General features: G+C 59.8%; 97 protein-coding genes and 4 tRNA genes (1 of these 101 cut by a window edge). 85 read left to right on the plus strand and 16 right to left on the minus strand.

Annotated elements, in window-relative coordinates:
- Positions 1-176: 176 nt before the first annotated feature.
- Positions 177-851, minus strand: a complete 675-nt coding sequence (locus DXD94_RS00530; protein WP_117762886.1) for a hypothetical protein — start codon at positions 849-851, stop codon at positions 177-179.
- A gap of 448 nt (positions 852-1,299) precedes the next feature.
- Positions 1,300-1,458 (minus strand): hypothetical protein, encoded by a 159-nt coding sequence (locus DXD94_RS09625; RefSeq protein WP_158564762.1) that lies wholly within the window; start codon positions 1,456-1,458, stop codon positions 1,300-1,302.
- 161 nt (positions 1,459-1,619) lie between these two features.
- Here DXD94_RS09625 and DXD94_RS00540 point away from each other — a divergent pair, with 161 nt between their 5' ends.
- The 12 genes from DXD94_RS00540 to DXD94_RS00600 all read left to right on the plus strand — a co-directional run bounded on the left by DXD94_RS00540 (position 1,620) and on the right by DXD94_RS00600 (position 15,100).
- The gene (locus DXD94_RS00540) at positions 1,620-3,074 is read left to right on the plus strand and encodes a reverse transcriptase domain-containing protein (RefSeq protein ID WP_117762888.1); all 1,455 of its coding nucleotides are present in this window, start codon (positions 1,620-1,622) and stop codon (positions 3,072-3,074) included.
- 33 nt (positions 3,075-3,107) lie between these two features.
- Complete coding sequence (locus DXD94_RS09945) at positions 3,108-3,266, plus strand: DUF4238 domain-containing protein (protein ID WP_117762889.1); 159 nt, start codon at positions 3,108-3,110, stop codon at positions 3,264-3,266.
- Complete coding sequence (locus tag DXD94_RS00550; protein WP_117762890.1) at positions 3,215-3,994, plus strand: DUF4238 domain-containing protein; 780 nt, start codon at positions 3,215-3,217, stop codon at positions 3,992-3,994. The genes DXD94_RS09945 and DXD94_RS00550 overlap by 52 nt, the downstream gene beginning before the upstream one ends.
- 4 nt (positions 3,995-3,998) lie before the next feature.
- A complete protein-coding gene (locus DXD94_RS09950) occupies positions 3,999-4,553 on the plus strand; it encodes an Abi family protein (protein WP_370448114.1) in 555 nt (184 codons plus the stop codon).
- Positions 4,554-5,155: 602 nt separating this feature from the next.
- The gene (locus DXD94_RS00560) at positions 5,156-6,520 is read left to right on the plus strand and encodes an AbiH family protein (protein WP_158564764.1); all 1,365 of its coding nucleotides are present in this window, start codon (positions 5,156-5,158) and stop codon (positions 6,518-6,520) included.
- 478 nt (positions 6,521-6,998) lie between these two features.
- Positions 6,999-8,099 carry an ATP/GTP-binding protein gene (locus DXD94_RS00565; protein ID WP_117762893.1) on the plus strand — a complete coding sequence of 367 codons (1,101 nt, stop codon included), beginning with the start codon at positions 6,999-7,001 and terminating at the stop codon, positions 8,097-8,099.
- A 2-nt stretch (positions 8,100-8,101) separates the two neighbouring features.
- On the plus strand, positions 8,102-8,920 hold the full coding sequence (locus DXD94_RS00570) for a hypothetical protein (protein WP_117762894.1): 819 nt from the start codon (positions 8,102-8,104) through the stop codon (positions 8,918-8,920).
- A gap of 227 nt (positions 8,921-9,147) precedes the next feature.
- Positions 9,148-9,585, plus strand: coding sequence for a DUF4956 domain-containing protein (locus DXD94_RS00580; RefSeq protein ID WP_199568315.1), 438 nt, complete (start codon positions 9,148-9,150; stop codon positions 9,583-9,585).
- 247 nt (positions 9,586-9,832) lie between these two features.
- Positions 9,833-10,804 (plus strand): LacI family DNA-binding transcriptional regulator, encoded by a 972-nt coding sequence (locus DXD94_RS00585; protein WP_233505273.1) that lies wholly within the window; start codon positions 9,833-9,835, stop codon positions 10,802-10,804.
- Between the two features lie 158 nt (positions 10,805-10,962).
- Complete coding sequence (locus DXD94_RS00590) at positions 10,963-12,363, plus strand: PTS transporter subunit EIIC (RefSeq protein ID WP_117762896.1); 1,401 nt, start codon at positions 10,963-10,965, stop codon at positions 12,361-12,363.
- Positions 12,364-12,470: 107 nt separating this feature from the next.
- Positions 12,471-14,012, plus strand: coding sequence for a glycoside hydrolase family 32 protein (locus DXD94_RS00595; RefSeq protein ID WP_117762897.1), 1,542 nt, complete (start codon positions 12,471-12,473; stop codon positions 14,010-14,012).
- A gap of 95 nt (positions 14,013-14,107) precedes the next feature.
- Positions 14,108-15,100, plus strand: a complete 993-nt coding sequence (locus tag DXD94_RS00600) for a PLP-dependent transferase (protein WP_158564765.1) — start codon at positions 14,108-14,110, stop codon at positions 15,098-15,100.
- 101 nt (positions 15,101-15,201) lie between these two features.
- On the opposite strand, the gene DXD94_RS00605 is transcribed toward DXD94_RS00600, so the two are convergent.
- Positions 15,202-15,546 carry a winged helix-turn-helix domain-containing protein gene (locus DXD94_RS00605; RefSeq protein ID WP_117762899.1) on the minus strand — a complete coding sequence of 115 codons (345 nt, stop codon included), beginning with the start codon at positions 15,544-15,546 and terminating at the stop codon, positions 15,202-15,204.
- 193 nt (positions 15,547-15,739) lie between these two features.
- Here DXD94_RS00605 and DXD94_RS00610 point away from each other — a divergent pair, with 193 nt between their 5' ends.
- The 27 genes from DXD94_RS00610 (at position 15,740) to ffh (ending at position 47,406) form a co-directional block, all read left to right on the plus strand.
- Positions 15,740-17,251: an IMP dehydrogenase gene (locus DXD94_RS00610; protein WP_117758167.1), complete on the plus strand. Its 1,512-nt coding sequence runs from the start codon at positions 15,740-15,742 to the stop codon at positions 17,249-17,251.
- Positions 17,252-17,621: 370 nt separating this feature from the next.
- Complete coding sequence (gene leuS / locus DXD94_RS00615; RefSeq protein ID WP_117762900.1) at positions 17,622-20,198, plus strand: leucine--tRNA ligase; 2,577 nt, start codon at positions 17,622-17,624, stop codon at positions 20,196-20,198.
- 259 nt (positions 20,199-20,457) lie between these two features.
- Complete coding sequence (gene rimP, locus DXD94_RS00620) at positions 20,458-20,952, plus strand: ribosome maturation factor RimP (RefSeq protein ID WP_117742809.1); 495 nt, start codon at positions 20,458-20,460, stop codon at positions 20,950-20,952.
- A 1-nt stretch (position 20,953) separates the two neighbouring features.
- Complete coding sequence (nusA, locus tag DXD94_RS00625) at positions 20,954-22,201, plus strand: transcription termination factor NusA (protein ID WP_117762901.1); 1,248 nt, start codon at positions 20,954-20,956, stop codon at positions 22,199-22,201.
- A gap of 91 nt (positions 22,202-22,292) precedes the next feature.
- Entirely contained in the window at positions 22,293-25,007 is a 2,715-nt protein-coding gene (infB, locus tag DXD94_RS00630; RefSeq protein WP_117762902.1) for a translation initiation factor IF-2, read from the plus strand.
- Between the two features lie 11 nt (positions 25,008-25,018).
- Positions 25,019-25,429, plus strand: a complete 411-nt coding sequence (gene rbfA / locus DXD94_RS00635; RefSeq protein ID WP_006234038.1) for a 30S ribosome-binding factor RbfA — start codon at positions 25,019-25,021, stop codon at positions 25,427-25,429.
- A complete protein-coding gene (locus DXD94_RS00640; RefSeq protein ID WP_117762903.1) occupies positions 25,422-26,465 on the plus strand; it encodes a bifunctional oligoribonuclease/PAP phosphatase NrnA in 1,044 nt (347 codons plus the stop codon). Before rbfA ends, DXD94_RS00640 begins: the two co-directional genes overlap by 8 nt.
- A gap of 15 nt (positions 26,466-26,480) precedes the next feature.
- The gene (gene truB, locus DXD94_RS00645; RefSeq protein WP_117762904.1) at positions 26,481-27,413 is read left to right on the plus strand and encodes a tRNA pseudouridine(55) synthase TruB; all 933 of its coding nucleotides are present in this window, start codon (positions 26,481-26,483) and stop codon (positions 27,411-27,413) included.
- The gene (gene ribF / locus DXD94_RS00650) at positions 27,410-28,417 is read left to right on the plus strand and encodes a riboflavin biosynthesis protein RibF (protein ID WP_233505046.1); all 1,008 of its coding nucleotides are present in this window, start codon (positions 27,410-27,412) and stop codon (positions 28,415-28,417) included. Before truB ends, ribF begins: the two co-directional genes overlap by 4 nt.
- Positions 28,410-30,509 (plus strand): DNA primase, encoded by a 2,100-nt coding sequence (gene dnaG / locus DXD94_RS00655; protein WP_117762905.1) that lies wholly within the window; start codon positions 28,410-28,412, stop codon positions 30,507-30,509. Before ribF ends, dnaG begins: the two co-directional genes overlap by 8 nt.
- 110 nt (positions 30,510-30,619) lie before the next feature.
- Positions 30,620-31,969: an RNA polymerase sigma factor RpoD gene (gene rpoD, locus DXD94_RS00660; protein WP_117742812.1), complete on the plus strand. Its 1,350-nt coding sequence runs from the start codon at positions 30,620-30,622 to the stop codon at positions 31,967-31,969.
- A 165-nt stretch (positions 31,970-32,134) separates the two neighbouring features.
- A tRNA-Asn gene (locus DXD94_RS00665) sits at positions 32,135-32,209 on the plus strand.
- Between the two features lie 34 nt (positions 32,210-32,243).
- A tRNA-Asn gene (locus tag DXD94_RS00670) sits at positions 32,244-32,318 on the plus strand.
- Positions 32,319-32,479: 161 nt separating this feature from the next.
- Positions 32,480-32,869, plus strand: coding sequence for an Asp23/Gls24 family envelope stress response protein (locus DXD94_RS00675; protein WP_195919456.1), 390 nt, complete (start codon positions 32,480-32,482; stop codon positions 32,867-32,869).
- 27 nt (positions 32,870-32,896) lie between these two features.
- The gene (locus tag DXD94_RS00680) at positions 32,897-34,558 is read left to right on the plus strand and encodes a DAK2 domain-containing protein (RefSeq protein WP_117762906.1); all 1,662 of its coding nucleotides are present in this window, start codon (positions 32,897-32,899) and stop codon (positions 34,556-34,558) included.
- A gap of 10 nt (positions 34,559-34,568) precedes the next feature.
- Positions 34,569-36,746 (plus strand): ATP-dependent DNA helicase RecG, encoded by a 2,178-nt coding sequence (locus DXD94_RS00685; RefSeq protein WP_117762907.1) that lies wholly within the window; start codon positions 34,569-34,571, stop codon positions 36,744-36,746.
- Positions 36,743-37,399: a 16S rRNA (guanine(966)-N(2))-methyltransferase RsmD gene (rsmD, locus tag DXD94_RS00690; protein WP_117735039.1), complete on the plus strand. Its 657-nt coding sequence runs from the start codon at positions 36,743-36,745 to the stop codon at positions 37,397-37,399. Before DXD94_RS00685 ends, rsmD begins: the two co-directional genes overlap by 4 nt.
- Positions 37,392-37,889, plus strand: a complete 498-nt coding sequence (gene coaD / locus DXD94_RS00695) for a pantetheine-phosphate adenylyltransferase (protein WP_117742816.1) — start codon at positions 37,392-37,394, stop codon at positions 37,887-37,889. Before rsmD ends, coaD begins: the two co-directional genes overlap by 8 nt.
- 68 nt (positions 37,890-37,957) lie before the next feature.
- On the plus strand, positions 37,958-38,455 hold the full coding sequence (locus DXD94_RS00700) for an ATPase (protein WP_040358176.1): 498 nt from the start codon (positions 37,958-37,960) through the stop codon (positions 38,453-38,455).
- On the plus strand, positions 38,455-39,009 hold the full coding sequence (locus tag DXD94_RS00705) for a DUF177 domain-containing protein (protein ID WP_117762908.1): 555 nt from the start codon (positions 38,455-38,457) through the stop codon (positions 39,007-39,009). The genes DXD94_RS00700 and DXD94_RS00705 overlap by 1 nt, the downstream gene beginning before the upstream one ends.
- 64 nt (positions 39,010-39,073) lie before the next feature.
- Positions 39,074-39,253 carry a 50S ribosomal protein L32 gene (gene rpmF / locus DXD94_RS00710; protein ID WP_022094017.1) on the plus strand — a complete coding sequence of 60 codons (180 nt, stop codon included), beginning with the start codon at positions 39,074-39,076 and terminating at the stop codon, positions 39,251-39,253.
- Between the two features lie 87 nt (positions 39,254-39,340).
- Positions 39,341-40,360 (plus strand): phosphate acyltransferase PlsX, encoded by a 1,020-nt coding sequence (plsX, locus tag DXD94_RS00715; RefSeq protein WP_117762909.1) that lies wholly within the window; start codon positions 39,341-39,343, stop codon positions 40,358-40,360.
- Positions 40,361-40,484: 124 nt separating this feature from the next.
- Positions 40,485-40,727: an acyl carrier protein gene (locus DXD94_RS00720; protein ID WP_055309519.1), complete on the plus strand. Its 243-nt coding sequence runs from the start codon at positions 40,485-40,487 to the stop codon at positions 40,725-40,727.
- Between the two features lie 3 nt (positions 40,728-40,730).
- Positions 40,731-41,456, plus strand: a complete 726-nt coding sequence (gene rnc, locus DXD94_RS00725) for a ribonuclease III (protein WP_117637759.1) — start codon at positions 40,731-40,733, stop codon at positions 41,454-41,456.
- Positions 41,457-41,466: 10 nt separating this feature from the next.
- Positions 41,467-45,003, plus strand: a complete 3,537-nt coding sequence (gene smc, locus DXD94_RS00730) for a chromosome segregation protein SMC (protein ID WP_117762910.1) — start codon at positions 41,467-41,469, stop codon at positions 45,001-45,003.
- A complete protein-coding gene (gene ftsY, locus DXD94_RS00735) occupies positions 45,003-45,920 on the plus strand; it encodes a signal recognition particle-docking protein FtsY (RefSeq protein ID WP_117762911.1) in 918 nt (305 codons plus the stop codon). The genes smc and ftsY overlap by 1 nt, the downstream gene beginning before the upstream one ends.
- Before the next feature lie 10 nt (positions 45,921-45,930).
- Positions 45,931-47,406, plus strand: a complete 1,476-nt coding sequence (ffh, locus tag DXD94_RS00740) for a signal recognition particle protein (protein ID WP_117762912.1) — start codon at positions 45,931-45,933, stop codon at positions 47,404-47,406.
- A 115-nt stretch (positions 47,407-47,521) separates the two neighbouring features.
- Here ffh and DXD94_RS00745 read toward each other — a convergent pair whose 3' ends face one another.
- Positions 47,522-48,286, minus strand: a complete 765-nt coding sequence (locus DXD94_RS00745) for a NifB/NifX family molybdenum-iron cluster-binding protein (protein ID WP_117762913.1) — start codon at positions 48,284-48,286, stop codon at positions 47,522-47,524.
- 209 nt (positions 48,287-48,495) lie between these two features.
- On the opposite strand from DXD94_RS00745, the gene thyA reads away from it, so the two are divergent.
- From thyA to DXD94_RS00765, 4 genes are all read left to right on the plus strand, one after another.
- Positions 48,496-49,344, plus strand: a complete 849-nt coding sequence (gene thyA, locus DXD94_RS00750; protein WP_117735047.1) for a thymidylate synthase — start codon at positions 48,496-48,498, stop codon at positions 49,342-49,344.
- A 9-nt stretch (positions 49,345-49,353) separates the two neighbouring features.
- A complete protein-coding gene (locus DXD94_RS00755; protein WP_117735048.1) occupies positions 49,354-49,872 on the plus strand; it encodes a dihydrofolate reductase in 519 nt (172 codons plus the stop codon).
- Between the two features lie 109 nt (positions 49,873-49,981).
- Positions 49,982-50,896, plus strand: a complete 915-nt coding sequence (locus DXD94_RS00760) for an RNA methyltransferase (RefSeq protein ID WP_117762914.1) — start codon at positions 49,982-49,984, stop codon at positions 50,894-50,896.
- A gap of 125 nt (positions 50,897-51,021) precedes the next feature.
- Positions 51,022-52,371, plus strand: a complete 1,350-nt coding sequence (locus tag DXD94_RS00765) for an MATE family efflux transporter (protein WP_117735050.1) — start codon at positions 51,022-51,024, stop codon at positions 52,369-52,371.
- Positions 52,372-52,403: 32 nt separating this feature from the next.
- Here the strand turns inward: DXD94_RS00765 and DXD94_RS00770 are convergent, their stop codons facing one another.
- A complete protein-coding gene (locus DXD94_RS00770; RefSeq protein WP_117742829.1) occupies positions 52,404-52,889 on the minus strand; it encodes a cob(I)yrinic acid a,c-diamide adenosyltransferase in 486 nt (161 codons plus the stop codon).
- 91 nt (positions 52,890-52,980) lie between these two features.
- Here DXD94_RS00770 and ftsH point away from each other — a divergent pair, with 91 nt between their 5' ends.
- The 13 genes from ftsH (at position 52,981) to DXD94_RS00835 (ending at position 68,486) form a co-directional block, all read left to right on the plus strand.
- Complete coding sequence (ftsH, locus tag DXD94_RS00775) at positions 52,981-54,873, plus strand: ATP-dependent zinc metalloprotease FtsH (RefSeq protein WP_172544932.1); 1,893 nt, start codon at positions 52,981-52,983, stop codon at positions 54,871-54,873.
- An 81-nt stretch (positions 54,874-54,954) separates the two neighbouring features.
- Positions 54,955-55,410, plus strand: coding sequence for a DUF523 domain-containing protein (locus DXD94_RS00780; RefSeq protein WP_117735052.1), 456 nt, complete (start codon positions 54,955-54,957; stop codon positions 55,408-55,410).
- A gap of 563 nt (positions 55,411-55,973) precedes the next feature.
- Positions 55,974-58,751: an isoleucine--tRNA ligase gene (gene ileS, locus DXD94_RS00785; RefSeq protein WP_370448115.1), complete on the plus strand. Its 2,778-nt coding sequence runs from the start codon at positions 55,974-55,976 to the stop codon at positions 58,749-58,751.
- Positions 58,752-59,047: 296 nt separating this feature from the next.
- Positions 59,048-59,647, plus strand: a complete 600-nt coding sequence (gene lspA, locus DXD94_RS00790; RefSeq protein WP_233540285.1) for a signal peptidase II — start codon at positions 59,048-59,050, stop codon at positions 59,645-59,647.
- Positions 59,647-60,660, plus strand: a complete 1,014-nt coding sequence (locus DXD94_RS00795; RefSeq protein ID WP_199568319.1) for an RluA family pseudouridine synthase — start codon at positions 59,647-59,649, stop codon at positions 60,658-60,660. The genes lspA and DXD94_RS00795 overlap by 1 nt, the downstream gene beginning before the upstream one ends.
- 82 nt (positions 60,661-60,742) lie before the next feature.
- On the plus strand, positions 60,743-62,038 hold the full coding sequence (locus DXD94_RS00800; protein WP_089571721.1) for a glycosyltransferase family 2 protein: 1,296 nt from the start codon (positions 60,743-60,745) through the stop codon (positions 62,036-62,038).
- 78 nt (positions 62,039-62,116) lie between these two features.
- Positions 62,117-62,542 (plus strand): prepilin peptidase, encoded by a 426-nt coding sequence (locus DXD94_RS00805; RefSeq protein WP_117735055.1) that lies wholly within the window; start codon positions 62,117-62,119, stop codon positions 62,540-62,542.
- Between the two features lie 31 nt (positions 62,543-62,573).
- Entirely contained in the window at positions 62,574-63,821 is a 1,248-nt protein-coding gene (locus tag DXD94_RS00810) for a deoxyguanosinetriphosphate triphosphohydrolase family protein (RefSeq protein WP_117762918.1), read from the plus strand.
- A gap of 60 nt (positions 63,822-63,881) precedes the next feature.
- Positions 63,882-65,231 (plus strand): replication-associated recombination protein A, encoded by a 1,350-nt coding sequence (locus DXD94_RS00815; protein ID WP_199406626.1) that lies wholly within the window; start codon positions 63,882-63,884, stop codon positions 65,229-65,231.
- Between the two features lie 95 nt (positions 65,232-65,326).
- Positions 65,327-65,905: a hypothetical protein gene (locus DXD94_RS00820; RefSeq protein WP_117735058.1), complete on the plus strand. Its 579-nt coding sequence runs from the start codon at positions 65,327-65,329 to the stop codon at positions 65,903-65,905.
- Position 65,906: 1 nt separating this feature from the next.
- Positions 65,907-66,284, plus strand: a complete 378-nt coding sequence (locus DXD94_RS00825) for a hypothetical protein (RefSeq protein WP_022094590.1) — start codon at positions 65,907-65,909, stop codon at positions 66,282-66,284.
- Between the two features lies 1 nt (position 66,285).
- Positions 66,286-67,077: an RNA polymerase sigma factor SigF gene (locus DXD94_RS00830; protein ID WP_117735059.1), complete on the plus strand. Its 792-nt coding sequence runs from the start codon at positions 66,286-66,288 to the stop codon at positions 67,075-67,077.
- A complete protein-coding gene (locus DXD94_RS00835) occupies positions 67,074-68,486 on the plus strand; it encodes an AI-2E family transporter (protein WP_117762919.1) in 1,413 nt (470 codons plus the stop codon). The genes DXD94_RS00830 and DXD94_RS00835 overlap by 4 nt, the downstream gene beginning before the upstream one ends.
- Positions 68,487-68,492: 6 nt before the next feature.
- On the opposite strand, the gene DXD94_RS00840 is transcribed toward DXD94_RS00835, so the two are convergent.
- Positions 68,493-68,732 (minus strand): hypothetical protein, encoded by a 240-nt coding sequence (locus DXD94_RS00840; RefSeq protein WP_117735061.1) that lies wholly within the window; start codon positions 68,730-68,732, stop codon positions 68,493-68,495.
- Between the two features lie 197 nt (positions 68,733-68,929).
- Between DXD94_RS00840 and alaS the strand changes: the two genes are divergently transcribed.
- From alaS to DXD94_RS00910, 14 genes are all read left to right on the plus strand, one after another.
- Positions 68,930-71,587 (plus strand): alanine--tRNA ligase, encoded by a 2,658-nt coding sequence (gene alaS / locus DXD94_RS00845; RefSeq protein ID WP_117762920.1) that lies wholly within the window; start codon positions 68,930-68,932, stop codon positions 71,585-71,587.
- A gap of 17 nt (positions 71,588-71,604) precedes the next feature.
- Positions 71,605-72,033 carry a Holliday junction resolvase RuvX gene (ruvX, locus tag DXD94_RS00850; protein ID WP_089571740.1) on the plus strand — a complete coding sequence of 143 codons (429 nt, stop codon included), beginning with the start codon at positions 71,605-71,607 and terminating at the stop codon, positions 72,031-72,033.
- A complete protein-coding gene (mltG, locus tag DXD94_RS00855; RefSeq protein ID WP_233540286.1) occupies positions 72,026-73,411 on the plus strand; it encodes an endolytic transglycosylase MltG in 1,386 nt (461 codons plus the stop codon). Before ruvX ends, mltG begins: the two co-directional genes overlap by 8 nt.
- A gap of 1 nt (position 73,412) precedes the next feature.
- Complete coding sequence (locus DXD94_RS00860) at positions 73,413-73,910, plus strand: YqeG family HAD IIIA-type phosphatase (protein WP_117646451.1); 498 nt, start codon at positions 73,413-73,415, stop codon at positions 73,908-73,910.
- Positions 73,911-73,918: 8 nt separating this feature from the next.
- Complete coding sequence (locus tag DXD94_RS00865) at positions 73,919-74,452, plus strand: shikimate kinase (RefSeq protein ID WP_117735064.1); 534 nt, start codon at positions 73,919-73,921, stop codon at positions 74,450-74,452.
- Positions 74,449-75,558, plus strand: coding sequence for a hypothetical protein (locus DXD94_RS00870; protein ID WP_117762922.1), 1,110 nt, complete (start codon positions 74,449-74,451; stop codon positions 75,556-75,558). The genes DXD94_RS00865 and DXD94_RS00870 overlap by 4 nt, the downstream gene beginning before the upstream one ends.
- A gap of 133 nt (positions 75,559-75,691) precedes the next feature.
- The gene (locus tag DXD94_RS00875; RefSeq protein WP_117762923.1) at positions 75,692-76,822 is read left to right on the plus strand and encodes a Xaa-Pro peptidase family protein; all 1,131 of its coding nucleotides are present in this window, start codon (positions 75,692-75,694) and stop codon (positions 76,820-76,822) included.
- A 159-nt stretch (positions 76,823-76,981) separates the two neighbouring features.
- Positions 76,982-77,545 (plus strand): elongation factor P, encoded by a 564-nt coding sequence (gene efp, locus DXD94_RS00880; RefSeq protein ID WP_006233983.1) that lies wholly within the window; start codon positions 76,982-76,984, stop codon positions 77,543-77,545.
- Positions 77,546-77,569: 24 nt separating this feature from the next.
- Positions 77,570-77,932: an Asp23/Gls24 family envelope stress response protein gene (locus DXD94_RS00885; protein ID WP_006233982.1), complete on the plus strand. Its 363-nt coding sequence runs from the start codon at positions 77,570-77,572 to the stop codon at positions 77,930-77,932.
- Positions 77,933-77,935: 3 nt separating this feature from the next.
- A complete protein-coding gene (gene nusB, locus DXD94_RS00890; RefSeq protein ID WP_147326609.1) occupies positions 77,936-78,523 on the plus strand; it encodes a transcription antitermination factor NusB in 588 nt (195 codons plus the stop codon).
- Between the two features lie 2 nt (positions 78,524-78,525).
- On the plus strand, positions 78,526-78,765 hold the full coding sequence (locus tag DXD94_RS00895) for an exodeoxyribonuclease VII small subunit (protein WP_006233978.1): 240 nt from the start codon (positions 78,526-78,528) through the stop codon (positions 78,763-78,765).
- Positions 78,766-78,799: 34 nt separating this feature from the next.
- Entirely contained in the window at positions 78,800-79,603 is an 804-nt protein-coding gene (locus tag DXD94_RS00900) for a TlyA family RNA methyltransferase (protein WP_233539338.1), read from the plus strand.
- Positions 79,600-80,460: an NAD(+)/NADH kinase gene (locus DXD94_RS00905; protein ID WP_117762925.1), complete on the plus strand. Its 861-nt coding sequence runs from the start codon at positions 79,600-79,602 to the stop codon at positions 80,458-80,460. Before DXD94_RS00900 ends, DXD94_RS00905 begins: the two co-directional genes overlap by 4 nt.
- Entirely contained in the window at positions 80,450-82,078 is a 1,629-nt protein-coding gene (locus tag DXD94_RS00910; RefSeq protein WP_117762926.1) for a DNA repair protein RecN, read from the plus strand. Before DXD94_RS00905 ends, DXD94_RS00910 begins: the two co-directional genes overlap by 11 nt.
- Before the next feature lie 59 nt (positions 82,079-82,137).
- Here DXD94_RS00910 and DXD94_RS00915 read toward each other — a convergent pair whose 3' ends face one another.
- Positions 82,138-82,995, minus strand: coding sequence for a MurR/RpiR family transcriptional regulator (locus DXD94_RS00915; RefSeq protein ID WP_118273438.1), 858 nt, complete (start codon positions 82,993-82,995; stop codon positions 82,138-82,140).
- A 272-nt stretch (positions 82,996-83,267) separates the two neighbouring features.
- Here DXD94_RS00915 and DXD94_RS00920 point away from each other — a divergent pair, with 272 nt between their 5' ends.
- The 10 genes from DXD94_RS00920 to DXD94_RS00965 all read left to right on the plus strand — a co-directional run bounded on the left by DXD94_RS00920 (position 83,268) and on the right by DXD94_RS00965 (position 94,109).
- On the plus strand, positions 83,268-85,277 hold the full coding sequence (locus DXD94_RS00920; protein WP_117762928.1) for a fructose-specific PTS transporter subunit EIIC: 2,010 nt from the start codon (positions 83,268-83,270) through the stop codon (positions 85,275-85,277).
- Positions 85,278-85,697: 420 nt separating this feature from the next.
- Positions 85,698-85,961, plus strand: coding sequence for an HPr family phosphocarrier protein (locus DXD94_RS00925; RefSeq protein WP_022094575.1), 264 nt, complete (start codon positions 85,698-85,700; stop codon positions 85,959-85,961).
- 133 nt (positions 85,962-86,094) lie between these two features.
- Positions 86,095-87,798 carry a phosphoenolpyruvate--protein phosphotransferase gene (ptsP, locus tag DXD94_RS00930; RefSeq protein WP_117735073.1) on the plus strand — a complete coding sequence of 568 codons (1,704 nt, stop codon included), beginning with the start codon at positions 86,095-86,097 and terminating at the stop codon, positions 87,796-87,798.
- A 74-nt stretch (positions 87,799-87,872) separates the two neighbouring features.
- Entirely contained in the window at positions 87,873-88,805 is a 933-nt protein-coding gene (locus DXD94_RS00935) for a 1-phosphofructokinase family hexose kinase (RefSeq protein WP_117735074.1), read from the plus strand.
- 189 nt (positions 88,806-88,994) lie between these two features.
- On the plus strand, positions 88,995-89,927 hold the full coding sequence (locus DXD94_RS00940) for a 1-phosphofructokinase family hexose kinase (protein WP_117735075.1): 933 nt from the start codon (positions 88,995-88,997) through the stop codon (positions 89,925-89,927).
- Between the two features lie 198 nt (positions 89,928-90,125).
- Positions 90,126-91,520: a CCA tRNA nucleotidyltransferase gene (locus DXD94_RS00945; RefSeq protein ID WP_117735076.1), complete on the plus strand. Its 1,395-nt coding sequence runs from the start codon at positions 90,126-90,128 to the stop codon at positions 91,518-91,520.
- A 227-nt stretch (positions 91,521-91,747) separates the two neighbouring features.
- Positions 91,748-91,824 (plus strand) — tRNA-Glu (locus DXD94_RS00950).
- A gap of 22 nt (positions 91,825-91,846) precedes the next feature.
- Positions 91,847-91,923: transfer RNA gene (locus DXD94_RS00955), tRNA-Glu, on the plus strand.
- Positions 91,924-92,073: 150 nt separating this feature from the next.
- Positions 92,074-93,381: a lysylphosphatidylglycerol synthase transmembrane domain-containing protein gene (locus tag DXD94_RS00960; protein ID WP_117762929.1), complete on the plus strand. Its 1,308-nt coding sequence runs from the start codon at positions 92,074-92,076 to the stop codon at positions 93,379-93,381.
- 116 nt (positions 93,382-93,497) lie between these two features.
- Positions 93,498-94,109, plus strand: a complete 612-nt coding sequence (locus DXD94_RS00965) for a TetR/AcrR family transcriptional regulator (protein ID WP_117762930.1) — start codon at positions 93,498-93,500, stop codon at positions 94,107-94,109.
- A gap of 56 nt (positions 94,110-94,165) precedes the next feature.
- On the opposite strand, the gene DXD94_RS00970 is transcribed toward DXD94_RS00965, so the two are convergent.
- The 7 genes from DXD94_RS00970 to metK all read right to left on the minus strand — a co-directional run bounded on the left by DXD94_RS00970 (position 94,166) and on the right by metK (position 104,464).
- Positions 94,166-95,599 (minus strand): radical SAM protein, encoded by a 1,434-nt coding sequence (locus DXD94_RS00970; protein WP_117762931.1) that lies wholly within the window; start codon positions 95,597-95,599, stop codon positions 94,166-94,168.
- Positions 95,600-95,815: 216 nt separating this feature from the next.
- A complete protein-coding gene (locus DXD94_RS00975) occupies positions 95,816-97,030 on the minus strand; it encodes an ABC transporter permease (protein ID WP_117762932.1) in 1,215 nt (404 codons plus the stop codon).
- Complete coding sequence (locus DXD94_RS00980; protein WP_117762933.1) at positions 97,027-97,800, minus strand: ABC transporter ATP-binding protein; 774 nt, start codon at positions 97,798-97,800, stop codon at positions 97,027-97,029. The genes DXD94_RS00975 and DXD94_RS00980 overlap by 4 nt, the downstream gene beginning before the upstream one ends.
- Positions 97,800-99,236, minus strand: coding sequence for an efflux RND transporter periplasmic adaptor subunit (locus DXD94_RS00985; RefSeq protein WP_158557589.1), 1,437 nt, complete (start codon positions 99,234-99,236; stop codon positions 97,800-97,802). The genes DXD94_RS00980 and DXD94_RS00985 overlap by 1 nt, the downstream gene beginning before the upstream one ends.
- A gap of 132 nt (positions 99,237-99,368) precedes the next feature.
- Positions 99,369-101,084, minus strand: a complete 1,716-nt coding sequence (locus DXD94_RS00990; protein WP_158564766.1) for a L,D-transpeptidase — start codon at positions 101,082-101,084, stop codon at positions 99,369-99,371.
- A gap of 149 nt (positions 101,085-101,233) precedes the next feature.
- Complete coding sequence (sdaAA, locus tag DXD94_RS00995; protein WP_117762936.1) at positions 101,234-102,841, minus strand: L-serine ammonia-lyase, iron-sulfur-dependent, subunit alpha; 1,608 nt, start codon at positions 102,839-102,841, stop codon at positions 101,234-101,236.
- A gap of 342 nt (positions 102,842-103,183) precedes the next feature.
- On the minus strand, positions 103,184-104,464 hold the full coding sequence (gene metK / locus DXD94_RS01000) for a methionine adenosyltransferase (RefSeq protein ID WP_022094972.1): 1,281 nt from the start codon (positions 104,462-104,464) through the stop codon (positions 103,184-103,186).
- Positions 104,465-104,796: 332 nt separating this feature from the next.
- On the opposite strand from metK, the gene gltX reads away from it, so the two are divergent.
- From gltX to DXD94_RS01025, 5 genes are all read left to right on the plus strand, one after another.
- Complete coding sequence (gene gltX, locus DXD94_RS01005) at positions 104,797-106,272, plus strand: glutamate--tRNA ligase (protein ID WP_117735086.1); 1,476 nt, start codon at positions 104,797-104,799, stop codon at positions 106,270-106,272.
- A gap of 210 nt (positions 106,273-106,482) precedes the next feature.
- Entirely contained in the window at positions 106,483-108,936 is a 2,454-nt protein-coding gene (gene priA / locus DXD94_RS01010; RefSeq protein WP_117762937.1) for a primosomal protein N', read from the plus strand.
- 18 nt (positions 108,937-108,954) lie between these two features.
- On the plus strand, positions 108,955-109,491 hold the full coding sequence (def, locus tag DXD94_RS01015; protein WP_117742857.1) for a peptide deformylase: 537 nt from the start codon (positions 108,955-108,957) through the stop codon (positions 109,489-109,491).
- A 327-nt stretch (positions 109,492-109,818) separates the two neighbouring features.
- The gene (gene fmt / locus DXD94_RS01020; protein WP_117762938.1) at positions 109,819-110,739 is read left to right on the plus strand and encodes a methionyl-tRNA formyltransferase; all 921 of its coding nucleotides are present in this window, start codon (positions 109,819-109,821) and stop codon (positions 110,737-110,739) included.
- Positions 110,736-112,142 (plus strand): RsmB/NOP family class I SAM-dependent RNA methyltransferase, encoded by a 1,407-nt coding sequence (locus DXD94_RS01025; protein WP_233540287.1) that lies wholly within the window; start codon positions 110,736-110,738, stop codon positions 112,140-112,142. Before fmt ends, DXD94_RS01025 begins: the two co-directional genes overlap by 4 nt.
- Positions 112,143-112,283: 141 nt before the next feature.
- Here the strand turns inward: DXD94_RS01025 and DXD94_RS01030 are convergent, their stop codons facing one another.
- Both DXD94_RS01030 and DXD94_RS01035 read right to left on the minus strand, forming a co-directional pair.
- Positions 112,284-112,520: an FmdB family zinc ribbon protein gene (locus DXD94_RS01030; RefSeq protein ID WP_117735090.1), complete on the minus strand. Its 237-nt coding sequence runs from the start codon at positions 112,518-112,520 to the stop codon at positions 112,284-112,286.
- Between the two features lie 87 nt (positions 112,521-112,607).
- Positions 112,608-115,343, minus strand: partial view of a 4-alpha-glucanotransferase gene (locus DXD94_RS01035; protein WP_117762939.1) — the 3' portion only. It continues 561 nt past the right edge of the window; the window shows 2,736 of its 3,297 coding nt (coding positions 562-3,297); its start codon lies beyond the right edge, outside the window; the stop codon is at positions 112,608-112,610.

Genomic DNA, 115,343 nt, shown 5'->3' on the forward strand with positions numbered 1-115,343 from the left:
CGCCGGCAAACGCCGGCGCGCCCCTGCTATTCAAAGAAGCTCGGAAGCCTCTATGCGTCTGTGCAAAAGCGCGTGAACGAGCTCATCTCTTGAGCTCCCAAGAAATTCGCGAGCGCATCAACTCGGGCGTGGCCACCCTGCTGGCCGCGCCCCTCTGCATCGCACTGCTGCTGGTTTTACCATTTCTGATTTGGGATAGGCACCTTCGCTAGCTCCATGCAAGTGAATTGTGGTCCCACGTGGATTCTTTGGGCCCGATCGCGAGCGCGGGCCCGAAGGCTGTAGTAGCTGGCCCATGCCTGGCGCGACGGGTCGCAGACGCTTTCCTGGCTGCCGCCGTCCCAATAGGTGGGTACGTCCATGCGCGCCTTGGCCTGGGACGAGCCGTTGGTTTGGGTTACGTGGAAGGTCGTCGCGGTGCCCGCGGGGGCGTCGTTCCACGATACGGTGAAGGTGACGCCGTTTTGGCTTGCCGTGGCGGAGTGGGCATAGCCGGTTTCTGCTGCAACGGAGATCGCCTCGGGCGTGCCGTTGGTTTGGGCGCGGAGGGATGGGGTGGGGGCTGTGGTGGCCGTGTTGGTTGCGGCGGCGGTGGCGTCAGCGCTTTCCGCATTGACGGCGTTGGTGCCGGTTGATGTTGTGGTGCTGTCCTCTTCGGTATCTGCTGTCGTATTTGTGTTGGTGCCGTCTTCAGCCTTGCCTGTGTCGATGCTCGTGGCGTCGGCTTGCGCCTGCTGCTCGGTTGTCGCTCGAGGCTGAATGGCTTCCGCAATGGCTGCCATAGGCATTGTTGCGCTGACCATGGACGTGCACGCGATTGCGCAGAACAGGTAGTAAAGGGGTCGTTTCATAGCGGAGCCTCTCGGTGGGCAGCGAATAGGGTCCGAAGGCAGCTCCAGGCCAGCACTCCGCACATATTTTGTTGGGGTTTATTTTACGGGAACCCCAGTCTACATCAGCGAACTTTCTGGGGGATGTTGGGGAGGGGAGTTGGTCCTCGGCCTCGCTGTGCGTAGATGTCTTCGCCCTCGGCGATGTGTCCGTCGGCGAGGAGTGCGAAGCGGCCATACTGAGCAATGCCAATCCACCCGTCTGCGCATCCAAACTCCTGGATTATGCACATCGGGATTTTCACGGTGTTGTCGGCGATATTGTTTTCGCGGACCGTGTACATGCATTAGATGGGGAGGCGCTTGTATCCGTAGGGGCGCACCAGCATTTTCGATGCCATCGCCGTCAAGACAATTGGGTGTGCATCAAGGCGCTGTTAACTGCATGAGCTGATTTCTTATAACCTGTTTAAGCAAAGCGAGAATGGGGAATAAAAATCACCGCCCATCGCGAGTTGGCGATGGGGTACGCTACTGCTGTCAATATCGCAAACGACGAAATTCCGACGTTCGCAACATTGACACCAGCGTTGCCTGCTGCTAGCTGGATAAGAGCCTCGATGGTCATAAGTACCAATTCCTCGCTTTCGTCTAGTATGCCATAGGCAAGCATTGTTTTAGGTGGCCGCGAAAGCGTTGGTTGCACTTGCTGCGCCTTTGATTAGCCTGTCCGGGGAGGGTTAGCCGCCGCTTGTTGATCCGGACAGGTTGATTTATTTGGGGGGTATTTTGGCCGAGTTCGATATCGCTCGTATTCCTCGATATAGTTCCAAAAGTTCATATGCCCATTTCGATCATAGGGCCTCTTTTGCCGAAGTTCAGGCCAAGATTTTAGATTCAGAGTACGTTTCTCATCATGCGTTCTACCCTCTAATTTCCAACGAGATCATTACTGTTCGGTATCGTGGAGGTAAGCGAAGCTGCAAAGTTCGCAATATCGCTTATGCCTCGCATTTCGATCACCGCGTCTTCCAGTACTACTCTTATCTGTGGTCGGACTTATATAACAAGAAGGCTATTGCCGAAGAGTTTAATGAGGTTGCCGTAGCGTACCGCTCTTCGCTTTCATCAGACAGCGCCGTAACTGCTGGCAGCAATATTTCCTCAGCTAAAAAGGCATTCGACTATATGCGTGAGCAAGATTCGGCTTTTGTGCTTACGGGTGATTTCGAGAGCTTCTTCGACAACCTAAATCATGCCCATCTAATAGCGTCGTTGCGTTCGTTGTTTCCCAGTGGACGCTTGCCGGACGATCACTATCAAGTTATTAAAAATATCCTTCGCTATTCGTGCTGGCCTATTGCTGATTTGGCTGCTCGACATGAATTACCATGGTCGGCAATCGATCTTACTTCGGAGAAGACGATCAGTGACGAGGCTATCGAACTTCGGTTTAAGTCTATCCGTGAACTTAATAAGCTGGATGTTATCTTGCCAAAAGCGGAGTTTCTTGCAAACAAAAGTAAGGTCATCACCAGACCGTGGAAGCGAACGGGTATTGGGCTGGGAATTCCTCAGGGTCTTGCCGCAAGCGGAGTGCTCGCTAACATCTATATGGCCGATATCGACATGAAAGTCAGGCTTGCCGTTGAACGGGTTGGTGGCTTGTATCTTCGTTATTGCGATGACTTTATTATTGCCGTTCCAAAGTCTGGCTTTGATGCACTTGTAGAGGCCATCAATCTAATGGCCGGTGTTGATTCCGTTAAACTTCAGCCTGAGAAAACCAAGGCATTCCGGGTTGATAGCAGCGGGGTTGCTCAGCTTGATTTTGAAAGCGTTCGTACGGGTAAGGTCCTTTCGTACTCCGGTGCACATCCGGCACAGAAAGTCAGCTTCTTGGGGTTTGACTTTGACGGGCGCGTTGTAAGACTTCGACAGTCTACGGTTGGAAGGTACCACAAGCGTCTCCGTGAGGCAGCCAGTGCGATTGCGCGCTCTAATCAGGGGGAGGGAAGGCGCGCATCAAAAAAGCGCGTCTCCGCCCTGTATCAACATTATTCACCGCTCGGTATTAAGGGAAGAAGGTTATGCCCCTCGGGTGATGCTGACACTTCTACATTTTCTCGCTATGGGAACTTTCTTTCCTACGTGGCGAGAGCCCAACAGGCGTTTCCTAATGATCCGATTGCCCCCGATGAGGCTAAGATTTACAGGAAGATAAAGCGTCTGAGCGGTCGGTAGCCATTGATTTTGCGTTGTATTTTGGAGGAAGCGATGGTCAAAAACCAACACTATATTCCGCGCTTCTATCTCAAGAATTTTGATGCTTCTGACTCGATGCTCTCCGTTATTCGGATTGAAAATGGAAAGCCAGGAAGAGTATTAGGTGCAAACCAGATGGTATTTGCTTCGAGAAGTACTTGCATGAGGTAAAAAGCCGTTCGGAGAGTACTTATTTTCAGGAGGGCGCCATCGAAGATATGCTCAGCCAGGTGGAGTCACGCTTGGCCCCAAAGTACGAAGAGCTTCTTGGGTGTTTAGACGATGGTGAGCTTATCGGCACTGCACGCCTGGTTGAGCTGATTGATTGCTTAATCGCATTCATTGCTTCTCTTGTTGTTCGCCATCCAAAATGGCTTGGTCCGGAACGGAAAAAAGCATCAACTTTAATTCCGTTTCTATTTGAAAAGGAAACTTTGACCGTCAGCGATCTTGAGACGCTTGAAGTCATGGGGCTTAAGGACGATCTTCCGGCTATTGTGGAAATGGCAATAATGGATGCCGCGCTATTCTCCACGGACGAGCGTGCGCCTTTGATGCAGATAGTTGATATACTGAAACCGATGAACGTCACATATTTTGCGGCGCCTGATAATTGTGAGTTCATAGCTACGTCTTTTCCGCTGCACGCTGAATGGATGTCGACATCCGATGCGGACCCTGTGGCGGTTTATTTCCCACTGTCATCACAATTCGCAGTGGCCTTCCGTAGTTGTGAACCGACCGGCGGGAAACTCGTTTGGCCTCTCGTAGCGGAACAGGTTGACTCTCTGAATCGTTGTCTTGTTGGGGGAAGTGACTTAAACGATTTAGTCTTTGGGACTAATGGTTCCTATCTTGCGTCGATAATCTCAGCGACAGCTCAACACGGAAATCAATAGATTAATTCAGTACAATTACTCCAAGAACCCTGTTGTTAGGCATTTTTATGACAGCGATAAACCCTTGCCTATTTGGGCGCTATTCGAGGTCATGACTCTAGGAAACTTCGGTGTTTTCTATTCGTGCTTAAAGGGCTCGGTTAGACAGAGCATATCTGATGACCTAAAGCTTCCGAACAATTACGACGGTCCCGGGCTTCTCGAACGTACTATCTTCGTTCTTAAGGACCTTCGTAACGCAATCGCTCATAATAGCGCTGTTTATGACGTGAGGTTTAAAAGGGCAAAAGTGGGAAATCAGCTTGGCCAGATGCTGTCATCCGAGGTTGGCGTTCCCTCGATAGATTTTTCAACTATTTCTGATTATGTCGTCCTAATTGTCTATCTGCTCAGAAAGATGATGGTTTCCAAAACTGAGTGCTATCAGTTAATTCGGAACTACTCTAGCGTGCTGGAAGACTTGCACGGCTCCCTGTCTTCCTCAGATTTTCATAAAATAGTAAAGACTGGGGCTAGGAGCAAGATGGATGCACTTCGTAGCTATATAGCTGCTTCTTAAGAAGCAGTAGCTAAAGATGGAGGTTAAAGATGGAGATGACATTCTTTGGTGCTGGGCCCGTAGACAAACATAGGATATCGACTAAAATATAGCCAATTGCGGTGGAAGCCTTCGGGCGACACCTGAAGAGGGTTGATGCGTCGGCCCTCTTTTTTTGTCGATTTCTTTACAGCATGCGTGAGATGGCTGCATGGAATCGTTCTGGATAATGTCATCTCCAGAATTGCCCCTGCGATCCAGCGGCCGCTCAAAGCAGGCATACCTCACGATGCCGATTCAGCCGTCGGCGTACCTGAACTCCTCGATCAATCGTCTGGTAGTCAGGACAGCGATGTTTACGGTGCCGCTCTTTAAATTGAATTGACCCCTTGGAGCCTGGACGATAGAGTAAATAGTTGGTATTGACGTAGTCAACCTACGGGCCTACGTCCTACGGAGAGGCGGCCGTTCTTTTGGATGGCCGTCTTTCTTCATTATGCTTATTGTGAGGGCTTATTACGCCAAGGTTGGCGGACATAAAATCGTTAATTACATCCGAATGGTCTGGATGCCTGAGCGTTATCTGACTGAGAATGAGTCTAAACGGTGTATTAAGGACTAATGTGAGTGCAGAAGATATCAGGTTTACCGGTGAGGATGATGGGAAGAGATGCCGCAATCATCATCTTATAGTGGTTGGCAACGGTTTCGATCTTTCCTGTGGCCTGGCGTCTTCGTTTAAGGATTTCTTTGAGCCTCGAATGAAGGTCATAGATTCTCTTGTCTCGGAAGAGGGCGCTTGTGATTACGGAGCCATCAAAGCGAGAGGCCTGACTGCTTGGGATCTAATCCTTAGAAGCCGGAAGGACATGGAGGCAAGAGCCTTCAACGTGAACTGGTGCGATGTCGAGACGGCTATTGCCAATGTGTTTGGCATCAACCTGCCCGAGGACGGCATCGACGATGAGGGCGTAATGATATCCGACTATGCCGTCTCGTTCGGTTCTCTGCAGGACTACTTTTATATAGCAAATGAAGCGAACGCTCTCAATGTAAGTGACTACATCGAGAATCGGGTCGACGAGATCGAACGGCTTGGAGACGGCATTGACGATGGTAATCAAGGGGTTCTTTCTGAGCTGAGCATTGAAGATTCGGAGAGTTCGGATGACTCAGAGGTATATTCTGCTCTATTGAGAGAGGGTGCTCGCCTTTTGGGACACGAGCCCAATCCTTGGACCGAGCGTGTGGGGCATTACCTCGCCCATGCGTTCCCTCGGGTCCTTGAGGATCCCGAGGGGCAGTTATCTTCCATCCTCATGTCGGAACTCGAGCGTATGGAACACTACTTCAATTGCTATCTCAAAGATGAGGTTGCTCGCAACGATGGCTATTCAGATTGTTCGGATAACTTAATGCGCAAGCTGATTGAGCATACCGTGGTGCCCGATGGTGTGCCCGATGATGCGGTGACTGTTCTCAACTTTAACTATACGTCTCCATATCGGTGGCTTAAACAGCGGTTTGGGGATGCCGATCTTGTCAATATCCACGGCACGCTTGATGGTGAATGCATTTTTGGAATCGACGGTTCCGGCAATTTGGATAATCGGGATATCCTCCCATTTACCAAGACATATCGTGTATTGAAGTCTGCCCGAGGGGTTCCAAGTGGCTCGATTGCTTATCCTTCGCAAAGGGGAGGGGATGGTCTTAAGACATCTTCGATAGTCTTTTTTGGCCATTCGCTTTCGCGAGCCGATTATTCGTATTTTGAGTCTATTTTTAGCACGGTGGATTTGTATAACGGGCATACCAGCCTGGTCTTCCTATACTCAAGCTACGCCAAGAGTGTTCGCGACTCAGAGGTGGCCAAGGTACTTGCCCTTCTCGATTACTATGGCGCTTCGCTTGGTATTGCCGGACGTAGCAACAACCTTGCACACAAGCTCATGCTCGAAGGCCGACTTGTCGTTCGGGAGATTTAGGTCGATCTGCTCAAAAGGTTGTTTTCTGAGGGGTCTCTTATCGCGTCTTCAGTTTTAGGGTGCTTGGTGTTGTCGTGTTTTCCGGAAGTGCGGGGAAAAATCGGAAACCTCCGAGCACACCCGGATTTTTACCAACAAAACCGCAGGTCGCTGATGCCCAAAACCGGGGTGTGGTCGACAGCTCTCTGTTTTTCACCGCACTTCCGGAACCGCTCGACGGAAGTATGCGGCAAATTTCGGAACTCTCGAGCACGCCGCCCTTTTCAAGAAACAAAACCGCAGGTAGAAGCTTTGTCACTATCCAGTGTGGTCGAAATGTCTGGAATTTGCCGCATACTTCTGGTTTGAGCGGCCCTCGCGGTAGGTTTTCATGGTTCGGATGGGCTTTGGCTACGTGACTTTTCCAGTAGTTACGTAATTGATGCAGGTCTCCTATCTCTTGCCGTAATATAATTACGGCAAGAGATAGGAGACTCTCATGCTTAAGCGTTTTACTGTTGATGGCTATAGGAATTTTTCGACTCCGGTTTCATTTAATTTCGCAGCTTCTCGCGATTACCAGTTTGCAGAAAATAACGTTAAAAACGGAACCGTGAAAACTGCACTTTTGATCGGCAGAAATGCGTCTGGTAAATCGAATTTCGGTTCAGCTTTATTCGACATTACACTCGGCTTTCCAAAGGCATTCGATTATTCTGACCAGGATGATCGTCTGTTTTTGAATGCTGACTGCGGGCGAGGTACGGCACAGTTCACCTATGTCTTTGAATTTGACGGTCGCGAAATCAATTACTGCTATGAGAAGACTTCTCCGACTACTTGGCTTCACGAGACCCTATTGATTGATGGGGAGCGAATTTTCGAATTCAATAATGCAAGCGGCGTTTTCGAAGAGAACCATCTTGAACGAATCGGTGCTGCTGGGATCAATTTTGAATTCTCCGATACCTCGTTGAGCCTTCTTTCATACATAACGAGCAGTCTTCCAACTAATGTTTTAGGCGTCTTGGCGGAGTTGCGCCGATTTGTCTCGCGCATGAGACTGATTCGCATGGATAGTTTTCGATTGAAAGGGTTTGAAACAAGAAAGGTAATCGACAAGATCATACGCGAGAACAAGGTCGCGGAATTCGAGTCATTTATTCGCAATTTTGGAGTCGATGAGTCCCTGATCGTTATTATAGAGTCCGACGGCTTACCTGTTCTGTATTTCAATCATCCCATGCGATGCATCCCGTTTGTCGAGGCATGTTCTAGCGGTACAAGAACTCTGGTTAAGTTGTTCTCTGAGCTTGAGCTTAACGAGTCGGCCAGCTTTTTGTTCATAGATGAGTTTGACGCTTTTTGTCACTTTGAGATGGCAGAGAGCCTTTTGAAGCTCTTTGCTTCAAAGGCATCGTGTCAGATACTGTGCTCGACCCACAATACCTCGCTTGTTAAGAATGGCGTAATGAGGCCTGACTGCGTTTATCAAATCTCTGCAAAAGGGGGCATTCGAACTTTGGCCGATTCCACCGATCGCGAGTTGAGGCTTGGTAACAACATCGAGAAGCTCCTCCGTGCCGGAGAGTTTGACTAGTCATGAACAATGCGTCCGTAAAGAACGTCCTGCTCATTGTCGAAGGTGCTAAACGCGAGCCTCAGCTGATGGAGCGCATGTTTGATTCTTTTAGCCTCGCAGATGATCATCAAATTGTTCCTGTCGAGATTAATGTTCATGACTTTCTAGACAAGCTCTTTCAAGAATGCGGTTGCGATTTCGAGTCCATTGATCTTAAATCCTTTGTCGCAGAGCTTCTTTCGGATAAAGATGATGCGGCCCAGCTTCTCGAATCCAGTTTTACAGACACCTTGCTTATATTTGACTTAGATCCTCAGGACAATCGGCTCGATTTTAAGCGGCTTGAGCTAATGCAAGACTATTACTGCGACAGCACTGATATGGGTCAGCTATATCTAAGCTATCCATCGGTTGAAGCATATCGTGATTTTGATTCCTCGAAGTTTTTCTCTCTGGATGATGCCCTTGTTCCTTCAGATGTGATTTTTGGCCAGCGATCTTACAAGGACTGGGTTGCCAGGAGGGGAGATTCGCCTGCGGATATTGGGCGTATTGATGGCTATACATTTGCTTGCATTATTGCCGTTCATGCCCTGAGGTCGCTATGGTTAACTAATGAACAGGCGACGCAAAATGCAAACGAGTGTATGGCTGACTTAGCTGCGACTGTGGCGGACATCAATCATTCTGAACTTTTGCTCAACGAGATTGATCGTCTGAACAATGATTCATTTTGCGCATGCTGCACTTGTCTATTCTTTATTTCGAATTGGCCTAAGCGACTTAACGACGTTTTGAATAAGGCGATTAAGAGGGGTTTGGGTATTCGTTTGTTCTAAATCTATAACGGCAGCGACAAGGTGATTAAGCTCGAGCGCAAAAAGAAGTACGGCAGCTGGATCTACAAGGAGGACGCGCCACTTACACGCGGTGAGTTTGAGCAGATTCTGGCTGGCGACTACGGCTTTTTGCTGAGGAGCCCCTATCCGCTCTGTCGCGAGTTCTACATCGAGTGCATCTACAACATGATGCGCCCGTGGGCCATCGTGGACTATGAGCGTGAGCCGTGGGTGATGGACGAAGGTACCGTGCTCTGTCTATTGTCCGCTACCGCACGGCGGTCAAGGACCCGCTCGACCTGCTGTATCTGTTTTGGGCCATTACCACGGGCATTACGGCGGGTGCCGGCATGTATGCGCTCGTGGGGCTCACGGCGGTGGTGATTGTGGTGATGATTGCCGGCTTTGCGAGCCACCAGGACAAGGCGCGCGTGTACATGATGGTCATCCACTACACGGGCCAGACCGCCGGCGACGACATTGTGCGCGCCTTTGGCCGCACCAAGTTCACCGTCAAGTCCAAGATCATGCGCGGTGACAAGGTCGAGATGGCCGTCGAGGTGTTCTCGGACGGCGTTGATATGCCCTATGCCGACGCCATCCGCGCGCTCGACGGCGTGGAAGACCTGACGCTCATCAAGTACAACGGCGAGTACCACGGCTAACTATTTCCGGCGTTCTACCGAACGCCGGACCGGTCGACGCTGCGCGAACATCTGCCGGGCGATCTGCCGCTCAAACCGTCGCTCGCGTACATAAAGTACGCTTCGCTCCTCTTTCGCGGCACCTCGCCACGGCAGCTGCCCGCTCGCTGACGTTTGCTCGACCTGAGTGGGCCGATTTGGTTCGCATGCCGTCTTCACGGGTATTATGGTGAAAGCGATTTCAACGACAGGGGTACTCGTGGTAAAGATGAAAGATGTGGCCGAGCTGGCCGGCGTTTCGAGCGCCGCCGTCTCGCGCTACCTCAACGGTGGCTACATATCGACGGACAAGGGCGAGCGCATTAAGCAGGCGATTGAGCTGACCGGATACGTGCGGTCCAGCCAGGCTCGCGCGCTGCGCACCGGTTCCACCAAGCTCATCGGCGTCATCGTACCTAAGATTAACTCGGAATCCGTGAGCCGCATTACCGCCGGCATTGGCCAGGTGCTCGGTCGCCGTGGCTACCAGATGCTGCTTGCCAATACCGACAACGCTGCCGATCGCGAGCTCGAATACCTCGATTTATTCCAAAACCACCCGGTCGATGGCATTGTGCTGGTGGCAACCATGATTACCGACGAGCATCGCCGGGCGATTGAGTCGTGCCGCGTGCCCATCGTGCTGATCGGTCAGAATGTTGAGGGCGCGGCGTGCGTCTATCACGACGATTACGAGGCCGCCTTTGAGCTGGGTCATGCGCTTGCGGGTCGCGTGGATGGCAAGATTGCCTACATTGGAGTTACCGAGGAGGACCGCGCTGCTGGCTATGACCGCCGTCGCGGTTTTGAGGCCGGCTTGCGCGCCGCGGGCGTGGCGCTTGATCCGAGCCTGATTCGCCAGGGGTCTTTTACGCTCGACTCGGGCTATGGTGCGGCGCGTGAACTGCTTTCCGTCGCTCCCGATGTTTCGTTTATCGCCTGCGCGACCGACACCATGGCGGCGGGTGCGCTGCGTGCCATCGATGAGGTTCGCGGCGTGGGCGAGGGCATGCACCGCGTAAGCGGTTTTGGTGACAACGCGTTTTTGCGCGCGCTGACGGGCGGCATTCCCACCGTGCACTATGGCTACCTGACCAGTGGCGTCGAGGCGACCAATATGTTGCTCAACACGCTCGATGGCGTGGAGGGGGAGAGCGGTCTCAAGACGCTCAAGCTCGGCCATCAGCTTATGAATGTCTAGGTTTTGGGCACGTCTGTCTGCCTCTGAGTCGCCTGTTTTTGCCTTAAAACTACCTTTCGCCGGCTTTTTCCTACCGTTCACCCTATTATGAAAACGATTACAGTATAAGTGTCAAAGATGGCCGGGTGCGAATGCACCCGTTGGAGGAAAGGGAAGTCATGGACTACCGCAAATCAGCCCAAGAGGTGCTCGACAACGTCGGTGGCGCCGACAACGTTGTTTCGGCCGCGCACTGCGCTACGCGTCTTCGCCTGGTGATCGCCGATAACGCCAAGGTTAACAAGGGGGCCATCGAGAACGTCGACGGCGCCAAGGGCGTCTTTGAGGCTCAGGGCCAGCTTCAGATTATTTTTGGCACCGGCACTGTCAACAAGGTCTACGAGGAGTTCATCGCGCTTAGTGGCGTCGAGGCTGCCACCAAGGCCGAGGTCAAGGAGGCCGCGGCGCAGCAGCAGAACATCTTTATGCGCGCCATTAAGGTACTCGGCGACGTCTTTGTCCCCATCATCCCCGCCATCGTGGCTTCGGGCCTGCTGCTGGGAATCATGAGCGCCCTCAACTTTATGGCCTCCAACGGCTTTATCGCGCTCGACACCAATAACTTTATCTACAAGATCGCCGACCTGGTCTCGGGAACGTCCTTCGGCATTCTGCAGATCCTGATCGGCTACTCCGCCGCCAAGGCCTTTGGCGCCAACCCGTACCTGGGTGCCGTCGTCGGCGGTGCGTTCATCAACTCCTCGCTGCAGAGCGCCTACACGGTTGCCTCCGAGGGCGTGCAGACCATGGTCACCGTCATCCCCGGCGTGTACAGCTTTGAGTGGGTCGGCTATCAGGGCCATGTGATTCCCATCGTTATCGCCTGCGCCATTCTCGCCTTCCTCGAGAAGCGTCTCCACAAGGTTGTCCCCGAGATGTTCGACCTCTTTGTGACCCCGCTTGTCTCGGTGTTCGTGACCGTGCTCGTGACGCTCGTTGCCGTCGGCCCCATCTTTGTTTGGGCCGAGAACGCCATCCTCGGTCTGATCCAGACCCTGCTGACCCTGCCCTTCGGCATCGGTTCCTTTATCGTCGGCCTGTTCTATGCCCCCACGGTCGTTACCGGTATCCACCAGATGTACACCGCCATCGACCTGGGCCAGCTCGCCCAGTACGGCGTGACCTACTGGCTGCCCATCGCTAGCGCTGCCAATATCGCCCAGGGTGGCGCCGCGCTTGCCGTTGCCTTTAAGACCCGCGATGCCAAGATCAAGGGCCTGGCGCTTCCTTCGGCTCTGTCCGCCTTTATGGGCATTACCGAGCCTGCCATCTTTGGTGTGAACCTGCGCTTCTTTAAGCCCTTCATCGCCGGCTGCATCGGCGGCGGCTGCGGTGCCCTGGTTTGCGCGCTCACCTCGCTGGCTGCCTCCGGCACGGGCGTTACCGGTATCTTCGGTATCCTGCTGTGCCTGGCCCAGCCCGTGCAGTACGCGATCATGTTTGCGGTCGCCGCGCTGGTTTCCTTTGGCGTCTCGTTTGTCCTGTACAAGGACGAGCCCAAGGCTTCCGAGCAGGCCTAAGGGCTTTTGATTGAGGGGGTGCCCGCGGGTTGTATGCTCGCGGGCGTTTCCATCATTTGGCGCCGATCTCTGGTGCCTTGTAACTTTCGATCCGTTAGGACTTTGATATGTCTAATGCACTTGGTCGCGACCTTGCAAAGCTGGTTGCCGCTGTTGACGCTGCCGCCTCTGAGTGCGGTCATGGCGCGTATGGCCAGCACTTCCATATTATGCCGCCGGCGGGTTGGCTCAATGACCCCAACGGTCTTTGCCAAGCGGGCGGCGTGTTCCACGCTTATTTTCAATATGCGCCGTTTGATGTCGAGGGTGGCGTTAAGGTCTGGGGTCATGCGACGAGCCGCGACCTTATGACGTGGGACTACGTTGGCGCCCCGCTGCTGCCCGACGAGCCGTTCGATTGCCATGGCGTGTATTCGGGCTCCGCGCTTGCTGAGGACGGCCGCATTCGCGTGCTGTACACGGGCAACGTTAAGCTTTCCGATGCAGACGGCACGTACGACTACGTCAATACCGGTCGACGAGCCGATACTGTTTATGTCGAGAGCATTGATGGTCTTGCCGGTCGGGAGTTCAGCCAAAAGCGCGTGGTGCTGGCGTCCGATGATTATCCCGAGGATTTGACCTGCCACGTGCGCGATCCCAAGGTGTGGCGTGACGCGGACGGGCGTTATCACATGGTGCTGGGCGCCCGTCGTCGCGTGGATGGACCGCATATCGAAAGCCATTTTTGTGCGATGCACGGCGAGGGTGCCGGGCGCGATGTGGGCGAGATCCTGGTGTATGGCTCGGCCGATATGTTGAGCTGGGAACTCGAGAGCCGTGTGTCTACGCCCGAGCGTTTTGGCTTTATGTGGGAGTGCCCGGGATACCTTGAGCTTGAGGCGGATGGCGGTGCGCCGGCGAAGTGGCTGTCCTTCTCTCCCCAGGGGCTCGAAGGCGGTCGTTGGGACCGCGGCAACGTATACGCTGCTGGCTACATGCCTGTAACAGGCGACATTACCGGCGGCGACGGTGCCTATGAGCTGGGCGAGTTCCGCCTGTGGGACGCCGGTTTTGACTTCTATGCTCCGCAGGAGTTCACGGCCGAGGACGGTCGCCACATGCTGATCGGCTGGATGGGCATGCCCGATGAGCCGACCTATGGCAACGCGCCCACCGTGGTGTGCGGCTGGCAGCACTGCATGACGGTGCCGCGTGAGCTTACAGCCGGTGCCGGCGGCGTGGTGCTGCAGCAGCCGGCGCGCGAGATCGAGCGCCATTATGCCTCGGTGCGTGTGGGGGTGGGCTCGTTAGAGGTTGCCGGCGATACCTGCTTTGACGTTGTTGTCGACGGTGTCAACGACGCGTTTACCGCGACCGTTGATGACGAGCTGAAGCTGGCGTTTGTGCCCGCCGAGGGCGAGCTGCCCGCGCGCTTTGAGATGCGATTTGCCGATGAAGGCCGCGCTTCTGCCGGCTGCGGTCGTACCGTGCGCTGGGAGCCCGTCGACGAGGTTCGTAACGTGCGCGTTGTTGGCGATGTCTCGTCGGTCGAGGTGTTTGTGAACGATGGCGCGCTCGTGTTTTCGACACGCATCTATCCCGAGGCCTATGGCGTGACCGTTGACGCTCCGGGTGCGAGCGTGAACTATCACACGCTCATCATCTAGGTGATTCGTCTCATATCGGCGCTATACTGCAGCCGTTGCCCACGATGCGGGGAACACCCGCAGCGTGGGTTTTTGTTTTGAGGGGACGGTGCCGTATGGGCGTACAGCAGCTAGAAGAGGCCTGGGTTTTGAGGACCGGCGCGCGTGAAGCGCGGTTGCTCACGGCCTCGCATGTGCCAGCAGCGTTGTCGCAATTGGGGATTGTGCGCCCCGGTGACCGCCTAGTTGCGTTTGCCGATGACTTTGTCGATGCGTTTGCGCACGGCTTTGATGCCCTCAACGTGGCTATGGTGGGGGAGCTGTCGGTTGCAGCGTTTGCTGCTGCGTCCGTGGGTTTTGACGCTTCGTTTGATGTCGCGGGCCCGCATCTGTGGTGGTTCGTTAACTCCATTGGCGGGTTTGGCCTGCGCGTGCCCGATCTTCGTGCTCTGGGCCGCGCGGCTCGCGAAGCCCGCGCGCTGCTTGTTGTAGATAACACCGTGGCGTCTGCTTTTGGCTGCGATCCGCTGCGGCTGGGTGCTGCGCTGTCGCTCGAGGCGCTCGATCGCGTGTGCGCCGGCAAAGCTCCGCGCAAGCTCGTTGCCGCTTCGGTGGCGCGTTCGCAGCTCAAGCGCCATCGTGTGGATGCTGCTGCCGAGTGCGCACATGCCCTGCTTGAGGGCTGCGGCTTGGCTAAGCTTGATTTGCCTGCTGACGAGGCCGATGTGCTGGAGCGTGGGCTTTCCTCGCTCGACGCTCGCATTCAGGCTCACTTCGATCGCGCCCGTGCGCTGGCCGAGTACTTGGCCGCAAACGAGATGGTGCGCAACTTGCGCTATCCCGGGCTAACCTCGCATCCCGACCATGCGGTTGCAACGGGAATCCTCGAACACGGCTTTGGTCCGGCAGTCGAGTTTGACCTTATCGACCGTACGGCTGGCGAGCTATTCGATGCCTTGCCGGGGGAGTTTCGCACATCGCCTGCCGGCGGCGCCGCGACGCGCCTTTCTGCTCCACGCGGCAAGCAGGGGAGTACCATCTGCCTTTTCGCCGGCATCGACGATCCTCTGGCAGTAGCGGCCACCCTAGACCACGCCCTCCGCAAGTAGCTAATTTGGGACGGGGCTTTTTTAGCTACCCAATGTCAATTTTTGGCTATGAGTCAAGAATGCTCTGGATGGGTAGCTAAAAAAGCCCCGTCCCAAATTAGCTACTCTTTGATGCTGGCGATGAGGTCGTTGGCCTTGGTGGCGATCGCTTGGTTGATTTCTGCTTGCAGGCCCTCGTAGACCGCTACGGCTCGCTCGCCGGCGGGGGTGAGCGTGGATCCGCGGGCGCCGTCGCGCTCGATGAGCTTGCAACCCAGCTGTCCTTCGGCCTCATTTATGATGCGCCAGGCCTTGGAATACGCTATGCCCATGCTTTTGGCGGCGCGGTTGAGCGAGTGCTCGCGGGCGATACCCTGCAGCAGCAAGACGCGGCCGTGGCCGAACACGCCCGGCAGATCGTTGTCGCACGATTGAATGACCAGTCGCGCCGCCGTCTTGTGCTCCATGTGCCCCACGTCTTCCCGCTAAAGTGTTTGCTGGGCAAACGCAATGCCTGCGTCAAGCCCTCGTGTGCTCTTCTTAAATCATGCATTGTAGCAGTCAAAGTGCGTTAAGATACTTCCCCAGTATTGGGCGCCCAAGGTTGGGCTGGGTCCTACGAGGCCTGCAGCCGACCGGTCGCATGGAAAAAGGAGAAACATGGCTACGTTCTTTCCCGGTGAGTCCCACACGTTTTCGGAGTATCTGCTGGTCCCTGGTTACTCGTCCTCGCAGTGCATCCCCAACAACGTCTCTCTTAAGACGCCGCTGACCCGTTTTAAGCGCGGTGAGAAGCCGGCAATCACCCTGAACATCCCCATGGTTTCCGCCATCATGCAGTCCGTCTCGGGCGTCGACATGGGTGTCGCGCTCGCTACCGAGGGTGGCCTGTCCTTCATTTACGGTTCCCAGACCCCCGAGTCCGAGGCCGCCATGGTCAAGGCCGTCAAGGATCACAAGGCCGGCTTTGTCCAGTCCGATTCCACGCTGACTCCCGACATGACTATGGAGCAGGTTATCGCCCTCAAGGAAAAGACCGGTCACTCCACTATGCCGGTTACCGACGATGGCACCCCCAAGGGCAAGCTCGTGGGTATCGTCACCAGCCGTGACTATCGCCCCAGCCGCGATGATCACCAAAAGAAGGTCTCCGAGTTCATGACCCCGCGTGAGCAGCTCATCGTGGGCGACAAGAACATCAGCCTCAAGGTTGCCAACGACGTCATCTGGGACAACAAGCTCAACGCTCTGCCCATCGTCGACGACAACGATCACCTCATGGGCATCGTCTTTCGCAAGGACTACGACAGCCACAAGACCAACCCCAACGAGCTGCTCGACGGCGATAAGCGCTACATGGTCGGCGCCGGTATCAACACCCGCGACTATGCCGAGCGCGTGCCGCTGCTTATCGAGGCCGGTGCCGATGTCCTGTGCATCGACTCCTCCGAGGGCTTCAGCGAGTGGCAGAAGCGTACCATCGAGTGGATTCGTGCCAACTACGGCGAGGACGTCAAGGTCGGTGCCGGCAACGTCGTCGACGCCGAAGGCTTCCGCTTCTTGGCCGACTGCGGTGCCGACTTCATCAAGGTCGGTATCGGCGGCGGCTCCATTTGCATCACCCGCGAGACCAAGGGTATCGGTCGTGGCCAGGCCACCGCGCTGATCGACGTCTGCCGCGCCCGTGACGAGTACTACGAGGAGACCGGCGTCTACGTGCCCGTGTGCTCCGATGGTGGCATCGTCTACGACTACCACATGACGCTCGCCCTTGCCATGGGTGCCGACTTTATGATGCTGGGCCGCTACTTCGCCCGCTTTGACGAGAGCCCGACCGAGCGCGTCAACGTCAACGGCCAGTACATGAAGGAGTACTGGGGCGAGGGCTCTGCGCGTGCCCGCAACTGGCAGCGCTACGACCTGGGCGGCGCCGCGAAGCTTAGCTTCGTCGAGGGCGTCGACTCCTACGTTCCCTACGCCGGCTCCCTCAAGGACGGCGTGGGCGGCACGCTCTACAAGGTCAAGTCCACGATGTGCAACTGCGGTGCCCTCTCGATCCCCGAGCTCCAGGAAAAGGCGCGCCTGACCCTGGTCAGCTCCACCTCCATCGTCGAAGGCGGAGCCCACGACGTTGTTGTCAAGGATTCCCAGCAGAGCGTCACGTACCGCTAGGCGGCTTTCCCAGGCACCGCATCTTGGGCCTCAAACCGTCGCTCGCGTACCAAAGTACGCGTCGCTCCTCTTTCGGCCCAATCTGCGGCACCTGGAAAACCCGTTCATACTAGGACGGGTAACAAATAACGGTTGACTCGCAACCACGTTATTTAGATAAAGCGAGATGCCTGCAAGTCGCAGACATCTCGCTTGTTGTATTTGCTATCATCAACCAAGTTAACCTTAGGGTCGGGCGGCTTAGCTTTGTTCGCTACAAGTTCCGCACGCAAAGAAGAGCACTTAATGTGCTCTTCGTCTTGCGCAGGACTGTCCGCAGTAGCGAATAAAGCTAAGCCGTCCGACCCCAGCTAAGATTAAAGGAGCTGATATGTGCGATTGCACAGATCATAAGGACGAGATCCCTGCTTACGACGCGCAGGCCATTGAGTCCCGGTGGATGAAGGCGTGGGACGACGAGAACCTCTTTGCCGTCGACACCGACGACAGCAAGCCCAAGAAGTATGTGCTCGAGATGTTCCCGTATCCGTCGGGCGACCTGCACATGGGCCACGCGCGCAACTACACCATCGGCGATGCCATGGCCCGTCAGGCCCGTATGCGCGGCTGCGACGTGCTGCATCCCATCGGCTTCGATGCCTTTGGCCTGCCCGCCGAGAACGCCGCCATCAAGCACAACACGCAGGCTGCCGCCTGGACGTATAAGAACATGGACCAGGCGCTCGCCACGATGAAGCGCATGGGCTTCTCCTACGATCTGGATCGCATGGTCAAGACCTGCAGCCCCGACTACTACCGCTGGGGTCAGTGGATCTTTGAGAAGATGTGGGAAAAGGGCCTGGTCTACCGCAAGAAGAACCCGGTCAACTGGTGCCCCACCTGCAAGACCGTTCTGGCCAACGAGCAGGTTACCGAGGGCAAGTGCTGGCGCTGCGGCACCGAGCCCGAGAAGCGCGACCTTGAGCAGTGGTACTTCAAGATCACCGAGTATTCCCAGGAGCTGCTCGACGATCTGGAGAAGCTCCCCGGCTGGCCCGAGCGCGTCAAGCAGATGCAGGCCAACTGGATCGGTCGCTCCGAGGGCGCTGAGGTCGACTTTACCCTGTGCGACAAGGACGGCGAGCCCATCGAGGGCGACGAGGGTAAGATCACCGTCTTCACCACGCGAGCCGATACCCTTTTTGGCGTGTCCTTCTTTGTCCTGGCTCCCGAGTACGCCGGTCTTCACGAGCTCGTCGAGGGCACGGAGTACGAGGAGGCCGTCACCAAGATCGTCGAGGACTCCAAGCATATCTCTGCCGTCGAGCGTGCCCAGGGTACCCTTGAGAAGCACGGTGCCTTTACCGGCCGCTACGTGGTGAACCCCGTCAACGGCGAGAAGGTCCCCGTGTGGGTTGCCGATTATGTCGTTGCCGACTACGGCACCGGTGCCGTCATGGCCGTTCCCTGCGGCGACCAGCGCGACTTTGAGTTTGCCCGCAAGTACGACCTGCCGATCGTGCCGATCATCCTGGACGATGACGATCGCGCTGCCGTCGAGGCCAGCGGCGAGACCATCGATACCTTCCATGCCGAGACCGTCGACTGGGATTGCGCCCACGCTGCCGAGGGCACGTTGGTCCAGTCCGGCAAGTACACCGGCATGCGCGGCGGTAAGCACTCCGAGGGCGAGGCTGCCATCGTGGCCGACCTCGAGGCCATGGGCTGCGGTCGTCGCAAGGTCGAGTTCCGCCTGCGCGACTGGCTCATCAGCCGTCAGCGTTATTGGGGCAACCCCATCCCGGCCATCCACTGCGAGCACTGCGGCATCGTGCCCGTGCCCGAGGATCAGCTGCCGGTGACGCTGCCCGAGAACCTGGACCTGGGCGCCGGCGAAACCCTCGCCGAGTGCAAGGAGTTCTACGAGACCACCTGTCCGGTCTGCGGTCGCCCGGCCAAACGCGAGACCGATACCATGGACACCTTCACCTGCTCCAGCTGGTATTACCTGCGCTATACCGATCCGCACAACACCGAGCTGCCCTTCTCCCGCGAGGCCGCCGACCGTTGGATGCCCGTCGATAACTACATCGGCGGCATCGAGCACGCCATTCTGCACCTGCTCTACAGCCGCTTCTTTACCAAGGCGCTGCGCGACCTGGGCCTGCTGAGTGTGGACGAGCCCTTCACCAACCTGCTGTGCCAGGGCATGGTCAAGGACGAGAACGGCGACACCATGTCCAAGTCCAAGGGCAACGTCGTGCCCCCGAGCTCGGTCATCGAACCCTACGGCGCCGACACCATGCGTTTGGCGATCCTGTTTATCGCCCCGCCCGAGAAGGACTTCGACTGGGATCCCAAGGCCGTCGAGGGCGCCAACCGCTTCATCAAGCGCGCCTGGCGTATCGTTTGGCAGCTCGTCCAGTCCAGCGACGCCAACGTGGCCTTCGACAAGTCCGCGCTCGACGAGGTCGCGATGAAGCTCTATCGCGAGCGTCACCGCACCATCGCCAAGTGCACCGAGGACTTCGATCGCGGCCAGTTTAACACCGCCATCTCGGCCGTCATGGAGCTCGTCAACGCGGCGAGCGCCTACCTCAACGCCACCGAGGGTACCGCCCGCGACAAGGCGCTGTGCTACGGCGTGGCTAAGGATATCGTGAGCGTCCTTGCCCCCATCTGCCCGTTCTGGGCCGACGAGCTGTGGCACGAGGCACTCGGCTGCGAGGGCAACGCCTACACCGCCGCCTGGCCCGAGTTCGACCTGGCCGAGTCCGTTGAGGACACGGTGCAGATCGTGGTCCAGGTGCTCGGCAAGGTCCGCGGCCGCGTCGACGTTGCCCGCGATGCCTCCAATGAGGAGATGCAGGCTGCCGCCGAGGCCGCCGTCGCCAAGTGGCTCGAGGGCAAGACGGTCGTCAAGGCCATCTGCGTGCCCGGCAAGCTGGTCAACCTGGTGGTCAAGTAAACGCTGCATGCATAGCTGACGCATAAACGACGAGGGGCGATCCGGCTGGGTTGCCCCCCCGTTTTGTTTTGTCTGCCCAAAGCGCCTGCGGTCAATTGTCTTATTCTTGTGGAGATGCTGTGGGCACGCTGACCTGCGGGTTTCTGCGGCACTTGCGTGTTTCCGCAGGTATTGGTATAGTTTGCTTGCAAATGAAGTTGTAATTGAAAGAAGTGGGGTTTCGGCCCCGCTTCTTTTTTGTATGGATGGAGGTGCCGCAATGGTCAAGACCAAGACCGAGCAGGCGATCATCGACGCGCTCGAGGCCGTCGCTCCCCAGCACGATGTCGACATCGTCGACGTCGAGCTCGTGGGTGCCACCAAGGCCCCCTGCGTGCGTGTGCGTATCGAGGGTGCCGAGGGTCAGAGCCTGTCCCTCAACGACGTCACGGCCAACACCAAGTGGGTCGGCGATGTGATTGAGGAGCTCGACCCCATCTCTTCGAGCTATACGCTCGAGGTGTCGAGCCCAGGCATGGCGCGCCCGCTGCGCCGCCCGTGCGACTTTGCCCGCTTTATGGGCGAGGACTGCGAGCTCACCTCCACCGCCACCGAGGGCCGTCGCAAGTACGCCGGCAAGATTGCCGCCGCCACCGAGACGAACGTGACCCTCGAGCTCGAGGACGGCGAGTCCGTCACCCTCGATTTCACTGATGTTAAAAAGTGCAAGTTGAAGCCCACCTACGACTTCAAGCCCGCGAAGGAAGGAAAGTAAGATGGCAGCATCCGACATGATGTCCGCCCTGATGGAGCTTTGCCAGGAGAAGCACATCGACCAGCTCTACCTGATCGACCGCCTGGAGCAGTCGCTCGCCAAGAGCTACGCCGAGATCCTGCATCTTGAGTGGGGTGCCAAGGTGACCATCGACCGCACCACCGGCAAGATCTATGTCTACCGCCTGGAGCCGATCGACGATTCCATGGACGAGGAGGGCAACTTCACCGAGTTCGAGGAGATCGACGTCACTCCCAAGAACACGAGCCGCATCGCCGCCCAGCACGCCAAGGCCGAGATCAACGCCATCGTTCGCAACTCCGCTCGCGAGCAGATCTACGAGGAGTTCTCCGGCCGCATCGGCGACCTCATCAGCGGTACCGTGCTGCAGTCCACCCCCGACTTTACGATCGTCAAGATTCGCGAGGGCGTCGAGGCCGAGCTTCCGCACTTTGACCAGCGTCGTTATGAGAACGAGCGCAACGAGCGTCCGATGGGCGAGCGCTACCTGCACAACCAGCACATCAAGGCCGTGATCATCGACGTTCGCGACCCCAACTCCAACCTGCAGCCTGTTCGCGGCGAACACAGCCGTCCGCCGATTGTCATCTCTCGTACCCACCCCGAGCTCATGCGTCGTCTGTTTGAGCAGGAGGTGCCCGAGATCTATGAGGGCACTGTCCAGATCAAGTCGATCGCCCGCGAGCCCGGCCAGCGCTCCAAGGTCGCCGTCCACTCGCTCGACGATCGTCTGGATCCCGTGGGCGCCTGCGTCGGCCCCAAGGGCAGCCGTGTTCGCGCTGTCGTGGGCGAGCTCCGTGGCGAGCGCGTCGACGTCATCCTGTGGGATGCCGATCCTGCCGTCTACGTCGCCAACGCCCTTTCGCCCGCTAAGGTCACCCGCGTCCTCATCGACGAGGAGAAGGCCTACGCCGGCGTCATCGTGCCCGACGACCAGCTGTCCCTCGCCATCGGCAAGGAGGGCCAGAACGCCCGCCTCGCTGCGCGCCTGACCGGCTGGCACATCGACATCAAGTCCGAGACGCTTGCCGCCGACATCCTCAAGAACGTTCCCGTTCACGAGGAGCCCGCCGCCGACCTGATCGGTGACGAGGAGGACGAGGACGCCCGCCGCTGCGAGTACGTGTCCGAGGACGGCATCCAGTGCCGCAACCAGGCTCGTCCCGGCTCCCGTTTCTGCGGTGTCCACGACACCGACGCCTTCGATGATGCGGAGGACCTGATCTAGCGCGCGGTCGCGCCGGGCGGGTCCCGGCGCATCTCCCACGCTCGTTCAGTCTCTAGGCACCCAAGGTGCCAGAAAGGGTAGGTGAAGTCATATGGCAAAAGTCCGTGTGTCCACCCTGGCCAAAGAGTTCGGCATGACCTCTAAGGAACTGATGGGTCATCTCGCCGATATGAAGATTCCCGCTAAGTCCGCTTCCTCCACCCTGGAGGACGCCTACGTTGCCATGGTCCGCAAGCAGCTCGCCTCGGTGATCGAGGCCCGTGCCCAGGAAGTCGAGGCCGCCAAGCAGGCCGAGGAGGAGGCTGCCGCCGCCGAGGAGGCCGCTCGCGCCGCCGAGGCCGAGCGCGAGCGCATCGCCGCCGAGAAGGCCCGCGAGGAGGAGCGCCGCCAGTTTGCCGCAGCCCAGGCTGCCGAGGAGGCTGCCCGCGCCGAGGCCGAGGCCAAGAAGAAGGCCGAGCAGGAGCGCCTTGCCCGCGAGAAGGAGGAGGCTGCCCGCGAGGCCCAGCGCCGCGCCGTTCCCGCTTCCGACTCCGGTTCGCGCTTCCGCTCGCTGCTCGATCAGATCGCCGCACAGGAGACCGTGCTCAAGGAGAAGAAGGACGCCGAGGACAAGGCCAAGGCCGAGCGCGCCGCCGAGCGCGGTAACCGTCGTGGCGGCAACAACGACCGTCGCGGTGGCCGTCGTAACGATCGCAGCGCCTCCGACAACAACTCCGATCGCAACGCCTCCGAGAGCCGTCCGCACAGCCATCGCACCAACGCCAGCAATAACGTCGCTGCCGGCATGGACTTCCCCAACCCCGACAAGCAGGGCAAGGGCAAGAAGCGCAAGGGCGGTCACAACAACGAAGAGGACCACTACAGCCGCATGGCTCGCGAGGCCGAGGAGTACAGCCGCGAGAAGGTGCTCGAGGAGGCCCGTGCCGCCGTCGAGGAGGCCTCTCGCGAGTCCACCGGTCGCCGCAAGAAGCGCAAGGAGAAGCGCGAGCGCGAGGCTGCAAAGGCTCAGGAGGAGCGCAAGATAGAGGAGGCATTGGCCCAGGGCGTGAACCCCGAGGAGCTCGATGCCATCAAGGTCTCCCAGGGCGTTACGGTCCAGGAGCTCGCCGAGGCGCTTGACGTTCCGGCCAACGATATCATCAAGCGCCTGTTCCTGCTGGGTACGCCGCTCACCATGACGCAGTCCATGTCCGACGACCTCGTCGAGCTCGTTGCCGACGACCTGGGTCGTCAGATCAAGATCATCACCCCCGAGGAGGAGAACACCTTCTCGTTCTACGACGATCCCGCCGACCTTAAGCCGCGCGCACCGGTCGTCACCGTCATGGGCCACGTCGACCACGGTAAGACGTCGCTGCTCGACGCCATCCGTCACACCGGCGTCGCTGCCGGCGAGGCGGGCGGCATTACCCAGGCCATCGGCGCTTCGCAGGTCATGATTAACGACCGCAAGATCACCTTCATCGATACCCCGGGCCACGCCACCTTTACGGCCATGCGTGCCCGTGGTGCCAAGGTGACCGACATCGTCATTCTGATCGTGGCTGCCGACGACGGCGTCATGCCCCAGACCATCGAGTCGATCAACCACGCCAAGGCCGCCGGCGTACCCATCGTCGTCGCCGTCAACAAGATCGATAAGCCGGGTGCCAACCCCGACCGCGTGCGCCAAGAGCTCACCGAGTACGGCATCATCCCCGAGGAGTGGGGCGGACAGAACATGTTCGTCAACATCTCGGCCAAGCAGAAGATCGGTATCGATGATCTGCTCGAGACCGTGCTGCTCCAGGCCGACGTGCTCGAGCTCAAGGCCAATCCCGACACCTTTGCCTCCGGCAACGTCCTCGAGGCCAAGCTCGACAAGGGTCGCGGCTCGGTTGCCACGGTGCTCGTCACCCGCGGTACCCTGCACGTGGGCGATACGCTGGTCGCCGGCCTTACCTACGGCCGCGTCCGCGCCATGCTCGACCCCAAGGGCAACGCCGTCACCGAGGCCGGTCCTTCCGACGCCGTCGAGATTCTGGGTCTTCAGTCCGTGCCCAACGCCGGTGATGAGTTCCGCGTGTTCGAGGACGAGCGCGAGGCTCGCGCCCTCGCCGACGAGCGTTCGCTCAAGGCCCGTATCGAGGAGCAGAGTCGCGTTAAGCACGTCACGCTCGAGAACCTCTTCGAGACCATTGCCGACGCCGAGGTCAAGGAGCTCAACCTGATCATCAAGGCCGACGTTCAGGGTTCTATCGAGGCCCTTCAGGACTCGCTCGACAAGATGGACCAGTCCGAGGTGCGCATCAACACGATCCACTCCGCAGTCGGTGCCATCAACGAGACCGACGTCGTCCTGGCCGACGCCTCCAACGCCATCATCATCGGCTTTGGTGTCCGTCCCGACGGTAAGGCCCGCTCCGCTGCGGAGCGCGAGGGCGTCGAGATCCGTTGCTACGATGTCATCTACAAGTGCCTCGAGGAGCTCGACGCTGCCCGTATCGGCATGCTCAAGCCCACCGAGGTCGAGGTCTCCACGGGTACCGCGACCGTCCTGGACACCTTCAAGGTGCCCAAAGTCGGTATCGCCGCCGGTGTCCGCGTCGAAGAGGGCGAGATCGCCGCGACCGATTCCGTGCGTCTGGTGCGCGACGGCATCGTGGTCTTTAACGGCAAGATCGCCTCGATGCGCCACTACAAGGACGAGGCCAAGAGCCTCAAGAGTGGTTCCGAGGGCGGCATTGGCCTGGAGAACTTCCAGGACATCAAGCCCGGCGACCAGATCGAGGGTTACCGCATCGACCAGGTTGCCCGTACCGAGTAGGGGGTAGCGCTATGAAGCAAACGCAGGCAACCCGCCGTCTGGGCGAGCAGCTTCGCGAGAAGCTCGGTTATATCCTGCTCTTTGAGGTTTCCGATCCGCGTCTCGACCTGGTTACTTTGACCGCGGTCGAGGTCGCGGTGGACCGTTCGTTCGCGCGCGTGTACGTGTCGTGCGATGCGAGCCGCTACGATGAGGTCATGGAGGCGCTCGCAAGCGCCAAGGGCCGTATTCGCAGCCTGTTGGCTCGCTCGCTCGATTGGCGTGTTACGCCCGAGCTCGATTTTCGCATCGATCGTTCGACCGATGAGGCCGAGCGCATCACACGTGCGCTGGAAAACGTTCCCGCCACGCTTGCGATCGAAAAGGACGAGGACGGCTACCCGATAGCGGATGCCGCCCAGGAGGCAGCTTTAGATGACTAATTCCGCCGACCTCGCCTCGTGCGAGTCTGCAGATATTCAGCGACGCATCCTCGAGCTCATCGAGGATGCGTCCTCCATTGCGATTTCGGGACACACTTCCCCCGATGGCGACGCCCTGGGCTCCGTGCTGGGTCTGGGCCTCTCGCTTATGAAGTTTTTCCCTAACAAGGACATTGCCCTGCTGCTGGCAGACGATGACCCGGTTCCGCGTATCTACCGCTTTATGGAGGGTGCCGATCGCCTGGTACCGGCATCTGCGTATACCGGCAATCCGGACCTGTTCATCTCGGTGGACGTGCCGGTCGTCGAGCGTCTCAATAATTCCGCCGAGGTGCTTCGTCGCTCCAAGCATGTGGTGTGCTTCGATCACCATCCGGCGCGCGAGGAGTTTGCCGAGCTCAGCCTGAGGCGCGTCGAAGCTGCAGCCTGCGCCATGATCATCGACCGCTTCTTGGACAATTGCGGCATTGTCGCACGTGATGGCGTTGCGACCTGCCTGCTGTGTGGCTTGGTTACCGATACCGGCCGTTTTCAGTACCAAAACGCCGATGCCGCCGCGTTCCATGCAGCCTCGCGTCTGGTTGCCCACGGTGCCGATCCGGCGCGTGTGGCACTCGAGGTTTACCAGAGCATGCGCGTTGAGTTTTTGCACCTCAAGTCCATCGTTATGGGCCGCATCAAGACGGTGGCCCACGGGCGCGTCGCGTATAGCTACGCGTACCAGAGTGACCTTGAGGCCTGCGGTGTCACCTCGGATGAGTGCGACGGCCTGGTTGACGTGGTGCGCTCGGTGATGGGCGTCGAGGTCTGCCTGTTCCTGAAGGGCATTGAGGGCGATATCAAGGTGCGCGGCAACCTGCGCTCCAAGGGCGACCTCAACGTGTCCGAGATCGCTGCTTCTTTTGGCGGAGGCGGACATCCCGCTGCCGCCGGTTTCTCCAACAACGGAACGATTCTCGAGACGCTCACCGTGGCACTTCCCATGCTCGCCGAGCTGGTAGGGGAGGATCCCGCTTCGGTGACCGTCGAGCTTTAACTTTTTGGATGGTACATGGCTCGTCGTACGCCTTCTCAATTGAATATGCTGCTCGCCGTCGATAAGCCGGTGGGCTGCACGTCCCACGATGTGGTCTCGCAATGCCGGCGCGCCCTCCATGAGCGGCGCGTCGGCCATGCCGGCACGCTCGACCCCATGGCTTCGGGTGTCATGGTGGTGGGTGTAGGCCAAGCCACCCGTCTGCTGGGCATGCTCACGCTCGATACCAAAAGCTACGTCGCCGACATCTCGTTTGGTGCCGAGACCAATACCGATGATGCGGAGGGCGAGGCGGTCCGCACGGTGCCCGTTGCACCCGAGCTGCGCGATCCGGCTTATGCCCGCGAGCGCTTGGTCGCCATGTTGGGCCCGCAGATGCAGGTGCCGCCGGCTTTTTCGGCTATCTCGGTAAATGGCGTTCGCGCCTACAAGTCTGCTCGAGAGGGCAATGCGGTGGACCTACCTCCGCGCCCTGTCGAGGTCTATGCCGCCGACCTGATCGCCGTGGGCGGTGAAGGTGATACATGTGTGTGGACCGTGGCGTTCTCGGTGAGCAAGGGCACCTACATTCGTGCGCTAGCTCGCGACTTGGGCCGCGCCTGTGAGAGCGCCGCGCACATTTCCGCGTTGCGCCGCACGGCCTCCGGTGTTGTTTCCATTGGCGCTTGTCATGCGGTCGAGGAGCTTTCTCCCGAGTCCGCGGCTGGCTTTGCCCTGGATCCCATTGCGGCCCTGGGCGCCACGCGTGTTGACTTGCCGGGCAATCTTGCCGACGACCTGCTCTGCGGCCGACGCATTCCCGTTGAGCGTGCGCTTGCCGATTTCGATTCCTCGAAGGCGCCGTTCGCGCTGGTGCTCGATGGCGGGCTCAAGGCGCTCGCCCGCATTGAGAGTGGCCGCTTTGTCATGGATCACGTGTTTCCGCAGGCAATCGGCGGTGTTCGATGATGTTTTCCGCTCGCGAGCTCGCGCGTATCTTTTTCGCGGGCGAGTCGGACGAGGCTCGCATCGTTACTGCCGATGTGTTTGATGAGTGCGAGCACTTGGGTGCTGCCTCCATCGCCATCGGCGTGTTCGATGGTGTGCACCGTGGACACCAGGAGCTTATTGCGGCGCTCGTCCGTGATGCCCGTGCCCATGGCTGCAAGGCGGTCGTAGTTACCTTCGATCCCGACCCGGACGTTGTCGTGAGCCCTTCACCCGCTCAAAAATTGATGACGACGGCCGACCGTCTGCATGCCCTGGCTCAAATCGGGGTCGATGCAGTGGTGGCCGTTCCCTTTACGCCTGAGGTTGCGGCACTCGACCATGTCGGTTTTCTCGCACTGTTGTCACGCGTGGTCGACATTCGTTCGATTCGCGTTGGCAGCGACTTTAGGCTGGGTCGCGGCGGTGCTTCTGGTGTTGCCGAGATGCGCGTTTGGGGTTCCGAGCGCGGCGTTGACGTGTATGGTCACGACCTGCTTTGCGAGGGCGGTGAGGCCATTTGCGCCACCCGCATTCGTCACGAGCTGGGACAGGGCCATGTGGGGCTTGCTGCTGGGTTACTCGGCCGCCCGTATATGGTGCGTGGCGGTGTTATTCGCGGTCGTCACGAGGGTTCTGGCATGGGCTTTCCCACGGCAAACCTGCAGGTTCCCAGCGGCATTCAGGTGCCTGCCGATGGCGTGTATGAGGGTCTGGTGCTGGTCGATGACACCGTGTGGCCCGCTGCTGTCAACGTCGGCCTGCCGCCAACGTATGCCGACGATGCGGCATCTGCGCATCTCGAAGCCAACTTAATTGGGTATACGGGCGACCTGTACGGCGCTTCCGTTTCGCTGGCGTTTACGCGCTGGCTGCGTCCGTCACGCGTGTTCGATTCCCTGGACGAGTTGATCGCGACCGTCGAGGGTAATATCGATGATATCCGTCATAACTTGGGTGAGCAGGGGGTGAGTATCCGTGATTAGCGATGAGGAGAAAGACCAGGTCCGCGCTGCGTCCGACCTGGTAGCCATCGTGCAGGAAACGGTTGAGCTCAAGCCCCGCGGCCATGAGTTTTGGGGCTGCTGCCCCTTCCATGGCGAAAAGACCCCGTCGTTTCACATTATCCCTGCCACGCAGGTGTGGCACTGCTTTGGATGTGGCGAGGGCGGCGACGTCTTCACCTATATCATGAAGCGCGAGAACCTGAGCTTTCCCGAGTCAATCCGTTATTTAGCCGATCGCGCGGGTATTGAGCTGCACGACACCGGAGACCGCCGCGAGCGCGGTACTAAGCGTGCCCGAATCTACGATCTGTGCGCCGAGACCGCCCAGTTCTACCACACCATGCTTATGCGCGGTAAGGACGGCCGTCCACGTGAGTACTTCGCCAGCCGCGGCATGGGTGGCGACGTCTGCCGCCGCTACTGCCTGGGCTTTGCACCGGGTCGTAACATGCTGGTGGCTCATCTGTCGCAGGCGGGCTTTACTCCGCAGGAGATGATCGACGCCAACGTGGCTGTGAGTCGCGGGCGCGGGCAGCTTGCCGACCGCTTCTACGACCGCGTGATGTTTCCCATTTTTGATGAGCAGGGGCATAACATCGCCTTTGGCGGTCGCATCATGGGAGACGGCCAACCTAAGTACCTCAACACCGCCGAGACGAGCGTGTTTCATAAAAAGCGAAACCTCTATGGCTTTAATTGGGCCAAGGAGTTTATCGTCGCGCAGGATTCGGCCATCGTGGTGGAGGGCTATACCGATTGCATCGCCTGCTGGGAGGCGGGGATCAAAAACGTTGTCGCCACGCTGGGCACCGCGCTCACGGAGCATCACGTCAAGACGCTCACCCGCTTTGCCAAGCGCATCGTGTACATGTTCGACGGCGATGCGGCGGGACAGAAGGCCGCCCGCCGTGCGATTCAGTTTATCGAGCAGGATTCGATGGATCTGCGCTGCGTGGTGCTGCCCGACGGCAACGATCCCATGGAGTTCATCACGGCGCACGGCGGAGAGGAGCTGCAGAAACGCATTGACGCTGCCGAACCGCTCATGGACTTCGTGTACCGTTCGCTACAGGAGTCGAGTGACATCACCACGCCGGGCGGTCGTGCCAAGGCACTCGAGGATGCGCTGACGCTCATCTATCCGCTGCGCGATAGCTATATGATCGATACGTACTTTATCCAGATTGCCGATCTGCTTGGTTTGGATCTGGAGACAGTGCGTGCGAGTTCGGGTCGCGTGTTTCGCGATGTCGCCAAGCGCGAAGATGCGGAACGACGTCGTGAGCAGAACTATGAACGCCAGCGGGCGCAAGCCGAGCGATCTGGTAGCGCGGGCGGTCGGTCGTCTGGTTTGCAGGGGACATCTCGTGGTGCTTGGGCGTCGGGCGCGACGCCGGCAGTAGCGGCGCCGGTCGAGGAAGAGCCGTACGACTATGTCCCGCTCGATGCTTACGGTGCCGCTCCTGTGGAGGTCGTCGACGACCTGCCGCCTATCGACGTGCCTGATGGTATGGGCTCTGCGCCCGCCGGTGCTCCGGTAGACGCCTCGTTCCCTATGGTTTTGACCGATCTAGAGCGCAAGTCCTTGGCAGGGGAGCGCGAGCTGCTGACCATGCTCACGAGCTATCCCGACCTGTTCCGCACGTATGCCGATCGCATCTGCTCCATCGAGTGGGTCGACCCGCGCCACGAGTCCATCGCGTGGGCCGTGCTGGCAACGCCGCCGGGTACCGATCCTGCGAACTGCATGGATGCGGCGCGCTCGGTGTGTCCCGAGGCGGCAACGCTTGTGAGTGCCGGGCGCATCTCCGCGACGAGCAAACACCCTACCGAGACGAACATCGTGTTCATGCTCGATACGCTCGAGCTCTACACCATCAAGCGCCGCATGCGTGCCGCACAGGCCAAACTGCGCCAGGATCGATCGCTCGATGATGAGGCCCGCCGCGCGCTGACCGTGCAGGCCGCGCAGGATTCGCAGCGTCAACGCGAGCTGCAAAAGTCTATCGGCGGCGTGGCGGACCCGTTCCGTTTGATCGGTTTGGAGACCGCGGGCACCGAACAGGCCTAGATGTTGTGGTCAACCAGCGTATTCTCGCCTATATCCAGTTCTCTTTTTGGGTATAGACGTCTATGTGTGTGCTAAAGTATTGAGTCCTGTGGACTATGAAGGGAGAATCTGTGCCAAAAAAGACTGAGAGCACGGGTACTGGGCTGGAATCCTGCGTTGCAAAGCTCATGGGCAACGGCTCAAACAGGACTTCGGTAACCGAGGACGAGATTCAGGTCGCCCTGAAGGATATCGATGTTTCTGACGAGCAGCTCACCGCGGTGTATTCCGCGCTGCGCAACAGCGGCATCCAGATTATCTCCGCGAGCGGTAACGACGACGCCCCCATGGACGTCGACGATGACGATAACGATACCGATACCGACGATTTCGATGACGACGACGAGCACGATTCCGGCTCGCTCGACGATCATGAGCTCAAGATGGCCCGTCAGGCCGACGCCGAGATGGGTTCTTCCAAGAGCAAGAAGAAGCGCACCGTGCGCACGTCCCGTTCACGCTCCCGCGTGCGTGGCATCGATGCCTCCACGGTGATGCTGACTGGCGATCCGGTTCGTATGTACCTCAAGGAGATCGGCAAGGTCGACCTGCTGACCGCCTCCGAAGAAGTCGATCTGGCCATGAAGATCGAGGCCGGTCTCGAGGCCACCGAGAAGCTCGAGGCTGCCGAGGCGGGCGAGCTCGAGCTCACGCGTGCCGAGATGCGTCGTCTTACGCGCATTGAGAACGTGGGCCTCGAAGCCAAGCAGGCACTCATCAGCGCAAACCTGCGTTTGGTCGTCTCCATCGCCAAGCGCTATGTCGGTCGCGGCATGCTGTTCCTGGACCTGATCCAGGAGGGCAACCTCGGTCTGATCCGCGCCGTCGAGAAGTTCGACTACCAGAAGGGTTTTAAGTTCTCCACGTACGCCACGTGGTGGATCCGTCAGGCCATCACGCGCGCTATCGCCGACCAAGCCCGTACCATCCGTATTCCCGTGCACATGGTCGAGACCATCAACAAGCTCGTCCGCGTGCAGCGCCAACTTCTCCAGGACCTGGGTCGCGACCCGACCCCCGAGGAGATCGGTGCCGAGATGGACATGAGTGCCGACCGCGTCCGCGAGATCCAGAAGATTTCGCAGGAGCCCGTGTCGCTCGAGACTCCCATCGGCGAGGAAGAGGATTCCCAGCTGGGCGACTTCATCGAGGACTCCCAGGCCATCGTTCCGCCCGATGCGGCCAGCTTCTCCATGCTGCAGGAGCAGCTCACCCAGGTGCTCGATTCGCTTGCCGATCGTGAGCGCAAGGTTATCGAGCTGCGCTTTGGCCTTGTCGACGGACATCCCCGCACGCTCGAGGAAGTCGGTCGCGAGTTTGGTGTCACGCGCGAGCGTATCCGCCAGATCGAGTCCAAGACCCTGGCCAAGCTCCGCCACCCGAGCCGCTCGAGCAAGCTCAAGGACTACATTGAGTCTTAGTAGTCACGGCGTTTCCGTTTCGGCAGTTAGGGACGTTCCTTTTTTGCCGGCACTTTGGGACACTCCTTGCCGCAACGGTTGGGTCGGAAAATTTCTTAAAAAAGTTCTTGCCCTGAGCTGATTCGTCCGTATAATAAACTTCGTTGCTTGAGAGCACGCACCTATTCCTCGGTAGCTCAATGGTAGAGCACGCGGCTGTTAACCGCGCTGTTGTAGGTTCGAGTCCTACCCGGGGAGCCAGAATTTTTCAGCCCATTCCGCTGGGCTTTTAAATTCCTCGGTAGCTCAATGGTAGAGCACGCGGCTGTTAACCGCGCTGTTGTAGGTTCGAGTCCTACCCGGGGAGCCAGGTTGTAAAACCCGTCGCTTATGCGGCGGGTTTTTTCATACCGCGATCGCCTGGCGCGAACGTTACCATATCAACATTTCGTGTCGAGGATGTAATCCCGCGACCCACCACCTCAACATGGCGCGCTCGTTGTAGAATATTGCAATGATTGCTCCCACGAGATGGTGCCGCGAGCACCAGATAAGGAGATTCTTGTGTCTGAGACCATTAACGGCAGCCTGAGCGTCTCGAACGACGTTATTGCCGATATTGCCGGTTATGCCGCGATGACGTGCTATGGCGTTGTCGGTATGGCCGAGCAGCTCCAGGGCGCCGAGAGCGTGCGCCTGCTTGCCGGTCAGCGCCTCCGCAAAGGCGTGCTTGTCTCCGCCGACGAGAACGGCCTCACGGTCGACCTTCACGTCGTGCTCGAGAACGGCGTCAACATGAAGTCCGTCTGCCACAATCTTTCGAGCTCCGTTGCCTTCACTCTGCAGGAGGTCGCCCAGATCGATCCCGCCAGCCTTAAGATCGGCATTCACATCGACGCGCTCAAGAGCCGTCTGAACTAGCATCCGAAAACGGAGATTCAAATACCCATGATTGCAAAGACCATTCGCACCTGTTTTCCGATCGCTTCGGCTGCTGTTTCCGACAAGGCCGAGGAGATCAACAAGCTCAACGTCTTCCCCGTACCCGACGGTGACACCGGTACCAACATGTCGCTCACACTCGCCTCGGTGACCAAGGAGCTTTCCGCCCTTCCTGCTGACGCCGACATGGAGGCCATCGCCGGCGCCATCACTCACGGCTCCCTGATGGGTGCCCGTGGCAACTCCGGCGTCATCACCTCGCAGATTCTGCGTGGTGTGGCCGAGGGCCTTGTCTCTGCCGATGAGCCCATCACGTCCGCCAACATCGCCTATGCCTTCCGCCGAGCCGTCAAGGTTGCCTTCCAGGCAGTGCGTAAGCCCATCGAGGGTACGATCCTCACGGTGCTGCGCGACGTCTCGACCAAGGCAGACGAGTGCGAGAAGAAGAAGTTCTCGGCCGAGGACGCGCTCGACGCCATCGTCGTCGAGGCCTATCAGTCCGTCGCCCGTACGCCCGACCTGCTGCCTGTTCTGAAGGAGAACGGCGTGGTCGACTCCGGCGCCTTTGGATTTGCCATCTTCCTTGAGAACTTTGTTGCCGCCGCGCTTGGTCGCAGCACCGTTGTCGAGGATTTCTCCACCATGTTTGACTCCGCTGGCTCTGCCCGCGACGCGGCCCTCGACCGCGTTGAGATCGAGGCCAACGACGACTGGGAGGGCTCGGAGTTTCGTTACTGCAACGAGTTCCTCTTTAAGGCCGATGCCCCGTTTGATGAGGACGAATGCCTTAAGTTCCTGGGCTCCATGGGTGACTGCGAGCTGCTCGTGGGTGCCTACCCCGACTACAAGATCCACGTGCACTCCAACACTCCCAACCTGGTGCTCGAGCACATGCTGCAGCTTGGTCAGATCTACGAGGTCTTTATCCACAACATGGAGATGGAGGCCCACGACCGTACCGCCAAGATCCACGAGGACCAGGAGAAGGCCGCCGAGCCCGCCAAGGCGCTGGGCTTTGTCGCTGTTGCCGCCGGTTCCGGCGAGGCCGACATCCTCAAGTCCCTCGGCGTCGATGTGATCGTGTCGGGTGGTCAGACCATGAACCCCTCGACTGCAGACCTGCTGGGCGCCGTCGACCAGGTCAACGCGACCTCGGTCATCATCCTGCCCAACAACGGCAACATCCGCATGGCTGCCGAGGCCGCTGCTTCCGCCTGCACCGACAAGAAGGTCGCCGTCGTTCCCACCAAGACCGTCCCGCAGGCCTTCTCCGCACTGTTCGCGGTCCTGCCCGATTCTGAGCTCGAGGACGCCGTCGCCGCTATGGTCGACGCCATCAGCGAGGTCCGCGATGGCGAGGTCACCCGCGCCGTGCGCGACTCCAGCGCCTCCGACGGCTCGCCGATTCACTCCGGTGACGTCATGGGCATCATCGCCGGCTCCATCGACGTGGTCGGCTCCGACGTGAAGCAGGTCACGCTCGATTGCATCAACCGCATGCAGGAGGAAGAGGAGGGTGACGCGCTGACGATTCTGGCCGGCGAGGAGCTGTCCGATGAAGCCTTCCAGGAGATCGTCGACGCCATTGAGGAGGCTCAGCCCGATCTGGAGATTGACGCCCATCGTGGCGAGCAGCCGCTCTATCCCGTGATCTTCTCGATCGAGTAGGCAACTGCCCATGTCCGAGCTGTGCTCCGTGCCGTGCGTCTCGGAGCGCTTTGCCCAGAGCAATGCGCTCGACGAGGATATCGCGCGACTCAAATATGTTTCGGGTAAACGTGAGGAGGCCCTTCGCCGTCTGGGAATTCGGACGGTGGGGGACCTCCTTCTCCATATCCCTCATCGATACCTCGACTTTACCCGCTCGTGGTCCATCGAGATGGCGCCCATCGGTATCGTGTGCACCATCATCGCCACGGTTGACCGTATCGTCCAAAAGCAGCCGCGTCCGCGCATGCAGGTGACCGAGGTCTCGCTCGTTGACGAGACGGGCGTGCTGCAGGTCGCCTTTTTCCGCCAGCCCTGGATTGCCCAGCAGCTTAAGCAGGGCGACCGCCTGGCCGTGATGGGCAAGGTCGAGTTTGCCTTTGGTTTTAAGCAGATGGCCTCTCCGCATTTCGAAAAGCTCGAGGACGGGCGTGCCGCGGGCACGATCCTGCCGGTCCATTATGTGAGCGATGGGGTGAGCCAGGCATGGATGCGCCGCATTGTAAGCGGCGCGCTCGAGGTTGTCGACAATCCCTTTGATCCCATTCCGGCACCGCTGCGCGCAAAGCGGAAGCTCATGAGCAATGCCCGTGCTTTGCACTCGATCCACTTTCCCTCGAGCATGGCTGAGCGCGATATCGCGCGCGCACGGCTTGCCTACGAGGAGTGCCTCTACCTGCAGCTGGCGCTGCGCCTGCGCAACGACGGCGGCCTGGTCGATGTGGTGCCCTATGCCCATACCGCGGGCGATCACCTGGCCGCGCTCAAGCAGGCCTTGCCGTTTTCGCTGAGCGACGAGCAGGAAGCCGCGTTCCAGGATATCCTGCGCGATATGTGCGATGGCGGGCGCGTGATGAACCGCCTGCTGCTGGGTGATGTCGGTACCGGTAAGACCGCCGTCGCCGCCTGCGCACTGACTGTCGCGGCCGATTCGGGCACCCAGGCCTGCGTTATGGCGCCCACGGGCGTGCTGGCGCGCCAGTATGCCGATAAGACTGGCCCTCTGCTCTCGCAGGCCGGCATGTCCTGGGCGCTTCTGACGGGTGCCACGCCGACCGCAGAGCGCGAGCGCATCCATGCACAGCTGGAATCGGGCGAGCTTGACGTGCTCTTTGGCACCCACGCGGTGCTTTCGGATGACGTTGCGTTCAAGCACCTGTCGCTCGTGGTCATCGATGAGCAGCACCGGTTTGGCGTCGGCCAACGCAACGCCCTGCGCGCGAAGGGCCCCGGTGCCGATCTGCTCGTAATGACGGCAACGCCCATCCCGCGTACGCTGGCGCTTTCGGTCTACGGCGATCTGGACACGAGCATCATCCGCTATCGGCCCGTCCCTGGCGCTGGCGTGACGACACGCGTGCTGACCGAGTCGAGCCGTGACCTCGCCTATGGCGCCATCCGTGAGGCGCACGAAAAGGGCCAGCAGGCTTACGTGATCTGCCCGCTCGTGGAGCCGAGTGACTCGGCCGATGAGCTGGAGGACGTGCCCGGTATCGCCCGCGACGACGAGGGCCGCGTGACGGTCCCCGTGCCGCTGCACGATACGGCAACCGAGCTCGACCGACTGCGTCTTGCGTTGCCTGGGCTTACCGTCGAGCGCCTTCACGGCCGCATGCCGGCGGGGGAGAAGGATCGGGTCATCGATGCCTTCAAGCGTGGCGAGATCGACGTGCTCGTCTCGACTACGGTGGTCGAGGTGGGCGTCGACGTGCCCAATGCGACCGTCATGGTCATCGAGAACGGCGAGCGCTTTGGTTTGGCTGCCCTGCACCAGCTGCGCGGTCGCGTGGGCCGTGGCAGCGTGTCGGGCACGTGCCTGGTCATGACGCACTCCAAGGGCAACGGCGGCGCGTCGGCAGCACAAGATCGCCTACAATCGCTCGAGAAGACCTCGGATGGCTTTACGCTCGCCCAGATGGACCTGCGTCTGCGCCACGAGGGCGAGATCCTGGGGTACCGCCAACATGGCGGTGTGACCCTGCGCTTTGTCGACCTGGATGCCGACGAGGAGCTGATCGAGTGGGCCCATTTGGACGCGGTCGAGCTCTTGCGGTATGCTTGCACCCTTGACTCCGTGGCGACGCGCCCCCTGCGCGATGCGGTCGCCATGCGATATCGACACATTTTTAAGGAGGTCAGCGGAGGATGAGAATCATCGGCGGCGAATGGCGCGGTCGTAAGATCGAGGAGCCCCGTGGTCGCGATGTCACCCGCCCCACGACTGATCGCGTACGCGAGGCGTGCGCATCTATGGTCATGTCGGCATTCGACTTCGATTTGGACGAGGTCCGTGTGCTGGACGCCTTTGGCGGCTCCGGTGCCTTAGGGTTAGAGATGCTCTCTCGTGGGGCCCGCTCGCTCACGACGTTTGAGATCGATCGCAACGCCGCGCGGCTCATTACCAAGAATATCGAGTCGCTCTGCTGTGACCGTGCGCGTTGGCGCGTGGTAGCGGGCGACATGCTGGCGAGTGCCTCACGCGGCCGTGTGCCGGGCGGCCCCTTTGATCTGGTCCTGCTCGACCCACCATATGCTTTTGGTGCCGAGCCGGTCGAGGAGCTGCTGCAGAACCTGGCTCAGCAGGGTCTGCTTGCATCTGGTGCTTATGCCCTGTTTGAGCATGCCGCTGCCGATGCGGGCGCGCATCCGGCAGGTTTTGAGACCGTGCGTGAGAAGCGTTATGGCATCACCTCGGTCGATCTGCTTCGTTGGGTCGGCGATGACGATGGTGAGGGTGATAACGCCGGCACCGATGCTGACAACAACGATGCCACGACGTTTCAGGAGGACGCCCATGAGTGACACCATTAACCGCGTCATCGTTCCGGGCACCTTCGACCCCATTACGTTTGGCCATATCGATGTAATCCGCCGCGCCCGCCGCATCTTTCCCAGCGTGATCGTCGCTGTTGCCGAGTCGCAGGGTAAAAACGGTGTGGGCACGACGTTTATGCTCGATGAGCGCGTGGCGCTGGCCCGCGAGGCGCTCGGCGATATCGACGGCGTCGAGGTCCTGCCCTTCACCGGCCTCTTGGTCGACTTCGCTCGTGAGCAGGGGGCGGGGGCCGTGGTCAAGGGCCTGCGCGCCATGACCGACTTTGAGTACGAGCTGCAGCAGGCAGATCTCAACTATCGCTTGGATAACGAGCTGGAGTCCATCTTTGTCATGAGTGCGCCGCAGTACGGCTATATCTCGAGCTCGGTCGTTCGCCAGATCGCCTCACTCGGCAGCGATGTATCGACGTTTGTCCCGCCCAACGTGGTCGAAGCGCTCAGACTTCGCTTTTCGTGACGTTTCTTATTGCCTGGTGGCATGTGGTAAACTAGCACGATGATATGTTACCTATGAAAGGAGACCGGATGCCGGGCGAGAATTTTCCTGGCGATAGGATCGTCAGCTTGGTCGATGAGCTCGAAGGGCTGATCGAGGAAGCCAAGCCGCCTTTCGGCAAGAACGCTCAGTTCAAGGTCATCGACGCCGACGTGTTCTTCAACATCCTCGACGAGATCCGCATGAGCTATCCCGAGGAGTGGCAGAAGTCCCGCCGTATCCTTAAGGAGCGCGAGGAGCTTATGGCTTCCGCTGCCGCTCAGGCCGATTCCATCATCGCCGACGCTCAGCAGCAGGCCCTTACCATTGCCGGTGAGCAGGAGATCGTCCGCTTAGCGCAGCAGCAGGCCGACGACATCCGTGATCGTGCCCAGCAGTACGAGCGCGAGACGCGTTATGCTGCCGAGGACTACGCAGAGCAGGTCTTTACGCACCTGGAGGAGAACCTCAAGAGCCTGACCGGCACCGTTACTCGTTGCCGTCAGCAGCTTAACGAGGGTGCCGCCCAACAGAATGGTCAGTGGTAATGGCTGAGTTCCCGAGCGTTACCGTCGATCTATCTGAGCAGCTCGAGTTTCCTGGAGATTCGTATCCGCTGACCGGTAAGGTCGATGTCGCCACCTACACGGTGGGCGAGAAGGAGTACCAGCTACAGGACGGCATCGACTACGACGTTGTCTTTACCAACGCCGGTACCGGTGTCTTGCTCACGGGTATGGTCCGCTCGCACGCCACCGGCGAGTGCGACCGTTGCCTGGAGCCCGCTTCTTTTGATATCGCCGGCGAGATCGAGGAGTTCTACCTCTTTGAGGAGCCCGAGGACCCCGAGGCCTACGAGGACGGCTACGAGCTCCTGGGTGAGGACCGCATCGTCGATCTGGGTGAGCCCATCAATGACGCGGTCGTCATGGACACGCCGTTTGTGGTGCTCTGCAAGCCCGATTGCCACGGTCTGTGCCCCACTTGCGGTTGCAATCTCAACGTCGAGCAATGCGATTGCGCCGCCCAGGCGGAGGCCGAATGGGCCGCTGCCACGGAAAATCCATTTGCAGCATTGAAGAATCTCAAGCTTGACGAGTAAAACTGTGGTAGTATCGCTACTTGCGCGTAATCGCCACACTGGATAGTTCATAAGGAAGGTCACTATGCCCGTACCTAAACAAAAGCAGGGTCGTATCCGCACTCACACCCGTCGTTCCGCCAACATGAAGATCTCGGCTGCGGCTCAGTCCACGTGCCCCCGTTGCGGCGCCGTCAAGCTCCCGCACCACGTGTGCCCCAGCTGCGGTTTCTACAAGGACCGCGAGGTTATCGTTACCGAGTAACGGTATACTCTGGATGCGATGCCGTTCCAAATGGAACCACAATGGCCGGCTCAATGAGTCGGCCATTTTTGTATAAGGAGCATGTATATGAGTAACGTTCGCGTTTGTGTAGACGTTGTGGGCGGAGACGAGAAACCTCAGGTTGTTCTCGATGGTATCGAGGCTGCGCTTGCCGCCGATCCCGATATCGAGGTCTTGGCAGCTGGCCCCGCCGAAATCGTCAATCCCTTTGCAGCTTCCCATGCACGTGTTGAGGCCCTTGAGGCACCCGACGTTATCGCCATGGATGACGATCCCATTCGCGCCGTGATGACCAAACGCAAGTCTTCGATCGTGTTGTCGTGCCGTGCCATCAAGAAGGGAAATGCGGACGCGTTCTTCTCTGCCGGCTCGACCGGTGCTATGACCGCCGCCGCTACCGCCTATGTGACGCCGTTTAGGTATCAGGCCGAAGGCAAGAAGCAACCGGTGCGCCCCTGTCTGACCAATGCGCTGCCCAATCGCGCCGGCGGTCTGACGGTGCTGTGCGATATGGGCGCCAACCCCGATGTCGAGGTCGATGACATGGTGCGTTTTGCTCAGATGGGTAGCGCTTATGCCCGCGTCGTCCTGGGCATTGAGCATCCCCGCGTGGGCCTGCTTGCTAACGGCACCGAGGACGAGAAGGGCTCCAACTTTACCAAGGCGTGCTTCCCGGCCATGAAAGCCGTCGTTCCCGGCTTTGTTGGTAACTGCGAGGGCACCGATCTTACGTCGGGCAATTTTGACGTCGTGGTCGCCGACGGCATGTCGGGCAACATCGCGCTCAAGGCCACTGAGGGCGCTGCTAAGTTTTTGCTGCAGGAACTCAAGGGCGTCTTTATGTCTTCACTTGGCACCAAGATCGCCGCGCTGCTTATTAAAAAGCAGATGCGCGAGATCAAGGCCAAGCTCTCTGGCGACGCCAAGGGCGGCGCGATTCTTTTGGGCCTGCGCGGCGTGGTTCTGATCGGCCACGGCGCCACGTCGGTCGAAGCTGTCAAAAACGGTACGCTCGCGGCGGCCGAAGCCGTGCGCGCCGGGCTGGTCGAGAATGTCGCCAACTCTATGGACGGTATCGTTTTATAAGAGCGAGTTAGAGCGCTGTTATGCGCCTCGGGGCGTGCGTCGTGGGGTAGAATCAGAACCGTGTCTTGGTACCGCCCGGGCGGTACCATTCTTTTGGTATTCATGCACTATGAGAGGAAGCGCTATGGACCGCTCCGAAATCTTCGACAAGATCGCCGAGGTCGCTGCTGACGTTCTGGGCGTCGATGTTGCCGAAATTAGCGATGAGACCACCTTTGACGACCTCGATGCCAACTCGCTCGAGCGCCTGCAGCTGGTTACGGCTATCGAGGACGAGTTCAACCTCGAGATCGATGACGAGACTCTGCTTTCGCTCAACTCTGTCGCCGACGCCGTCGACGCGATCGAAAACGCCAGGGAGGCCTAGGTCTTGGCTTTGTCTGAACGACTTACGCGCGCCCAGGAAATCCTGGGCCACGAGTTCAATAACAAGGTGCTGCTGCGCGCGGCGCTCACGCACCCCTCTGCCGTGGAAGGTCAGCCCGTCTCGGCGAGCTATGAGCGCCTTGAGTTTTTGGGCGATTCCATTTTGGGCGCCGTGGTTGCCCGCTCGCTCTTTGAGTCCTATCCCGAGTTTGACGAGGGCAAGCTTACGCGCCTGAAGGTGTCCCTTGTCTCGGGTGCCACGCTGTCCGAGGTATCGCACGAGCTGGGTATCGACGACATCATCATCTTTGGTGCCTCCGAGACCGGTACGGGCGCACGCGGCCTGCATTCGGCGCTCGAGAACGTCTATGAGTCGCTCGTGGGCGCGCTGTACCTGGATGCCGGCTGGGATGCCGCAGCGGAGTTCATTCATCGCACGCTTAAGCCGCACTTGGCTTCCGAGCGTGCCGAGCACCCTGCGAATCCCAAGTCGTTTTTGCAGGAGTGCGTGCAGGCCGACGGCCACGAGCCTCCGGCGTATAAGCTGGTTGGTTCCGAGGGTCCGGCGCATGCGCCCACCTTTACCGCCGTGGTGTTGATCGATGGTATTCGCCAAGGTCGCGGCTCCGGCTCCTCAAAGAAGGAAGCCGAGGGGGCCGCTGCACTCGAGGCACTTGACCGCATGGGCTACACCACTAACGGCGTGATTCTCAACAAGAAGCCTGTGTAAGCGAGGAACCGTGTATCTCAAGTCCCTCACGCTCAAAGGGTTCAAGTCGTTTGCCGACCGCGCCCATATGACGTTTGAGCCGGGCCTGACCGTCATCGTCGGTCCCAATGGCTCGGGAAAATCGAACATCTCCGACTCCATCCTGTGGGTTCTGGGCGAGCAGAGCGCCAAGCAGCTGCGCGGCCAGGCCATGGAGGATGTCATCTTCTCGGGCTCGTCGGCTCGCAAGCCGGTGGGTGTCGCCGAGGTCACGCTGGTGCTCGATAACTCGGACCATGTGCTACCCGTCGATTTTGACGAGGTCGCCATCACCCGTCGCATGTATCGCTCGGGCGAGAGCGAGTACCTCATCAACTCGAGTCCGTGCCGCCTGATGGACATTCAGGACATCCTGCACGATTCGGGCCTGGGTAAGGATACGCATTCCATCATCAGCCAGGGCAAGCTCGATGCCATTTTGCAGAGCCGCCCCGAGGAGCGCCGTGTCCTCATCGAGGAGGCCGCCGGCATCTCCAAGCACAAGCGCCGCAAGGAGCGTGCGCTCAAAAAAATTAAGTCGATGGACGAGCACCTGACGCGTGCCCGCGACATCAATAAGGAAATCGCCCGTCAGCTGCGACCGCTGGAGCGTCAGGTCGATCGCGCGCGCAAGTACAAAGAGCTGTCCTCGCGCGCGAATGAGCTTACGCAGATGCTGGCTGTCGACGAGCTGCGTTCGCTGCAGTCGCAGTGGAACGACTTGGAGAGCCGCTCCAAGGAAGGTGCCGCCGAGCTGGAGCTTGCGCAGTACCGCATGGGCGAAAAGGAGCGCGAGCTCGAGAAGCTCCAGGTTATGCTCGAGGAAAAGGGCCTGTTTGTGGGCGATCTGGGCGAGCAGCGCCGCCATATGCAAGACGTGGTCGGCCGCATTAACTCCGATATGCGCCTGCTCGAGGAAAAGGGCCACAACATGGTGTCGCGCCTGTCCGACATGCGCGGCCAGATTTCGAGCTCCGAGCATCAGCGTCGTCGCGTGGTCGAGGAGCTCGAGGACGCGCGTGCGCAGCTTGAGGAAGTGACTGGTGCGCACATGCAGGCCCAGGAGGACGTTGACGCCGCTGGTCCTGCTGCCGCCGAGCTCCACGAGCGCCGCGTGGCGCTCGACAATCAGATTTCGCAGCTTACGCGTGAGCAACGCGATGTGCAGCGCGTGGCCGATAACGCCGCGCTCGAGCTCGCTAAGGTGAAGGATTCCTTGAGCAATGCCGAGGTCGAGGACAACATGTACGCCTCGCGCCTGGAGCAGATCGATGAACAGCTCGAGGAGGTCACGGCTTCGCTCGAGAGCCGTCGCGACCGCGCCGAGGAGCTTGAGTGCGCTCTTGAGGAAGCGCGCCAGGCTCAGGTCGATGCGCGTGAAGCCACCGAGACGGCACGCGCGGCCCTGAAGGACCTGCGTGCCCGCGAGAGCGAGGCACGCGACAAGTTATCCGAGGTGCGCTCGGAGCTTGCCAGCCAAAAGAAACTCGATGCCCGCATGGCCGACAGCTCGCCGCTCGTGAGCCGCCTGGTGGGTGCGCTGGGCGACGATATCTCGGGTCGTCTGGGCGACGTGCTCGAGGCCCCGCGCGAGCTTGAGGGCCTGGTTGAGCAATTGCTCGCCGGCGATATCGATGCGCTGCTGTTCGACGATACGTCCGCGCTTGAGCGTGCCGGTCGTGCGGCCCTGGACCAGAAGAAGGCCTCGGGCGAGGCGCTGCTGGTAGCGCGCGGCGTGAGCGGTTCTGCGGCCGCCGAGGGTGCTTTCGGTACCCGTCTGGTTGATCGCCTGTCCGTTCGTGCGGGCTACGGTCCTGTTGTCGAGGCTCTGCTCGGCGGCTATTACGTCGTGGACGATCTTGCTGCTGCGCTGTCGGCGCCGGTCGTTGACGGCGTGACTTACGTGACCCCCGATGGCGCCCGCGTCGCCTGCGGCGGCCTGGTGCGCGTGGGCCTCGATGCCGGCGAGGCGTCGGGTGCCTTGGAGCGCAAGCGCCGTATCCGCGAGCTGGAGGGCCTGGAGCCCGATCTGGCTGCCGTGTTTGAGCATGTGTCGGATCAGGTCGTCGAGGCCAATGCGGCCGTTGAGGAAGCGCGTGCCGCCGAGGGCGATGCCGCCGGCGAGATTGCCCGCCTTGAGGGCGAGCGCCGCTCCCTGTTGTCCGAGATCGGCCGTCTGGAGCAAAGCGCCAACAATGCCGAGGTCGAGCACGTGCGTATCTCCAAGCGCCGTCAGCAGGCCGCAGAGGCCGTTCGCGCTGCGCGTCCGCGCGTGGACGAGCTCACTCGTTCGCGTGACGAGGCTCGTGCGCAGGCGAGCGACCTGGGCTTGCAGATTGCCCAGGCCAACGATGAACTTGACCGCGTTCGTCGTGACGATTCCGAGGCTGCTGGCAAGCTCGCCGACGCCAAGGTTCGCCTAGCTCGGACGAGCGAGCGCCTGCGTTCGCTGAAGGGCCGCGTGCCCGACCTGGAGCATCGTCTTGAGGGCATCGACCGTCGTATCCGCGGAACACGCCAGGCTTCGCGCTCGCTCGAGCTGCTGCGCCTGCGCGTCGACCCCATGCACGAACGCTATTCTGCCCTGTTGGAACGCGCGTCGGATTGGGCAGCGCGCCTGCGTGACCAGGCCTCTCTGGAAGAGGCAGACTCCGCTTCGCTCAAGAAGACCATCGAGGATGCCAAGGCAGAGGTTGCCCGCGCTAAGGAGCGGGTCGATACCGCCACCGCCACGCAAAATGAGTTTAAGGTCGCGCGTGGCAAGCTCGAGGTGCAGGTAGAGGCCGCCATTAAGGCCATTACCGCCGATGGCACCACGGTACTCGAGGAAGCGCTCATGCTTCCCGCGCCCATGGACCGCGATGCCGCCGAGCGCGAGCTCAACCAGCTTGTGCGCCAGATCAACAACCTGGGCCCTGTGAACCAAGTTGCCATGGAGGAGTACGAGCAGCTCAAGCACCGCGCCGACTACATCGAGGAGCAGCTGGCCGATCTGGAGAGCGCGCGCAAGGCGCTCACCAAAATCACGGTGGCGATCGACCGCAAGATGCGCAAGGCGTTCCTGGTGACGTTTGAGAAGGTCGACGCGAACTTCCGCGAGATCTTCGCCATGCTCTTCCCGGGCGGTCAGGCTCATCTGGAGATGACCGATCCCGAGCATCCGGCCGAGACGGGCATTGAGGTCGTGGCGCAGCCGCGCGGCAAGCGCATCACCAAGATGATGCTCATGTCGGGCGGCGAGAAGAGTCTGACGGCGCTCGCCCTGCTCTTTGCCGTGTATCGCACGCGCACGGTGCCGTTCTATGTGCTGGACGAGGTTGAGGCGGCGCTTGATGACGCCAACCTGTCCAAGCTCATCGTCGCCCTCGATGTGCTGCGTTCCGATACGCAGCTCTTGGTCATTTCGCATCAGCGCCGTACCATGGAGGACGCTGACGTTCTCTATGGCGTCTCGATGCAAGCCGACGGCGTCAGTCGCGTCGTCTCGCAAAAACTCGATCGCGAAACCGGAAAGGTCGTGAATGCATAATGGGATTCTTTGACGCACTCTCGCGCGGACTTGAGCGCAGCCGTGAGGCCCTCAACGAGGTCTTCTACTTTGGCGGCGAGGTCGACGAGGACTTTTGGGAGGACCTTGAGGACACCCTCGTTATGGGTGACATGGGTGCCGAGGTCGCCATTCAGGTCTCCGATGACCTGCGCGATGCCGCGGCAAAGAAGAACCTCAAGACCGCTCCGCAGCTCCGTCGTGCCCTGGCCGAGCAGCTCGAGCAGCACTTTGTGCCCATCGAGCGCGATCCGTTTTCCGATACTCCAAGCTGCGTGCTGTTTGTGGGCATTAACGGTGCCGGCAAGACCACGACGGTCGGTAAGATCGCGAGCGCCATGGCCGCCCGCGGCAAGAACGTCGTGATCGGTTCGGCCGATACCTTCCGCGCCGCCGCCATCGAGCAGCTCGATGTGTGGGGCCAGCGCGCCGGCGTCCCCGTCATCAAGCGCGACCGCGGCTCCGATCCGGCGAGCGTGTGCTATGACGTGCTCGACGAGGCCGATAAGCGCGGCAGCGACCTGGTGCTGATCGACACCGCCGGTCGTCTGCACACAAGCCCCGAGCTCATGCGAGAGCTTGCCAAGGTGGTTAACGTGACGCGTAAGCGCGCCGCCAATATGGCCACCGGCCCCATGCCCGTCTCGGTTGTCCTCGTGATTGATGCCGCCACCGGTCAGAACGGTCTGAACCAGGCGCTCGAGTTTAACGAGGCGCTGGGTCTGGACGGTATTATCATGACTAAGCTCGATGGCACGGCAAAGGGCGGTATCGCCATGGCCGTGGCTGAGAAGCTCAAGCTCCCGATCCTGCGCATCGGCGTGGGTGAGCAGGTCGATGACTTGCAGGAGTTCAATGCCAAAGATTTCTGCCGCGCCCTGGTGGGCGAGTCCAATTAAGGAGTGACTAGTGTTTGATTCCCTGAGCGATCGCCTCAACGACACATTTGACCGCCTGCGCGGCAAGGGCAAACTGACCGAGGCCGATATCACCTCGGCCATGCGCGACATCCGTATGGCGCTGCTCGAGGCCGACGTCAACTTTAAGGTCGTTAAGGAGTTCGTCGCCAAGACCAAGGAGCGCTGCATGACCGCCGAGGTCATGGAGTCGCTGTCGCCGGCGCAAAACGTCGTCAAGATCGTGCTCGACGAGCTCACCGAGATGCTCGGCTCCACCGAGAGCAAGCTCGTCTTTAGCAACCGTATTCCCAACGTCATTATGCTCGTGGGCCTGCAAGGCTCCGGTAAGACCACGGCGGCTGTTAAGCTGGCCTACCTGCTCAAGAAGCAGGGCCGCTCGCCGCTGCTCGCCGCGTGCGACGTCTACCGCCCTGCCGCTGCCGACCAGTTGGCAACGCTTGGCGGCGAGATCGGCGTGCCGGTCTTCCGCGGTGACGGTGCGCATCCGGTCGACATTGCCACGGGCGCCATCCAGGAGGCCGTCGACCACCTGCGCGACGTGGTCATCGTCGATACCGCCGGTCGCCTGCAGATCGATGAGCAGATGATGAAGGAGGCCGTGGACATCAAGAAAGCCGTCAAGCCCGATCAGGTGCTGATGGTCGTCGATGCCATGACCGGCCAGGATATCGTCAACGTGGTCTCGACCTTTGCCGAGCGCACCGACTTTGACGGTGTGATCATCTCCAAGCTCGACGGCGATGCCCGTGGCGGCGGCGCGCTTTCCGTGCGCCAGGTGACCGGCAAGCCCATCAAGTTTGTGAGCATGGGCGAGAAGCCCGATTCGCTGGAGCCGTTCTATCCCGATCGCATGGCCAAGCGTATTTTGGGCATGGGCGACGTCGTCGGCATCATCGAGAAGGCCCAGGAGGCAGCCGATGCCGAGCAGCTCGAGGCTGCCGAGCGCATGCTGCGCGAGGGCTTCACCATGAACGATATGCTCGACCAGATGAAGGCCGTTAAGAAGATGGGCGGCATGAAGGGCATTCTGGCCATGCTTCCCGGTGGCCAGCGCGCGCTCAACCAGATGGGCGGCAACCTGGACGAGGGCATCTTCGATAAGAACGAGGCCATCATCATGTCGATGACCAAGGAGGAGCGCCTGCGTCCCTCCATCATCAACGGTCAGCGCCGTGCCCGCATTGCCAAGGGAGCTGGCGTAACCCCAACCGAGGTCAATAGCCTTATGAAGCAGTGGGGCGAGATGAACAAGATGATGGGCCGCATGCGCACGATGGCCAATCAGGCACAGGCCGGCGGCAAGAAGGGCAAAAAGGGTAAGAAGGGCAAAAAGATGCGCATGCCCAATATTCCCGGCCTGGATGCCATGGGCCTGGGCGGCATGGGCGGCCTGGGAACGGGCGGCCCCAAGTCCGATATGGATCTGCTGCGCCAGATGGAAGCGCAGATGCGTAATAAAAAATAGCGACTGGCTGAGTCGTGTATGGCGAAGGCCGCCCGGATGGTATTCCAGGCGGCCTTCGTCGTTGGTGCGTTATTTGTTGTGTGAGCAGGCACGTGATGGCATCGATTGCCTGCCGCTAGTGGCAGCCGCAGCCCTCATGGCCCTCGTGCTCGTGATGGCCGTGGCAGCCGCAGGACTCGCCATGCTCATGGGAATGCTCGTGATCATGGCCGTGGCAGCCGCACGTGGCCTCGCCGTTCTGTGCGAGCGTGCCAGCGATAAGGGCTTCGACGCACGCATCGCAGCTGCCCTGGGCTCCCGCATAGACGGTGATGCCGGCTTGAGCAAGCGCGTTGATAGCGCCACCGCCGATGCCGCCGCAGATGAGCGTGTCGACGCCGCCGTTGGCGAGCAGACCCGCCAGCGCGCCATGACCGGTGCCACCGGTGCCCACGACCTGCTCGTCGATCACCTCGCCGTCCTGGATGTCGTAGATCTTGAACTGCTCGCTGCGGCCAAAGTGCATAAAGATGTTGCCGTTGTCGTACGTCGTTGCCACCCTCATAGTGTCAACCTCCTTTGCTGGCCATGCGGCCGTCGTCGTGGTAATGGGGGAGTACGCGATGTTGCCACCTTCGATGATAAGTGCTCGCCCGTTGACCAGCGCGTTTGCTACCTTGCGATGCGCGCGGCTGCAGATGGCCGCCACGGTGGCACGAGCGATGCCCATGTGTTGGGCGACAGCCTCCTGATTGAGGCCTTCCAGGTCGCACAGCCGCAGCACCTCGAGCTCGTCGACCGTCATGTCGATGGCGTCTCCGCTGGCAAGGCCATCGGGGGTAAAGCCGCGGTATTCGGGGATGATCCCGACGCGGCGCAGTTTCTCGCGTCTTCCTGCCATACACTCTCCAAATCTGACATATGTCAAAAATAGGATAGCGCACCTGCGGACCAGCGCAAGGCATTTTTGGCATATGTCAGAAAAAGGCAAAGCCGTTGCGACTGAGAGTGAGCTGCCGTGCATTGCGTGTGCCAGCCCAAGTGTCCCATCCGATGCTGTGCGCCTGGGCTACAATAAAAATTGCTTATAGGCGACTGACAGGAGGGTCAATGAGCAAAGCTGATCAACAGTTTGTAGCCATGTGTCGCGATATCTTGGACCATGGCACCACCACCGAGGGCCAAAAGGTCCGTCCGGTGTGGGAGGACGGCACCCCTGCCTATACCATTAAAAACTTTGGCGTTACGGCGCGCTACGACCTGCGCGAGGAGTTCCCCGCGCTCACGCTGCGCCGCACGGCGCTTAAGTCTGCCATGGACGAGATCCTGTGGATCTATCAAAAGAAGTCCAATAACGTCCATGACCTCCACAGCCATATTTGGGACGAGTGGGCTGACGAGACCGGCTCCATCGGTAAGGCCTACGGATACCAGATTGGCCAGAAGAGCCATTATGCCGAGGGCGACTTTGACCAGATGGACCGCGTGCTGTACGACCTTAAGCATACGCCGTATAGCCGTCGCATCATGACGAACACCTATGTGTTCAGCGACCTGTCCGAGATGCACCTGTATCCGTGCGCCTACAGCGTGACATATAACGTGACGCAGCGCCCGCAGGATGACAAACCGACGCTCAACATGATTCTCAACCAGCGCAGCCAGGACATTTTGGCCGCGAACAACTGGAACGTGTGCCAGTACGCCATTCTGCTCATGATGGTTGCGCAGTCCGTCGATATGATTCCCGGCGAGCTGCTGCATGTGATTGCCGATGCCCACATTTACGACCGCCATGTCGATATCGTCCGCGAGCTTATCGAGCGTCCGCAGTTTGCGGCGCCTAAGGTTTCGCTCAATCCCGACGTGCACGATTTCTACGCGTTTACGACCGACGACCTGATCGTCGAGGGCTACGAGCACGGCCCGCAAGTCAAGAACATTCCTATTGCGGTGTAGGTGGCGCTTATGACGTGTAAGCTTTCTGCCATCGTCGCCGTGTGTGACGACTGGGGCATTGGCTGCGAGGGCGACATGGTAGTGTCCAATCGCGCCGACATGCGCCATTTTGTGGCGTGCACCAAGGGCTGTCCGGTCATTATGGGGCGCAAGACGCTGCTGAGTTTTCCCGGGGGGCGTCCGCTCAAGAACCGCCGCAATATCGTGCTCACGCGCGACGTGGACTTTGCTCCCGTGGACGTCGATGTGGTGCATAGTATTGATGAGGCGCTCGCTGCGGTTGCCGATGAGCCCGTTGCGTGGGTGATCGGTGGCGGCGATGTCTATCGGCAGTTTTTGCCGTATTGCGCAGAGGCCGAGGTCACGCACAACCATTGCGTGCATGTCGTGGATACGTACTTTCCCGATTTGGGAACCGATCCTGCGTGGGAGATTGCGCAGCGTAGCGGGGTCGCAACGATTGCCGCCGGTGAGGGTGACGAGGGCGTCGATTATGAGTTCGTGACGTATCGTCGCATCGAGGCGTAAAACCGATTATCCCTTCGGTATTATCGGGATGAAATGAATGACGGGGCGGCGCATGGCGTTGCCCCGATATTTGTATAGGTGCTGCAAAGAAAGGTGCGGGCTGGCTACTATGACTGATGCCGTTGAGGTGCTTCGAATCGATTCGCTCGAGGACGAGCGGCTCGATGCCTACGTGCGACTGACGGAGCGTGAGCTACGTTGCGTGCTGGAGCCGCAAAAGGGCATCTTTATCGCAGAGAGCGCCAAGGTCATCGAGCGTGCGGTACGCGCCGGCTACGACCCGGTGAGTTTTCTTTTGGGCGAGCGCTGGCTCGATCAGATGATGCCGCTGTTTGGGCGTCTGGCCGTTCGCGACGGTGAGGGCCCGGTTCCCGTGTTTGTTGCCTCGATGGAGCTCATGGAGCAGCTGACGGGCTTTAATGTGACGCGCGGCGCGCTGGCGGCTTTTCGTCGCCCGCGGCAGATTCCGGTCGATGAGTTTCTCGGCGGCGTCGCTGAGGCGGCAGGGGAGCGTCCGGTGCGCGTGTGCGTGCTTGAGGGCATTGTTGACCATACCAATGTGGGCGCGATTTTCCGCTCGGCTGCCGCATTGAATGTTGACGGAATTTTGGTCAGCCCTACGTGCTGCGATCCGCTGTATCGTCGTTCCGCCCGTGTGAGCATGGGCACGGTGTTTCAGGTGCCGTGGACTCGTATTGGCAGCGAGGCGCGCGTATGGCCGCATGATGGCCTGGCGGCGCTGCACAATGCCGGGTTTTCCTGTGCCGCCATGGCGCTGACGGACGACTCCGTTTCGCTGGACGACCCTGCGCTGCGCGAGATTGACCGTCTGGCGATCTTTATGGGCACCGAGGGTGCTGGCTTGGGCGCCAAGACCATTGCCGGCTGCGACCGAGCCGTGCGCATTCCGATGGCGCACGGGGTCGATTCGCTCAACGTTGCTGCGGCGAGCGCCGTCGCCTTTTGGCAGCTGTGCCCGCACGTGAGCAACGAGTATCACTACCAGCCGGGTTTGTATCACTAGGCAGATATTCCGCACCGCGCTCTGATTCGGGGCGTTTCGGTAGCCGCCAGTCGGTGCTAAGCTGGTTTTGACTTTGGTTTTAAATTGCTAATTTGTTGTTTGACGTATACGAGTGGGGAGGGCGTGTGGCTAAGAAATCTACGGCTATCGATGTAACGCAAGGTGTCATTTGGCAGCAATTGCTGTCGCTGTGCGTTCCCATCTTTTTTAGTTCGTTTTTCCAGCAGGCTTACACGCTTATCGGCACCTATATCGTCGGTCAGTTTGGCGGCAAGCTTGCGCTGGGCGGCATTCAAGCCACGATGGTGCTCACGGAGCTCTGCATTGGTTTTTGCGTTGGCGTTGGCGCCGGTTGCGCCGTTATCACGGGGCAGTTTTTTGGCCAGCACGATGACGAGCGCTTGAGCCGTTCGATCCATACAGCCATGACGCTTGCGCTCGTGGGCGGTATCGTCGTTTCCATTCTTGGCATAGTGCTTGTCGAGCCCATGCTCGTTTTGATGAATACGCCGCACGAGCTTCTCGCCGAGGGCGTAGCCTATGCTCGCTGCTATTTTGCCGCCATGTTTGCGGCGCTGCTGCTCAATATGGGCACCGCGCTGCTGCGTGCCGTGGGCGATACGCGTGGCCCTGCCGTGATTATTGCTTCCGGCTGCCTCGTGAACGTGGTGCTCGATATCATTTTTGTTGCCGTGCTGCATTTGGAGGCCTTGGGTTGCGGCATCGCGGTGGCACTGACCATTTGCTCTAATGCCACGATGATTGTGATTCGCATGATGCGTGCTCCGGGCGCATGGCGTTTGTCGATATCCAAGCTCGGCATCGATCGCGGTATTTGCAAGAGCATGCTTTCGTGCGGTTTGCCGCTGGGTTTTCAATCGGCGGCGTATTCGATTTCCAACGTTCTGATTCAGGTATCGGTCAACTCGTTTGGTGCCGATGTTACGACGGCGTGGGGTCTTTCGGGCCGTCTCGACGGCATCATCTGGATGGTGACCGAGGCGCTCGGCGTATCCATCACCACGTTCTCGGCGCAGAACTTTGGCGCGCGCAATTACGAGCGCATGCGCAAGGGCTACCACACGTCGCTCGTGCTGTCGTTTTTGCTCATCGGCGGTCTGTCCGGTGTACTGTTGGTGTTCTCGGGTCCCCTGTCGCGCCTGTTTGTCGATGATGCTTCGATTTCGGGCTACACCACGACCATCATCCATTTCATTGCACCGTTCTACGCGATCTTCTCGATTATCGAGAACGCGTCGGGCTCCATCCGCGGCGCCGGCGTGAGTCTGCAGCCTATGATGCTCACCATCTTTGGTACGGTTGTGCTCAGGGTGATCTGGGTGTTTGCAATCATGCCCTTCGATCCGTCGCTCGAGCACCTGCTGCTGGTCTATCCCGTAACCTGGCTCATCACGGCCACGATGTTCACCATCTACCACCACAGCGGCAACTGGCTAGGCCGCGCCACCGCCTAGCCGGCAGAAAGGGAACGTCCCTAAGTGCCGAATTAGTATTCGATGCCTTGGCGGGCTAGGAGGCCTTCGTCGAAGTAGTGTTTGACAGGGCGCATTTCGGTTACCAGATCGGCAAGGTCGGCGAGGGGCAGCAAGCCTCGGCCGGTCAGTACGAGCTCCGTGGTGTCGGGCTTCATCGCGATCAGCGCTTCGACATCTTTGCGCGTCACAAAGCCCCGCCGCATGGCTTCTCCCAGCTCATCCAAGATCAACACGTCGACCTGGCTAATCTGCTCGCGCGCCAGCTCTATGATTTGTGCGGCACAGGCTTCGGGCGTGTCGCGGTCGGCTTGTACGATGCGCAGACCCAAACGGGGCGCCGCATCATGCTCGGCGCAGTGCAGCTTCTTCGCAAACTGCAGCATAAGCACGTTAAGTCCGTAGCCCGTCGCGCGCAAGGCGAGCCCCAACGCAGCCGTTGTCTTGCCCTTGCCGTCGCCCGTATAGATTTGAACCTTGCCGACTTCCAGTGATGCCATCTCTGTCCTTTCGTGCCCGGCGTCGGTTTATCGCCGTCCGGGTTGGGTATTCTAAAAACATTATCAACCCCAGTAGATGGAGTTCAAGCAGATGGAGATGGATGACAACAAACGTAGACGGAATATGATCCTCTACGTGCTCATCGCCTTCGTCGTCTACCTCGTGCTCTCGACCGTTCTGTTCCCCAACATCGGTCACACGCAGCAGATTACGAAGACCGATTACTCGACGTTTGTCAAAGCGCTCGATAAGAAGAGCGTTGACAAGGTCGAGTACAACACGGACGATTACTCGATTTATTACACCAAGAAGGGCGAGGACGAGAACATCGCCTACAAGACGACCGGTGTTCCGAATGACGCGGGCTTTACCGATCGCGTGCTTGAATCTGGCGCCTCGCTTGAGTCGGTCGTACCCGATAAAAACTCGGGTTTGATGACCTACTACCTGCTCACCCTCATTCTTCCCATGGCGATTTTCTTCCTGATTGGCTGGTGGCTCAACCGCCGCATGAAGAAGGCCATGGGCGATGACGGTCCGTCGATGAACTTTGGCGGCGGCGGTTTTGGCGGCGGCGGACTGGGTAAGTCCGGCGCGCGCGTGATCGCCTCCAAGGACGTGGGCGTGACCTTTAAGGACGTCGCCGGCCAGGAAGAGGCCAAGGAGTCCCTCAAGGAGGTCGTCGACTTTCTGGAGAAGCCGCAGCGCTACGAGGAGATCGGCGCCAAGCTGCCGCGCGGCGCTCTTCTTGTTGGCCCTCCGGGTACCGGTAAGACCCTGCTTGCCAAGGCTGTTGCCGGCGAGGCGGGCGTGCCGTTCTTTAGCATTTCGGGCTCTGAGTTCGTTGAGATGTTTGTTGGTCGCGGCGCTGCTAAGGTGCGTGACCTGTTTAAGCAGGCCAAGGAAAAGGCCCCGTGTATCGTCTTTATCGATGAGATCGATACCATCGGTAAGAAGCGCGATGGCGGCGGCTTTAGCGGCAACGACGAGCGCGAGCAGACGCTCAACCAGCTGCTGACCGAGATGGACGGCTTCGATAACCACAAGGGTATTGTCGTCCTTGCTGCCACCAACCGCCCCGACAGCCTCGATCCGGCCCTGCTGCGCCCCGGCCGTTTTGACCGCCGCATTCCCGTCGAGCTGCCCGACCTGACCGGCCGCAAGAACATCCTCGAGCTCCACGCCAAGAGTGTGAAGACCCAGCCACCGATTGATCTGACCGCGATTGCCCGCGCTACGCCCGGTGCCTCGGGCGCCGACCTGGCCAATATCATCAACGAGGGCGCCCTGCGCGCCGTTCGCGAGGGTCGAAAGCGTGCAACCCAGGACGACTTCGAGGAGTCGGTGGAGGTTGTTATCGCCGGCCAGCAGCGTAAGTCCACGGTGCTTTCCGACCACGAGAAGCAGGTTGTTTCCTACCACGAGATTGGCCATGCCATTGTCGCTGCCCGCCAAAAGGGCTCTGCCCCGGTCACCAAGATCACCATCGTGCCGCGCACGAGCGGTGCTCTTGGCTATACCATGCAGGTCGAGGAGGACGAGCGTTTTCTGACCACGCGCCAGGAGGTGCTCGACAAGCTCGCTGTCTACTGCGGCGGACGTGCTGCCGAGGAGCTCATCTTTGGTGAGATGACGACCGGCGCGGCCAACGATATCGAGCAGGCCACCAAGCTCGCCCGCAACATGGTGACGCGTTTTGGTATGTCCGATGAGTTTGGCATGATGGCGCTCGGTACCGTTCAGAACGCGTACCTCAACCAGGACACGTCGCTCACTTGCGCCCCCGGTACGGCTGAGCGCGTGGACGCGATTGTCGCCAAGCTGATCGAGGATGCGCATGATCGCGCCCTGCAGATCCTCAAGGAGAACAAGTTTAAGCTTCACGAGCTGGCTCGTTATCTGTACAAGAAGGAGACGATTACGGGTGAGGAGTTCATGAACCTCCTCACGCGTGAGAATCCGCTGATGCCAAAGCAGCAGTAAAGCCGCGGCCGAGCCAGTGATCGCCGACGCCCCATTTGAGCAGCTTTCTCAAATGGGGCGTTTTGCTTGAGAGGGATGGAAATGAAGATCGTGGTGAGCGCCTGCTTGATGGGCGAGAACTGTAAATATAACGGGCTTGACAATTACCATCGCAAGCTGGTCGAGGCTTGCGAACGTACGGGGACCGAGGTCCTGCTGGTGTGCCCCGAGGTTTTTGGCGGTCTGCCTACGCCGCGCAAGCCGTCCGAGATTGTGGACGGTGAGGTCCGCACCTGCGAGGGCACCTCGGTCGATCGCGAGTTTCGCCTGGGTGCTCAACGCGCGCTCGATATGTGCGAGCACTTTGGCGGCCCGTCCGAGATCGCTACGTGCGTCCTTCAGGACCGTAGCCCCTCGTGCGGCGCGGGCCGCATCTACGATGGTACATTCAGCGGCGCACTCACTGCGGGTAACGGCGTTTTCGTCGACCTGCTCTTGCGCAATGGGTACCGTGTTATCCCAGCGAGTGAATTTGATCCCAGCTTGCTGGAGCAATAAAAAACCACCACAAAGGTGCCTGTCCCCCTTGTGGTGGTTTTGGTAGGTTAGGCGAGGAGTGTGTGACCGTAGGCGTTGGCCGCCCGGTATTTTGCTCCAAGAGAAAGTCCACAGCCGCGAGATTTTTCGAACGTATAAAACCAGTGTTGAGGGTTTTTTGCCGGCGTTGACCGTGCTACTATACAGCGCATAAGCGTTGATGGGGACGAGTAGTCGGCCATCCGCATGCTACAGAGAGCGGGGAGCGCTGAGAACCCGTGCATGCGACCGATGAAAATCACCCCGGAGCTGCGGTCCCAACGGACGCGCCGCACAGGCACGTCTTAGTAGACATCGCCGAGATGGTCGTCGATACAGGCCAGCCGAGTAACGGATGCGAGCGCGTGGCGACGCGGGCGAGGGCATCTAAGCTGGGTGGTTAAGCGAAGAGCTTTTACGGGCAGTCTGCCCGTTTTGTGGCGCTTCGTCCCAGCTTGTAGGGACGGGCGCTATTTTTGGTGCCCAGAGGGCGTGTGCGCCCACGACATGAAAGGGGTACCGTGGCAAACGAGTACAAGCAGACGATGAATCTGCCCAAAACCGGATTTCCCATGCGTGCCGGTCTTTCCAAGTCCGAGCCCAAGCGACTCAAGGACTGGCAGGACAACAAGGTCTACGAGCAGGTTTTGAAAAAGAACGAGGGTCACAAGAAATTCGTGCTGCACGACGGCCCTCCGTACGCCAACGGCCCGATCCACATCGGCCACGCCATGAACAAGATCTCTAAGGACATGATCAACCGTTACTGGATGATGCAGGGCTGCGAAGTTCCCTATGTCCCCGGTTGGGACTGCCACGGTCAGCCGATTGAGCACAAGGTCGAGGAGAAGCTCGGCACCGAGAAGTTCAACCAGACCTCCACGGCTAAGATTCGCGAGCTTTGCAACAAGTTCGCTGTCGAGAACATCGAGTTGCAGAAGGCCGGCTTCCGTCGCCTGGGCGTGCTTGGCGACTGGGACAACCCGTATCTGACGCTTTATCACCAGCACGATGCCGCCGACATCGAGGTCTTCAAGGCCATGTTCGACAAAGGCATGATCTATCGCGGCCACAAGCCGGTTCACTGGTGCAAGCATTGCCATACCGCGCTGGCCGAGGCCGAGATCGAGTACTCCGACGAGACGAGCCCCTCCATCTTCGTCCGCTTTGAGATGACTTCCAAGCCCGCTGGCCTCGAGAGCTTCGATGGCCCGGTTGACTTTATCGTCTGGACGACCACGCCGTGGACCATCCCCTCCGATCAGGCAGTTTCCCTAAAGCCCGGTGCCGCCTACGTCGCCGTTGAGCACGACGGCCGCGCCGAGGTCATGCTCGAGGACCTGGCTCCCAAGTGCTGCGAGGAGTTTGGCTGGGAGTACACCCCGGTCACGGTCGACGGCAAGCCCTATGTGGTTCCCGCCGAGACCTTCCACCACATCCACTACAAGCAGCCGATCTTTGACGGTGTTGAGGGCGTGGCGCTGCTGGCCGATTACGTCGGTGTCGATGACGGTACCGGTATTGTCCACAACTCGCCCGGCCACGGTGTCGACGACTACTTTGCCTGCCTCAAGGAGGGCATCACCGACATCTGCATGCCGGTCGACGACGACGGTAAGTTCTACACCGGCGAGGAGTTTGGCACCGGTGGTCCCTTCAGCGGTATGGACACCGACGAGGCTAACCCGCACATCATCGAGTTCCTGCGCGAGCGCGGCACCCTGGTCCTCGAGAAGAAGATCACGCACAGCTATCCGCACTGCTGGCGCTGCAAGCATCCGGTGCTTTTCCGTGCTACCGACCAGTGGTTTGTCTCGATGGACAAGACCGGTCTGCGCGAGCAGGCTGGCAAGGAGGTCCGCGAGAACGTCAAGTGGTATCCGGCCCACGCCGCCAACCGCATTGGCGCCATGGTCGAGCAACGCCCCGACTGGTGCATCAGCCGTCAGCGCAACTGGGGCGTGCCGATCCCCAGCTACACGTGCGCCGACTGCGGCGAGAAGGTCATGAACGACGCCACGCTCGACGCCGTCATCAAGCTCTTCCACGAGAAGGGCTCCGATGCTTGGTTCACCGACGCTCCCGAGAGCTATCTGGGCGAGGCCTGCGTCTGCCCCAAGTGCGGCGGCCATCACCTCAAGGCCGATAAGGACATCCTCGACGTATGGTGGGACTCCGGCGTGTCTTGGAAGGCCGTCTGCGAGTATCGTCCCGAGCTGGAGTACCCGGCGGACGTCTACCTCGAGGGTTCCGACCAACACCGCGGTTGGTTCCAGAGCTCGCTGCTCACCTCGGTGGGTGCCAACGGCCATGCTCCGTACAAGGCGGTCGTCTCGCAGGGCTTTACCCTCGACGGCCAGGGCCGCAAGATGTCCAAGTCGCTCGGCAACGTCATCGACCCCAACAAGGTCTGCGACGAGATGGGCGCCGACATCATCCGTCTGTGGGTTGCCTCCGTCGACACCAGCTCCGACGTCTCCATCGACCACGAGATTCTCGCTCGTACGTCCGATGCCTACCGTCGTTTCCGTAACACGCTGCGCTTCTTGCTCTCCGAGCTCGAGGGCCAGTTTGAGCCCGAGACCGACGGCGTCGCCTTTGCCGACCTGCTGCCGCTCGACAAGCTCATGGTCGCCCGTCTGACCCAGGTCCAGGCCGAGGTCGACGACGCCTACGCTAGCTACGAGTTCCCGCGCGCCTACCGTGCGCTCTACGACTTTGTGGTTACCGAGCTTTCCAACGTGTACCTTGACGCCCTGAAGGACCGTCTGTACTGCGACAAGCCCGGCTCGCTCGAGCGTCGCAGCGCCCAGACCGTGCTGGCCGAGCTCTTCTCGATGCTCATGCGCGACCTGCAGCCGATCCTGTCCTACACCGTCGACGAGGCCATGGCCTATGCGCCTGCTGGCTGCGTCGATCACCAGAAGTACGCTGCGCTGCTCGATTGGTACAAGTCGCCCATCACGGTCGACGAGGCCAACGAGTTTGAGGGCGTGCTTGAGGCTTCGCTCGAGCTCCGTGGCGCCGTGACCAAGGCCCTTGAGGATGCCCGCTCCGCCGGCACCTTCACCAAGAGCCAGCAGGTCCGCGTCAAGGCGGTCGTTCCCGCCGAGATGTATGCGCTGCTGACCGGTGATAAGGCTGTCGACTTGGCCGAGTTCTACATCGTCTCCGATGTTGAGCTGACCCAGGGCGAGGAGCTTTCCGTTGCCATCGAGGCTGCCGAAGGCGAGTGCTGCGACCGTTGCTGGAACTACCGCACCACGGTCGGCGAGTACAACGGCCACGCGCACATCTGCAAGCGTTGTGCAGAGGCCCTGTAGGTTACGGCGTTTTACCAAACGCCGTAACCGGCCGACGCTGCGCGGGCCGCATTTGGACAATCTGCCGTTCAATTTCAAGGGCGCGACCGAAAGGTCAGCGCCCTTTCATTTCGCGGCACCTTGTCTCAAATGCAGCCCGCTCGCTGATTTTTGTTCTACCTGCGGTGTTTTAATGATGTGACAAAGGGACTGTCCCTTTGTCACATTGGTGGATATGTCGTGCGGTTTGCGTATGGCAATATAAGATGGTTACTTGCACAGAACGTAACTTGAGCTTTTGAGGGTAGGGGATTGATTTGGGTCGTACTGCGGATATGGCGCCGTCTTTGCGTTGGCGGCTGGGTATTGCTGGTGGGGTGGCGCTGGTTGTGCTACTTGTTGACCAGCTGACCAAGCTTGCGGTTCGTGCCGTGGGCGATGCCCTGCATATGACCGTTATCCCTGGCGTGATCGATTTTGTGTTTGTTCGCAATATCGGAGCTGCGTTTAGCATGGGCGAGGGCCATGGCGTTGCGTTCGCTATGCTGGCGCTTGCGGTCATTGCCGCCATTGCCGTGTACTTGGTTCGTGCGCCTCATCTTGCTCGCCTGGAGGTCGTTGGTATGGCTATGGTCGCGGGCGGTGCCGTCGGCAACGTGATCGACCGTCTCGCCTTTGGGTTCGTGACCGATTTTATTGCCACCACCTTCATCGATTTCCCCGTCTTTAACGTTGCCGATATCGGCATTACGGTCGGTGTCGTGCTGGCGCTCATCGGCTACATGTTCTTGAGCCCCGCCGCTCGCGAGGTCGATGCGACCGCCGAGCTCAACGCCCGTGATGAGGCCCGCGCCAAGCGCAAAGCCAAGCAGCGTGGGGAGCGTGCCCGCAAGATTCGCGATAGGAATGAGCGATAATGGCCGACATTCATATTCTTGTTGCCGACGATGCTACTGGTCAGCGTCTTGATGCCTATCTGGGTGCCAATGACGGCTGCCCTACGCGCTCTGCCTGCGCGCATCTGATCGAGGGCGGTGCCGTTGCCGTCAACGGCGAGACCTGTCTCTCCAAAAAGTACGCCGTGCGAGCCGGCGACCGCATTTCGGTCGATTTGCTCGAGCCGCACGACCCGGCCGACGTGATTCCCGAGGCCATTCCCATCGATATTCGCTACGAGGACGACTATCTCATTGTGCTCTCCAAGCAGCGCGGCCTGGTGTGCCATCCTGCGCATGGTCATGAGAGCGGTACGCTCGCGAATGCCCTGGTCTATCACTGCGGCATCGACCATCTGGGCACCGTGCAGGGCGAGGATCGCCCCGGCATCGTGCATCGCCTGGATCGCGACACTTCGGGCCTTATGCTTGCGGCGAAGGACGACGACACCCAGCGCGCGCTCCAAAATCTTATCCGTACGCGCACGCTCGACCGCCGCTATATTACGCTCGTTCACGGACATATCGCTATGGATGAGGGCACCATTAACACCGGCATTGCCCGTTCTACGCGTGACCGTGTCAAGATGGCGGTTTCGGACGATCCTTTCGCGCGTCAGGCCATTACGACCTTTAAGGTCCTCGAGCGCTTCGATTCCACGCGTTTTGACGACGGCTATACGCTCGTCGAGTGCCACCTGTTTACGGGCCGCACGCATCAGATACGCGTGCATATGCGCCATATCAACCACGCCTGCGTGGGCGATCCGCTCTACGGCAAGTGCGATGCACACGCCGATCAGGGTTTGACCAGGCAATTCCTTCATTCCTGGCGCGTCGCATTCGACCATCCCGTGACGGGGGAGCGCATTGAGTGCCGCGACGAGCTGCCGTGGGATCTAGCTGCGGTTCTTGACGACCTGGCCCCGCGCTCGCTTGGTCGCACCACTGCCGGCGACGAGATCGTTCCTCAGCTCGGTCTTCTCGAAGCCTAGTCGGTATTAGGTGGTTTCTTGAACGCCCCTAGCCTGCGGTATGATATACGGTTGTTTACGTAACGCGTTCCTGGGAGCCTGCATGCTCGCCTTTTTACAAACCAACACGCCCATCGTGATCTTTAACCAGATTGTGGTTACGCTGCTCACGGTCTGCTTTCTGTACCAGGTCGTCTTCTTTGTCATTGGCGCCCTGCGCGGTGAGGTTGCACCTCCCAAGGCCAAAAAGCTCCATCGCTATGCCTTCTTCATTGCGGCGCATAACGAGGAGGCGGTAATTGCCAATCTCGTGCGCTCCATCAAAGACCAGGACTATCCGTCCGAGCTTATCGAGGTCTTTGTGGTCGCCGATGCCTGCACCGATAACACGGCGCAGCTCGCTCGCGAGGCTGGCGCCATCGTCTATGAGCGTAACGACCTGGCCCGTAAGGGTAAGAGCTGGGTCATGGACTTTGGTTTTGACCGCATTCTTAACGAGTATCCCGATACCTTTGAGGGCTACTTTATTTTCGACGCCGACAACGTTATCTCCCGCGATTACGTCTCCAAGATGAATGACGCCTTTGACCAGGGCTTCCATGTGGTCACAAGCTACCGCAACTCCAAAAACTTTGGTAGCTCGTGGATCTCGGCAGCGAATGCCACTTGGTACCTGCGCGAGGCGCGTTTCCTCAATAACGCACGTAATATCTGCAAGACTTCCTGTGCCGTTTCGGGTTCGGGCTACCTTATCTCGGCGAGCGTAATCGAGGGCATGCACGGTTGGCAGTTCCATACGCTGACCGAGGACATCCAGTTCACCACGTTCTGCGCCATTCACGGCATCCGCATTGGCTATGCGCCGGCGGAGTTCTTTGACGAGCAGCCCGTGACGTTCAAGGCATCCTGGAAGCAGCGTATGCGTTGGACCAAGGGCTTTTACCAGGTGTTCTTTACGTATGGTAAGCACCTGGTCAAGTCGACCTTCCGCTATCATCGCTTTGCCGCATATGACATGTTTATGACCATCGCTCCGGGCATGCTTCTGTCCCTGATTTCCATGTTAGCCAACGCGACGTTCCTTATCGTGGGTGGACTCTCACACGGCTTCTTGGCTACCGAAGTCGAGATGCAGGCTTGTGCCGCCTCGCTCATTATGACCTTCGCGATGATGTATCAGACCTTCTTTATCCTGGCGCTGCTCACGACCATCTTTGAGTACAAGCACATTCACTGCGCTCAAAAGTGGCGCCTGGTGACCAACCTGTTTACCTTCCCGATCTTTATGTTCAGCTATATTCCCATCACGGTGGCCGCACTGTTCCTAAAGGTCGACTGGGTCCCGACGCAGCACGCCGTCAGCGTTACCCTCGACGAGGTCATGCAGGGCGCTAAATAACCACCACCAAAACCACCACAAAGGGGACAGGCACCTTTGTGGTGGTTTTTGCTTTTGAGCAGCTGTTCATGGAGGTGCATGATGTTCTATATCCCATTTTGGATCTGCGCCTTTGCCGGTGCGGTGGTTGATGCCCGCGAGCGGCGGTACCCGAATGAGCTTGCCGGCGTGTGCGCGGTGGCGGCGTTTGCGGGCGTTTGGCTCGATCTCGGTTTGAGCACAGCGCTTGACCACGCGGGTCTAGCCGTCATCATGTATCTTGCTCTCGTGCTGACTGAGTCCCTCTGGCGTCGTCTTCGCCAAACCCCGGGCATCGGCATGGGAGATGCCAAGGCGCTCTTCGCGCTTTGCACGCTCGACCCTATGGGTGGCATCGTGGCATTTGCCGCCGCGCTCCTGGCCCTTGCCCTCTCCTGCCTCATCACAAAATCGCGCTCCCTGCCATTGCTCCCGTTTTTGGTGCCGATTTTTGCCATAATCGAGGTTGTGGGCTGCACATTGTAACCGATTGCGCATCCTTCTTAAGGAGCATGCCATGGCAACTAATCAAGAAACGGCCGTCATAAAGGCGCGCATGGACCGTATTCCCTCGGCGTTGTCGTCCGAACTTGTCGAGCGCATTGCCGCCGATCGTGCTTCGGGCTATGTCAACCCGTGTCGTTGCAACGACGACCAGGTCATTCGTCGTGTTGATCGTGTCGCCGACAAAGGTACGCTTATGCGTCCAGCGTTTATGCGCGATATCGAAAAGATACTTCATCTTCCGGCGTACACCCGTTATGCAGGCAAAACGCAGGTCTTTAGTTTCCGTAGCAATGACGATCTGTCACGTCGCGGTTTGCACGTGCAGCTTGTTTCGCGCATCGCACGCGATATCGGCCGCGCCTTGGGGCTCAACTGTGATCTGATCGAGGCGATTGGCCTGGGCCACGACTTGGGGCACACGCCCTTTGGCCATGCCGGTGAGCGATTCCTCAACGATATTTACCACGAGCGCACCGGCCGCTTCTTTTTCCATAACGTGCAGTCGGTGCGCGTGCTCGATGCCCTGTATGGCCGCAACGTATCGCTCCAGACGCTCGACGGCGTGCTATGCCATAACGGCGAGTACGAGCAGCGCGTGTTTGAATTGTCGGATATGGGCTCCTTTGACCAGTTCGATCGGACAGTTGAGGACTGTATCGCCACGGGCTATGGCGCTATTGAGCACCTGCGTCCCATGACGCTCGAGGGCTGCGTCGTTCGCATTTCGGACATCCTCGCCTACGTCGGTCGTGACCGTCAGGATGCGATCGCGGCGGGCTTGCTTTCGCCAGACGCTTTTGATGATGGCCGGGGCGGTGCCTACAACAGTTGGATCCTCACGCACGCTTCCATCGATATCGTCGAGCACAGCTATGGCAAGCCGCGCATCGAGATGAGCGAGGACCTGTTTGAGGAAATACGCCGAGCCAAGCGCGAGAACTACGAGAAAATCTATAGCAAGGGCGGTATCGAAGGCGACTCCGAAGCGGAGCTGCGAGAGGCCTTCGAAAAGCTCTACGGCCGTTGCCTGCGGGACATAAACGAAGGCGACGAGTCTTCGTACATCTTTAAGCATCACATTTCTCGCATTGAGCAGCAGCTTTCTTACTACGATCGCGTGTATGCCTGGCAGGAGGACAAGGATCAAGCCGTGGTGGATTACATCGCGAGCATGACGGACGGTTATTTCTGCGAGCTCACGAGCAAGCTGTTCCCGGGTTTAAAGTTTCCGCACCGCACCTATATTAACGAACGGTAGTTCGTATCCTTTCGGTATACTGTTGGTCAACAACGATTTTGATTGATGCACGGGATGGCTATGGACGACCTTTTTTCTGCCTCGACGCGCGAGCGTTCCTTTAGAAATGCGCCGCTCGCGGTGCGCATGCGCCCCAATTCGCTCGATGATTACGTGGGCCAGCAAAAGGCCGTCGGTAAGGGCTCATGGCTGCGTGCCGCGATTGAGCACGACGTGCTATCGAGTGTGATTCTGTACGGGCCGGCCGGTACGGGCAAGACGACGCTGGCCCACATTATCGCCAACCATACCAAGAGCGAGTTTGTCGAGGTCAGCGCCGTCACGGGTACTGTGAAGGATCTGCGCCGCGTGATTGACGAGGCAAAGACGCGCCTGAATACCTACGACCGTCGCACCATCCTGTTTATCGACGAGATTCATCGCTTTTCCAAGTCGCAGCAGGATGCCCTGTTGCATGCAGTCGAGAATCGTACCGTCATTATGATCGGCGCCACGACGGAGAATCCGTACTTTGAGGTCAACTCGGCATTGCTCTCGCGTGGTCGCGTGGTGGAGCTTGAGCACCTCAAAGACGAGGATATCGCCACGCTTATCGAGCGTGCGCTCGAGGCGCCGCAGGGTCTGAACGGCAAGTTCTCGGCCGATGAGGATACGGTTAAGACCATCTGCACGCTGGCCGCTGGCGACGCTCGCTCGGCGCTCACGACGCTCGAGCTTGCGAGCGAGATTGCCGTCACGCGTCCCGATACCGAGGGAACGCCAGCGCCTGCGGCGGGGGAGCGCTATCCCATTACCGTGGATGACGTGAAGATTGCCAATCCGCGTCGCGGTTTTTCGTATGACAAAAACGGCGACATGCACTATGACATTATCAGTGCGTTCATCAAGTCCATGCGCGGCAGCGACCCCGATGCCACCATTTATTGGCTCGCGCGCATGATCGATGCGGGTGAGGATCCTAAGTTTATCGCCCGCCGCATTATGATTCAGGCTTCTGAGGACGTTGGTAATGCCGATCCGCAGGCACTTTTGGTGGCGCATGCTGCCTTTAAATCTGCTGAAGTTATTGGCTATCCTGAATGTCGCATTAACCTGGCACAAGCTGCGCTCTATGTGTGCTTGGCGCCTAAGTCCAATGCGTGCGAGGCCTCGATCGATGCGGCGCTAGCCGATATCCACAGCAGTGGTCTTCGCGAGGTGCCCAGTTACCTACGCGATCGCCATCGCCCTGGTAGCGATGAGTACGGCGTTTACAAGTATCCGCACGATTATCCCGAAGGCTGGGTCGATCAGCGCTACTTGCCCGACGGCCTGGAACATGGTGCCTTTTGGCAGCCTGCCGGCCGCGGTTGGGAAGAGTGGCGTGTGGAGCAAAGCGAACGTGACCGTAGCGGTAACGCGCCCAAGTAGGTCATTGGCACCTCGCACATTCCCTTTGGGTATCTTTCCCCTTCTTTGGGGTACCATGAACAGCGTCTGTATTTCGATTTTTCCGGGAGGCTTGTATGAGTCCCATTCAAATTGCCCTGCTGGTGCTTGCCATTGCCGGCGTGTGGGCTATCGCTGAGCTCGCGCTCACGCTGCGCAAGACCCGCACCGTTGTCGACTCGCTCGATAAGACCGTAACCGACCTCAACAACACTATCGCCGAGGCGCAGCCGGTGGTGGCAAAACTCGACGGCGCTGTCGACGAGCTTACACCGGCACTTGCCCAGATTGAGCCGCTGCTTAAGTCGAGCAAGACCGCCGTTGACGCCCTGACGTCCAACCTCGTTGAGGTTGAGGCCGTCGTTCGCGACATTTCCGAGGTCACGGGCAGTATGGCCGAGGCCAGCAACGCCGTGTCGAGCGTGACCGATTCTGCCGCCGGTGCCGTGCAGAAGCTGTTCAATAAGGTGAAGGCACCTGCAGCTGACGCCGAGCGCAAGCTCGCCGCTGCCGCTGCGGAGGCCGAGCAGCCCACCGAGCGCGTCCTAATTGGCGAGGACGAGGCCGCCGATGGCGCAGATGTGGCTCACAAGTCTGTAGCCAGGCCGGCTCAGTATTACACCTATACGCCCGCCGAGACCTCTGAGGAGTCCTGAGATGAGTAGCGAAGCAACCTGCCCCATCACGCTTACCGTTGCTGGTGACCCGCGTCTCGCTCGCCTTGTGCGCATGACGGCGGCCAACGTTGGTGCCCTGTGCTCCATGTCTGTCGATCGCATCGAGGACATCCGCATGGCTGCCGAGGAAGCCTTCATCTTTGGCTGCACGGCTGTTGATTCCGACGATATCTCGATCAAATTCGATGTCGACGAATCGCACGTGGGCATGACCTTTACCTTTGGCGATCAGGCGACTGTCGATGAAGACGACCAGGCTGCGGTGTATGCCGAGCTCATCCTTGCAAGCGTGTGCGACTCCTACGAAAAGACCGCGGCGCCCCTGACGCTTTCCCTCGACCTCAAGGCGGATATCTAATATGACCGAACGTTCCCGGAGCGGCAAGACCGCTTGGGATAAGGAGAAAACCCGCGAGCTGTTTCGCCGCTACAAGGAGACCGGTGATCCGGACGCCCGCGAGCAGCTCGTCATGTCCCATATGAACCTGGTAAGGTTTCTTGCCAACAAATTTAAGAATCGCGGCGAGCCACTCGATGACCTTTTGCAGGTCGGCTATCTGGGCTTGCTCAAGGCTATCGACCGCTTTGACCCTGAACGCGGACTTGAGTTCACGACGTTTGCGACACCCACTATCCTGGGTGAGATCAAACGCCATTTCCGCGACAAGGGCTGGAGCGTACGCGTGCCGCGTCGTCTGCAGGAGCTCTCGGCCAAGGTCAACCAGGCTACTGACAAACTTACCAACGAGCTGCAGCGTTCGCCCAAGGTTGAGGAGATCGCTGAGTATCTAGATGTGACTGTCGACGAGGTCCTCGAGGCTATGGAATCGTCTTCGGCCTATACCTCGGTGCCTATCGAGGCTCCCGGTACATCTGATTCCGACGATTCGCCTTCGATTCTCGACCGTTATGCCGACGAGGACAATGAACTCGACTTTACCGATGACCGCTTGGTGATTGAGGAGGCCATTCGCGATTTCTCGCCGCGCGAGCGCGAGGTTATCGAGCTGCGCTTCGTGAAGGGCATGACCCAGATCGAGATCGCCAAGAAGCTGGGTATTTCTCAGGTGCAGGTTTCGCGTCTGCTGCGCCGCACGCTTAAGAAGATTCAGGACAAGATCGACCCCGACGGAGTGATGATTCGTTCATGAGTGAGCGCCCCCAGCAAACCGATCGCGCGCTGCGCGGCACCCGCATTATGACGCTGCGCATTTGGGCTGTTGTCGGCTGCATTGTTATTGCTGCTGTCATCTTTAACCTTATGGGCATCCTGGCACCGGTTATCGAGTTTCTCGCCGTCGGCTCCATTATTGCTTTTGTGATGTCCCCGATCACCAACTGGCTCGAGCATCACGGCGTCGGACGTGGCCTCGGTTCGCTCATCGCGCTCATTGTGGTTGTTGCCGTGCTCGTCGGCGTCGTCTGCATCCTCTCGCCTATTTTGCTCGGTCAAATCATGGAAGTCCTGAGCCGCCTGCCCGAGCAGCTTCGTGTTGCGGGTGGCGATCTCAACGAGATGCTCTCGCACGCCAAGACGCTCAACAACACTCCGCTCAAGGAGTATCTGGACGACAATCTTTCTTCGCTGGTTACCGTAGCGTCCAAGTACGTCTCGCAAATCGCTGCCGAGCTCGGCCGCGGTGTGTTTCCGCTCATTACCAACACGGCCTCGCAGCTGTTCGTCATCTTCCTGGGTCTGGTGCTTGCCTACTGGCTTGCCTGCGATTATCCCCGCATGCACCACGAGGTCTGCACCATCATCGGACAGGAAAAAGAGACCTCGTACCGCTTTATGGTTGCCATCCTTTCACGCTCGGTCGGCGGCTATATGCGCGGCATGGTCGTGACGTCCATCTGCGGTGGCTTCCTTGCCTTTATCGGTTTTATGATCATCGGCCATCCGTATGCGGCGCTCATGGCTATCTTTACCGGCATCATGCATTTGGTTCCGGTCGTCGGTCCCTGGGTGAGCGCAGCAATCGCTACGGTACTCGGCTTTATGTTCAGCCCCATGTTGGCGTTATGGACGCTCATCGTGACGATGGTCGCACAAAACGTCACCGATAACGTGATTTCGCCTAAGGTCATGCAGAGCTCGGTGCAGGTGCATCCCGTCATGAGCCTTACGGCCCTCGTTATCGGTTCGGCACTCATGGGTCCCATCGGCATGGTTATCGCTATTCCGCTGTGCGCGGCCCTCAAGGGTATCTTCGTGTACTACTTCGAGAATGAGACCGGCCGCCAGCTCGTGGCCTATGACGGCGCCGTGTTTAAGGGCACGCCGTACCGCGATGCCGATGGCAACCCGGTCGCCGCCTACGACGCGCTCGGAGATGATACGTTCATTTACGAGTCTGAGCTCATCGGCAACGAGACTGCGCCCGAGGCCAAGGCCATGCCCAAGCCCGAGCTCGATAATCCCTGGATTAAGCTCTCAGGCCTGCAGCCCGACGCGACCGGTTTCTTCAAGAACCCCTTCGCCAAGGATGACGATTCCAACACGGATGACGACACCAAAACCGGCATCGACGGCTCCATGGACGATTCGGATGCTAAATAGGTCCCATTAACGTTTCTTGAAGTTGTAAATGACAAGAAACGCGATCAAAGCGATTGATAAGGGGCCAGCCACATAGAAAAAGATGGCGTCAATTGCGCTTAGGGTGTAATACGCTTTATCGCCAGATGTTACTGCGTACAATGCGTAGCCAAATCTCGGCTGGTTCACATACCAGCTCGAGTAAGCGAAGATTGCTAAAAGGGCTACTGAGGTTAGTGCATTCACGACAAACCGTTTGCTATTCATCGATCGCTCCTTCCGGACGATTCTTATATGAAATTTTACCGAAATCATTTTTTTTCAAAGTATTTGACAGACCTAAATAACGTGCACTTTCGCTGGAGGGTCGCTGTTTGGCGGCCCTCTTTTTTGAACAGGCGCGGTGGGATGGTAATATCGTTACGTTTGAACTGTTTCGATGTGAAACTGAGGAGATTCCCTCTATGAGTGCTGACTACCCGTCAATGACTACGGCCGAGATTCGCTCCAAGTTCCTCAACTTCTTTGAGGAGCGCGGTCTTAAGCTCTATCCTTCTTCGTCCCTCGTCCCCGACGATCCTTCGCTGCTGCTTGCCAACGCAGGCATGAACCAGTTTAAGGAGTACTACCAGGGCAAGAAGACCATGAAGGAGATCGGCGCGATCTCCTGCCAGAAGTGTGTCCGCACCAACGACATCGACTGCATCGGTGAGGACGGCCGTCACCTGTCCTTCTTTGAGATGCTCGGCGACTTCTCCTTTGGCGGCATCTCCAAGCAGCAGGCCTGCGCTTGGGCTTTTGAGCTCATCACCAAGGAGTTCAAGCTGCCGCTCGACCGCCTGTACTTCACCGTCTTTACCGAAGACGACGAGACCCACGATGTGTGGCGCTCTCTGGGCGTTGCCGAGGATCACATCTCCCGCCTGGGCGAGGACGACAACTTCTGGGCCGCTGGCCCCACCGGCCCCTGCGGTCCGTGCTCCGAGATCTACTTTGACATGGGCGAGGAGGTCGGTTGCGGCAGCCCCGACTGCAAGCCTGGCTGCGACTGTGACCGCTTCCTTGAGTTCTGGAACCTCGTGTTTACCCAGTACGACCGCCAGGAGGACGGCTCCATGCCGGAGCTGCCGCACCGCAACCTCGATACGGGCATGGGTCTGGAGCGCATGGCCGCTATCATGCAGCACAAGACCGCTAACTACGACGGCGATCTGATGCAGCACCTCATCAAGCTCGGTGAGAAGATCAGCGGCAAGACCTATGACGCCGACGATTACTCCGGTGCCAGCCGCTCCCTGCGCATCATCGCCGACCACTCCCGTGCCGTTGACTTTATGATCTCCGACGGCATCCTGCCCGGTAACGAGGGTCGCGAGTACGTCCTGCGCCGCCTGCTCCGTCGTGCCGTGTTCCACGGTCGTCTGCTGGGCATCGAGGGCGCCTTCCTGACCAAGTTTATCGACGAGGTCAACGCTCAGATGGGCGAGGCTTATCCCGAGCTGCTCAAGAACGTCGCGCTCGTTAAGGGCATCGTCGCCTCCGAGGAGGAGCGTTTCTCAACGACGCTCGACAACGGCCGCGTTTACCTGGACGAGGCCCTGGCCGCGCTCGCCGACGACGCTGTCCTTCCGGGCGATGTTGCCTTTAAGCTTCACGACACCTTTGGTTTCCCCATTGACCTGACTGTCGAGATCGCCGGCACCGCCGGTCACGACGTCGACATGGATGGCTTTACCGCTTGCATGGAGGACCAGAAGGCCCGCGCCCGCGCCAACGCCAAGGGCGATGCCTGGGGCAGCTTCAACGACGTGTGGGTCGAGCTTTCCGACAAGGTTGCCGCGACCGAGTTCGACGGCTATGACAACGACGTCATCGATGGCGCCAAGGTTGTCGCCATCGTGCGCAACGGCGAGTCCGTCGAGTCCGCCGCTGCGGGCGAGGACGTCGAGGTCGTGCTCGACCGTACCCCGTTCTACGCCGAGATGGGCGGCCAGCAGGGCGACGCCGGCGAGCTTTCCGCCGAGGGCGTTGCGCTGACCATTTCCGATACCAAGAACCACAACGGCCTGTATGCCCACGTCGGCTACGTCGCCGAGGGCACGCTGACCGTCGGTGCTACCGTGACCGCCGCGCTCGACGCCGAGCGCCGTGGCTTCCTGCGTCGCAACCACACCGCCACCCACCTTCTCGACGCCGCGCTTAAGCAGGTCCTGGGCGAGCATGTCTCCCAGGCTGGCTCGTTGGTGACGCCCGAGCACCTGCGCTTTGACTTCACGCACTTCGAGGCCCTCTCCTCCGAGCAGCTCAAGGCCGTTGAGGACCTGGTCAACCAGCAGATCTTCGCTTCCAAGCCGGTCGTGACCCGCGTCATGGGCATCGATGAGGCCAAGGCCGCCGGCGCTGTCGCCCTGTTTGGCGAGAAGTACGGAGACGTCGTCCGCGTCGTCTCCGTGGGCGCCGAGGATCAGCCGTTCTCCCGCGAGCTCTGCGGTGGTACGCATGCCGCCAATACCGCCGAGATCGGTCTGTTCAAGATCATTTCCGAGTCCTCCACGGGTTCGAACGTCCGGCGTATCGAGGCCGTGACCTCCAAGGGCGCTCTCGATTACATGGACGACCGCCTGGCGCTCGTTGACGCTGCCGCCGCTGCGCTCAAGTGCCGCGTCGACGAGGTTCCCGCCCGCGTGGAGAACCTGCAGGCCGAGCTGCGCGAGACTTCTAACAAGCTCAAGAAGGCTCTGACCGGTGGCTCCTCCGACGCCATTTCCAGCGCCATCGACGGCGCTGTCGAGCTGAATGGATACAAGCTCGTCGTCGCTGAGCTCCAGGGTCTCGAGGCCGCAGACCTGCGCAACGTCTGGGATACCGTGCACCAGAAGGTTGCCGGCCCCGTCGCCTGCGTAGTTGCCAGCGTTACCGAGAAGGGCACCCCGGCCCTGCTCGCCGCCGGCTCCGATGACGCTGTGAAGGCCGGTTTCCACGCCGGCAACGTGATCAAGCAGATCGCGGGCCTGGTCGATGGTCGCGGTGGCGGTCGTCCCAACATGGCCCAGGCCGGTGGCAAGAACGCTGCCGGTATCGCCGATGCCCTCGCGGTCGCCAAGACCGCGCTCGGCGCCTAAGAACCTAAGTAGTCGCTGTGGTCGCGCTCGCGCTGGACATAGGGGAGACTAGGATCGGTATTGCCGTCTCAAGCCGTGATGGCAAGATGGCAATGCCTGTCAAGGTGCTTCCGGCTGCCGAGGTCACCGGTATGGCCAAGACGTTTCGCTACCTGGTCGAGGACTATGAGCCCGATATCCTGGTAAGCGGGCGTCCCTTGACTATGGCCGGTGAGCCCGGCCCTCAGGCCGAGCGCGTCGCCGCCGTAGCGCAAAAGATTGCCGACGAGCTCGAACTTCCGCTGGAGTTTGAGGACGAGCGTCTGTCCTCGCAAGAGGCCAAGCGCATCTTGCGCGAGCAGGGACTCAACGAAAAGCAGATGAGGGGCAAGATTGACATGATTGCCGCTAGCCTGTTTTTGCAGACGTGGCTTGATCGTAAAAACGAGGAGGTCTCGCATGCCTAGCGCTTCCGATCCGCGCCAGCCGATTCGTACACGACAGCCTGTGCCGCGCCCTACCCAACCTGGCCAGCGTCCGGCACAGCCGACACAGCGCGCAGCTCAGTCTGCCGCGCGCCCGGTGCAGTCCTCCTCTCGTTCGGCCCAACCTGCTCAGCGGACGGGTCAGCAGCCCACTGCTCGTACGGCCCAGCCTGCAGGCGGTACCCGCTTTAAGCAGCAGGCACCTATCCAGCGAACGCAGGCCCCCCAATCGCATTCGCATCACGCTCATGGCTCGCACGGCGTTGCTCCGGCCACGCGATCGAGCTATAACACGCACGCCCGCCGTGGTTCCCAAAAGAAAAGCTCCCCGGTGCCTATGATTATCGGTGGCGTCGTCGCCGTGCTTGCGCTTGTCGCGATCGTGTTCTTTGTCGTGCCAGCCGTCAAGGGCTTCTTTGCCGGCGAGGATTCGAAGGTCACGGCTGGTCAACAGGTTACGGTGACCATTCCCGACGGTGCTTCGGGCGATACGATCGCCTCGATTCTTTCCGAGAATCATATCGTCGAAAATCCCAAGGATTACTATGCGGCGGTAAAAAAGCTCAGCGCCGATATGTCGCTTAAGCCCGGCACTTATTCGTTCACCACGCTCATGGATACGACTAAGGTGGTGCAGCAACTCATGGAAGGCCCCAACGCGGGCTCCAATGCGCTGACGATTCCCGAGGGCTTGACGGTCGATCAAGTCGCCGGCCGTGTGGCCCAGGCCTACGACAGCATCTCTAAGGAAGACTTCCTCAACCAGGCCAAGGCCTCCAACTACGTGGACGATTATAGCTTCCTTAGGGGTGCTGCAAACGATTCGCTCGAGGGCTTCTTGTTCCCCAAGACCTATTCGCTGGGCGATTCGCCGACGGCCGATGAAGTGATTCGCGCCATGCTCGATCAGTTTAAGACCGAGTACAAGTCGCTTGACTTTGCCAGCTGCGAGGCCAAGATCAAGGAGCGCTACGGTGTGGAGATGTCCGATTACGACATCGTTAACCTTGCCTCTATCGTTGAGCGCGAGGGTCTCAACGCCGATCAACGGTCGCACGTGGCCTCGGTCTTCTACAACCGCCTTGCCGGTAAGCTTGACGGTCTGCGTTATCTCAACAGCGATGCGACCATGATGTATGTTACCGGCGGCGAGGTTACCGCCGACGACCTGCAGAGCGATAGCCCGTATAACACCTATAAGCACGAGGGCCTGCCGCCCACGCCCATCTGTTCTCCGTCGCTCGAGGCGCTCAAGGCCACCCTTGAGCCGACCGACTCCGATGACCTGTATTTCTACATTACACAGGACGAGGAGTATTTCTCGCAAACCTACGAAGAACATCAACAGTCTTGGAATTAGCATGAGGATTTTTAGCCCCAAACGATACGTTGCCTCGGTCGATCGCATCGACCTTGATACCCTGTGGGCCGACGGCAAACGCGCCATTCTGCTCGATCGCGATAACACCCTGGTGCCGCGCGATACCGAGCAGGTTCCCGCCGCGGTTTCCGCTTGGCTCGATGCCGCCCGTGCCAAAGGCTTTAAGCTGTGCATGGTGTCCAACAACTGGCATCGCGACCAGGTCATGAGCTCTGCACGCGAGTTGGGGCTCGAGGCCATCAGCCACGCTATGAAGCCGGCTCCGTTTGCCCTCAAGGCGGGTCTTAAGCGCCTCGGCGCCACTGCCGATGAGGCGGTGCTGATCGGTGATCAGCTCTACACGGACGTGTGGAGCGGCAACTTTGCCGGCGTCGATACCATCCTGGTCAAGCCGCAAGCAACCCAGGACCTGTGGTACACGCAGATCTTCCGTATCTTTGAGCGCCGGGCCCTGCGCGACCTTCCCTGCGAGGAATAGGTCTCTCTATGTCCCAGCACATCAAACACGGCTGCGACCATATCTTCTTTATCGGCTTTTTGGGCGCGGGCAAATCGACGCTCGCGCGCAACGTCGGCACCATGTTCAAGCGGCGTTTTATCGATACCGACCGCCTGGTCGTGCGTCGATGCGGCAAGTCGGTTACCGAGATTTTTGAGACCGAGGGCGAGGATCGTTTTCGCGAGCTCGAGACCTCGGCACTCCGTTCGCTTCAAAGCGAGCGCAGCCTGCTGGTATCGTGCGGGGGTGGCATCGTCGAGACGCCAGTGAACATTAAACTGATGCACGAAATGGGTACGTGCGTGTACCTCGAGGGCGACTTCGAGGACTCGTTGCGCCAGATTCGTCGGTGCGACACGCGCCCCGATTTCCGCTCGCCCGAGCATGCCGCGCGCCTGTTTGAGCATCGCCGTCCGCTGTATCGCCAGGCCGCCGACCTTACCCTTGATATTCGCAACAAGTCCTTCGAGGACGTTTCCTACCTTTGTGCCGAGATGCTTTTGGAGCGTGGACTGCTATGATTCGCCGTCAACTGATCAATTTCCAAAACCGCAGCGTCGATGTCCGTGTCGGATTGGGCGCGTTCGATGAGCTGTCGCGTATGTTTGCCTCGGCCGTGGGCAAGCCTAAGCGTGCGATGGTCGTTTGGAACACCGCCACGTCAGAGCGTTTTGGCGAGGTCGTTGAGCATGCGTTGGTCGACGCCGGCTTTGCCGTGTCGCTGCTCGTCCTCGAGGTTTCGCCTGCCGGTGCCACGCTGGCCGATGCCGATACCGTCTTTGGCGCCCTGTCGGCTAACGTCATTACCTGTGACGATCTCGTTGTCGCCGTCGGCGACACGGCGACCTGCTCGGTCGTTAGCTGGTGCGCCAACCAGTGGTGTGGCCGAACCGAGTGCGCGCTGCTGCCGACGACCTTCGACGCCATGCTCACGGTCGCGACGACCATGAAGCCGCTCGTCGCTTCGTCGGCGAATGCGCTTCCCGCTATCGCGTTTCGTCCCGAACCGGGCCTGGTCGTGTGCGACCTCGATCTTGTCCGCGATGTGGATCCTGAGGAGCTCAAGCGCGGTTATGCCGTGCTCGTGGGCACCATGCTCTCCAGCAGCAAGTCTCGCTGGAATCAGTTTACTGAGACCGTCCCCGAGATTCTCGCGGGTGAGGAGGTCGCGCTCGTCAATGCCGTTCAATGGTCTCAGACTGCCCGCAAGGACGTATTGATGGCCACGAACCCGAGCGCTCGCCATGCGCTCGATTTTGGCAAGACGGGGGAACGCACCCTGCGCGCCTGCTTGGGAGATGCCGCTTCGCGGATCCCTGCCTACCAGCTGTTGTCCGAGGGCATGCGCTTTGAGGCACGCCTAGCACATGATGCCTGCGACTTCGATATCGACTATGTGTTTGATGTCGATGACTGCCTGGAGGACTTTGACATCGAGGAACTTGCCTTCGACCTGGAGCCTACCGCGTTTGTCGAGGAGTTCCGCAGGCAGCAGTTTGCGCGCTCGAACCGTAGCATGCTGCCGTTGCCCGCGGCGCTTGGCGCTATACGTTTGACCAGCGTGGAGGACGAGGTTCTCGAGCGCCATGCCCAGGCGTATCTGGCTTCTCGTAAGGAACTTCTCTAAGATTTATTGACATCCATCGTCTTTCGTATCATGTTGAGGGACGGGTTTTCAATCGGTTACGAATCGCTTGCGTTTTCGTACGCTGATTGAGCCCGTCCCGTCTGTATGTGACGACAACAAGAAAGGAATCTGCATGTCTGAGTTTGCTGCCGGTCCTGCCGGTCGTATCGAGCGTGTCCGTGCCCTGATGGTCGAGCGTGGCTACGACGCCATCGTGGTACGCGACGAGGCAAATCTTCGTTGGCTTACGGGCGTGAAGGGCGTCTTCGATTACACCTTCGAGTTTCCGCACGCGGCGTTTATTACGGCTGACCAGTGCCTGTTCCATACCGATTCGCGCTATCTCAACAGCTTTGAGGAGAACACGCCCGCCGGCAGTCCCTGGGTCTACGACATGGACGAGGGCACCATCCCCGGTTGGGTCGCCGGCAAGATCGCGGCCAACAAGTGCCGCGTCTGCGCTGTCGAGGACGATATGCAGATTAACTTCTACCAGGGCATTCAGCGCGGCCTGGAGGACCGCTCCGTCGCTTGCATGCTGCCGCTGATGCACGACGATATCCGTAAGATGCGCGCCGTCAAGGATGCCGAGGAGATCGAGCTCATGCGCCACGCACAGTCGATCACCGACGCCGCCTTCCAGCATATGCTCGGCTTTATTAAGCCTGGTATGACCGAGAAGCAGGTTCGCAACGAGCTTGAGAACTTTATGTTCGCCAACGGCGCCGACAGCTTGGCCTTTGGTTCCATCGTCGCGAGCGGTCCCAACACTGCGAACCCGCACGCCGTCCCGAGTGACCGCGTGATCGAGAAGGGCGACTTCGTCCTCATGGATTACGGCGCGGGCTATTGCGACTACCGCTCCGATATGACGCGTACCGTCGTGATGGGCGAGCCTACCCAGGAGCAGCTCGACCTGTACGCGCTCGTGCGCCGTACGCACGAGGAGTGCGTCGCCGCCATCCATCCGGGCGTCGAGGGCAACGACATCTTCAAGCTTTCTAAGAAGATTATCGGGGATGCCGGTTATGGCGATTACTACAACCATGGCCTGGGCCACGGCGTCGGTATCGACATCCACGAGCTGCCCAACTTCAACCGTAGCAAGAACATCATCGAAGTTGGCTCGGTTATTACCATGGAGCCCGGCGTGTACCTGCCCGGTGTGGGCGGCGTGCGCTTGGAGGACTACGGCGTGGTCACCGAGAACGGCTACGAGCCCTTCACCAAGACCCCGCATGACCTCCACGTTATCGACTGCTAGTCTACTTCGTAGATAGTTTGGGGCGGGGCGTCCGAAATGATTCGGGCGCCCCGCGTTCTCTTTTTATGCGCTCGCTGCAGGCGCCGTCTGCAAGTGTATAATTTCGGTCGTATGTAATTTGGACGCTTGTGCGTTCTGCCTATAACAAGAAAGGTCGCTATGCCTACCATTTCTACCGCCGACTTCAAGAACGGCCTCGGTCTCCGCATTAAGGACAAGGTCTACACCATCGTCGAGTTCCAGCATGTCAAGCCGGGAAAGGGTGGCGCGTTTGTGCGCTACAAGACCCGCGACATCAAGAGCGGCCGCGTCGTCGAGAATACCTGCAACGCCGGCACCAAGTTCGAGAGCGTCATGCTCACCACCCGTGAGTTCCAGTACCTCTACAACGATGGCACCGACTACATCTTCATGGACAACGAGTCCTATGAACAGGTTCCCGTTCCCGAGGACATGGTGGGCGAGAACTCCAAGTGGCTGCGCGAGAACGACATCTGCCAGCTGCTCTTCGCCGACGATGAGCTCATGGGCGTGACCCCGCCGATGTTCATCGAGACCACCATTGTCCAGACCGACCCGGGCTTTAAGGGCGACACCGTTCAGGGTTCCACCAAGCCGGCCACGATCGACACCGGCGCTGTCATCCAGGTCCCCATGTACCTTAACGAGGGCGAGGTCATCAAGGTTGACACCCGCGACGGCAAGTTCGTCTCCCGCGTCTAGCAACCAACTCTTCTAGGAGGACTCATGCCCCAGGAAATCAAGATTGACGGCATCGGCATTTCACCCGATGTTCTGACCGCCATCGTCTCGCGCGCCGTGTCCGATGTCGAGGGCATCGCCTCCGTTGGCGTCAAGGACCTTGCCACCAACCTTGTCTCCATGATGCTCTCGTCCAAGGCCCCGGCTTCCGAGCCGGCGGTCGAGGCCGAGGTCGTCGGTGACAAGCTCGCACTCACCGTGCGTGTTGTGGTGTTCTTTGGCTATCCGTTCAAGAAACTCGCCGAGGCCGTTCGCGCCGCCGTGGTCGCCGCCATCGATGCCCAGGTGGGCGTTGAGGTCGAGCGCGTTGACGTTTGCATCGACGGCCTCGTTTTCCCCAAGGAGTAACCTTTGAGCCTTAAGGTTTATCGCGGGCGCACGCTTGCCCGCAGTCAGGCGCTGCAGCTGCTGTTCCAGGCCGAGGCCACGGACAGCCCGCTCGAGCGTGTCCTCGAGGGCGATTTCCTGATCTCGAAGGGTCCCCTCGACCCCTATGCGCTGGTGCTTTGCCGCGGTGCCTACGAGCATATTGATCGCATCGACTGTGCCCTGCGCGCCGTCGCCAAGAACTGGGATCTTATGCGCATGCCCGGTGCCGACCGCAATCTGCTGCGTATCGCTGTCTATGAGATGCGCTTCCTCACCGACGAAGAGGTTTCGGACGCTATCGTGATCAACGAGGCCGTAGAAATCGCTAAGGCTTATGGTACCGACCAGTCCGCATCGTTTGTCAACGGCGTGCTGGGCAAGATCGCTCGCAGCGAGGAGCTGCCGGGCGAGGACCTGTACCAGGAGCTGCTGGCCGAGGATCGCGCTCGCGAGGAGGCACAGGCTGCCGAGGCGGCCGCCAAGGTCGCTGCCGCTCAGGCTGCCGCCGGCGTATTAGCCGAGGATGCGGACGCTGCTGAGGCCGTCGAGGCCGACTCCGTCGAGGAGTAGTCATGCCAGAGGGTTCTGTCCGCAACTTTGACGAGATCTCGGACCGTCTAGACCAGATCATCGCTACCGTTCGCTCCAAGGATACGTCCTTGGAGCGTTCACTCGATCTGTTTGACGAGGCGATTGAGCTGGGCTCCCGCGCGGTCGATATGGTCGACAAGTTTGAGCTGACTCCGCGTGAGGCCGATAAGCTCGAGCAGGAATACGATGAGGACGCGGCAAACGAATCCCAGGATAGCTAGCCGCATCTCCGGATACGAATGGTTGATGGCATTCATGAAACGCGTGCGTCTTGATGACGAACTGATTTCACAGGGCATCTGCGCCGATCGCGCGGATGCCCTTCGCACTCTTATGGCCGGCTTGGTCTCGAGTGGCGGCGAGCGCTTGACTTCGCCGGGCCTTAAGGTGACCCCGGGTCTGCCGCTGCACGTGAAGGGGCGCATTCCCTATGTCGGCCGCGGCGGTCTTAAGCTCGAAGGCGCGCTTGATGCGTTTGACATCAATCCGACGGGCCTTGCCTGTCTGGATGTTGGCTGCTCTACCGGCGGCTTTACCGATTGCCTGCTCAAGCGCGGAGCTGCGACCGTTGTCTCGGTGGACGTGGGTCGCGCCCAGTTCGATTGGTCGTTGCGTCAGGACGATCGCGTGACACTGCATGAGCGCACAAACGTGACGCAGCTGCCCGAGCTTGGCTATGCGGGCGCCATCGACCTGGCTGTGTGTGATGTCTCGTTTACCAGCATTGCGAACATTATCGATGCGGTGCTGGCGTGCCTGGCACCTATGGGCGCATTCTGCACGCTCGTAAAGCCGCAGTTTGAGGCTCCGGCGGCGCTGGTGGGTGAGGGCGGCATTGTGACCGATCCCGCTGTGCGCCGCGATACACTCGCGGCGGCGATTGAGCTCTTTGCTGCCAAGGGCCTGTTCCCGGTCGATGTGTGCGTGTCACCCATTCATGGTGCCAAGGGCAACGTTGAGTTTTTCCTGTACGGCACGAGGTTTGCCCCCGGTGAACGCACCGACGATGAGCTGCAATCCCAGGTATCGGTTTTGAGCGAGAAAGCTGCAACGCTATGAAGGTCTTTCTGGTTCCCAATTACTACAAGCAAGAGGCGGTCGAGAGTGGCCTGATGCTCGAGCTTTGGCTTTCGCGCCAGGGCTACGAGGTGGCATGGGCTGCCGATCAGCGCTCCAAGATCCAGAGCGCGCCCGATGTTGACGATGCCGACCTGGTCATTACGCTCGGCGGCGACGGCACGCTGCTGCGCGCGGCTCGTATCCTCAACTATCGCGAGATTCCTATCCTCGGTCTTTCCTATGGCCACCTGGGCTTTTTAACTGCTGCGAGTCCGGAGGAGCGCGACATCCTGCAGGTCGTGAGCGATGCCCTGTCCGGCGAGCTGCACGTGAGCCGTCGCGCCACGATCGCCGCGGATATCGTGTCCGTGCGCGACGATGGCACGAAGGATGTTGTGCGCACGTTCGCCCTCAACGACATGGCGCTCACGCGCGGCCCCCTTTCCGATATGGTCGAGTTTGACATCACAGTGTCGGACCACCATATCGATCGCTTGCGTGGTGATGGCGTGGTCGTGTCCACGGCGACTGGTTCTACGGGGTACGCGCTGAGTGCCGGTGGCCCCATCGTGAGCCCCGACTATACGGGCATGGTCTGCGTACCCATTGCCCCGCACACCATTCAGGCCCGTGCCTTTTTGACTTCGCCGAGTGATGTCGTCGAAATCTTTATGTCTGATGACCGCCCGAGCGTTCCGGCGATCGCTATCGATGGACAGTTTATTACCTGCGATGGGACCGTCGAGAGCGTGGCGGCGCGTCGTGGGCCCGGAGATGTGCTGCTGCTCGATTACGGCCCCGAGAGCTTTTATAACTCGGTGAGCCGCGTATTCTACGGAGTCCGTCATGATCGATGAGCTGCAGGTTTCTAACATTGCACTCATTCGCGAGGCGACGTTGGTGCCGAGTGCCGGCCTGACTGTCCTGACCGGCGAGACCGGCGCCGGCAAGACCGCGCTGCTCTCGGCGCTCAAGCTCATTTTGGGCGAGCGCGCGGATTCGTCGATGGTGCGCGAGGGCGAGGCGCTGGCGAGCGTCGAGGCGCGCTTGTTCGACGGGCCGCACGACACGGAAGGCTTCACCGTGCAGCGCAGCCTTTCCGCCGAGGGCCGCAGTCGCGTAAAAATTGACGGCCGCATCGCCAGCGTGCGCGAGCTTTCGGAGCGCGTTGGCGTGATGATGGATTTGTGCGGGCAGCATGAGCATCAGCGCTTGCTCGACCCGGCGCATCACGTTGCGATGGTCGATGCCTGGGCGGGGCGCTCTGCGCTCGAGGCGCTGGATGCGTACCGCACCTGCTTTAAGGCATCGCGCGCTGCCGCCAAGGAAGTTCGACGTGTCGAAGAGGCCTCGCGTGCGCAGGGGAGCCGCGTCGAGGAGGCGCGCTTTGCCCTCGAGCGCATCGGCGAGGTCGACCCCAAGCCGGGCGAGTATGAGGAGCTCGAGGAACTGCTACCGCGCTCCGAACATGCCGAGGTACTGGTTGCCACAGCTAACGATGGCCATGCATCGCTTGCCGCCGAAGGGGGAGCGCTCGATGCCGTGAACAGTGCCGTGGCAGAGCTTTCCCGTATGGCTGCCGTCGATCGCAAACTGGGTGACATTGCCGATGCGCTTTCGGATGCCTGTATCTCCCTTGAGGATTGCGCGAACGAGCTTCGTGCCTATCGCGATGGCATCGCCTTCGACCCGCGCGAGCTCGCTCGCATGCGTGAGCGGTATTCCGACCTCAAGGGCCTGTTGCGTCAGTGGGGTCCCACCATGGACGATGTGTTTGCCATGCGCGATCGCTCGCAAGAGCTGCTGTCCCTGGTCGATGATGGCGATGAACAGATCAAACAGGCGCGTGAGGCGCTCGGGATCGCCGAGCGCGAGTTGTTTGCCGCTGCCAAGGCACTTAAGCGCGCTCGCAATACGGCGGCCCCGCGCTTCTGCCACGAGGTTGGCCGCCAGATGGCGCGCTTGGAGATGGGTAGTGCCGAGCTCGTCTGGGAGTCACGTGATCTTCCCCGTGCTGAGTGGACGCCCGTTGGTCCTTCGAGCTACGAGCTGCTATACCGCAGCGGTGCCGGTTTGACGCCGCGCCCCCTGCGCCGAATTGCGTCGGGCGGCGAGCTAAGCCGCGTCATGCTGGCAAGCAAGGTTGTCCTCGGTAACGCAGACGGTGTCGATACGCTGGTGTTTGACGAGGTTGATGCTGGTGTTGGTGGCTCCACGGCGCGTGCGCTTGCAGGCGTGCTGGCAGATCTCGCCGCTACACATCAGGTGATTGTCGTAACCCACTTGGCACAGGTTGCCGTCATGGCCGACAAGCATTATGTTGTCAGCAAGGAACCGGGCGATGTTCCCCAGACGCATTTGGACGAGGTAACCGGCGAAGCGCGTACCGCCGAGATCGCCCGCATGCTCAGCGGCGATCAGTCCGAGGCAAGCTTGGCTCACGCAAAGCAGATGCTCGAAGAAGCTCGAGGTTAGGTCGTATCAGCGGTGTTGGTGGGACAAAATAGACTGTAATTTTTGTCCCACAACGCGTTTTACTCAACGACCTTGTCCGGCTGGATGAGCTCCTCGTAGTAGCTGATATGCTCGCGCGCGTCCTCGATTTCGGGCAGCAGGAAGTTGTAGATAACCTCGATGATCATCGTTGCGCTGATTTTAGAGAACGCAAAGTCGCCCGTCGTCAGCAGCGCTTCGTGGTTGACGGTATTAAAGGTGTAGTCTGCCAGGCGCGCGAGCGGGGATTTGCTGTCGCTGCTGATGACGACTATGGTTGCGCCGCAGTCGCGAGCCGCTTTTGCCATGCGATTCAGTCGGCGCGATTTGCCGGAGTTTGAGATAAGCACGATGACGTCACCCGGGCGCAACGTGAGCGCAAAGCCGATTGATGTCTCGCTAATGGTGCTTGCCATGCAGCGCAGGCCCAGCTGCGAAAACTTAAACGTCGCATCGAGCGCGACCGCGTTCGTATTGCCCACAGCCGCAAACTCAATAACCCCTGCATGCTTAAGGGCATGCACAACAGCCGCCAGCGTATCGTGGTCGATCCCGTCGATGGTCGCATTAAGCTCGCTCACCTTGGCAGCCAGAATGTTCTTGAGGCTCTGCTCCATATTGTCGAGCGAGACTTCGTCAGTCAGGCCCTCGTTGCGCTGGCTTTCCAAATCCCTTGCCAACGAAAACTGAAAGCTGCGGAAGCTACCAAAGCCCAGCTTGCGGCAGAAGCGCGAAACGGTCGCCTCGGACGTGGCGGCGGCGCGCGAGAGCTGAGCCGCCGTGAGGCGTGGCGCCTCGGACTGGTGCTCCAATATATAGTCGACAATGCGCTGCTCGGACTCGCTATATCCCTGATGGGTACTAATGAGGGAAAGCGCGCTCTTGCTACTATCGGTCATGGATGGCTCCTGGTTGGCATGAAAATCGGACTCGTTTTGTATTCTCATAGTATAGGGGGATTTTCAATTACAAGATACATCTTGCCGTTTCAAGAGTTGATGGTAAACTTTCACCTACCGTTTACGGTTATGAAAGAACCTTTCACCGGAGAATTGCGCCTTGTCTCTTCTCACGCGGACGGTAGGTTGGTATCTTTCAGTTGTGGAAAAGCGCGCAAGGACGCGCGTGTAGGGGAGCGCCTGCGGGCGCAAAACTTAAAAAGGAGGGACACATGGCTAAGTTTGACATCATCGCCGCGACCGGTTGCCCGACCGGCATTGCGCACACCTTCATGGCGAAGGAGGCGCTGGAGAAGGCAGCTGCCGAGCGAGGTCTGACCATTAAGGTCGAGACTCATGGCCAGGTCGGTGTCGAGAACGAGCTCAGCAAGAGCGAGATCGCTGGCGCCAAGGCCGTCGTCGTCGCAGCTGACAAGGATGTCCAGGCCGAGCGTTTTGCCGGCAAGCCCATGGTTTCCGTTGGTGTATCCAAGGCCCTGTCCGTTGAGGCCGCCGGTAAGCTGATTGACCGCGCGCTCGCCGCCAAGGGCGACAGCACGGTTGCAGCCGCTGCCGATGTCGAGGACGAGGTCGAGGAGAAGGAGTCCATCGGCCACGTCATCTACAAGCACCTTATGAACGGCGTCAGCCATATGCTGGTCTTCGTCGTCGCCGGTGGTGTCCTGACCGCCGTTTCGTTCCTGTGGGGCATCACGTCCTTCGATTCGACGGCTGCCGACTACAACAGCTTCGCCGCTATGCTCAAGATCATCGGCGGCATTGCCATGAACCTCATGGTTCCCGTGCTTTCCGCCTACATCGCCGAATCCATCGGCAAGCGCCCGGCGCTCGTCCCCGGTTTTGTTGCCGGCATGATCGCCATCCAGGGCCTGCCTGTTAACGCCGAGACCGGCCTGATCGACGCCGGTGGCGCCGGCGTGGGCTTCGGCTTCCTCGGCGGCATCGTCGGTGGCTTCCTCGCCGGTTATGTCATCCTACTGCTCGAGAAGGTCTTTGCCGGTCTGCCCAAGAACCTGGACGGCCTCAAGGCAATCTTTTTGTACCCGCTGTTCTCGACGGCTATCGTCGGCTTGGTCATGCTCGGCATTTCCGGCCCCATGGCTGCCATCAACACCGCCATGATGGACTTCCTCAAGGGTCTGTCCGCCTCTGGCGCCGTTGTTCTGGGTCTTGCTATCGGCTGCATGTGCGCCTTTGACATGGGCGGCCCGGTCAACAAGGCTGCTTATGTCACCGGTACCGCTATGCTCACCGAGGCCCTGGCCGCCGGTGTTGGCACCGACACCTACAACTTCGGTACCAACTTCATGGCTGCCGTCTCCGCCGCTTGCATCGTTCCGCCGCTGATCACCACCTTCGCCGTCGTTGTCGGCAAGAAGTACTTCAGCCAAGAGGATCATGACGCCGGTATCGTCAACCTCATCCTTGGTTGCACCCACATCACCGAGGGCGCCATTCCGTTCATGACCAAGAACATCTGGCCCGTCATGCCCATCATGATGCTCGGTTCCTCTATCGCTTCGATCCTGACCATTATGTTCAACGTTCACGATCCGGCGCCTCACGGTGGCTTCCTGGTCCTGCCCGTTGTCGAGAACGGTCCGCTGTGGGTCCTCGCGATCCTCATCGGCGCCGTGGTCGGTGGCATCCTGTTCGTGGCCTTCAAGAAGCACGACTTCGAGAAGAATCAGAAGGCCGCTCCTGCTGCTCCCTCTAAGTCGGTCGAGGCTCCCAAGCCCGCTGCTGTCGAGGCCCCCAAGGCCGAGGCTGCCGACTTCGTGAAGGTCGAGAACGTTTTTGTCGCCGAGGACTTCACTTCTCGTGACGAGGCTCTGAGCTTCGTTTCCAACCAGGCTGTCAAGGCCGGTATCGCCAGTGACGCCGACGCCGTGATGAACGCCTTCCTGGCTCGCGAGGCCGAGGGCACCACGGGCATGATGGAGGGCTTCGCCATTCCGCATGCCAAGTCCGACGCCATTACCGAGGCTGCCGTCATCGTCGTCAAGGACGAGTCTGGCGTGACCGGTTGGGACACCATGGACGGCGCTCCCGTCAACGTGGCCATCGCTCTGCTCATCCCGGGTGCCCAGGCTGGCACCACGCACCTCAAGATCCTGTCCAAGGTCGCCGAGGCGCTCATGGACGAGGACTTCCGTGCCACCGTCAAGGGTTCCGCCGACGCCGCCGAGATCGCAAAGACGATCAACGACCGCCTGGTCTAATCCCACAGTCGCGAATTACATCGCCCCCTGTAACAAAGGCGGAGACCCTCTCCAGGGCCTCCGCCTTTTTCGGAAACAGAGAACACACCGGTTTATCCCATCAGCCAGAATTCCTTTCAGCCGACATTGCTCTGGACCGACCGAGTTTCCGCAGCTTGCTCGCTGGGCGGGGCGATTAAGTTTGTCGCGAGTTCCGCACGCAAAGGAAAGCACTTAATGTGCTTTCCGTCTTGCGCAGGACTGTAGAGCAGCAAACTTAACCGCCCCGCCCGGCGAGCAAGCGGACGACAAACACATCTGTCCAATAATTCGTCTGAAACACAATGAAAAACCGTTTGATGTGAGTTAATATAAACAACGTCGTGAATCTGACTCCTGCCACATGCATGACAGGGGTTAAACACAAAAAAGGAGTCAACTATGGTTTCTGAGAAGGCTACCCTCGTTAATCCTCAGGGTCTGCACATGCGTCCGGCTGGTCTGTTCGCCTCCACCATGGGCAAGTACGCCTGTGACGTGACAGTCGTCACCCCCGAGAAGGAGGTCAACGGCAAGTCCCCGATGGCCCTCATGGCTGCTGGTATCCCCTGCGGCACCGAGGTTGAGGTCAAGTGCGACGGCGCTGATGAGGCCGAGGCTCTGGCTGCTGCCATCGAGCTCATCAAGAGCGGTCTTGGCGAGTAGAACTCAAACGGGTCGCATGTTGAACAACTAAGTTCATGTTTAGGGGCGCAGTGACCTGTTTTAAGGTAGCTGCGCTCTTTTGTCATGGATATGGCAAAACGCTTTATCACATGACACGGAGAGAGGAATGGGAATGTATCAGGGAGTCAACGCTTCTGAGGGCATCGGTATCGGCACCGTCATGGTCGCCGTCGATCCCGACTTGACGTTTGAGCCGCACGAGGTTGCTGATTCGGCAGCAGAGAAGGAGCGCTATCAGACCGCTCTTTCGGTCTTCTGCGATAAGACCCAGGCTCAGGCCGACCACATGAAGGAGACGGTGGGCGAGGCCGAGGCCGAGATCATGAGCGGACACATTGTCCTGGCTCAGGACCCGGGCATGACCGACGCCATCAACGCCGCCATTGATGGCGGCACCTGCGCCGAGCAGGCGCTCATGGACACCTCGACCATGTTCGAGAACATGTTCCTGTCCATGGACGATGAGATGTTCCGTCTGCGCGCGGCCGACATCGCCGACATCCGCACCGGTATTCTGGCCGAGCTGCTGGGCAAGGAGGTCGTCGACCTCTCCGTCCTGCCCGAGAACACCGTCGTTGTCGTGCACGACCTCACGCCGTCCATGACCGCCACGATCGACAAGGCTCACGTTGCCGGTATCGTCACCGAGACCGGTGGCCGTACGTCGCACTCCGCGATCATCGCACGTGCCCTCGAGATTCCAGCCGTCCTTTCGGTTTCCAACAGCTGCACCGCACTGCGCAACGGCATGACCGTCGTCGTCGACGGTGGCAAGGGTGTTGTCGAGGCCGATCCCGACGAGGAGACGCTTGCCGCCTACACCGCCAAGGCCGAGGCCTTCGCTGCCGAGAAGGCAGCCCTCGAGTCCTTCCGCGGCAAGCCTTCTGTGACTGCCGATGGCATCAAGAAGATCATCGCCTGCAACATCGGCAACCCCGATGACGTGCCCAACGCGCTCGATCACGACGCCGAGGCTATCGGCCTGTTCCGCTCCGAGTTCCTGTTCATGGACTCCGCCGAGCTTCCTTCCGAGGAGGAGCAGTTCAACGCCTACCGCAAGGTCGCCAGTGCGCTTAAGGGCGCTCCGGTCATCATCCGCACGCTCGATGTGGGTGGCGACAAGGAGATTCCGTACCTGCACATGGTCAAGGAAGAGAACCCCTTCATGGGCTTCCGCGCCGTGCGTTACTGCCTGGCCAACCCCGACCAGTACAAGGTGCAGCTCCGCGCCCTGCTGCGCGCCAGCGCCTTTGGCGACGTCAAGATCATGATCCCGCTCGTCACCTGCGTCGAGGAAGTCGTGGCCGTTAAGGAGCTCGTCGAGCAGTGCAAGGCTGAGCTGACCGAAGAGGGCCGCAAGTTCAACGAGAACATCGAGGTCGGCATTATGGTCGAGACGCCTGCCGCCTCGCTGCTCGCTGACCGCCTGGCCGAGGTCGCCGACTTCTTCTCCATCGGCACCAACGACCTGATTGGCTACACCATGTGCGCCGACCGTGGCAACGACACCATCTCCAACCTGTACCAGGTGTACTATCCCGCCGTGCTCCGCTCTCTCAAGAACATCATCGAGAGCGGCGTGAAGGCAGGCATCATGGTCGGCATGTGCGGCGAGGCCGCTGCCGATCCGCTGCTTGAGCCGCTGTTGATCAGCTGGGGCCTGGAGGAGTTCTCGATGAGCGCTCCGTCGATCCTGCGCGCCCGCAAGACCATCAGCCAGTGGACCAGGGCCGAGTGCGACGAGCTCGCCGAGAAGGCGCTCGCCTGCAACACCGCCGCCGAGGTCAAGGCGCTGCTCGAGTCCGCGGCTCGCTAATTTGGTATCAGAGGTAACCGCGTGGCTGGAATGGGCCGGCCACGCGGCCCTCACGTATACAGGGGGTACTGTAAATGTTCTACACGCTAACTGCTAACCCGGCTGTCGACATGACGGTTTCGAGCTCTCCGCTTGAGCCCGATGAGAACGTCCGCACCGGTTCGGCCAGCTACACGGCCAACGGCAAGGGCCTCGACGTGTCCTTCGCCTTCAAGAAGATGGGGGTCGACACCGTCGCGCTCGGCTTCTTCGCTGGCTTCACCGGCAAGTTTATCGTCGAGGAGGTCATGAACCTCGGTTGCCTGTGCCGCCCGGTCTGGACCGACGGTATCACGCGCATCAACACCTACGTCAACGATGGCCAGCACGAGTACGGCATCCTGAACCCCGGCGCTCCGATTACGCCGCAGCACCAGGAGGAGCTCTACAACATCCTGGACACCGCGGGCGATCTTGAGTGCCTGATCGTCTCCGGCTCCGTGCCTCCCAAAGCCACGCCCGACTTCCTGGCTCAGGTCATGGAGCACGCTCAGGCTCGTGGCGCCGACGTCGTCCTGGACCTGTCCTCCGACAAGCTCAAGGAGCTCGCTCACAAGAAGCCGCTGCTCATCAAGCCGAACCATCACGAGATGAAGGCTATCTTCGGTGTGCCGGTCGATACCGACGACGAGGTCCGCATTGCCATGAAGCTGGCTCACGAGGCCGGCGTTCAGAACGTGCTGCTCACCCGTGGTAGCCGCGGCGACGCCTACTTCTCTAACGGCGAGGACATCTGGTACGCGAAGCGTGAGTTCAACATCAAGTTGGTCTCTTCCGTCTGCGCCGGCGACTGCACCCTCGCTGCGTTCCTGCACAAGTGGTACAAGAACCGCGACAACGTCGAGGAGGCCATGAAGCTCGCTATGGCCACCGGTGCCAACGTTGCCGAGTCCGTCGGCATTGGCGACTTTGGTCACGTCGACGAGTACAGCAAGCGCATTGCTGTCCGCAAGCTCGATCGTCAGTAATCGAAACGCGACATATTCGTGCGCATGCGGCGCCCCGGTTTCGCCCGGGGCGCCTTTTTTGTTCGCCCATGGGGGAGACATGTTCTGCCGTACTTCATCGCTTTCACACCGTTTACCGAGTTGTCCTAGCCTTTTTCCGATGTGTGGAATATACTTTCATTAACACGCTGCCTTGTGAAAGGAACATTCATGATTTACACGCTCACTGCAAATCCCGCCATCGACTACAATATCGCCTGTGACGGTCTTGACGCCAACACCGTCACGCGTACCCGCAACGCCGTTTACACGCCCAACGGCAAGGGTCTCAACGTCTCGTTCACCCTCGATCACTACGGCGTCGACACCACGATCCTGGGCTTCTTCGCCGGCTTTTCTGGCGAGTTTATCGTCAAGGGCGCCGAGGCCCTGGGCGTACCCGTCAAGCCCGTGTGGACCGATGGCATCACGCGCGTCAACGTGTTCCTCAACGCGGGCCCCGATACCGAGTACAACATGGTCAACGCCGGTGCCGCCATCAACGAGGCCAACGAGCAGGAGATGTTCGAGCTCATCGATTCGCTCGACGACATGACCTGCCTGGTCATTAGCGGCTCACTGCCCCCCAACACTTCCGAGGGTTTCCTGTCCGAGGTGCTTCGCCGCGTCAAGGCCAAGGGTGCCGAGTTCGTGCTCGATATCTCGAGCCATCAGCTGGCAGACCTCATTGCCATGGAGCCTCTGCTGATTAAGCCTAATGACGACGAGCTGCTCGATATCTTTGGCATTAAGGTAAGCGGCGGCGACGATGAGTCCGTCAAGGGTGCCATGGCCGAGCTGCACGCCAAGGGCGCTAAGAACGTGCTGCTGACGCTCGGCGGCAACGGCGCGTACTTCTCCAACGGCGAGCACATCTGGTTTGCCAACCGTACTTTTGAGGTTAAGCTGCTGTCGACCGTCTGCGCGGGCGACTCCTCCCTGGCCGCTTTCCTGTCCGTGTGGCACGACGCCCCCGAGCGCGTCGAGGACGCCCTGCGCCTGTCGATGGCAACCGGCGCCAACGTGGTCGAGTGCCCGGGTCTGGGTGACTTTGCCAAGGTGGAGGAGTACAAGAAGGGTATTGCCATCCGTCAGGTTTGCTAGCGCGGCACACGGTTACATTCTTTGCTTGTCGATCACCCGTCTCGGCTTTTCGAGACGGGTGTTTTTTTAAGATTGCTGTCGAGCCCTTGGGGCTCAATCGTGCGCGAAGTGGGTTCGTGTGTGCGCCTTCTTCTGTTTCTTGCTAGACTTCTTGAGAACCAACAATCAATACACTCGCAATTGCAGGAGGCCACAGGAATGTGCACAGTTTCGCTTAACGCTACGCAGCCGTCAGCCGCCTCCCTGCGCGTCCTACGCGCGCTCGAGTCAGCTGGTCTTGAGGCTTGGTACGTAGGCGGTTGGGTACGTGATGCCCTTATGGGATGCCCCAGCCACGATGTTGATATGTGCTGCAGCGGCCTGTGGCAGGAGTCCAAGGCAGCACTCGAGGCTGCCGGCATTGCGGTGGTTGAATCGGGCATTAAATTTGGCGGCATCACCGCCATTAGTGATGGCGAGCGCATCGAGGTCACTACGTACCGCCTGGACGGCTTTTACACCGATGGCCGCCATCCGCAAAGCGTGGAGCGTGCGGCGTCGCTTGAGGACGATCTGGCGCGCCGCGACTTTACCGTCAACGCCATGGCCTGGCATCCCGAGCGCGGGCTTGTCGACCGCTACGACGGCCAGGGTGATTTGGAGCGAAAGCTGATCCGTGCCGTCGGCGATCCCAAGCGTCGCTTTAACGAGGATGCCCTGCGCATGCTGCGTGCGGTGCGTTTTGCCTGCCGCCTGGACTTTGTGATTGAGCCCGAGACTAAGCGTGCCCTTGCCGAGTGCGCGCCGCTGCTCGATGCCGTGACGCGCGAGCGTGTGGGCATTGAGCTCGAGGGCATCCTTTCGACCGGCCACGGGGGAGACGCCATGCTGCGCTACCCCGAGCTTGTTTGCGCCGCCGTGCCCGAGTTGGCAGCGGGTCGCGGGTTTGATCAGCGCAGCGTCTACCATGCCTTTAACGTTTACGAGCATATTGCCCGCGTGCTGACGGTGGCAGGGGAGCTGGCGCTGTGTGACGGCGTCGCGCCCTCGTCGAGCCTGATGTGGGCGGCGTTTTTGCACGACGTTTCCAAGCCCGAGTGTTTTACGGTCGACCATGCGGGCAGCGGCCACTTTTACGGTCATCCCGAGCTCGGGGCCAAGAAGGCGCGCGTCATTATGGATCGCCTGGCGCTTTCGCATGACCTGATCCGTGACGTGTGTCTGCTCATCAAGTATCACGATAAACCGTTGCGCCCCGAGCGTTCCTGTCTGCTCAATATGATGCGCTTGCTTTCGGGCGAGGGCGTCGACACCGCCCGCCTGATGGACGAGCTCATGGATCTCAAGCGTGCCGATACGCTCGGCAAGGCCCCGTCGTGCTTCTATTACGTCGAGACCATCGAGGAGATGCGCGCGCTGGCGCACGAGCTACTGGAGGCAGGGGAGCCCTATACGCTCAAGATGCTCGCCATCAACGGCGGCGATCTGATCCGCGCCGGTGTGAAGCCGGGGCCCGAGCTAGGTCAGCTTCTCAACGCAGCGCTCGACGCCCTGATCGAGGACAACATCCCCAACGACCGCGAAGCTCTTTTGGTCCATCTCAACCTAGGGTAGTTAAATTGGGACGGGGCTTTTTTAGCTACCCCTGCTGGCAGCACCGGCGGTTCGGTCGATTGACGGCTAGGGCAGCTAAAAAAGCCCCGTCCCAAATTAACTACCTTGCTGACCTGCGCGTTCCATAACCTGCCGACAAATTTTCGGCAATTTGTAATTTTTTCTTGCGCTCGCGTTTTTTGTCCCGTAATATATTTCCTCGCAGCACGGCAGTGCAGATGTCATGTGGCCCGTTCGTCTAGCGGTTTAGGACGCCGCCCTCTCAAGGCGGAGATCACCAGTTCGAATCTGGTACGGGCTACCATTTCTTTTCTGCCGAGATTTATGGCCCGTTCGTCTAGCGGTTTAGGACGCCGCCCTCTCAAGGCGGAGATCACCAGTTCGAATCTGGTACGGGCTACCACGCATCTGATACCCGGACTTCCCACGGAAGGCCGGGTTTTTTATTATCAAACAACCGTCTGCAATTCCCGTTTGAACAAGAGCTTTGCGTTCTGCTTATGGCCCTTACGGGTACAATAACCAAGTTATTTTGACTGTTAGAAGGAGTCTCATGACGGAGTCCTCTCAGCATACGTCCAAGCCCCTGGTCGAGGTTGAGGCCTCGGGCGGCGATGACAATAAGAGCGCACGCCGCGGCGCCATCTTTATCGGCGTTGTGCTGGTGGGTTATATCCTCTATCTGGTGGTAACCGGGCAGATGGGGCAGTTCTGGGCTGCTATGTCGAGCGTCCAGGCGCCCTGGCTCGTTGTCGCGTGTCTATGCATGTTCATGTATCTGTTCTTTGGCATTGTGGCCTATGCGATCGCCGTCTGGCTCGACCCCAATTCACCCGTCGGCATTCGCGACCTGATCTCTGTCGAGGCTAGCGGCATCTTTTTTGGTAACCTGACGCCCATGATGATGGGCTCGACTCCTGCCCAGATTTACCGCCTGACCAAAGCGGGCCAAAATGTCGGCGAGGCCGGCGCCACGCAGTTCACGCGTTTTATCGTGTATCAGTTTGGCCTTGTTGCCTGGGGTGCTATCCTGCTACTTGCTCGCATGCCGTTTTTCGCCGAGCGCTATGGCGACATGACACTGCTGTGCGTCTTTAGCTTTGGCGGACACTGCTGCATCTTGCTAGGTATCTTTGCCGTCGCGCTCATGCCTAAGACCGTCACGCGCGTCGCCCATTGCATCATTAATTGGCTCGAGCGCATAGGTGTCTCGTCCACTAAGATCGAGGGATGGCGCACGTTTGTCGATGGCGAGGTCTATTCGTTCTCCGAGAAGTTCAAGCTTTCGGCTGGCCATTTTTCGTCCATGCTGCTCACCGTGTTTATCACCATGCTGCAGCTCGCGTTTTTCTATCTGGTGCCGTATTTTCTGATGCTTGCCTTTGGCCACCACGAGGTCGACTTTTTCTCGGTCATGGCCGCGAGCGCCTTTGTTCAGCTCCTCAGCTCTGCTGTTCCCCTGCCCGGTGGCACCGGCGGTGCCGAGGGTGGCTTCGCGCTTTTCCTGGGTCATTTTTTTGGATCGGCTTCGACCGCCGGCTATCTGCTGTGGCGCCTCATTACGTTTATTGCGCCGACCATTTTGGCTGCGCCCCTGCTGGGCCTTAAGAGCGCCCACAACGAGAGCATCCATGCGCGCTGGGATCGCGTGATGTGCAAGCTCGGCCGCACGCCTCAGACGCCCTCTGCGCCCACTAAGCCGCACCCCACGAATGCTGTTACCGTTGATCCCAAGAAGCACGCTCAGAAGGCTTCTGGGACCGCTAAGCCGGCTCATAAAGCCTATGTGCGCCAGACAGGCGATGGTATTCGCGTATCTCCGTCGGCACTCAATAAGAAGAAGCACCTTAAGTCGCAGTAGGGCAGTCGTGCGTTCTTCATGATGCGGGGCATATTTGTGCTGTATGGGGGATAATCCTCTTACGTAGATTATCTCTCATCTGTTGATGAGTGCCGGTATATCGAAGGGACACGCCCATGGCCACCAGCAAACCGCGTATTGATCGCCGCATCGTTCGCAGCCGCACTGCCATCCTTTCCGCTTTCGAGCGCCTGCTCATGGAAAAGCCGCTGGCAGACATTACGGTGAGTGCCATCGCGCGCGAGGCCAATGTCGACCGCAAGACCTTTTACGTTCACTTTGGTACGGTTGATGGCTTGCTCGATGCCATTGCCGTCGATGTGGTGGAGATGATTGTCGACTCGGTCGAGAAAACGCTTGCTTCCATGGACGGTGACACCAACGAGCGCGCCCTGGGCGCGGCGGCGACCTTCTTTAAAACCGTTAACGAGGCACTGTGCAACAACCTGCTGCTCAATCGCCAGCTCATCGAAAACATTCCGCTTGACGACTTTATGGCTCGCCTGCGTGTGCCGCTCGAGCACGAGATTGCCGAGCGCGGCCTGCTGCCCGAGGGCATTAAGGACGAAATGTTCGAATACTACCTGGCGTTCTTGCTGTCCGGTATTATCGGCATCTATCGCACGTGGGCATTGTCCGATGGCTCGGTCGCCATTGAGCGCGTCTCGGCAGTCGCCAACGACCTGACTCTGAACGGTCTTTCGAGCTTGGAGACCCGTTTGTCCTAGCGCGGGCGCCCCTCCCGAGGCGCCCGCGTCTTTGCTGCCTGCTCCGTTATCAAGCGCTAGCAGTTGCTCTTGAGCTTGCGGCCCTGCTGTTCAAACTTATGCATGTCGCTGTCGGCCATGCCCTGCGTCTCGTCCTCATGGCGTTTGATGTAGAGCGGATCGTTGGGATCGTTCCAAATGCGTTCTGCCACGGGCGCCCAGGCCTCGGCTGCGGCGCGGGTCTTTTCGCGCAGTTGCTCGGGCGATTCCTTCTCGACCAGGTCGGTGCTCTTGGCACCGGTCTCGGCCACCATCTTGGGCAGCACGTCGGGGTTCTCGAGCATGGGGCAGGGCTTGAGATAGTTGTCGTTGAACGGCTGGCCCTCGTAGTATTTCATAAAGAGGGGAGAGCGCAGCGCATCGAGCAGGCTCACATCGTGGATGTTGGCGTTGGAATAGTGGATGAACACGCAGGGCTCCACGTCGCCCGCTGCATTGATGTGCAGGTAGCGGCGACCACCGGCGATGCAGCCGCCCACGAACTCACCGTCATTTTGGAAGTCGAGCGTAAAGAGCGGCTTTTTCTCGCGCATCTCGCGTATAAAACGATACATGTGCTCACGCTGTTCGGGCGTGGGCATGAGCTCTGAGGTGGCGTTGCGCCCGACAGGCATAAAGTGGAAGTACCAGCAGAAGAGCGCTCCCTCGCGGATCATCCAATCCATGTTTTCCTCGGTGGCGACGGTATCGGCGTTGGCGCTCGTCCAGCAGGTCGATATTCCAAAGGGCAGATTGCGCTCGCGCAGGAGCTTCATGGCATGCTCGATCTTGACGTAGGTGCCCTCGCCGCGGCGGGCATCGGTGGTGTGCTCGTTGCCCTCGGCGCTGATGGCAGGGACAAAGTTTGCCACGCGGATCATGTCATCGCAAAACGCCTCGTCGATCAGGGTGGAGTTGGTGAAGCAAAGGAACACACAATCTTGGTGCTTTTCACAGATCTTGATGAGGTCGTGCTTGCGGACGAGCGGCTCGCCGCCCGTATAGATGTAGATATGCGTGCCGAGCTCTTTGCCCTGCGTGATGATAGAGTCGATGTCTTCAAATGAGAGATTCTGCTTATAGCCGTACTCGGCTGCCCAGCAGCCCGTGCAATGCAGGTTACAGGCGCTCGTGGGGTCGAGCAGGATGGCCCACGGAATATTGCACTGGTACTTTTCGCGGCTTTTTTCCTGCTGCGGCCACGCGAGCAGGTTGCCGTCGACAATCAGTGCCTTGAGCAACTTGGTGCGCATATCGGGATTGAGGGTGAAGACGCGCATGATCAGGTCATACCAGTTGCCGCGGCTCTTGATGACGTTGGTGAACGCCTCGCGCTGCGCGGGAAATACGCGATCGGGGACCAGCTTGTTCACAAGGTCCATGATTTTGTCGATGTTTTCCTGCGGGTTGTCGTCGAGATAATCGATGAGTTTGTTGAGCGCTGCGCGCTCCGCTGACTGTGTAAGCGACATGAGCATATCCTTTCACGTGTACTTCGCGTGAGATAATACCCATATGTGGAATTAAATGCGTCTAAAGAATCCGTAATGTGTCTATTCAACGAATCAATTTGATTTGGGGCGAAGTGTCATGCCCCGACACCTTCTAAGTTACGTTGAAATAGTGTCTAATATGCGCTTTTAAACGCATAAACAGTCAGTATTTCACCGCAACGTATGGGTGGTTGCTTACTGATAGCGGAGACACTCGACCGGGTCGAGCTTTGCGGCGCGGCGGGCGGGGTAGAAGCCAAAGATTACGCCGATGCCGACTGAAACCGCAAAGGCGAGCAACACCGTCGTAAGGGAAAAGCTCGGCGTAATCGTCCCGCTGGCTCCAAACTCGCTCATAATGCTCGAGTTGGCGGCAAAAAACGCGAGCCCCCATGCCAGCAGATAGCCGATCGCAACACCGAGAATGCCGCCGGTGATGCACAGTGCCGAGGATTCGGCCAAAAACTGAGAGGTGATATCACGTCGGCTTGCACCAAGCGCGCGACGGATGCCGATCTCGCGGATGCGCTCAGTCACGCTGGTGAGCATCATGTTCATAATGCCGATACCGCCGACAAGCAGCGAGATACTGGCGACAGCACCCATGATGAGCGAGAATGCGCCCATAAAGGAGTTGAGTGCATCGATGGCGCTTTTCATGGAGGTCGCCGATACACTGTCATACTCATCATCCTCCGCGATGCCTTTCATCGCGCGCACCTTGGACTCGATGGTCTTGCAGAGCTCATCCATGTCCGTGCCCTCGGCGGCAAGTGCCGTCACGCTGGGGAATGAAGGATTCTCGTCGCCAAATAGGCCGGAGATGGTTTCACGTGGCATATACAAAGTGAGCGAGCCCATGGAGTCGCTGCCGCCATCAATCACGCCTACAATCTGCACCTCGCCGTTGGACACCTTGATGGTTTTTCCCAGCGCATCTCGTTCGTTGCCGCAAAGCTGATCGGCGCCGCCGCGGCTGATGAGCGCCACGCGCGAGCCTGCCTTTGACTCGACATCGGTGTAGGTGCGCCCCGCAACGAGCTTACTGGCACCCACGGCGTCGAGCATGTCGCTATCGACACCCTGTGCCATGACGGTATAGCTTTTATCGCCGGTCTTGTACTCGGTGTACGCGCTGTTGACAATGCCGATCTGTTCTATCTGCGGCACCAGTTTTTGAAGCTTCTGGACGTCAGAATCAGAGAGTTCTTGGGACGAATAGATCTGAACCATGCGAGCTGCGTTGAGGCCCAGGCTGTTTACCAAGCTGTTTTGGATGCCACCGATGAGCGAAGTCATGGCAATGACCGAGGCGATGCCGATGACAATGCCCAGGATGGTGAGCAGGCTGCGCCCCTTGTTGGCCTCGAGCGAGTGAAGGGCTTCCTGGATGAGATCGCGGGCGCTCATGCCATCACTCCTTTCGGCGGGTTGGCGGAGGCGGAAATCATGGGCAGGCTATCTACGGCGCTGCGCAGGGTCCGCGGTGCATGCGGAATATACGCGCCGTCGTGAATGCGACCGTCGCGGATGGTCACGGCACGGTCGGCCTCGGCGGCGATGCCGGGGTCGTGTGTGATAAGCACGATGGTTTTGCCGCGCTCCTGGAGCTTGCGGAAGGTTTCCATGACAAGCGCCCCGGTTGTCGAGTCCAGGTTTCCCGTCGGCTCGTCAGCCAAAATGATGGGCGGATCGTTGACGAGGGCACGTGCGATGGCGACACGCTGCATCTGGCCGCCCGAGAGCTCGGATATGCGGTGGTCCCAGTGGTCGACGGGCAGCGTGACGGCCTGCAGCGCGTGCACGGCGCGCATTTCTCGCTGGCTACGGGGCACGTTAGTGTATGCCAGCGGCAGCATGACGTTTTCGATAACCGACAGGCGCGGCAGCAGGTTGAAGCTCTGAAAGACAAAGCCGATGCTCAGGGCGCGGACTTCGGTGAGCTCGTCATCATCGAGCTCGGCCACGTTGAGGCCCTGCAGGTAATAATCGCCTGCCGTCGGTTTGTCCAGGCAGCCCAGGATGTTCATGAGCGTTGACTTGCCCGAGCCCGATGGGCCGGTGATGGCGACGAACTCGCCGGGATCTACTGCCAGGCTCACGTTGTGCAAGATATGGGCGCAACCCGCCTCGCTCTCAAAGATGCGATGCACGTTGCGAATGTCGATGACGGGACGCATTACATGCCCTCGTCGGCAGACATGCTGCCCGAATCCGCGCTGTAGCCGTCGTCAGCCGTTGCGTCCGCTCCGGTGTCCATGACGAGGGTGTCGCCATCGCGCAGCTTGGTAACCGGCACGTTAGTGTTGATCTCGTTGCCCTGGTCGTCGCGCTTGACCTGCGTCTTACCGACTACAGCCTCGTTGTCGTTTTGCGCCACGACGGTCACCTTCACGCGGCGCGTCTTTTTGCCCTCCGAATCGGTGGCCAGATTGACGTAATATTGCTCGCCATCTTCGGTCATCAGCGCCATGGTCGGCACCATCACCACGTCGTGGAGCTTCTCGGTCACTACCGAGACCTCGGCAGTCATACCCGGCTTAAGGCGACTGTCGGGTGCTTCGATGAGGATGTCGACGTTAAAGGTCACGCTGCCGCCGCTCCCGGAGGAGAAGTCGGAGGTTGCCACCGAGGCGATAGCCGTGACGGTGCCCTGGCTCACGATATCGGGAAACGCGGGATAGGTCACGTTGGCGCTTTGGCCCACGGCAATTTTGGCGATATCCTTTTCGCCCACCTGAACCGTCACCTTCATCTTGGACAGGTCGGCGATCTGCATGCACTGCTTGCCGCCGCTCGTATCGCTTTCGCCCATGATCATGCCGCCTGTTACCGTGGCGCCCACCTTGGCGTTGAGCTCCACGATGCTGCCCGAGCTCGGGGCCGTGATCGTACGGCTGGCGGCCTTGGCGTTCGCCTGATCGAGGTTTGCCTGGGCCGATGCGAGGCTGCGCTGCGCGGCCGATACGGCGTTCGTGTCCGCTGATGCGGCGGAGATGCCAGCCGCTGCGGAAGCTTCGTCGACGTCCGTCGTTGGGGTGGCCTGCGCGGCAGTTGCGGCTTTCTGCGCATTGGCGAGGTCTTCCTGAGCTGCTGCAACTGCGCGCTGCGCCTCGGCAACGTTGCGATCGAGCTCGTCGTTTTTAATGGTCATAAGCACGTCGCCCTCGTTGACGGATTGGCCTGCCTGCACGTTTATCGAATCGACCATGCCGTCGACAGAAGGGGAGACCACTGAGGACGAAATGGGTTTGAGCTGGCCTTTCGCTTCGACCGTTGTGCTAAACGTGCCCTCGGTCACCATGTCGGTCGCAGGCCCGATATCGCCCTGTGGCTGCGCATTGATAACCAGGGTTGCGACAATGGCAATGAGCGCGATGACACCCACGATGCCGGCGGCAATGCCGCGTCGAATCAGCTTTTTGCGTCGACGTTCGGCACGTTTTGCCTTGAGCTTGGCATATACCTCTTCATCGGAAATCTCGGCCGTGTCGTTCGTGCGTCCGCTCTCCTTGTCGGCATGTGCGTCTGTGATCAGAGGAAGCGTTTCGGTGATACCTTCGGGCGTGTGCTCGGTATTATCCGGACCCGGGGTGATCGTGGGGACATTCGGCATAGCGTCTCCTTTATAGAAAGAACCTCGATAAGTATATGCGCCCACCGGTTGGGGCGGGCGCATAGGACGGTTTCTTTCGGAACTGTTAGATTGGTCGCAGCGGTTCCACGCTGTATGAATGCGCGCGTTGCACTACGAGTGGACAACCACGCACAGGCCGACTTTGATGCAGTCGTGAAGTGCCTTGGCGTCGGCCAGGCGCAGGTTGATGCAACCGTGGCTGCCGCACCACTTGTACGACTCGGCGTTATCGAAGCTCTTGTCGTTTTGCCAGGTGGCATCGTGGAAGCCGATCATGTTGCCCTCAAACGGCATCCAGTAGCTCACCGGGCTCTCGTATTTGGGCTTGCCCGTCTCGGGGTCCTTGGCGCCAATCAGCGTGCTCGCGCCGTCGTTGCTGTTGATCTGCCAGACGCCTTCGGGAGTGGCGTCCTCACCCGGCTTTCCTGAGATAAAGTTGGCCTCCCACACGATATTGCCGCTCTCGTCGTAGTAGCGCGCGTGCTGCTCGGACAGATCGACATCGACGTATGCCTTCCAGTCGGGCTCTCCCTTTGCGGTAAAGGCGTCGGCCTTCTGGGAGTACTTGATCTCGATTTCGCCGGTCTGCTTGTTGTTAATGGCGTCCTCGACCTGCTTGGCGAGCGAGCCGCTGTCGATGGACCAACCAAAGTCGCCGCCTTCAACGGCGCATTGCTTGCCATCGGCGCGCGTCCACCAGCGAGTGGAGCCCACGGTGTTAAAGCCGTTGGCGAGCTCGGTTGCCCAGCTGCTGATCTGTGACGTATCAAGTGTGGGGTTGGCCGGATCGGCAAAGCTGATCCACTGCAACACGGAGCTGCCATCAACCTTGCCGGCATCCTCGCCGTTGAGCTTGAGGGTCACGTTGACGCCCAGGAAGTTGTTGGCGGCATCGCATGCGGCCTGAATCTGATCATCGGTAAGCGTTCCATTGAGCGGCTCGTAGGCATCGCTGCCGAGCTTGGAAAGGTCTACGGTCTCGGACAGCGAGGCAAGCTCGAGCTCGGCATACTTAATGACATGCTCGCGGTCGAGTTTTTCGTTGGAGCGCGCCTTCTCGACGGTAAACTTGCCGGCCTGCTCGTCATAGGAGCTATTGGCCTCGAACGTGCCCGAACGCCCCTCGTTAAACTCGTCGATGGCGGCGCCCAGATCCTCCTCAAACTTCTTTTGGTCAAAAGTGTCGGAGAGCATGGACAGGTCGACGTCTTGATCAAGATCGACTTCGTTGGAGGTAGCGGTTGTTTTGGTCTTTCCGCTTAAGGATTCCACAAGGCGGACCGGCCATACAAAGGCTTCGTTGTGGCTGATAATCTCTTTTGCGGCTGCTTCGCCGTCGACGATGGGCTCATCGGACTCGGGCTGATAGGTCCAGCTAAAGTCATCGCCTGTCACGGTGAGCTTATAGTGCTTCCATGCCGAGTTGACCTTGGTGGCGGCAGACGAAGCGTTGGAGAACGAGACGTCGACGCCGGCGATGGTGGTATTGGGGTAGGCTACCTGCGAAAACGCTACGACGCCTACGATATAGACAATGACGATAAGACCCAGGACGACAAAGAGCGTCGTCTTTTTGCCCGACTTATTGTTCTCGGCGGGTTTGCGCGCGGGGCCGCGATCGCCTCGACCGTGCGCGGGGGGCTGCTTGGGCGCATTGCCGTTTGCCTGGCGCTGCTGACGTTGATGGTTCGGGCGTTGGGAAGCGTTTGCCGCACCACGCTGCTGACCGTGACTCGGCGCGATAGGACGCGGCGACTGAACGCCACCGGTGTGCCTGTTCGGCTGCTGCGGATCGGGAATCAGTTGAGTTCGATCGTTTTGCGACATCGTATGCATATCCTTCGAATTTCGCCTTGCGGCTCATCGTGTTTTTACTGGGCTTGCATTATAGCGATTACCTAGTTGTTTGTGGTACGGAAACGGTGGCATTCAAAAGAGGTGGGACAGTTGTCCCACTATCGAGTCGTTCTTGGTCACTACCCGCACACACCGCATTTTGCACAGGCCGAAAGCGCGGCCGGAGCCTGCGCGATGCCGCCCTTTGCCGTCTCGCGCAGCGTGGCCGGCAACGCGTGGCCCACCGAGAGCATGACATGTGCCATCTGGTCAAACGGCACCAGGCTCTTAATGCCGGCGAGGGCGAGTTGTGCCGAGCTAAAGGCCGCTGCCACGCCGATGGCATTGCGGTTTTGGCAGGGCACCTCGACCAGGCCTCCGACGGGGTCACAAACGAGGCCCAGCAGGTTACTCAGCGCGATGGAGCTGGCGTCGAGCGCTTGCTCGGGCGTGCCGCCGAGCATCTGCACTAGCGCGGCGGCAGCCATGGCGGCGGCGCTTCCCACCTCGGCCTGGCATCCGCCCTCGGCGCCGGCGACGCAGGCGCCCGTGGTGAGGTTGAGGCCGATGGCAGCTGCGCAGTAGAGCGCGTCCATCACCTGCTCGTCGTCGAGCTGAAGGTGATCGGCGAGCGCCAGCACGCAGCCGGGCACGACGCCTGCGGAGCCTGCCGTGGGGGCAGCGACGATCACACCCATGGTGGCGGAGCGCTCCAGGACGGCCATGGCGCGGGCCACGGCATCGGTCTGGACGGGGCCCATTAAGTTTGAGCCAAGGTCGTTGCGGCCGGTGGCATCGACAAGCTTGGCCTCGCCGCCGATAAGCCCGCCGAGCGAGCGCTGCGGATTGACGATGGGGGCCGTGGTCTCCTCGCGCATGACGTCGAGCACGCGGCGCATGGCGGCGACGGCGTGGGCCTCGCCGGTCAGACGCGCCTCGCGCACGGCCATGACGGCGCCGATGCTGAGTCCCAGTTCCTCGCACGCATCGAGCAGCTGCTCGCCGTCGTCGAAGATTTCCTTTGCTGAGACGCCGGGGGAGAGCGACGAGGCAGAACCTGGGAGCTCGATAAAGGTCGCGTAATCGACATTGTCGAGCTTGCGCAGCATAGGGACGACGGTGTCGTCGGGCGCGCCGTCGGTCTCAAAGACGGAGTAGGCCTGGCCGCCCACTTCGGTGCGGTAGGTGCGGCAGAAGGCGATGTTCACGTGTGCGTAGGCGAGCAGGTTCGTGAGCGCGGCGAGCACGCCGGGAACATCCTGGTGCGCCACGAAGAGCGTGGAGTACATACCCGAGATGTCGACGCCGACGCCGTTAATGCGGCTGATGCGCATCTTGCCGCCGCCCAGGCTCTCGCCGCGGACCTGTGCCGTAGCGCCCGTGTCGTCGACCATGTCGATGTCGACGGTGTTGGGGTGGATGGAGGCGTCGTCGCCCTTAATTTCAAAGTGATATTCGAGGCCCTGCTCGCGTGCGAGGTCGAAGGCCTGCTTGATGTTCTCGTCATCGGTGTCGAGGCCTAGGATGCCCGCGACGAGTGCACGATCGGTGCCGTGGCCGCGGTAGGTGTGGGCGAAGGAGTTCCACAGGCCAAAGGTGACTTTGGTGATGCGGCCTTCCAGCAGGCTGGCGGCAACTTGGGCGCAGCGCAGGGCGCCGGCGGTGTGTGATGAGCTGGGGCCGACCATGACGGGGCCCAAGATCTCGAATGCCGAGGTCGTAGCTAGTGTTTGCGGCTTGCCTGCCATGGGTGCTCCTTTGTTTTTCCCATCGTCCCGAGGGCGGGGCATACACTGTCCCGCCGTTCCGAGGGCTTTAGTATTTGGTCGCCTGCTCGGACAGTCCTGCTCGCACGGAGGCCACATTAAGTGGCCTCCGGCTCGTGCGGAACTCGCGATCGACCAAATACTAAAGCCCTCGGAACTTAGGATACATGGTTGGAGTCGCTCTGCTGCAATATTTATCGGCATGTGACCTATTCCATGTCCCAGGTCTGCTTATCTTCACCACCGTTTAAATAAAAAGAAGTACCGGTTGGAGTCGGTACTTCTTTTGGTGCGTTGTTATTTGCTGTAGCTTTTCGGGTTAGCTTACAGGCCGCAGGCTGCTTTGAGTTCTTCGACTCGGTCGGTCTTCTCCCAGGTGAAGTCGGCGTCTTCTCGGCCAAAGTGACCGTAGGCTGCCGTCTTTTCGTAGATGGGGCGACGCAGGTCTAGGTCACGGATGATTGCGCCCGGGCGCAGGTCGAAGGTTTTCTCTACGGCTTCAACGATCTTGTCCTCGGCAACATGCGCGGTACCGAAGGTGTCGACCATGATTGAGAGGGGCTTGGAAACGCCGATTGCGTAGGCAAGCTCGACTTCGCAGCGGTCGGCCAGACCGGCGGCGACCACGTTCTTGGCGACCCAGCGCGCGGCATACGCGGCGGAGCGGTCGACCTTGGTGCAGTCCTTGCCGCTAAAGGCGCCGCCGCCGTGACGGCCGTAGCCGCCGTAGGTGTCGACGATGATCTTGCGGCCGGTGAGGCCCGTGTCGCCCATGGGGCCGCCCACGACAAAGCGACCGGTGGGGTTCACGTAGATGTCCGCGTTGTCCCACGGCATGTTCTCGGCGGCCATGACCGGGGTGATGACGTGCTCGATGAGGTCGGCCTTGATCTTTCCCATGTCCTCGATCTCGGCGGCGTGCTGCGTGGAGATGACGATGGTCGTGACCTCGACGGGCTTGCCTTCCTCGTAGCGCACGGTGACCTGGGTCTTGCCGTCGGGACGCAGATAGGCGAGGGTGCCGTCGTGACGCACGGCGGCCAGGCGCTCGGCCAGGCGGCTTGCCAGGTAGTGTGGCATGGGCATGAGGGTCTTGGTCTCGTTGGAGGCATAACCGAACATCATGCCCTGGTCGCCGGCGCCGATCAGGTCGATCGGGTCGGTGGTAGCGCCGGTCTGGGTCTCGAAGGACTCGTCGACGCCCTGGGCGATATCGGGCGACTGCTCGTGGATGAGGCTCATAACGCCGCAGGTGTCGCAGTCAAAACCGAACTTGGCACGGTTGTAGCCAATGCGGCGGATAACGCCGCGGGCGATTTCCTGTACGTCGACGTAGGCCTGGGTGCGAATCTCGCCGGCGACGATGACGGTGCCGGTGGTCACGAGGGTCTCGCAGGCGCAGCGGACGTTCTCCACGTTGGCAGGCACGCCGTTGGGGGCGATGTAGCCCTGTTCCTGGAGCTCTATTTCTTTGGCGAGGATTGCGTCGAGGACGGCGTCGCTGATCTGGTCAGCGATCTTATCGGGATGACCTTCGGTCACCGACTCCGACGTAAAAACAAAGGACCCGTGTTGGGGTGGGATGGAACGAAGTTCTTCTGACATGATAGTCCCTTCAAAAACGTGTCCCGGCGACCGTTACCATTCCGCCGGGCTCTCTATGCAAGGGCATATCATAGCGCGTAAATCAAACATTCACACCCTTTCCGCACCTAGTCATACATCGCTTTGGGGGTAGCTAATTTGGGACGGGGCTTTTTTAGCTACCCAATCCGGAGTCTTCGGAGCCAGAGGCCTACCTCGACATAGGGTAGCTAAAAAAGCCCCGTCCCAAATTAGCTACCCAATGACTGGGTCGGTGCCCTTTGTGCGGAGGTGGGCATTGTTGCTTTATACTGGTACGGTTCGACATCCATCCTGCAATCGAGGAGATTTCCATGGCATCAGACGTTCGCGTCCGCTTTGCACCCTCACCGACGGGCAAGCTGCATATCGGCGGCGCCCGCACCGCTATTTATAACTGGGCTTTTGCCCGCGCAAACGGAGGCACGTTCATCCTGCGCATCGACGACACCGACCCCACCCGCTCCACCGACGAGAATACGCAGATCATCCTGCGCGCCATGCGTTGGCTGGGCCTGGACTGGGACGAGGGTCCCGAGGTGGGCGGCGACTTTGGCCCCTACGCCCAGACTGAGCGCCTGGACCTGTACAAGCAGGCCGCCCAGAAGCTTTGGGACGAGGGCAAGGCCTATCCCTGCTTCTGCACCAAGGAGCAGCTCGACGCCGACCGCAAGGCCGCGCAGGAGCGCAAGGACCCCTTTCAGGGCTATCAGCGCCGTTGCCGCGATCTTGATCCCGAGGAGGCCCGTCGCCGCATCGAGGCCGGCGAGTCCTACGTCCTGCGCATCAAGGTACCCGAGGACCGCGGCGACGTCCGTATCCACGACGCCGTCCACGGCGAGGTGACCTTCGACGCCAAGGAGCTCGACGACTTTGTCATCTTCCGCTCCGATGGCACGCCTACGTATAACTTTGCGACCGTCGTCGACGACGCCATGATGAAGATCACCCACGTCATTCGCGGCGACGACCATCTGTCCAATACCCCGCGCCAGGTCATGGTCTACGAGGCCCTCGGCGCGCCCGTGCCTACGTTCGCCCACATCTCCATGATCCTGGGCGCCGACGGCAAGAAGCTCTCCAAGCGCCACGGCGCCACCTCGGTGGAGGAGTACCGCGACGCCGGCTACCTGTCCGATGCCTTCGTCAACTACCTGGCGCTGCTCGGCTGGTCGCTCGACGGAGAGACCACGATCATCCCGCGCGATGTCCTGGCCAGCAAGTTCTCGCTCGATCGCATCTCCAAGAACCCGGCGACCTTCGACCCCAAGAAGCTCGATTGGGTCAACGCCGAGTACATCAATGGCATGTCCGATGCTCAGTTTGCCGACGAGATCATGGTCCCCGAGCTGCACGAGGCAGGTCTCATCGAGGGTAATGTCGAGTACGGCGAGGATTGGATCGACGCGCTCGCTGCCATCGTCAAGCCGCGCACCAAGATGCCGGCCGACACCGTGACCGTCGCCGCTCCCATCTTTGCCACGGCCGAGACGCTCGAGTATGACGAGAAATCCGTCAACAAGGGCCTGGCCAAGGAGGGCATGGGTGCCATTCTTGATGCCGCCAAGGCCGCGCTCGAGGGTGTGGACGAGTGGACGGCTGCCAACATCGACGCCGCGCTTGAGCCGCTGCCCGAGCAGATGGACCTCAAGAAGCGCGTGGTGTTCCAGACCGTGCGCGTCGCCGTTTGCGGCAACATGGTGAGCCCTCCGTTGGGCGAGACCATGGCGCTCGTCGGCCGCGACGACTGCCTGGCGCGCATCGACCGCGCCCGCACGATGGCACTGTAATCGCTGCGCACACGCATGTATCCGAGCCCCGTTCACCCGAGCGGGGCTCTTGTTTCTGTACCGATGAGCGTGTTGCTGGGACAAAATAATCAGTAGTGTTTGCCCCATGTTCGAGCGACGCAACACGCTCGACACTCGTATCGGCCATGGGACAAACACTACTGATTATTTTGTCCCAGCCCTTTCAGGTCCGTTCGTTAGAGGTGGTGTATGGCTCAACAACTGTCGCTGTTTGGTTCGCCGGAACCGGAGGAGGTTCCAGCGGCGCCCGTGCCTGCCGCTGCACCGGCCAAGCCCGAGCATACACCTGACCTCATCGCCGCCTACGCGAGCGTGGTCCTCGACATCCCGACGCGTGCGCTGTCCGAGCCATTCGCCTACGGCATCCCGCAAACCCTTGCTAACGAGGCACAGGTCGGGTCCACGGTCCTGGTCCACTTTGGTAACCGTGCCGCCGCGGGCTATATCGTCGACATTGCACCTGAGCTGGGCGACCTGCAGGGCAACAGCGCCTTCGACCCCGCGCGCATTAAAGCCATCGAGGCCATCCTCAGCAAACCGCTCTTTACCGCCGAGGCTGCCCGTATCGCACGCTGGATGAGCCGCGAGTACGTCGCAACGCTTTCCGAGTGTCTGCGTCTGTTTTTGCCTCCGGGCGGCAGCCCGCGTGTGGTCAAGGGCGACGACGGCGTGTGGGCTGTCGAGCGCCCCGCCGTCAAACCCATCCAAAATCGCTGGGTCATGCTCACGCCCGAGGGATTCGGCTATACGCCGCCCAAGACCGCGGTCCGCCAGCGTCAGCTTATCGAGGCGCTCCAGTGCGGGCCGGTCACGACCCGAGACCTCAACCTTCTCTATAACAGCATGTCGGCGACCATCAAGGCGCTCGAAAAGCGCTGTGTCGTGGTGGTGGAGGAGCGCCGTGCGTGGCGTGGCTGCAGCGAGCAGACCACGCTGTCCTCGGCAAGCGGCAAGGCGCCAGTCTCCCTTACCAACGGACAGCAACAGGCACTCGCGCAGATTGAGCGCGCCCGTCTGGACGCTCATGGCGACGTGGTGCTGGTCGACGGCGTCACCGGCTCTGGCAAAACCGAGGTTTATCTTTCGGCGATTGAGCGCGTGCTGGCGGCCGGCCGTTCGGCCTGCGTGTTGGTGCCCGAGATCTCGCTGACGGCCCAGACCGTCGGTCGCTTCCGCTCGCGCTTTGGCGAGACGGTCGCTGTGTTCCATTCGCGGCTTTCGGCCGGCGAGCGCCTGGACCAGTGGGATATGGTCGCCAGCGGTGCCGCGCGCGTGGTCGTCGGTGCACGCTCGGCGCTCTTTTGCCCGCTTAACGACCTGGGCCTCATCATCATCGACGAGGAGCACGAGACCAGTTACAAGCAGGGCTCCAGCCCGCGCTATCATGCGCGCGAGGTGGCGGCCGAGATGGCGCGGCGCTATCGTTGCCCACTCGTGCTGGGCTCGGCCACGCCTTCTGCCGAGGCCCTCGACCGCTGCCGCCGCGGCACGTATAACGGTGCCACCTGGACGCGCGTCGAGATGCCCGAGCGCCCGGGACAAGCCGTGCTGCCTACGGTCCGTATTGCCGACCTGCGCCGCGAGTTTTCGCACGGCAGCCGCTCCATGTTCTCAAAGCCGCTGATGGAGGGCTTGGAGCGTGTGGTCGAGCGTCGCGAAAAGGCCGTGTTGCTGCACAACCGCCGCGGTTTTGCGCCGTTTTTGATGTGCCGTGAGTGCGGCTGCGTCCCCACCTGCAATCACTGCTCCACCGCACTCACGTATCACGAGCGCACGCACACCCTGCAGTGCCATACCTGCGGATCGTCCTGGCGCGTGCAGCCGTATCCGGCGCCCACGAGCCGCTGTCCCAAATGCGGTAGTCGCTACCTGGCAAAAATGGGCCTGGGCACGCAGCAGATCGAGGACGCACTGCACCAGATGCTTCCCGAGGACGTCGCCATCATTCGCATGGACGCCGACTCCACGCGCGGCAAGGACGCGCACAAAAAGCTGCTCGAGCAGTTCGATGCCGCCGATTGCGCGGTGCTGTTGGGTACCCAGATGATCGCCAAGGGGCTCGACTTTCCCGAGGTCACGCTCGTGGGCGTGGTCAATGCCGACTTTGCGCTCAAGCTGCCCGATTTTCGCGCGGGGGAGCGTGCCTACGATTTGCTGGAGCAGGTGGCGGGGCGCGCCGGCCGCGGCGATCGCCCCGGCGAGGTCATCATCCAGACCTATCTGCCCGAGGACCCGGTCATTCGCGCCGTTGCCGAACATGACCGTTCGATCTTTACCGACCACGACCTGGACCAGCGCCGCGACGCGCTGTATCCGCCGTTTGTTCGACTAGTCAACATTTTGGTGTGGTCGGCGAATGCAGATGATGCACGGGATTATATTGGGCGCATCGCGAAGCTCCTCATGCGTCGCTGGCATGCCGCCGCGACCGATTTTTTGCGGGCGGGGAGTGCCGTGCCGCAGGTGCTGGGCCCGGCTTCGTGTGTAATCGAAAGAGCCAAGGACCGTTATCGCTTCCACCTGCTTGTGAAGTCGCCCGTGGGGTACCATGTCTCTGACGATATCGACGCCTGCCTCAAAGAGGTGGGCTCCGTGCGCGGCGTGAGCGTGAGCGTTGACGTCGACGCCTATGATTTGATGTAACAACCCGAAAGGATGACCATGGAAGCCAACGGAATCGTACTGTCGCCCGACCCTCGTCTGCGCCAGGAGTGCGCCGTCATCGAGGAGATTACCCCGGCGATCGAGGCACTTGCCGAGAAGATGAAGAAGATGATGTTCGAGAACGCCGGCTGCGGCCTGGCTGCCCCGCAGATCGGCGAGCTTATTCAGCTCGTCACCATCGACTGCGACTACACCGACAAGAACGACTACGACCCGTACGTGCTTATCAATCCCGTCATTGTTGAGCAGAGTGACCATCTGGTGCCCTTTAGTGAGGGTTGCCTGTCCATTCCGGGCATTAACTGCGAGATCGAGCGTCCCGACCATGTCGTCGTCGAGGCGTACGATCTGGACGCCAACCTGATTCGCTACGAGGCTTCGGGCGATTTGTTCTGCGTGTGCCTACAGCACGAGATCGATCACCTGCACGGCAACACCATGTTCGAGCGTCTTAAGCCCATGCAGAGACTCAAGGCTGTCAAGGAGTACCAGGACGCCCTGGCCCGCGGCGCTCGACCGGGCGAGACGGAGTAAGTCCTACCGTCCCCGGTGCTGAGCGCCCACATATCATCCCGTGCTCAAACATTCTCGCTTTGCTGCGAAACTGCGCGCGGGACGATATGTGGGCGCTCAGCACCGGGGACTGCGTTGTTTTGGCTCGGTTCGCCCGGGTGCCGCTGGGCCAGGGATGGGCGTCTTCGCTGATAATTGCTTTGCTGAAAGAGCTGCTTTTATTGCGGCTCTTTCTTTGGTTTTGTGTATATTTGTTCTTGTTGAATTGTTATTGCGGATGGGCTGGGTACTTGGCATTCCGCTGCTCTTTCTAGCCGTCTCGGCTTTGGTTGAGAGGAGACGATCTTTATGCGTATTGTGTTTATGGGTACGCCCGATTTTGCGGTGCCTTCTTTGACTTCGCTTGTTGAGGCTGGGAATGAGATTGCACTTGTTGTTACTCGTCCTGATGCTGTTCGTGGGCGTGGTAAGAAGCTGGAGCCGTCTCCTGTTAAGGCTCGCTCGCTTGAGCTGGGGTTGCCTGTTGTTGAAGCTAATCGTATGACGCTTGAGGTTGTTGAGGCGCTCCGGGCTGCCCAGGCTGACATTTTCTGTGTGGCTGCCTATGGCTGCATTTTGCCCGATGAGGTGCTGCATATGGCGCCGCTCGGTATTGTGAATGTTCATGCGTCCCTGCTGCCTCGTTGGCGTGGGGCTGCTCCTATTCAGCGTGCGATTCTCGCTGGTGATGAGATTGCTGGCGTTTCTATCATGCGCATTGGGCATGGCGTGGATACCGGCGCTTATTGCGCCCAGGCGTCTACGTCAGTCGCCGGTAAGCATGCCGAGGCTTTGACCAAGGAGCTTGGTGAGCTTGGCGGCAAGTTGCTTGCCGATACGCTTCCCTCGCTTGCCGATGGTTCGGCTGTTTGGACTGAGCAGGATGAGGCGCTCGTCACTCATGCTGCCAAGATTTCTAAGCAGGAGATGCGCCTGGATCCGCACATGGCGGCGCTTGATTGCGTGCGCCATGTGCTGGCTTCGTCCGATACCGCGCCTGCTCGTTGCGTGATTGCCGGTAAGACCGTGCGCGTGCTCGATGCTGCGCCGGCTGATGTGTCGCTTGGAGAGGGCGCCGTTGACGTTAAGAACAAGCGTGTTTACCTTGGTCTTTCCGATGGCACGGTTGAGTTGCTCGAAGTTAAGCCCGATGGCAAGCGTGCTATGGCCGCTTCTGCTTGGGCTGCTGGCCTGCAGGGTGCCGATCTTATCTGGGGTGTTTTGTCGTGAGCAAGCTGTCTCCTGCGCGCAAGCTTTCACTCGATGTGCTAATGGAAGCTGACCGCCGCGGCATGTATGCGCGTGACGTGCTGTCCTCTCGCGCATCGGCCAAGGCTATTGACCAGCGCGATTCCGCTTTTGCTGCCCGCTTGGCGCTGGGCGTTGCCGCCACGCAGGGCATTTTGGATGAGCTGCTCGACCAGTTTCTCGATAAGCCCAAAAAGGTTGCACCGCGTGTTCGCATGGCGCTTCGTATCTCGGTCTTCGAGATGCTCTATCTGCATACGCCTGGCCGCGTTGCCGTAAGTCAGGGTGTTGAGCTGGTTCGCTGCGGTGCTAAGTCCGCCGCTGGCTTGGCCAATGCCGTGCTGCACAAGGTTGCGGACAATGTTGAGGACTTTGCTACTGCGTCCGATGTGGATGAGTCTGAGCGGCGCTTGGTCCGTCTGTCGCGCCTGATGGGTCTGCCGCGTTGGCTGTGCGCTCGCATTATGGCGTCGTTTGACACGCCAGAGGGTGCGCTTAACTTTGCCGGCAATCTGGCCCCCGCGCCGCTGGCCCTGCACGAGAATGCGTTTGCGACTAAGCCCGATCCGTATATCTCGCAGCTCGTTGCGCCTGTCTTCCCGGGCTGCCATGCTCCGGTCGATGCGCAGGTCACGGTTGCGTCGGGCGTGTTTGAGCGCGCTGCGGCCGTGGCCTCGGATCTCAATGCCCAGCTTATCGCGACTACGGCGACCCGTCCTGGGCGTTGCCTTGAGATTGGCGCCGGCCGTGGCACCAAGACCTATGTGATGATGTGCCAGGCCAAGCGTGCGGGCTATGAGCGTCAGCATACGGCGCTCGATCTGCATGATCGCAAGTGCGATCTGAATCTCGCTCGCCTGCATAAGGCCGGTATTCAGGGCGTTCGTACGGTTTCGGGCGATGCTTGCGAGCTTGATGAGGTGCTCACATCGTTTGATGCCATGCTTGGCGAGCCGGTAAAGTTCGACACGGTCTTTATCGATGCACCGTGCTCGGGCACCGGCACCATGCGCCGTCATCCCGAGATCCCATGGCGCCTAACTGAGAATGACGTTACGACCGAGTTGCCCAAGCTGCAGCTGGCAATGCTCAAGGAAGCAGCCGTGCGCGTGGCTGCCGGCGGTGAACTCATCTATGCGACGTGCTCGGTCTTCGACGAGGAGAACACGCAGGTCGTGGACGCGTTCCTTGCTTCTCCCGAGGGTGCCGGCTTTACCATGGCACCGCTTTCTGGGGCACAGATTCTGCAACTGCCCGACTTCGAGCAAGCCAAGAAGCTCGTTTCTGTACGCCAAAACGACCGAGGCCTCTTCCAAAGCGTGCCGGTAAACGCCGACTCCTACGACGGCCACTTCTGCGCCCGCCTGGTCCGCCAAAGTAGCTAATTTGGGACGGGGCTATTTTAGCTACCCAGACCGTATTGGCGCAAAGGCGTTGACATTACGAAAAAGGGCGGCTTGCGACTGGTGTTGTCGCAAGCCGCCCTTTTTCGTGTTTGTGTTGGCGTGTGGTTGGTTGCTCGGCTGTTAGTGGTTGTGCGGGCAATTGGCGCAGCAGCCGCTGGTGGCGCTGGTGCTTGAGCCGCCGCTTCGCTGGTCGGTGTTGTAGAAACCGCTGCCCTCAAATTTAATGCCGTTGGCCGAGAACGTCTTGGCCGCCGGAGCGCCGCAGCTCGGGCAAACGACCTCGGGAGTCTCGGACATGGGATGCTCAACCTCAAACACGTTGCCGCAGCTCGAGCACTTGTAATCGTAGCGCGCCATAATACTTCCTTTTCAGCACAAAGCGGGCAGATTACTCTGCCCGCAAAAATTCAAACGTCTGTACTGTACCCTATATCGGGCGTTTTATCACGCCTCGCCCCAGAATCTATGGGTGTCGCGCAGGAGCTGCGCAGTTTTGCCCTCGGCGGCCGCAATGTCGGCCTCGTCAGCCTGCCAGGTCCAGTTGCCCGTGGCTACGCCCGGAACGTTCATGCGCGCGTCGTCGCCAAGCCCCAGGACATCCTGCAGCGGCATCATCACGAGGGGAGCATCACTTGCCAGCGCGTCGCCCATCAGCTTGGCCGCCACCTCAACACCGCTCGGTCCATCGCCGCCCGCAAAGGAACGCGTGCACCACCCGGCCAACGTCGACGTATCGTGCGTCGAGGTGTACAGGATCTTGCCAGGCGTGGGTTGCACGCCGCAACGGACGTCGTAGTCGCTAAACTCCAGCACGTCCATGCCGGGGAAGCCGCAGGTCAAAGCCATGGCGCGAACGCCAGGCGTCAGATAGCCCAAGTCCTCAGCGATAAAGTTGAGCGGACCCAGCTCATCGTAGGCGGTCTGGAACAGGTCTTTGCCCGGTCCCGCCAGCCAGCGACCGTCGGCGCAGTCCTTGCCCGCAGGAATGCTAAAGTAGCTGTGGAATCCCAGGAAGTGATCCAGACGCACGCGGTCGTAGAGCGAGAACGCGCGACGCAGGCGATCCATCCACCAGCTATAGCCGTTCTGCTTCATGTGGTCCCATCGGAACGTCGGGTTGCCCCACACCTGGCCCTCGGGCGCAAAGTTGTCGGGCGGCGCACCGGAAATCTCAATCGCCTTGCCGGTATCGGACAGCCAGAAGTTCTCGGGCTCGCTCCACGCATCGGCCGAATCGTCCGAGACATACATAGGAATGTCGCCGATGACCTCGATACCCTTCTTGTGCGCATAGTTCATAAGCTCGCACCAGGCCAGGTCAAAGCGGTACTGCATGTACGCCTGCAGCTCGGCCTCGTCGTGGAAACGCTTGTCGTCGATCAGATGCTCGTTGTAGCGCGCGACATCTGCCGGCCAATCGTGGCGCGACTCGCCCTCAAAGTACTTCTTAACGGCCATGTAAACGCAGTACTTCTCGAGCCAGTTGGCGTTGCGATGTTTAAACGCCGTGTACAGCGGGTCGGCATCCTCACCGCCGCGAGCCTTCCAGGTAACAAAGTCGGCGGCCAGCTCCTCGTGGCTTTCGGGCAGCAAATCGATATTGCCCGCAAAGGCCGAGGGACCGGCGTAAGGGGATCGGAAGAAATCCGTCGGGTTGACGGGCAGGACCTGCCAGTAGCGCATGCCCATTGCGGCCAGATGGTCGATAAAGCGACGCGTGGGAGCGCCGATCGTACCGGGCTTGCCATCGTCGGTGGGCACCGAGGTGATATGGCACACGACACCCGCGCCGTGATCAAGCGGCTCTTGTAGACGTTGCTCGGCGTGGTGATAGATGATCGACGACCCCAGCGGATACAGATCGAGTGTGATGGTACCGTTGTGGATTTCGCACTCGTGGCCGCTGATCACGTCGCTTGCGCATTCGCCGAGCGCCGGAATTGTCACACGGTGCGAATTGCGCAGGCTGCGGTTGATGATAACCGTTGCGGCCTCACCGTCTTTACCGGTGCGCGTGTAGGCTAGTACCTCGTCGTTGAGCGCGAAGGCCTTGATCTCGCCGTCTACCATAAATGGCAGGGCGCGGCGCACGGCCGAGGCGTTTTTAAGGATGGCGAGTGTATCGAAGTCGTGCAGGTCTTCCTTTAAAGGCAGCGTGCGGCGATTGCCCGGATCGGTCAGGCCCTCAAGGCCGTACTCGTCGCCATAGTAAATCGAAGGCACGCCGGGGAACGTCATCTGCATGAGCGTTGCAAGCCAAAAACGGCTCTTGGCCAGGTCCATCGAGTTTTCGTCCAGGCGCCACTTGCTGCGCTCGCACTCGGGTAGCTGCGACTCGTCGGGGCCACCGCCGAGCACCGAGATGATGCGTGGGCGGTCGTGGCTCGACAGCAGGTTGAGCGCGCAGGACAGGGCTTCGCGCGGATAATTCTCGCGCAGGGTCTCGATATCCTCGGCTGCCTGGAAGGCATTCTTGTAGCCCATCAAAAAGCCGATGACCATGTCGCGGAAGGGGTAATCCATGGCAGAGTCCAGCTCGGAGCCCTGCAGGTAGCGGCGCAGATGTCCGTAGCTAATCTTGTTGGAGGCGTCTTCCCAGACTTCGCCGAGCAACAGCGCGTCGGGCTTCTCAGCTAGCACGGCCTTTTTGATCTCGGTCAGGAAATCGTCCGAAAGCTCGTCGGCCACGTCTAGGCGCCAGCCATGAGCGCCGGCACGTAGCCATTTACGGATCACGCCGTCCTTGCCCAAGAGCCGCTCGCGTACCAGTTCGGAGCTCTCATTGATGGCGGGCATATTGCCCACGCCCCACCAGCAGTCGTACGAGCCGTCCTCGTGGAAATAAAACGCATCGCGCCACGGCGAATCCTCGCTCTGCCACGCGCCCGCGCCGGGGTAGTTGCCGTAGCGGTTGAAGTAGATTGAATCGTCGCCCGTGTGGTTGAACACACCGTCGAGAATGATGGAAATGCCCAGCTTCTCGGCCGCCTCGCACAGCTCAGTAAAGTCCTGCTCGGTGCCCAGAATTGGATCGATCTTGGTGTAATCGGCGGTGTCGTAGCGGTGGTTACTCGCGGCTTCAAAAATGGGGTTGAGGTAGATGGCAGTAAATCCCAGCTCGGCGATGCGAGGCAGGTCTTCTTGTATGCCCTTGAGCGACCCGCCGTAAAAGTCCCAGGT

The sequence above is a fragment of the Collinsella sp. TM10-22 genome, from assembly GCF_003466125.1.
Classification (GTDB): Bacteria; Actinomycetota; Coriobacteriia; order Coriobacteriales; family Coriobacteriaceae; genus Collinsella.

Coding starts and splice junctions, on each gene's coding strand:
- DXD94_RS00530 (WP_117762886.1), bottom strand. CDS start 851: ATGAAACGACCCCTTTACTACCTGTTCTGCGCAATCGCGTGCACGTCC.
- DXD94_RS09625 (WP_158564762.1), bottom strand. CDS start 1,458: ATGACCATCGAGGCTCTTATCCAGCTAGCAGCAGGCAACGCTGGTGTC.
- DXD94_RS09945 (WP_117762889.1), top strand. CDS start 3,108: ATGGTCAAAAACCAACACTATATTCCGCGCTTCTATCTCAAGAATTTT.
- DXD94_RS00565 (WP_117762893.1), top strand. CDS start 6,999: ATGCTTAAGCGTTTTACTGTTGATGGCTATAGGAATTTTTCGACTCCG.
- DXD94_RS00570 (WP_117762894.1), top strand. CDS start 8,102: ATGAACAATGCGTCCGTAAAGAACGTCCTGCTCATTGTCGAAGGTGCT.
- DXD94_RS00585 (WP_233505273.1), top strand. CDS start 9,833: ATGAAAGATGTGGCCGAGCTGGCCGGCGTTTCGAGCGCCGCCGTCTCG.
- DXD94_RS00590 (WP_117762896.1), top strand. CDS start 10,963: ATGGACTACCGCAAATCAGCCCAAGAGGTGCTCGACAACGTCGGTGGC.
- DXD94_RS00595 (WP_117762897.1), top strand. CDS start 12,471: ATGTCTAATGCACTTGGTCGCGACCTTGCAAAGCTGGTTGCCGCTGTT.
- DXD94_RS00600 (WP_158564765.1), top strand. CDS start 14,108: ATGGGCGTACAGCAGCTAGAAGAGGCCTGGGTTTTGAGGACCGGCGCG.
- DXD94_RS00605 (WP_117762899.1), bottom strand. CDS start 15,546: ATGGAGCACAAGACGGCGGCGCGACTGGTCATTCAATCGTGCGACAAC.
- DXD94_RS00610 (WP_117758167.1), top strand. CDS start 15,740: ATGGCTACGTTCTTTCCCGGTGAGTCCCACACGTTTTCGGAGTATCTG.
- leuS (WP_117762900.1), top strand. CDS start 17,622: ATGTGCGATTGCACAGATCATAAGGACGAGATCCCTGCTTACGACGCG.
- rimP (WP_117742809.1), top strand. CDS start 20,458: ATGGTCAAGACCAAGACCGAGCAGGCGATCATCGACGCGCTCGAGGCC.
- nusA (WP_117762901.1), top strand. CDS start 20,954: ATGGCAGCATCCGACATGATGTCCGCCCTGATGGAGCTTTGCCAGGAG.
- infB (WP_117762902.1), top strand. CDS start 22,293: ATGGCAAAAGTCCGTGTGTCCACCCTGGCCAAAGAGTTCGGCATGACC.
- rbfA (WP_006234038.1), top strand. CDS start 25,019: ATGAAGCAAACGCAGGCAACCCGCCGTCTGGGCGAGCAGCTTCGCGAG.
- DXD94_RS00640 (WP_117762903.1), top strand. CDS start 25,422: ATGACTAATTCCGCCGACCTCGCCTCGTGCGAGTCTGCAGATATTCAG.
- truB (WP_117762904.1), top strand. CDS start 26,481: ATGGCTCGTCGTACGCCTTCTCAATTGAATATGCTGCTCGCCGTCGAT.
- ribF (WP_233505046.1), top strand. CDS start 27,410: ATGATGTTTTCCGCTCGCGAGCTCGCGCGTATCTTTTTCGCGGGCGAG.
- DXD94_RS00675 (WP_195919456.1), top strand. CDS start 32,480: ATGGTGCCGCGAGCACCAGATAAGGAGATTCTTGTGTCTGAGACCATT.
- DXD94_RS00680 (WP_117762906.1), top strand. CDS start 32,897: ATGATTGCAAAGACCATTCGCACCTGTTTTCCGATCGCTTCGGCTGCT.
- DXD94_RS00685 (WP_117762907.1), top strand. CDS start 34,569: ATGTCCGAGCTGTGCTCCGTGCCGTGCGTCTCGGAGCGCTTTGCCCAG.
- rsmD (WP_117735039.1), top strand. CDS start 36,743: ATGAGAATCATCGGCGGCGAATGGCGCGGTCGTAAGATCGAGGAGCCC.
- coaD (WP_117742816.1), top strand. CDS start 37,392: ATGAGTGACACCATTAACCGCGTCATCGTTCCGGGCACCTTCGACCCC.
- DXD94_RS00700 (WP_040358176.1), top strand. CDS start 37,958: ATGCCGGGCGAGAATTTTCCTGGCGATAGGATCGTCAGCTTGGTCGAT.
- DXD94_RS00705 (WP_117762908.1), top strand. CDS start 38,455: ATGGCTGAGTTCCCGAGCGTTACCGTCGATCTATCTGAGCAGCTCGAG.
- rpmF (WP_022094017.1), top strand. CDS start 39,074: ATGCCCGTACCTAAACAAAAGCAGGGTCGTATCCGCACTCACACCCGT.
- plsX (WP_117762909.1), top strand. CDS start 39,341: ATGAGTAACGTTCGCGTTTGTGTAGACGTTGTGGGCGGAGACGAGAAA.
- DXD94_RS00720 (WP_055309519.1), top strand. CDS start 40,485: ATGGACCGCTCCGAAATCTTCGACAAGATCGCCGAGGTCGCTGCTGAC.
- ftsY (WP_117762911.1), top strand. CDS start 45,003: ATGGGATTCTTTGACGCACTCTCGCGCGGACTTGAGCGCAGCCGTGAG.
- DXD94_RS00745 (WP_117762913.1), bottom strand. CDS start 48,286: ATGGCAGGAAGACGCGAGAAACTGCGCCGCGTCGGGATCATCCCCGAA.
- thyA (WP_117735047.1), top strand. CDS start 48,496: ATGAGCAAAGCTGATCAACAGTTTGTAGCCATGTGTCGCGATATCTTG.
- DXD94_RS00755 (WP_117735048.1), top strand. CDS start 49,354: ATGACGTGTAAGCTTTCTGCCATCGTCGCCGTGTGTGACGACTGGGGC.
- DXD94_RS00760 (WP_117762914.1), top strand. CDS start 49,982: ATGACTGATGCCGTTGAGGTGCTTCGAATCGATTCGCTCGAGGACGAG.
- DXD94_RS00770 (WP_117742829.1), bottom strand. CDS start 52,889: ATGGCATCACTGGAAGTCGGCAAGGTTCAAATCTATACGGGCGACGGC.
- ftsH (WP_172544932.1), top strand. CDS start 52,981: ATGGAGATGGATGACAACAAACGTAGACGGAATATGATCCTCTACGTG.
- DXD94_RS00780 (WP_117735052.1), top strand. CDS start 54,955: ATGAAGATCGTGGTGAGCGCCTGCTTGATGGGCGAGAACTGTAAATAT.
- ileS (WP_370448115.1), top strand. CDS start 55,974: ATGAATCTGCCCAAAACCGGATTTCCCATGCGTGCCGGTCTTTCCAAG.
- DXD94_RS00795 (WP_199568319.1), top strand. CDS start 59,647: ATGGCCGACATTCATATTCTTGTTGCCGACGATGCTACTGGTCAGCGT.
- DXD94_RS00800 (WP_089571721.1), top strand. CDS start 60,743: ATGCTCGCCTTTTTACAAACCAACACGCCCATCGTGATCTTTAACCAG.
- DXD94_RS00805 (WP_117735055.1), top strand. CDS start 62,117: ATGATGTTCTATATCCCATTTTGGATCTGCGCCTTTGCCGGTGCGGTG.
- DXD94_RS00810 (WP_117762918.1), top strand. CDS start 62,574: ATGGCAACTAATCAAGAAACGGCCGTCATAAAGGCGCGCATGGACCGT.
- DXD94_RS00815 (WP_199406626.1), top strand. CDS start 63,882: ATGGACGACCTTTTTTCTGCCTCGACGCGCGAGCGTTCCTTTAGAAAT.
- DXD94_RS00820 (WP_117735058.1), top strand. CDS start 65,327: ATGAGTCCCATTCAAATTGCCCTGCTGGTGCTTGCCATTGCCGGCGTG.
- DXD94_RS00825 (WP_022094590.1), top strand. CDS start 65,907: ATGAGTAGCGAAGCAACCTGCCCCATCACGCTTACCGTTGCTGGTGAC.
- DXD94_RS00830 (WP_117735059.1), top strand. CDS start 66,286: ATGACCGAACGTTCCCGGAGCGGCAAGACCGCTTGGGATAAGGAGAAA.
- DXD94_RS00835 (WP_117762919.1), top strand. CDS start 67,074: ATGAGTGAGCGCCCCCAGCAAACCGATCGCGCGCTGCGCGGCACCCGC.
- DXD94_RS00840 (WP_117735061.1), bottom strand. CDS start 68,732: ATGAATAGCAAACGGTTTGTCGTGAATGCACTAACCTCAGTAGCCCTT.
- alaS (WP_117762920.1), top strand. CDS start 68,930: ATGAGTGCTGACTACCCGTCAATGACTACGGCCGAGATTCGCTCCAAG.
- mltG (WP_233540286.1), top strand. CDS start 72,026: ATGCCTAGCGCTTCCGATCCGCGCCAGCCGATTCGTACACGACAGCCT.
- DXD94_RS00860 (WP_117646451.1), top strand. CDS start 73,413: ATGAGGATTTTTAGCCCCAAACGATACGTTGCCTCGGTCGATCGCATC.
- DXD94_RS00865 (WP_117735064.1), top strand. CDS start 73,919: ATGTCCCAGCACATCAAACACGGCTGCGACCATATCTTCTTTATCGGC.
- DXD94_RS00870 (WP_117762922.1), top strand. CDS start 74,449: ATGATTCGCCGTCAACTGATCAATTTCCAAAACCGCAGCGTCGATGTC.
- DXD94_RS00875 (WP_117762923.1), top strand. CDS start 75,692: ATGTCTGAGTTTGCTGCCGGTCCTGCCGGTCGTATCGAGCGTGTCCGT.
- efp (WP_006233983.1), top strand. CDS start 76,982: ATGCCTACCATTTCTACCGCCGACTTCAAGAACGGCCTCGGTCTCCGC.
- DXD94_RS00885 (WP_006233982.1), top strand. CDS start 77,570: ATGCCCCAGGAAATCAAGATTGACGGCATCGGCATTTCACCCGATGTT.
- DXD94_RS00895 (WP_006233978.1), top strand. CDS start 78,526: ATGCCAGAGGGTTCTGTCCGCAACTTTGACGAGATCTCGGACCGTCTA.
- DXD94_RS00900 (WP_233539338.1), top strand. CDS start 78,800: ATGAAACGCGTGCGTCTTGATGACGAACTGATTTCACAGGGCATCTGC.
- DXD94_RS00905 (WP_117762925.1), top strand. CDS start 79,600: ATGAAGGTCTTTCTGGTTCCCAATTACTACAAGCAAGAGGCGGTCGAG.
- DXD94_RS00910 (WP_117762926.1), top strand. CDS start 80,450: ATGATCGATGAGCTGCAGGTTTCTAACATTGCACTCATTCGCGAGGCG.
- DXD94_RS00915 (WP_118273438.1), bottom strand. CDS start 82,995: ATGACCGATAGTAGCAAGAGCGCGCTTTCCCTCATTAGTACCCATCAG.
- DXD94_RS00920 (WP_117762928.1), top strand. CDS start 83,268: ATGGCTAAGTTTGACATCATCGCCGCGACCGGTTGCCCGACCGGCATT.
- DXD94_RS00925 (WP_022094575.1), top strand. CDS start 85,698: ATGGTTTCTGAGAAGGCTACCCTCGTTAATCCTCAGGGTCTGCACATG.
- ptsP (WP_117735073.1), top strand. CDS start 86,095: ATGTATCAGGGAGTCAACGCTTCTGAGGGCATCGGTATCGGCACCGTC.
- DXD94_RS00935 (WP_117735074.1), top strand. CDS start 87,873: ATGTTCTACACGCTAACTGCTAACCCGGCTGTCGACATGACGGTTTCG.
- DXD94_RS00940 (WP_117735075.1), top strand. CDS start 88,995: ATGATTTACACGCTCACTGCAAATCCCGCCATCGACTACAATATCGCC.
- DXD94_RS00945 (WP_117735076.1), top strand. CDS start 90,126: ATGTGCACAGTTTCGCTTAACGCTACGCAGCCGTCAGCCGCCTCCCTG.
- DXD94_RS00960 (WP_117762929.1), top strand. CDS start 92,074: ATGACGGAGTCCTCTCAGCATACGTCCAAGCCCCTGGTCGAGGTTGAG.
- DXD94_RS00965 (WP_117762930.1), top strand. CDS start 93,498: ATGGCCACCAGCAAACCGCGTATTGATCGCCGCATCGTTCGCAGCCGC.
- DXD94_RS00970 (WP_117762931.1), bottom strand. CDS start 95,599: ATGTCGCTTACACAGTCAGCGGAGCGCGCAGCGCTCAACAAACTCATC.
- DXD94_RS00975 (WP_117762932.1), bottom strand. CDS start 97,030: ATGAGCGCCCGCGATCTCATCCAGGAAGCCCTTCACTCGCTCGAGGCC.
- DXD94_RS00980 (WP_117762933.1), bottom strand. CDS start 97,800: ATGCGTCCCGTCATCGACATTCGCAACGTGCATCGCATCTTTGAGAGC.
- DXD94_RS00985 (WP_158557589.1), bottom strand. CDS start 99,236: ATGCCGAATGTCCCCACGATCACCCCGGGTCCGGATAATACCGAGCAC.
- DXD94_RS00990 (WP_158564766.1), bottom strand. CDS start 101,084: ATGTCGCAAAACGATCGAACTCAACTGATTCCCGATCCGCAGCAGCCG.
- sdaAA (WP_117762936.1), bottom strand. CDS start 102,841: ATGGCAGGCAAGCCGCAAACACTAGCTACGACCTCGGCATTCGAGATC.
- metK (WP_022094972.1), bottom strand. CDS start 104,464: ATGTCAGAAGAACTTCGTTCCATCCCACCCCAACACGGGTCCTTTGTT.
- gltX (WP_117735086.1), top strand. CDS start 104,797: ATGGCATCAGACGTTCGCGTCCGCTTTGCACCCTCACCGACGGGCAAG.
- priA (WP_117762937.1), top strand. CDS start 106,483: ATGGCTCAACAACTGTCGCTGTTTGGTTCGCCGGAACCGGAGGAGGTT.
- def (WP_117742857.1), top strand. CDS start 108,955: ATGGAAGCCAACGGAATCGTACTGTCGCCCGACCCTCGTCTGCGCCAG.
- fmt (WP_117762938.1), top strand. CDS start 109,819: ATGCGTATTGTGTTTATGGGTACGCCCGATTTTGCGGTGCCTTCTTTG.
- DXD94_RS01030 (WP_117735090.1), bottom strand. CDS start 112,520: ATGGCGCGCTACGATTACAAGTGCTCGAGCTGCGGCAACGTGTTTGAG.